Origin of the sequence: Streptomyces sp. GESEQ-4 (assembly GCF_017948455.1) — a bacterium.
Lineage (GTDB): Bacteria > Actinomycetota > Actinomycetes > Streptomycetales > Streptomycetaceae > Streptomyces.
On the sequence record NZ_JAFFSU010000002.1, the window covers coordinates 450,501 to 564,301 of the forward strand.

At 71.3% G+C, this 113,801-nt stretch carries 100 protein-coding genes and 4 pseudogenes (2 of these 104 cut by a window edge); 55 read left to right on the forward strand and 49 right to left on the reverse strand.

What is annotated here, in order from left to right:
• Positions 1-1,269 carry the 3' portion of an RtcB family protein gene (locus KCH48_RS07285; RefSeq protein WP_210571302.1) on the forward strand. Its footprint begins 144 nt before the window's first position, so 1,269 of the gene's 1,413 nt are visible here — the last part of the coding sequence; its start codon lies beyond the left edge, outside the window; it ends in the stop codon at positions 1,267-1,269.
• A gap of 11 nt (positions 1,270-1,280) precedes the next feature.
• Here the strand turns inward: KCH48_RS07285 and KCH48_RS07290 are convergent, their stop codons facing one another.
• Positions 1,281-1,736: an archease gene (locus KCH48_RS07290; protein ID WP_210571303.1), complete on the reverse strand. Its 456-nt coding sequence runs from the start codon at positions 1,734-1,736 to the stop codon at positions 1,281-1,283.
• 89 nt (positions 1,737-1,825) lie between these two features.
• Between KCH48_RS07290 and KCH48_RS07295 the strand changes: the two genes are divergently transcribed.
• The 3 genes from KCH48_RS07295 to KCH48_RS07305 all read left to right on the forward strand — a co-directional run bounded on the left by KCH48_RS07295 (position 1,826) and on the right by KCH48_RS07305 (position 6,009).
• Positions 1,826-2,584, forward strand: coding sequence for an HAD family phosphatase (locus KCH48_RS07295; protein WP_210571304.1), 759 nt, complete (start codon positions 1,826-1,828; stop codon positions 2,582-2,584).
• Positions 2,581-4,959, forward strand: a complete 2,379-nt coding sequence (locus KCH48_RS07300; protein WP_210571305.1) for a glycoside hydrolase family 65 protein — start codon at positions 2,581-2,583, stop codon at positions 4,957-4,959. Before KCH48_RS07295 ends, KCH48_RS07300 begins: the two co-directional genes overlap by 4 nt.
• A 432-nt stretch (positions 4,960-5,391) precedes the next feature.
• A complete protein-coding gene (locus KCH48_RS07305; RefSeq protein WP_210571306.1) occupies positions 5,392-6,009 on the forward strand; it encodes a 2'-5' RNA ligase family protein in 618 nt (205 codons plus the stop codon).
• A gap of 69 nt (positions 6,010-6,078) precedes the next feature.
• On the opposite strand, the pseudogene KCH48_RS07310 reads toward KCH48_RS07305, so the two are convergent.
• Together KCH48_RS07310 and KCH48_RS07315 are read right to left on the reverse strand one after the other, a co-directional pair.
• Positions 6,079-6,372 (reverse strand): annotated as a pseudogene (locus KCH48_RS07310) (hypothetical protein); the annotation flags it as partial.
• Positions 6,373-6,535: 163 nt separating this feature from the next.
• Entirely contained in the window at positions 6,536-7,123 is a 588-nt protein-coding gene (locus KCH48_RS07315; protein WP_210571307.1) for a TetR/AcrR family transcriptional regulator, read from the reverse strand.
• A 235-nt stretch (positions 7,124-7,358) separates the two neighbouring features.
• On the opposite strand from KCH48_RS07315, the gene KCH48_RS07320 reads away from it, so the two are divergent.
• The 4 genes from KCH48_RS07320 to KCH48_RS07335 are packed head-to-tail and all read left to right on the forward strand — an operon-like array spanning position 7,359 to position 12,109.
• Positions 7,359-7,922: a 2Fe-2S iron-sulfur cluster-binding protein gene (locus KCH48_RS07320; protein ID WP_210571308.1), complete on the forward strand. Its 564-nt coding sequence runs from the start codon at positions 7,359-7,361 to the stop codon at positions 7,920-7,922.
• Positions 7,919-8,911, forward strand: a complete 993-nt coding sequence (locus tag KCH48_RS07325) for a xanthine dehydrogenase family protein subunit M (protein WP_210571309.1) — start codon at positions 7,919-7,921, stop codon at positions 8,909-8,911. The genes KCH48_RS07320 and KCH48_RS07325 overlap by 4 nt, the downstream gene beginning before the upstream one ends.
• Positions 8,908-11,037 carry a xanthine dehydrogenase family protein molybdopterin-binding subunit gene (locus tag KCH48_RS07330; RefSeq protein WP_210571310.1) on the forward strand — a complete coding sequence of 710 codons (2,130 nt, stop codon included), beginning with the start codon at positions 8,908-8,910 and terminating at the stop codon, positions 11,035-11,037. The genes KCH48_RS07325 and KCH48_RS07330 overlap by 4 nt, the downstream gene beginning before the upstream one ends.
• Positions 11,030-12,109, forward strand: coding sequence for an XdhC family protein (locus KCH48_RS07335; RefSeq protein ID WP_210571311.1), 1,080 nt, complete (start codon positions 11,030-11,032; stop codon positions 12,107-12,109). The genes KCH48_RS07330 and KCH48_RS07335 overlap by 8 nt, the downstream gene beginning before the upstream one ends.
• Here KCH48_RS07335 and KCH48_RS07340 read toward each other — a convergent pair.
• Positions 12,069-12,461, reverse strand: a complete 393-nt coding sequence (locus tag KCH48_RS07340) for a DUF5997 family protein (RefSeq protein WP_210571312.1) — start codon at positions 12,459-12,461, stop codon at positions 12,069-12,071. The two genes, KCH48_RS07335 and KCH48_RS07340, sit on opposite strands and share 41 nt — an antisense overlap.
• Before the next feature lie 58 nt (positions 12,462-12,519).
• On the opposite strand from KCH48_RS07340, the gene KCH48_RS07345 reads away from it, so the two are divergent.
• Complete coding sequence (locus KCH48_RS07345; protein WP_210571313.1) at positions 12,520-13,287, forward strand: LysR family substrate-binding domain-containing protein; 768 nt, start codon at positions 12,520-12,522, stop codon at positions 13,285-13,287.
• Positions 13,288-13,393: 106 nt separating this feature from the next.
• Here the strand turns inward: KCH48_RS07345 and KCH48_RS43170 are convergent.
• Positions 13,394-13,624: pseudogene (locus KCH48_RS43170) on the reverse strand (TfoX/Sxy family protein); the annotation flags it as partial.
• A 161-nt stretch (positions 13,625-13,785) separates the two neighbouring features.
• Here KCH48_RS43170 and KCH48_RS07355 point away from each other — a divergent pair.
• Both KCH48_RS07355 and KCH48_RS07360 read left to right on the forward strand, forming a co-directional pair.
• Complete coding sequence (locus tag KCH48_RS07355; protein WP_210571314.1) at positions 13,786-16,494, forward strand: AAA family ATPase; 2,709 nt, start codon at positions 13,786-13,788, stop codon at positions 16,492-16,494.
• Positions 16,495-16,601: 107 nt separating this feature from the next.
• Positions 16,602-18,017: an FAD-binding oxidoreductase gene (locus tag KCH48_RS07360; protein WP_210571315.1), complete on the forward strand. Its 1,416-nt coding sequence runs from the start codon at positions 16,602-16,604 to the stop codon at positions 18,015-18,017.
• 105 nt (positions 18,018-18,122) lie between these two features.
• Here KCH48_RS07360 and KCH48_RS07365 read toward each other — a convergent pair whose 3' ends face one another.
• Both KCH48_RS07365 and KCH48_RS07370 read right to left on the reverse strand, forming a co-directional pair.
• Positions 18,123-18,803 carry an HAD family phosphatase gene (locus KCH48_RS07365; protein ID WP_210571316.1) on the reverse strand — a complete coding sequence of 227 codons (681 nt, stop codon included), beginning with the start codon at positions 18,801-18,803 and terminating at the stop codon, positions 18,123-18,125.
• A gap of 19 nt (positions 18,804-18,822) precedes the next feature.
• Entirely contained in the window at positions 18,823-19,299 is a 477-nt protein-coding gene (locus KCH48_RS07370) for an Lrp/AsnC family transcriptional regulator (protein WP_210571317.1), read from the reverse strand.
• A 276-nt stretch (positions 19,300-19,575) separates the two neighbouring features.
• Between KCH48_RS07370 and KCH48_RS07375 the strand changes: the two genes are divergently transcribed.
• From KCH48_RS07375 to KCH48_RS07390, 4 genes are all read left to right on the forward strand, one after another.
• A complete protein-coding gene (locus KCH48_RS07375; protein ID WP_210571318.1) occupies positions 19,576-20,625 on the forward strand; it encodes an NAD-dependent epimerase/dehydratase family protein in 1,050 nt (349 codons plus the stop codon).
• Positions 20,626-20,897: 272 nt separating this feature from the next.
• A complete protein-coding gene (locus KCH48_RS07380) occupies positions 20,898-22,214 on the forward strand; it encodes a flavin-containing monooxygenase (protein ID WP_374104661.1) in 1,317 nt (438 codons plus the stop codon).
• Positions 22,211-23,086: an SDR family oxidoreductase gene (locus tag KCH48_RS07385; protein WP_210571320.1), complete on the forward strand. Its 876-nt coding sequence runs from the start codon at positions 22,211-22,213 to the stop codon at positions 23,084-23,086. Before KCH48_RS07380 ends, KCH48_RS07385 begins: the two co-directional genes overlap by 4 nt.
• Positions 23,083-24,513, forward strand: coding sequence for an aldehyde dehydrogenase family protein (locus tag KCH48_RS07390; protein ID WP_246884922.1), 1,431 nt, complete (start codon positions 23,083-23,085; stop codon positions 24,511-24,513). The genes KCH48_RS07385 and KCH48_RS07390 overlap by 4 nt, the downstream gene beginning before the upstream one ends.
• Before the next feature lie 85 nt (positions 24,514-24,598).
• Here KCH48_RS07390 and KCH48_RS07395 read toward each other — a convergent pair.
• Positions 24,599-25,724 (reverse strand): annotated as a pseudogene (locus KCH48_RS07395) (AraC family transcriptional regulator ligand-binding domain-containing protein).
• Positions 25,725-26,103: 379 nt separating this feature from the next.
• Here KCH48_RS07395 and KCH48_RS07400 point away from each other — a divergent pair.
• The 4 genes from KCH48_RS07400 to KCH48_RS07415 are packed head-to-tail and all read left to right on the forward strand — an operon-like array spanning position 26,104 to position 29,855.
• Positions 26,104-27,042, forward strand: a complete 939-nt coding sequence (locus KCH48_RS07400) for an ATP-binding cassette domain-containing protein (RefSeq protein ID WP_210571322.1) — start codon at positions 26,104-26,106, stop codon at positions 27,040-27,042.
• On the forward strand, positions 27,039-27,881 hold the full coding sequence (locus KCH48_RS07405) for an ABC transporter permease (protein ID WP_210571323.1): 843 nt from the start codon (positions 27,039-27,041) through the stop codon (positions 27,879-27,881). Before KCH48_RS07400 ends, KCH48_RS07405 begins: the two co-directional genes overlap by 4 nt.
• Positions 27,882-27,909: 28 nt before the next feature.
• Positions 27,910-29,190 carry a sensor histidine kinase gene (locus KCH48_RS07410; protein WP_210571324.1) on the forward strand — a complete coding sequence of 427 codons (1,281 nt, stop codon included), beginning with the start codon at positions 27,910-27,912 and terminating at the stop codon, positions 29,188-29,190.
• Positions 29,187-29,855, forward strand: a complete 669-nt coding sequence (locus KCH48_RS07415; protein WP_210571325.1) for a response regulator transcription factor — start codon at positions 29,187-29,189, stop codon at positions 29,853-29,855. Before KCH48_RS07410 ends, KCH48_RS07415 begins: the two co-directional genes overlap by 4 nt.
• 50 nt (positions 29,856-29,905) lie before the next feature.
• Here KCH48_RS07415 and KCH48_RS07420 read toward each other — a convergent pair whose 3' ends face one another.
• Together KCH48_RS07420 and KCH48_RS07425 are read right to left on the reverse strand one after the other, a co-directional pair.
• Positions 29,906-30,556, reverse strand: coding sequence for an SDR family oxidoreductase (locus KCH48_RS07420; protein ID WP_210571326.1), 651 nt, complete (start codon positions 30,554-30,556; stop codon positions 29,906-29,908).
• 47 nt (positions 30,557-30,603) lie between these two features.
• Positions 30,604-31,035 carry a VOC family protein gene (locus tag KCH48_RS07425; RefSeq protein WP_210571327.1) on the reverse strand — a complete coding sequence of 144 codons (432 nt, stop codon included), beginning with the start codon at positions 31,033-31,035 and terminating at the stop codon, positions 30,604-30,606.
• Between the two features lie 118 nt (positions 31,036-31,153).
• Between KCH48_RS07425 and KCH48_RS07430 the strand changes: the two genes are divergently transcribed.
• The 3 genes from KCH48_RS07430 (at position 31,154) to KCH48_RS07440 (ending at position 35,175) form a co-directional block, all read left to right on the forward strand.
• Positions 31,154-31,822 carry a GntR family transcriptional regulator gene (locus KCH48_RS07430; RefSeq protein WP_210571328.1) on the forward strand — a complete coding sequence of 223 codons (669 nt, stop codon included), beginning with the start codon at positions 31,154-31,156 and terminating at the stop codon, positions 31,820-31,822.
• A 749-nt stretch (positions 31,823-32,571) separates the two neighbouring features.
• Complete coding sequence (locus tag KCH48_RS07435) at positions 32,572-34,050, forward strand: FUSC family protein (RefSeq protein WP_210571329.1); 1,479 nt, start codon at positions 32,572-32,574, stop codon at positions 34,048-34,050.
• Positions 34,051-34,140: 90 nt separating this feature from the next.
• Positions 34,141-35,175 (forward strand): lactonase family protein, encoded by a 1,035-nt coding sequence (locus KCH48_RS07440; RefSeq protein ID WP_210571330.1) that lies wholly within the window; start codon positions 34,141-34,143, stop codon positions 35,173-35,175.
• A gap of 125 nt (positions 35,176-35,300) precedes the next feature.
• On the opposite strand, the gene KCH48_RS07445 is transcribed toward KCH48_RS07440, so the two are convergent.
• From KCH48_RS07445 to KCH48_RS07460, 4 genes are all read right to left on the reverse strand, one after another.
• Complete coding sequence (locus KCH48_RS07445) at positions 35,301-36,224, reverse strand: sirohydrochlorin chelatase (RefSeq protein WP_210571331.1); 924 nt, start codon at positions 36,222-36,224, stop codon at positions 35,301-35,303.
• Positions 36,225-36,355: 131 nt separating this feature from the next.
• Positions 36,356-37,414 (reverse strand): BadF/BadG/BcrA/BcrD ATPase family protein, encoded by a 1,059-nt coding sequence (locus KCH48_RS07450; protein ID WP_307840829.1) that lies wholly within the window; start codon positions 37,412-37,414, stop codon positions 36,356-36,358.
• The gene (locus KCH48_RS07455) at positions 37,411-38,088 is read right to left on the reverse strand and encodes a uracil-DNA glycosylase (RefSeq protein ID WP_210571332.1); all 678 of its coding nucleotides are present in this window, start codon (positions 38,086-38,088) and stop codon (positions 37,411-37,413) included. Before KCH48_RS07455 ends, KCH48_RS07450 begins: the two co-directional genes overlap by 4 nt.
• A gap of 64 nt (positions 38,089-38,152) precedes the next feature.
• A complete protein-coding gene (locus KCH48_RS07460) occupies positions 38,153-39,238 on the reverse strand; it encodes a sialidase family protein (protein ID WP_210571333.1) in 1,086 nt (361 codons plus the stop codon).
• Positions 39,239-39,543: 305 nt separating this feature from the next.
• Here KCH48_RS07460 and KCH48_RS07465 point away from each other — a divergent pair, with 305 nt between their 5' ends.
• Entirely contained in the window at positions 39,544-40,128 is a 585-nt protein-coding gene (locus tag KCH48_RS07465) for a hypothetical protein (RefSeq protein WP_210571334.1), read from the forward strand.
• A gap of 33 nt (positions 40,129-40,161) precedes the next feature.
• Here KCH48_RS07465 and KCH48_RS07470 read toward each other — a convergent pair whose 3' ends face one another.
• Both KCH48_RS07470 and KCH48_RS07475 read right to left on the reverse strand, forming a co-directional pair.
• On the reverse strand, positions 40,162-42,171 hold the full coding sequence (locus KCH48_RS07470; protein WP_210571504.1) for a HEAT repeat domain-containing protein: 2,010 nt from the start codon (positions 42,169-42,171) through the stop codon (positions 40,162-40,164).
• 91 nt (positions 42,172-42,262) lie between these two features.
• A complete protein-coding gene (locus KCH48_RS07475) occupies positions 42,263-43,945 on the reverse strand; it encodes a DNA alkylation response protein (RefSeq protein WP_210571335.1) in 1,683 nt (560 codons plus the stop codon).
• Between the two features lie 75 nt (positions 43,946-44,020).
• Between KCH48_RS07475 and KCH48_RS07480 the strand changes: the two genes are divergently transcribed.
• Positions 44,021-44,764: a PaaX family transcriptional regulator C-terminal domain-containing protein gene (locus tag KCH48_RS07480; protein ID WP_210571336.1), complete on the forward strand. Its 744-nt coding sequence runs from the start codon at positions 44,021-44,023 to the stop codon at positions 44,762-44,764.
• Between the two features lie 66 nt (positions 44,765-44,830).
• On the opposite strand, the gene KCH48_RS07485 is transcribed toward KCH48_RS07480, so the two are convergent.
• Together KCH48_RS07485 and KCH48_RS07490 are read right to left on the reverse strand one after the other, a co-directional pair.
• The gene (locus KCH48_RS07485) at positions 44,831-45,613 is read right to left on the reverse strand and encodes a pectate lyase (RefSeq protein WP_210571337.1); all 783 of its coding nucleotides are present in this window, start codon (positions 45,611-45,613) and stop codon (positions 44,831-44,833) included.
• 31 nt (positions 45,614-45,644) lie between these two features.
• Positions 45,645-46,625 carry a polysaccharide lyase family 1 protein gene (locus tag KCH48_RS07490; protein ID WP_210571338.1) on the reverse strand — a complete coding sequence of 327 codons (981 nt, stop codon included), beginning with the start codon at positions 46,623-46,625 and terminating at the stop codon, positions 45,645-45,647.
• A 341-nt stretch (positions 46,626-46,966) separates the two neighbouring features.
• Here KCH48_RS07490 and KCH48_RS42090 point away from each other — a divergent pair, with 341 nt between their 5' ends.
• The 3 genes and pseudogenes from KCH48_RS42090 to KCH48_RS07505 all read left to right on the forward strand — a co-directional run.
• On the forward strand, positions 46,967-47,488 hold the full coding sequence (locus KCH48_RS42090) for a hypothetical protein (RefSeq protein ID WP_246884923.1): 522 nt from the start codon (positions 46,967-46,969) through the stop codon (positions 47,486-47,488).
• Between the two features lie 8 nt (positions 47,489-47,496).
• Positions 47,497-51,765: a cation-translocating P-type ATPase gene (locus tag KCH48_RS07500; protein ID WP_210571339.1), complete on the forward strand. Its 4,269-nt coding sequence runs from the start codon at positions 47,497-47,499 to the stop codon at positions 51,763-51,765.
• A gap of 341 nt (positions 51,766-52,106) precedes the next feature.
• Positions 52,107-53,024 (forward strand): annotated as a pseudogene (locus KCH48_RS07505) (PHB depolymerase family esterase); the annotation flags it as partial.
• Positions 53,025-53,097: 73 nt separating this feature from the next.
• On the opposite strand, the gene KCH48_RS07510 reads toward KCH48_RS07505, so the two are convergent.
• On the reverse strand, positions 53,098-54,177 hold the full coding sequence (locus tag KCH48_RS07510; RefSeq protein WP_210571341.1) for an NADH:flavin oxidoreductase/NADH oxidase: 1,080 nt from the start codon (positions 54,175-54,177) through the stop codon (positions 53,098-53,100).
• A gap of 124 nt (positions 54,178-54,301) precedes the next feature.
• Between KCH48_RS07510 and KCH48_RS07515 the strand changes: the two genes are divergently transcribed.
• Entirely contained in the window at positions 54,302-54,652 is a 351-nt protein-coding gene (locus KCH48_RS07515; RefSeq protein WP_210571342.1) for a helix-turn-helix transcriptional regulator, read from the forward strand.
• A 19-nt stretch (positions 54,653-54,671) separates the two neighbouring features.
• Here KCH48_RS07515 and KCH48_RS07520 read toward each other — a convergent pair whose 3' ends face one another.
• On the reverse strand, positions 54,672-56,021 hold the full coding sequence (locus KCH48_RS07520) for an FAD-dependent oxidoreductase (RefSeq protein ID WP_210571343.1): 1,350 nt from the start codon (positions 56,019-56,021) through the stop codon (positions 54,672-54,674).
• Positions 56,022-56,222: 201 nt separating this feature from the next.
• On the opposite strand from KCH48_RS07520, the gene KCH48_RS07525 reads away from it, so the two are divergent.
• Positions 56,223-56,693, forward strand: coding sequence for a DUF6214 family protein (locus KCH48_RS07525; RefSeq protein WP_210571505.1), 471 nt, complete (start codon positions 56,223-56,225; stop codon positions 56,691-56,693).
• Between the two features lie 12 nt (positions 56,694-56,705).
• Here the strand turns inward: KCH48_RS07525 and KCH48_RS07530 are convergent, their stop codons facing one another.
• The gene (locus KCH48_RS07530; protein ID WP_210571344.1) at positions 56,706-57,347 is read right to left on the reverse strand and encodes a DUF305 domain-containing protein; all 642 of its coding nucleotides are present in this window, start codon (positions 57,345-57,347) and stop codon (positions 56,706-56,708) included.
• A 96-nt stretch (positions 57,348-57,443) separates the two neighbouring features.
• Here KCH48_RS07530 and KCH48_RS07535 point away from each other — a divergent pair, with 96 nt between their 5' ends.
• Positions 57,444-58,946 (forward strand): LVIVD repeat-containing protein, encoded by a 1,503-nt coding sequence (locus tag KCH48_RS07535; RefSeq protein WP_210571345.1) that lies wholly within the window; start codon positions 57,444-57,446, stop codon positions 58,944-58,946.
• Here the strand turns inward: KCH48_RS07535 and KCH48_RS07540 are convergent.
• From KCH48_RS07540 to KCH48_RS07565, 6 genes are all read right to left on the reverse strand, one after another.
• A complete protein-coding gene (locus tag KCH48_RS07540) occupies positions 58,934-59,629 on the reverse strand; it encodes a TetR/AcrR family transcriptional regulator (protein ID WP_210571346.1) in 696 nt (231 codons plus the stop codon). The two genes, KCH48_RS07535 and KCH48_RS07540, sit on opposite strands and share 13 nt — an antisense overlap.
• Before the next feature lie 144 nt (positions 59,630-59,773).
• Positions 59,774-60,463: an HAD family hydrolase gene (locus KCH48_RS07545; protein ID WP_210571347.1), complete on the reverse strand. Its 690-nt coding sequence runs from the start codon at positions 60,461-60,463 to the stop codon at positions 59,774-59,776.
• A gap of 116 nt (positions 60,464-60,579) precedes the next feature.
• Positions 60,580-61,251 carry a phosphatase PAP2 family protein gene (locus KCH48_RS07550; RefSeq protein WP_210571348.1) on the reverse strand — a complete coding sequence of 224 codons (672 nt, stop codon included), beginning with the start codon at positions 61,249-61,251 and terminating at the stop codon, positions 60,580-60,582.
• Between the two features lie 101 nt (positions 61,252-61,352).
• On the reverse strand, positions 61,353-62,288 hold the full coding sequence (locus KCH48_RS07555) for a M56 family metallopeptidase (protein WP_210571349.1): 936 nt from the start codon (positions 62,286-62,288) through the stop codon (positions 61,353-61,355).
• Between the two features lie 86 nt (positions 62,289-62,374).
• Entirely contained in the window at positions 62,375-62,905 is a 531-nt protein-coding gene (locus tag KCH48_RS07560) for a DUF5134 domain-containing protein (RefSeq protein WP_210571350.1), read from the reverse strand.
• A 153-nt stretch (positions 62,906-63,058) separates the two neighbouring features.
• A complete protein-coding gene (locus KCH48_RS07565) occupies positions 63,059-63,823 on the reverse strand; it encodes a VOC family protein (RefSeq protein ID WP_210571351.1) in 765 nt (254 codons plus the stop codon).
• A gap of 176 nt (positions 63,824-63,999) precedes the next feature.
• On the opposite strand from KCH48_RS07565, the gene KCH48_RS07570 reads away from it, so the two are divergent.
• Entirely contained in the window at positions 64,000-64,920 is a 921-nt protein-coding gene (locus KCH48_RS07570; protein WP_210571352.1) for a GNAT family N-acetyltransferase, read from the forward strand.
• Positions 64,921-65,016: 96 nt separating this feature from the next.
• Here the strand turns inward: KCH48_RS07570 and KCH48_RS07575 are convergent, their stop codons facing one another.
• Positions 65,017-65,409: a VOC family protein gene (locus tag KCH48_RS07575; RefSeq protein ID WP_210571353.1), complete on the reverse strand. Its 393-nt coding sequence runs from the start codon at positions 65,407-65,409 to the stop codon at positions 65,017-65,019.
• 71 nt (positions 65,410-65,480) lie between these two features.
• Between KCH48_RS07575 and KCH48_RS07580 the strand changes: the two genes are divergently transcribed.
• Positions 65,481-66,020, forward strand: coding sequence for a GNAT family N-acetyltransferase (locus KCH48_RS07580; protein ID WP_210571354.1), 540 nt, complete (start codon positions 65,481-65,483; stop codon positions 66,018-66,020).
• A gap of 3 nt (positions 66,021-66,023) precedes the next feature.
• On the opposite strand, the gene KCH48_RS07585 is transcribed toward KCH48_RS07580, so the two are convergent.
• A complete protein-coding gene (locus tag KCH48_RS07585; protein ID WP_210571355.1) occupies positions 66,024-66,707 on the reverse strand; it encodes a glycerophosphodiester phosphodiesterase family protein in 684 nt (227 codons plus the stop codon).
• Positions 66,708-67,101: 394 nt separating this feature from the next.
• On the opposite strand from KCH48_RS07585, the gene KCH48_RS07590 reads away from it, so the two are divergent.
• Genes KCH48_RS07590 through KCH48_RS07600 form a run of 3 tightly spaced genes read left to right on the forward strand, consistent with a single transcriptional unit; the run spans position 67,102 to position 70,348 of the window.
• Positions 67,102-68,499, forward strand: a complete 1,398-nt coding sequence (locus tag KCH48_RS07590; protein ID WP_210571356.1) for a DUF6421 family protein — start codon at positions 67,102-67,104, stop codon at positions 68,497-68,499.
• A gap of 35 nt (positions 68,500-68,534) precedes the next feature.
• The gene (locus KCH48_RS07595; RefSeq protein WP_210571357.1) at positions 68,535-69,281 is read left to right on the forward strand and encodes an SDR family oxidoreductase; all 747 of its coding nucleotides are present in this window, start codon (positions 68,535-68,537) and stop codon (positions 69,279-69,281) included.
• The gene (locus KCH48_RS07600; RefSeq protein ID WP_210571358.1) at positions 69,278-70,348 is read left to right on the forward strand and encodes a low specificity L-threonine aldolase; all 1,071 of its coding nucleotides are present in this window, start codon (positions 69,278-69,280) and stop codon (positions 70,346-70,348) included. Before KCH48_RS07595 ends, KCH48_RS07600 begins: the two co-directional genes overlap by 4 nt.
• 15 nt (positions 70,349-70,363) lie before the next feature.
• Here the strand turns inward: KCH48_RS07600 and KCH48_RS07605 are convergent, their stop codons facing one another.
• Positions 70,364-71,716: a hypothetical protein gene (locus KCH48_RS07605; protein WP_307840830.1), complete on the reverse strand. Its 1,353-nt coding sequence runs from the start codon at positions 71,714-71,716 to the stop codon at positions 70,364-70,366.
• Positions 71,717-71,936: 220 nt separating this feature from the next.
• Here KCH48_RS07605 and KCH48_RS07610 point away from each other — a divergent pair, with 220 nt between their 5' ends.
• The gene (locus KCH48_RS07610; RefSeq protein ID WP_210571360.1) at positions 71,937-72,527 is read left to right on the forward strand and encodes a transglutaminase family protein; all 591 of its coding nucleotides are present in this window, start codon (positions 71,937-71,939) and stop codon (positions 72,525-72,527) included.
• A gap of 13 nt (positions 72,528-72,540) precedes the next feature.
• On the forward strand, positions 72,541-73,245 hold the full coding sequence (locus tag KCH48_RS07615) for a B3/4 domain-containing protein (RefSeq protein ID WP_210571361.1): 705 nt from the start codon (positions 72,541-72,543) through the stop codon (positions 73,243-73,245).
• A 37-nt stretch (positions 73,246-73,282) separates the two neighbouring features.
• On the opposite strand, the gene KCH48_RS07620 is transcribed toward KCH48_RS07615, so the two are convergent.
• Entirely contained in the window at positions 73,283-74,011 is a 729-nt protein-coding gene (locus tag KCH48_RS07620) for a 1-acyl-sn-glycerol-3-phosphate acyltransferase (RefSeq protein WP_210571362.1), read from the reverse strand.
• Positions 74,012-74,336: 325 nt separating this feature from the next.
• Between KCH48_RS07620 and KCH48_RS07625 the strand changes: the two genes are divergently transcribed.
• From KCH48_RS07625 to KCH48_RS07640, 4 genes are all read left to right on the forward strand, one after another.
• Complete coding sequence (locus KCH48_RS07625) at positions 74,337-74,660, forward strand: thioredoxin family protein (RefSeq protein ID WP_210571363.1); 324 nt, start codon at positions 74,337-74,339, stop codon at positions 74,658-74,660.
• A 204-nt stretch (positions 74,661-74,864) separates the two neighbouring features.
• The gene (locus tag KCH48_RS07630) at positions 74,865-75,374 is read left to right on the forward strand and encodes a flavin reductase family protein (RefSeq protein ID WP_210571364.1); all 510 of its coding nucleotides are present in this window, start codon (positions 74,865-74,867) and stop codon (positions 75,372-75,374) included.
• Between the two features lie 219 nt (positions 75,375-75,593).
• Positions 75,594-76,379 (forward strand): electron transfer flavoprotein subunit beta/FixA family protein, encoded by a 786-nt coding sequence (locus KCH48_RS07635; protein WP_210571365.1) that lies wholly within the window; start codon positions 75,594-75,596, stop codon positions 76,377-76,379.
• Between the two features lie 54 nt (positions 76,380-76,433).
• Positions 76,434-77,396, forward strand: coding sequence for an electron transfer flavoprotein subunit alpha/FixB family protein (locus tag KCH48_RS07640; protein ID WP_210571366.1), 963 nt, complete (start codon positions 76,434-76,436; stop codon positions 77,394-77,396).
• Between the two features lie 68 nt (positions 77,397-77,464).
• Here KCH48_RS07640 and KCH48_RS07645 read toward each other — a convergent pair whose 3' ends face one another.
• Positions 77,465-78,376: an endonuclease/exonuclease/phosphatase family protein gene (locus KCH48_RS07645; protein WP_210571367.1), complete on the reverse strand. Its 912-nt coding sequence runs from the start codon at positions 78,374-78,376 to the stop codon at positions 77,465-77,467.
• Between the two features lie 194 nt (positions 78,377-78,570).
• Between KCH48_RS07645 and KCH48_RS07650 the strand changes: the two genes are divergently transcribed.
• Positions 78,571-79,875: an aldolase/citrate lyase family protein gene (locus tag KCH48_RS07650; RefSeq protein ID WP_210571368.1), complete on the forward strand. Its 1,305-nt coding sequence runs from the start codon at positions 78,571-78,573 to the stop codon at positions 79,873-79,875.
• A gap of 104 nt (positions 79,876-79,979) precedes the next feature.
• Positions 79,980-81,941 (forward strand): serine/threonine-protein kinase, encoded by a 1,962-nt coding sequence (locus tag KCH48_RS07655; protein WP_210571369.1) that lies wholly within the window; start codon positions 79,980-79,982, stop codon positions 81,939-81,941.
• Here the strand turns inward: KCH48_RS07655 and KCH48_RS07660 are convergent.
• Positions 81,887-82,681 carry a hypothetical protein gene (locus KCH48_RS07660; protein ID WP_210571370.1) on the reverse strand — a complete coding sequence of 265 codons (795 nt, stop codon included), beginning with the start codon at positions 82,679-82,681 and terminating at the stop codon, positions 81,887-81,889. The genes KCH48_RS07655 and KCH48_RS07660 overlap by 55 nt on opposite strands.
• A 7-nt stretch (positions 82,682-82,688) precedes the next feature.
• Positions 82,689-83,795: a LacI family DNA-binding transcriptional regulator gene (locus KCH48_RS07665; RefSeq protein ID WP_210571371.1), complete on the reverse strand. Its 1,107-nt coding sequence runs from the start codon at positions 83,793-83,795 to the stop codon at positions 82,689-82,691.
• Between the two features lie 168 nt (positions 83,796-83,963).
• Here KCH48_RS07665 and KCH48_RS07670 point away from each other — a divergent pair, with 168 nt between their 5' ends.
• Entirely contained in the window at positions 83,964-84,917 is a 954-nt protein-coding gene (locus KCH48_RS07670; protein WP_210571372.1) for an ROK family protein, read from the forward strand.
• 214 nt (positions 84,918-85,131) lie between these two features.
• Here KCH48_RS07670 and KCH48_RS07675 read toward each other — a convergent pair whose 3' ends face one another.
• Both KCH48_RS07675 and KCH48_RS07680 read right to left on the reverse strand, forming a co-directional pair.
• Complete coding sequence (locus tag KCH48_RS07675; RefSeq protein WP_210571373.1) at positions 85,132-87,153, reverse strand: NPCBM/NEW2 domain-containing protein; 2,022 nt, start codon at positions 87,151-87,153, stop codon at positions 85,132-85,134.
• Positions 87,154-87,274: 121 nt separating this feature from the next.
• Positions 87,275-87,613 carry a hypothetical protein gene (locus tag KCH48_RS07680; RefSeq protein WP_210571374.1) on the reverse strand — a complete coding sequence of 113 codons (339 nt, stop codon included), beginning with the start codon at positions 87,611-87,613 and terminating at the stop codon, positions 87,275-87,277.
• A gap of 135 nt (positions 87,614-87,748) precedes the next feature.
• On the opposite strand from KCH48_RS07680, the gene KCH48_RS07685 reads away from it, so the two are divergent.
• On the forward strand, positions 87,749-88,087 hold the full coding sequence (locus KCH48_RS07685) for a hypothetical protein (protein ID WP_210571375.1): 339 nt from the start codon (positions 87,749-87,751) through the stop codon (positions 88,085-88,087).
• 144 nt (positions 88,088-88,231) lie between these two features.
• Positions 88,232-89,272: an NUDIX hydrolase gene (locus KCH48_RS07690; protein ID WP_210571376.1), complete on the forward strand. Its 1,041-nt coding sequence runs from the start codon at positions 88,232-88,234 to the stop codon at positions 89,270-89,272.
• Between the two features lie 39 nt (positions 89,273-89,311).
• Here the strand turns inward: KCH48_RS07690 and KCH48_RS07695 are convergent, their stop codons facing one another.
• Positions 89,312-90,667 (reverse strand): dipeptidase, encoded by a 1,356-nt coding sequence (locus KCH48_RS07695; protein WP_210571377.1) that lies wholly within the window; start codon positions 90,665-90,667, stop codon positions 89,312-89,314.
• A 133-nt stretch (positions 90,668-90,800) separates the two neighbouring features.
• Between KCH48_RS07695 and KCH48_RS07700 the strand changes: the two genes are divergently transcribed.
• Positions 90,801-92,042 (forward strand): geranylgeranyl reductase family protein, encoded by a 1,242-nt coding sequence (locus tag KCH48_RS07700; RefSeq protein WP_210571378.1) that lies wholly within the window; start codon positions 90,801-90,803, stop codon positions 92,040-92,042.
• Here the strand turns inward: KCH48_RS07700 and KCH48_RS07705 are convergent.
• A complete protein-coding gene (locus KCH48_RS07705) occupies positions 92,032-92,487 on the reverse strand; it encodes a nitroreductase family deazaflavin-dependent oxidoreductase (RefSeq protein WP_210571379.1) in 456 nt (151 codons plus the stop codon). The two genes, KCH48_RS07700 and KCH48_RS07705, sit on opposite strands and share 11 nt — an antisense overlap.
• Before the next feature lie 210 nt (positions 92,488-92,697).
• On the opposite strand from KCH48_RS07705, the gene KCH48_RS07710 reads away from it, so the two are divergent.
• Entirely contained in the window at positions 92,698-93,384 is a 687-nt protein-coding gene (locus tag KCH48_RS07710) for a TetR/AcrR family transcriptional regulator (RefSeq protein WP_210571380.1), read from the forward strand.
• Positions 93,385-93,482: 98 nt separating this feature from the next.
• Here the strand turns inward: KCH48_RS07710 and KCH48_RS07715 are convergent, their stop codons facing one another.
• On the reverse strand, positions 93,483-94,304 hold the full coding sequence (locus KCH48_RS07715) for an AfsR/SARP family transcriptional regulator (RefSeq protein WP_210571381.1): 822 nt from the start codon (positions 94,302-94,304) through the stop codon (positions 93,483-93,485).
• A 108-nt stretch (positions 94,305-94,412) separates the two neighbouring features.
• Between KCH48_RS07715 and KCH48_RS07720 the strand changes: the two genes are divergently transcribed.
• From KCH48_RS07720 to KCH48_RS07730, 3 genes are read left to right on the forward strand one after another with little or no spacing between them, the layout of a single operon-like run.
• Positions 94,413-96,566 (forward strand): MMPL family transporter, encoded by a 2,154-nt coding sequence (locus KCH48_RS07720; RefSeq protein WP_210571382.1) that lies wholly within the window; start codon positions 94,413-94,415, stop codon positions 96,564-96,566.
• A gap of 53 nt (positions 96,567-96,619) precedes the next feature.
• A complete protein-coding gene (locus KCH48_RS07725) occupies positions 96,620-97,849 on the forward strand; it encodes a sensor histidine kinase (protein WP_210571383.1) in 1,230 nt (409 codons plus the stop codon).
• Positions 97,846-98,511, forward strand: a complete 666-nt coding sequence (locus tag KCH48_RS07730; RefSeq protein ID WP_210571384.1) for a response regulator transcription factor — start codon at positions 97,846-97,848, stop codon at positions 98,509-98,511. The genes KCH48_RS07725 and KCH48_RS07730 overlap by 4 nt, the downstream gene beginning before the upstream one ends.
• Here KCH48_RS07730 and KCH48_RS07735 read toward each other — a convergent pair.
• Both KCH48_RS07735 and KCH48_RS07740 read right to left on the reverse strand, forming a co-directional pair.
• The gene (locus KCH48_RS07735; protein WP_210571385.1) at positions 98,472-98,756 is read right to left on the reverse strand and encodes a DUF6332 family protein; all 285 of its coding nucleotides are present in this window, start codon (positions 98,754-98,756) and stop codon (positions 98,472-98,474) included. The genes KCH48_RS07730 and KCH48_RS07735 overlap by 40 nt on opposite strands.
• A gap of 143 nt (positions 98,757-98,899) precedes the next feature.
• A complete protein-coding gene (locus tag KCH48_RS07740; RefSeq protein WP_210571386.1) occupies positions 98,900-100,378 on the reverse strand; it encodes an MFS transporter in 1,479 nt (492 codons plus the stop codon).
• Positions 100,379-100,465: 87 nt separating this feature from the next.
• Here KCH48_RS07740 and KCH48_RS07745 point away from each other — a divergent pair, with 87 nt between their 5' ends.
• Positions 100,466-100,873 (forward strand): MarR family winged helix-turn-helix transcriptional regulator, encoded by a 408-nt coding sequence (locus KCH48_RS07745; RefSeq protein ID WP_210571387.1) that lies wholly within the window; start codon positions 100,466-100,468, stop codon positions 100,871-100,873.
• A 7-nt stretch (positions 100,874-100,880) separates the two neighbouring features.
• Here the strand turns inward: KCH48_RS07745 and KCH48_RS07750 are convergent, their stop codons facing one another.
• The gene (locus tag KCH48_RS07750) at positions 100,881-101,630 is read right to left on the reverse strand and encodes a maleylpyruvate isomerase family mycothiol-dependent enzyme (RefSeq protein ID WP_210571388.1); all 750 of its coding nucleotides are present in this window, start codon (positions 101,628-101,630) and stop codon (positions 100,881-100,883) included.
• A 143-nt stretch (positions 101,631-101,773) separates the two neighbouring features.
• Here KCH48_RS07750 and KCH48_RS07755 point away from each other — a divergent pair, with 143 nt between their 5' ends.
• Positions 101,774-102,439: a class I SAM-dependent methyltransferase gene (locus KCH48_RS07755; protein WP_210571389.1), complete on the forward strand. Its 666-nt coding sequence runs from the start codon at positions 101,774-101,776 to the stop codon at positions 102,437-102,439.
• Between the two features lie 83 nt (positions 102,440-102,522).
• A complete protein-coding gene (locus KCH48_RS07760) occupies positions 102,523-102,999 on the forward strand; it encodes a GNAT family N-acetyltransferase (RefSeq protein ID WP_210571506.1) in 477 nt (158 codons plus the stop codon).
• On the opposite strand, the gene KCH48_RS07765 is transcribed toward KCH48_RS07760, so the two are convergent.
• From KCH48_RS07765 to KCH48_RS07800, 7 genes are all read right to left on the reverse strand, one after another.
• On the reverse strand, positions 102,905-104,065 hold the full coding sequence (locus KCH48_RS07765) for an acyltransferase family protein (RefSeq protein WP_210571390.1): 1,161 nt from the start codon (positions 104,063-104,065) through the stop codon (positions 102,905-102,907). The two genes, KCH48_RS07760 and KCH48_RS07765, sit on opposite strands and share 95 nt — an antisense overlap.
• 82 nt (positions 104,066-104,147) lie before the next feature.
• Positions 104,148-105,317 carry an MFS transporter gene (locus KCH48_RS07770; RefSeq protein ID WP_210571391.1) on the reverse strand — a complete coding sequence of 390 codons (1,170 nt, stop codon included), beginning with the start codon at positions 105,315-105,317 and terminating at the stop codon, positions 104,148-104,150.
• A 177-nt stretch (positions 105,318-105,494) separates the two neighbouring features.
• The gene (locus tag KCH48_RS07775; protein WP_210571392.1) at positions 105,495-107,711 is read right to left on the reverse strand and encodes a sialidase family protein; all 2,217 of its coding nucleotides are present in this window, start codon (positions 107,709-107,711) and stop codon (positions 105,495-105,497) included.
• A gap of 84 nt (positions 107,712-107,795) precedes the next feature.
• A complete protein-coding gene (locus tag KCH48_RS07780) occupies positions 107,796-108,785 on the reverse strand; it encodes an ABC transporter ATP-binding protein (protein WP_210571393.1) in 990 nt (329 codons plus the stop codon).
• Complete coding sequence (locus tag KCH48_RS42095) at positions 108,778-110,793, reverse strand: dipeptide/oligopeptide/nickel ABC transporter permease/ATP-binding protein (protein WP_246884926.1); 2,016 nt, start codon at positions 110,791-110,793, stop codon at positions 108,778-108,780. The genes KCH48_RS07780 and KCH48_RS42095 overlap by 8 nt, the downstream gene beginning before the upstream one ends.
• A gap of 14 nt (positions 110,794-110,807) precedes the next feature.
• Complete coding sequence (locus KCH48_RS07795; protein ID WP_210571394.1) at positions 110,808-111,734, reverse strand: ABC transporter permease; 927 nt, start codon at positions 111,732-111,734, stop codon at positions 110,808-110,810.
• A gap of 10 nt (positions 111,735-111,744) precedes the next feature.
• Positions 111,745-113,286 carry an ABC transporter substrate-binding protein gene (locus tag KCH48_RS07800; protein WP_307840831.1) on the reverse strand — a complete coding sequence of 514 codons (1,542 nt, stop codon included), beginning with the start codon at positions 113,284-113,286 and terminating at the stop codon, positions 111,745-111,747.
• A gap of 176 nt (positions 113,287-113,462) precedes the next feature.
• On the opposite strand from KCH48_RS07800, the gene KCH48_RS07805 reads away from it, so the two are divergent.
• On the forward strand, positions 113,463-113,801 hold the beginning of the coding sequence (locus KCH48_RS07805) for an RICIN domain-containing protein (RefSeq protein WP_210571396.1). 2,817 nt of this gene lie beyond the right edge of the window; only the first 339 of its 3,156 coding nucleotides appear in the window; the start codon lies at positions 113,463-113,465; its stop codon lies beyond the right edge, outside the window.

The following is a 113,801-nucleotide window of genomic DNA, read 5'->3' on the forward strand; positions in this document are numbered from 1 at the left end:
CCCGGCATCGTGGGCGCCTCGTACGCCATGCCGGACATCCACTGGGGCTACGGCTTCCCCATCGGCGGCGTCGCCGCGACCGCCGTGGACGAGGGCGGCGTGGTCTCGCCCGGCGGGGTCGGCTTCGACATCTCCTGCGGGGTGCGGCTGCTGGCGGCCGACTGTGACGGGCGGGAACTGCGCAGGGCACTGCCCGCGGTCATGGACGGCCTGGACCGGCGGATACCGCGCGGCGCCGGACCCGGCGGGGTGTGGCGGCTCAGCGGGCAGGCGGAGCTGGAGCGGATCCTGCGGGGCGGCTCCCGGTACGCCGTCGAGCAGGGCCACGGCGAGCAGCGCGACCTCACCCGCTGCGAGGACGGCGGGGCGGTCGCCGACGCCGACGCGACGCAGGTCAGCGAGCGGGCCCGGGAACGGGGCCTCGGCCAGGTCGGCAGCCTCGGCTCCGCCAACCACTTCCTGGAGGTCCAGGAGATCGCCGAGGTGTACGACGAACCGGTCGCCGCCGCCTTCGGGCTCGCCGCCGGCCAGGTGTGCGTGATGATCCACTGCGGTTCACGCGGCCTAGGTCACCAGATCTGCACCGACCACGTCCGGGCGATGGACCGGGCCATGGCCCGCTACGGCATCACCGTCCCCGACCGCCAGCTGGCCTGCACCCCGGTCGACTCGCCCGAGGGGCAGGCCTACCTGGGCGCGATGGCCGCCGCCGCCAACTACGGCCGCGCCAACCGCCAGTTGCTGTCCGACGCGGCCCGCGGAGTCTTCCGCCGCGTCACCGGCGTACAGCTGTCGCTGGTGTACGACGTGTCCCACAACCTCGCCAAGATGGAGACCCACGAGGTGGACGGCGCCCGGCGTCGGCTGTGCGTGCACCGCAAGGGCGCCACCCGCGCCTTCCCGCCCGGCCACCCCGAACTGCCCGAGGACCTCAGGGAGTTCGGCCAGCCGGTGCTCATCCCCGGCACCATGGGCACGGCCTCCTACGTGCTGGTCGGCGTGCCCGGTGGCGACGCCTTCCACTCCACCTGCCACGGCGCGGGCCGCACCCTCAGCCGGCACCGGGCCGCCCGCACGGTGACGGGCAGGGAACTGCGCACGCGGCTGGAGTCGGCCGGTATCGCCGTCCGGCCGAAGTCGATGCGCGGTCTGGCCGAGGAGACCCCGGAGGCCTACAAGGACGTCGCCGCGGTGGTCGCCGCGAGCGAGACGGCGGGGCTGTGCCGGACGGTGGCCAAGCTCGTGCCGCTGGGCGTGGTGAAGGGATGAGCCGGATGCGCTCACACGTCGATGGTCACCGCGCAGGACCAGCCGTACGGACCGGGCTCGATGCGCAGGTTCTCCCACGCGATGCCCTTCGGCGCGGCGCCGATGACCTCCACCACGCCGAGATCGGCGACCGCCATCCGTACGTCGAGCCCCTCGTCGTACGCCTCCGCCTCCACGTCGACCGGCACCTGCCCGTGCACCTCAAGGCGGAAGACGACCTCGTCGAGCAGCGTGGTCAGCAGATCCTCGGGCCTGCCTTCGGCCAGCCGCAGCCGGGCCACGTCCGTGGCCCGGGTCCCGGAGACGTCCGCGAAGCCCTCCACCATGCCTGTGACGGCCTCCACCAGACAGCGCTCGCGGCTCTCAGCCCAGGCCTCGACGCGCACGTCGGCCGTGTGCGGCACCAGCCGGTGCCCGCTCGTCCCGCGCCTGCGCGCCGTGATGTCGTCGCCCATGTCGCCGACCATGTTCACCGTGTGCCCACTGAGCAGAACCGCACACTGGTTTTGGGGGGCATGTCCGGACCGGCAGGGGAGCCACCGCCTCAGGAGCCGCCATGACCGACCCGACCCGCCTCGCGCTCGCACCCGCACTGCGGGACGTACGGGCCGTCGTCTTCGACACCGACGGAGTGATCACCGACTCGGCCCGGGTGCACGCCGCCGCCTGGCGGACCGCCTTCGACACCCACCTGCGTCAGCACCCGCCCGAGGACCCGGAGCAGCGGCGCCCCTTCGATCCCCGGGACGACTACCTGCGGCACGTGGACGGCAAGTCCCGCCTCGACGGTGCCGCCGCCTTCCTCGCCTCCCGCGGTCTCGACACATCGGAGGGGACCGTACGGGCCGTCGCGGCGGACAAGGAGCGCCTCTTCACCGAGCGGCTGCGCACCGACGGCGTCGACGCCTATCCGGGGACGGTCCGGCTGGTGCGTGCCCTGCGTGCGTCCGGGGTACCCGTGGCGGCGGCCTCGGCGTCCCGGCACGCGGGGGAGCTGCTCACCCGGGCCGGGGTCCGGGACCTCTTCGACGCCCTGGTGGACGGCGGCGAGGCGGCCCGGCTGGGGCTCGCCGGCAAACCCGAGCCCGACCTCTTCCTGGAGGCGGCCCGCCGGCTCGGCGTCCCCGCCGGACACGCCGCCGTCGTGGAGGACGCGCTGGCGGGCGTGGAAGCGGGGCGCCGTGGCGCGTTCGCGCTCGTCGTCGGCGTGGACCGGGCCGCCGGTGCGGACACCGGCGCGAGGCTGCTGCGGCACGGCGCCGACATCGTCGTACGAGATCTGGCAGAACTGCTCGTGGAAGGAGCACCGCGGTGACCGCAGCGACGTCGTGGACCTGGGAGTACGACGGCTACGAACCGGCGGACGAACGGCTCAGGGAGTCGCTGTGCACGCTCGGCAACGGATACTTCGCCACCCGTGGCGCGTTCCCGGAGTGCGTCGCCGACGAGGTGCACTACCCCGGCACGTATGCGGCCGGCTGCTACAACCGGCTCACCTCGGACGTGGCGGGACACAGCGTCGAGAACGAGGACATGGTCAACCTGCCGAACTGGCTGGCGCTGCGCTTCCGCCGCCCCGGCGGCCGGTGGCTCACCCCCGACACGGCGACGGTCCTCGACCACCGGCAGGTGCTGCACCTCGACTCGGGGATGATGGAGCGCGTCACGCGGTACGCGCTGGCGGAGGGCAAGTACCTGTTCGTACGGCAGCAGCGGTTCGTGGGCATGGCCGACCCTCATCTGGCGGTCCTGCGCACCGAGTTCACCGCCGAGGGCTTCGCGGGCGCCCTCGACGTCGAGGCGGCGCTCGACGGGGGCGTCACCAACTCCGGGGTCGCGCGCTACCGCGATCTGGACGGCCACCATCTGACCCATGTGCACACCGGGAGTTCCGCACCCGACACGGTGTGGCTGCGCTGCCGGACCCGCACCTCGGACATCCGGATCGGCATGGCGGCCCGCCTGACCGCCGACGTCCCGGTGACCGAGCGGCTCGAGGTCAGCCGAGCCGTCCAGCGCATCCACCTCGACCTGACCCCCGGCCGCACCGCCACCGTGGACAAGACCGTCGCCCTGCACACCTCCCACGACCCCGCGATCAGCGATCCGCTGGACGCCGCCGTCGACCGGGTGGACGCGGCCTCCGGCTTTGACGACCTGCTGAAGGCCCACCGCACGGCCTGGGACCAACTGTGGCGGCGGGCCGAGATCGACGTCCCCGGAGCCGCGGGCCGCATTCTCCGGCTGCACCTCTTCCACGTCCTGCAGACCCTCTCGCCGCACACCGCCGACCTGGACGTGGGCGTGCCGGCCCGGGGACTGCACGGCGAGGCGTACCGGGGGCACGTCTTCTGGGACGAGCTGTTCGTGCTGCCGTACCTGAATCTGCACTTCCCGGAGGTCTCCCGCGCCCTGCTCGGCTACCGCCACCGGCGCCTGGACCAGGCCCGTGCCGCCGCCCGCGCCACCGGGCGGCGCGGCGCGCTCTACCCGTGGCAGAGCGGCAGCGACGGCCGGGAGGAGACCCAGGAACTGCATCTCAACCCGCGCTCGGGGCGCTGGCTGCCGGACCACTCCCGGCTGCAGCACCACGTCGGCTCGGCGATCGCGTACAACGTGTGGCGGTACTGCGAGGCCACCGGCGACGCCGAGTTCCTGCACACCAAGGGCGCCGAGATGCTGCTGCAGATCGCCCGCTACTGGGCGGACTCGGCCGACTACGACGAGGGCCTGGGCCGGTATCGCATCCGGGGCGTGGTCGGCCCCGACGAGTACCACGACGCCTACCCCGACGCGAAGCTGCCCGGCCTCGACGACAACGCGTACACCAACGTCACCGCCGCGTGGGTGCTCACCCGCACCCTGGAGGTGCTGCGCGCCCTGCCCGAACCCCGCCGCCGCGAACTCCTCGAGCGCACCGGCCTGGACGGCGGCGAGCGGGAACAGTGGGACGAGGTGTCTCGCACCCTCCATGTGCCCTTCCACGGGGGTGTCATCAGCCAGTTCGAGGGCTACGGCGATCTCGCCGAACTCGACTGGGAGGGCTACCGCAAGCGCTACGGCGACATCCGGCGCCTGGACCGGATCCTGGAGGCGGAGGGCGACACCGTCAACCGCTACCAGGCGTCCAAGCAGGCCGACGTGCTGATGCTCGGCTACCTCTTCTCACCCGCCGAACTCAAAGAAATCTTCAGCCGGTTGGGCCACCGCCTTGACCAGGACACCTGGCGGCGCACGGTCGACTATTACCTGCGGCGCACCAGCCACGGGTCGACCCTCAGCGGCCTGGTCCACGGCTGGGTGCTGGCCCGGGCCCGGCGCGCGGAGGCCTGGACGTTCTGCCAGGAGGCGCTGCGTGGCGACATCGCCGACCTGCAGGGCGGCACCACCGGCGAGGGCATCCACCTCGGCGCCATGGCCGGCACCCTCGACCTCGTCCAGCGTGGACTGACCGGACTGGCGACCAGTGGCGGGGCGCTGTGCCTCGAACCGGTGCCGCTGCCGGAGCTGTCCTCGTACGGCTTCGCCATCCACTACCAGGGCCACTGGGGCATCCGGCTGCGGCTGGAACACGGGCGGCTGGAGATCACGGTGCCTCCGTCCGACCTCGACCCGATCGACGTCCGCCTGCCGGACCGCACGGTGTCCGTCCAGCCGGGCGAGATGCGACGGCTGATGCTGCCGGGGTGACGTAGCGCTCCGCTGGAAGTCCGGTGCGTCGTCTGCGGCGCCGTCGTGGCTGGTCGCGCCCACGCGGCGGTAGCCGCAGATCGACACAGCCCCGCGCCCCTTCGGGGCGCGTCGACAGGCCCGATTCAAGAGGTCAAGGTACCGGACGTCGTCGACGGGTGTACACGCCTGATCCGCGGCTCCCGCGACGTCAACTCGCGTCGTATCGCGGACGGCTGACCTCTCCGCCCGAGCCGCCGCCGCTGTCGAAACCCCGCTGACCTGCGCCAGCGCGCTGGGACTCGGCGTGCTTGACCGTCAACTTCCGGTCAACCGGAGGGCGTTCGATGACGACTCCCGGTACTGCGACGGTTACCCACCGAAGCCCCGGGTGCGGCAGACTGCCGTGAGCCGTACGAAAGGCGTCGATTCGGCTGGATGAGAGGGAGTTTCATGGACCGGTATCTCAGGGGGGCGAGGCTCTGGCCCGACGGGTGGACCAAGCTCAGGGTGGACTTCGTCCCGCGGCTCCCCGAGATCAAACCGGTGACCGACATCTATCGCCCGGTCCTCGCCCGGTTCGGGTTCGTCTCGCCGGTCAAGGACGAGTGGCTGCACGAGACGCTGGCCGTCGTCGACGACCGGCCCGCGAGCGAGGTGACCGGACCGGAACTCGCCCTGTTCGAAGGCCGGTTGCGGGAACGGCTCGGCGCGGTGCGCCCCTTCACGGTGACGGTGGGCGCGGCGGTGGCGGGCCGGTGCGGTGTCCTGCTCGACATCGCTCCCGAGGACGAGTTCCAGGAGCTGCGGCACCAGGCCAGGGACGCCGTCGTGGAGGTGTTCGGCGAGGACGCCGACGACTACGAGGACGAACGCCCGAGGATCTCGCTGGCCTACGGCACCGCACTCGGCGACTCGCGGCTCCTGCAGGGCAGGCTGCGCAGCGCCTCGGGCCGGCAGGCCACGCTGACCGTGGACGGCGCACGGCTCGTGGAGGCCGTCCAGGATCGCAAGCAGCACGAGATCCGCTGGCAGGAGCTGGCGTTCGTGCCGCTGGGCGGTGCGGGGTGAGGGCCGCCTCCGTCCCCAACCTGCCTTCTCCGTAAGGGCGTTGAACATCACCCGTCCCGGTCGCGTACCTCAGGGCACATCGATCCCGGACGACAGGAGTACCTGCCAGAAGGTCAGCAGGGCGGCGGGGGACTCGGGGCCGGTCAGGGCCTGTCCCGTCCAGATGCACGTGCCGGTCCCGGTGTAGCGGGCGCCCCACCGCTGGGAGCGTGCCGCGACCGGTCGCAGACCCCGGCCGCCGTCGTCTGTCTCGGACGCCCGGCGGATCCGGGGAATTACCGGGACCTTGGCATGCCGGACGACATTGCCCACCAGCTCGCTGACCAGCAGTTCCGTCGTCATCGCCAGATCGTCCAGGCCCCACTCGCCCCACCAGCAGAGCCGCGTCGGCCCCGTCGAGCAGCCGCGCGAGATGGACCATGCCCACGTCGATGTCCCGGCCGGCGGACTTGATCAGCGCGGCAGACGCCGTCCGCGCAGGCCCTCGGGCCCGCCCGCATCGCACATCGCCTCGGTCGCGCCCTGTTCAGCCGGCCTTCGGCCCCGGCGCTCCCACCCGCAGTCCGTCCATGACCAGGTCGAAGAGGCGGGTGGCGCGTGCCTCCCAGTCGCCGTGAGGGTCCATCGCGAACAGGCCGGAGATGGCGAGGATGAAGTCGTCCGCGCTGACGCCGGGGCGGATGGTGCCGGACTCTTCGGCGGCGTGGAGCAGGAGTTCGGCCGCGGAGGTCACCGGGGTGGGCTCAGGTTTCGCCGCGGCGCCCGGTGCACTGGTGACCTGGTGGATCGCGTCCGCCAGGCCGACCTTGGTCATGGCGAACTGCGCGAGCCGGTCCATCCAGTCCCGCAGCGCCCGGTCGGGTTCCCGGGTCTGAAGCAACTGGTGTGCGCTGTCGGCGACCTGCTGCATCTCGTGGCGGTAGATCTCCAGGACGAGCGCCTCGCGGTTGGGGAAGTTCCGGTAGAACGTGCCCTGTCCGACGCCCGCCTTCTTGGCGATCGCGCTCAGCGGGGCGTCGGCGGAGCGGGTCAGCTCGACGAGCGCCACTTCCAGGATGCGCTCGCGATTGCGCTGCGCGTCCGAGCGCAGCGGTGCGCCCTTCTTCTCCGTCACCCGTGGCCTCCTCGCAGGCTCGCCGAGGAGCCCGGTCTTGCTAAGCGGACAGCTGTCCGGTACGTTTTCCTGAAAGCGGACAGCTGTCCGGTCGGTTCCCACCATAGCCGCGACAGAGCCGATCCAGCCACGTATCGCGCCGCCTCTTTGCCTCCCGACACCCCCGATCTTCCTATACGCCTGCCTGCCGGACCGCCCTCTCGGCGCACTCCGGAGCTGTGAAAGAAGGCTGATCATGGCCCCAGCCCCCGCATCGACGTATAGCGCCATCACCCTGAACATCAACGGCGAGAAACACACGCTCTCCGTCGACCACCGCACCACCCTGCTCGACGCGCTGCGCGAACGCCTCGATCTCACCGGCACCAAAAAGGGCTGTGACCAGGGCCAATGCGGTGCCTGCACGGTCCTGATCGACGGCCGCCGAGCCGTGGCCTGTCTGCAACTGGCGGTGGCCGTCGAGGGGCGTGAGATCACCACCGTCGAAGGCCTGGCCGACGGCGAACGGCTGCACCCGGTGCAGCAGGCCTTCCTCGACCTCGACGGCTACCAGTGCGGCTACTGCACGCCGGGCCAGATCTGTTCGGCCGTCGCGGTGATCGAGGAACACGCGGCCGGGTGGCCGAGCGCCGCCACCGACGACGTACGGCCCGAGGCGGGACCGCCGCCCCTGACCGCCGACGAGATCCGCGAGCGGATGAGCGGCAACCTGTGCCGCTGCGGAGCGTATGTATCGATCGTGCAGGCCGTCGCCCAGGCGGCCGAGGCGCGCACCGAGACCACGGAGGCGGCGGCATGAGGGAGTTCGGCTACCAGCGCGTCCGCGACGTCTCCGGCGCGGTCGCGCTGCTCGACGCCGATCCGGAGGCGCGTTTCCTCGGCGGCGGCACCAACCTCGTCGACCTGATGAAGACCGGCGTCGAGCGGCCGGCCCGGCTCGTCGACGTCCGTGAACTGCCTTTGGACCGCATCGAGTCGACGCCCGACGGCGCCCTGCGGATCGGCGCGACCGTCACCAACAGCGACCTGGCCGCCCACCCCGAAGTCCGGCGCCGCTACCCGGCGTTGACGCAGGCGGTGCTCGCCGGAGCGTCCGGGCAGCTGCGCAACATGGCCACCGTCGGCGGAAATCTGCTCCAGCGCACCCGCTGCGGCTACTTCGCCGACGTGAGCCGGCCCTGCAACAAGCGTGTCCCCGGCAGCGGTTGCCCCGCGATCGAGGGCGAGCACCACAACGCGGCCATCCTCGGCGCCTCCGACCACTGCGTGGCCGTACACCCGTCGGACATGGGCGTGGCGCTCGCCGCCTTCGACGCGGTCGTGTCGTACGAAACCGCCGACGGGCCGGGTGAGTTGCCGCTCGCCGACTTCTATCTGCCGGTCGGTGACACCCCGCACCTGGAGACCGCCCTGCCGCGGGGCGCCCTGATCACCGGCGTCACCCTGCCGCCCGCGCCGGTCGCGGCCCACTCCCGCTACCGCAAGGTGCGCGAGCGCGCCTCGTACGCGTTCGCGATCGGCTCGGTCGCCGCCGCGCTCGACATCGAGGCGGGAGTCGTACGGGACGCGCGCGTGGCCCTCGGAGCGGTCGCGTCGCGGCCGTGGCGGGCCCTGGAGGCCGAGCGGGTGCTGACGGGCGCACCGGCCGATGTCCGCACCTTCGAAGCCGCCGCGGACGCCGAACTGGCCGCGGCCCGGCCCCTGCCCCACAACGGATACAAGGTGACCCTCATGCGCAACCTCATGGTGGCCGTGCTGACCGAACTCGCCCAGGAGGCCGCCCGATGACCACCGTCACCCCCTTGAAAGGCTTCGTCGGCACCGCGCACACGCGCGTGGAGGGACGCGAGAAGGTCACCGGCGCCGCCCGCTACGCGGGCGAGATCCCCTTCGCCGAACTCGCCCACGGCTGGCTCGTGTTGTCCACGGTCGCTCGCGGCCGGATCCGCGCCATGGACACCGAGGCCGTCCTGGCGATGCCCGGCGTCCTCACCGTCCTGCACCACGGGAACGCCCTGCACGTCGAGACCGACTACGCGGGACTCATGGGGATGAAACCCGACCCGTCCGTCGCGCTCTTCCAGCACGACCGGGTGCCGCACGCGGGCTGGCCCGTGGCACTGGTCGTCGCCCGGACCTCCGAGCAGGCGCGGGAGGCCGCCGAGGCGCTCGTGGTGCACTACGACCAGGAGCCGCACGACGTCGCCTTCACCGACGGGCGTCCGGACGCGTACACGGCGGCGGACACGCCCGTCGCACCCGCCGTGGCCGCGAAGGGCGACCTGGAGGCCGAACTCGCCCGGTCCGCCGTCGTCGTGGACGCGGAATACACCACGCCCGAGGAACACCACAGCCCGATGGAGCCGCACGCCGCCACCGCCCACTGGGACGGCGGCCGTCTCGAAGTCGTCGACTCCAACCAGGGCAGCATCTGGGTCCAGGGCGAACTCGCGAACCTGTTCTCCCTCGACCCGGCCTCCGTGCGCGTGCGCTCCGAACACATCGGCGGCGGCTTCGGATCCAAGGGCGTCCGCGCCCACCAGGTGGCCGCCGTCATGGCCGCGACCGTCCTCCACCGCCCGGTCCGCGTCGTCCTGACCCGCCGTCAGATGTTCTCGCTGGTCGGCTACCGCAGCCCCACCGCCCAGCGCGTCAGGCTCGGCGCCGACCCCGACGGACGCCTGCGCGCCCTGGAGCACCAAGCTCTCAACCTCTCCTCGACGGTGCACGAGTTCCTTGAGCCCAGCGCCCTGCCGGGCCGGGTGCTGTACGACGCCGACGCCCACCACACGGCCCACCGGATCGTACGGCTCGACGTACCGACCCCCACCTTCATGCGCGCGCCGGGTGAGGCACCGGGGTCGTTCGCGCTGGAGTCGGCGCTCGACGAACTGGCCGAGAAGTGCGGCGTCGACCCGATCGACCTGCGCGCCCGCAACGAACCCGAGACGGGTCCCGTGTCCGGGCTGCCCTTCGCCGGCCGCCGGCTCCTGCTCGACTGCTTCCGGGAAGGCGCCCGCAGGTTCGGCTGGGCGGACCGCGACCCCCGCCCCGGCCTGCGCCGCGACGGCCGGTGGCTGCTCGGCACCGGCACGGCCGCGGCCACCTTCCACGCGGGCGCCTTCCCCTCCACGGCGGCGATGACGGCGGAGGCGGACGGCACCTTCAGTGTCCGGATCTCCGCGTCCGACATCGGCACCGGCGCACGGACCGCCCTCACCCTGATCGCGGCGGACGCGCTCCACGTGACGCCGGACCGCGTCCGCGTCCTGATCGGCGACAGCGACTTCGGACCCGCGATGATCGCGGGCGGCTCGATGGGCACCAGCTCCTGGGCCTGGGCGATCACCGCGGCGGCGGACGAACTGCGCGAGCGACTCGTCCCGGGCGCCACCATCCCTCCTGCCGGCATCACCGTCCGCTCGGACACCTCGGCGGCCATCGCCGCCCTGTCACAGAAGGAACGGCACTCCTACGGCGCCCACTTCGCCGAGGCCGCCGTCGACGTCACCACCGGCGAGGTACGCGTCCGCCGTATGCTCGGCATCTTCGCGGCGGGCCGCATCGTCAACCCGCTCACCGCCCGCAACCAGTTCGTCGGCGGCATGACCTGGGGCATCTCCATGGCCCTGCACGAAGAGGCGATCCGGGACCCGGCCTCGGGCGCCCACGTCGGCGCCGACCTCGCGGGCTACCACTTCGCCGCCAACGCCGACGTCCCGCTCATCGAAGCCGACTGGCTGCAGGAGGAACCGAACGCCGATGACCCCATCGGCATCAAGGGCATCGGCGAGATCGGCATCGTGGGCGCCGCCGCTGCCGTCGCCAACGCGGTCTGGCACGCGACCGGCGTACGCCACCGCAGCCTCCCGATCCGCCCCGACCGTGTCCTCCAGGCAGGCCGACATGCTTGACCTCGCAACCGAGTTGACGCAGTGGACCAAGGAGGGCCGCGACTTCGCCGTCGCCACCGTCATCTCCGTCAGCGGCAGCGCCCCCCGCCCACCCGGCGCCGCCCTCGCCGTCGACACCACCGGCACGGTCATCGGCTCGGTGTCCGGCGGCTGCGTGGAGGGCGCGGTGTACGACCTGTGCGTCCAGTCCCTCGAGAACGGCGAGACAGTCGTCGAACGCTTCGGCTACAGCGACGAGGAGGCGTTCGCGGTGGGTCTGACATGCGGCGGCGTGATCGAGGTCTTGGTCACGCCGGTCACACGGGATACCCCTGACCGGGCGGTGTACGAGGCGGCGCTGTCGCGCGCTGCGCAAGAGAAACCGACGGAACTGGCCCGGGTGATAAGCGGCCCGACGGAACTTATAGGCAGGCCTGTGCAGGCGCCCCTTCAGGGGCGCGGGGAACTGCGCGACCAGCCACAACGGACCGGCACCGTAGAACTAGACGACCGCACCCTCTTCATAGAAACCCACACCCCACCACCCCGCATGATCATCTTCGGCGCGATCGACTTCGCCGCCGCCCTCGCCCGCACCGGCAAATTCCTCGGCTACCACGTCACCGTGTGCGACGCCCGCCCCGTCTTCGCCACCCCCGCCCGCTTCCCCGACGCGGACGAGATCGTGGTCGAGTGGCCAGACAGCTACCTCCGCCGCACGGAGACCGACGAGCACACGGTGCTGTGCGTCCTGACACACGACGCCAAGTTCGACGTACCCCTGCTGGAGACCGCACTGCGACTGCCGGTCGCGTACGTCGGCGCGATGGGCTCACGCCGTACGCATGAGGACAGGAACCGGCGACTGCGTGAAGTCGGGCTCACGGAAAGCGAGTTGGCCGGGCTGCGCTCACCCATCGGCCTCGACCTCGGCGCCCGCACACCGGAGGAGACCGCGCTGTCCATCGCCGCGGAGATCGTCGCGGCCCGGCACGGCGGGACGGGCGTACCGCTCACTGATTCAGGGACGCCGATTCACCGCGCCGTAGCGACTAGTCGGTCTCAGCGGCGCGCTCGGAGTTCTTCTTCTTGATGCGGGCCGCTTCCTTGCGGACCTCGGCCTGGGTGGCTCGCTCCTTCTCCAGCCACTCGGGCATGTCCTTCTTCAGGGCCTCGATCTGCTCGGTGGTGAGGGGCTCGGTGATCCCGCCGCGCCCCAGCCCCGCGATGGACACGCCGAGCTTCGCCGCGACGACCGGACGCGGGTGCGGGCCGTCAGCGCGCAGGTCCCGCAGCCACTGGGGCGGATCGGCCTGGAGCGCGTTCAGCTCGGCACGCGAGACGACACCCTCCTGGAACTCGGCGGGGGTGGCCTCGAGGTACACACCCAGCTTCTTCGCCGCGGTCGCGGGCTTCATGGTCTGGGTGGTCTGGTGCGACTTCATGCTGTCAAGACTAACGACCGGGCGGGAGACCTCCGACCACGCCGGGTAACCTGGCGGGGTGACAGGCTCGGAAAGTACCCCCTCGTTCCGGCTCGCGTACGTCCCCGGGGTGACGCCCGCCAAGTGGGTGCGGATCTGGAACGAGCGCCTGCCCGACGTCCCGCTCGACCTGGTCGCCGTACCGGCCGCGGAAGCATCCGACGTCTTGCGCAAAGGCGGCGCGGACGCGGGTTTTGTACGGCTCCCCGTGGACCGTACGTTCTTCAGCGCGATCCCCCTCTACACCGAGACGACGGTCGTCATGGTCCCCAAGGACCACCTGGTGACCGCCGCCGAGGAGGTCTCCGTCGAGGATCTCGCCGACGAGGTGGTGTTCCATCCCCTGGACGACGTTTTCGACTGGGAGCGACCGCCCGGGCAGCCCGCCTTCGAACGCCCCGCCACCACGGAGGACGCCGTCGAGCTGGTGGCGGCGGGCGTCGGCCTGCTCGTCGTACCCCAGTCGCTGGCCCGTCTGCACCACCGCCGGGACGTGACCTACCGGCCCGTCGTGGACGCCGCTCAGTCGAGCGTCGTCCTTTCGTGGCCCGAGGAGGCGACGACCGAACTGGTCGAGGACTTCATCGGGATCGTCCGCGGGCGGACGGTCAACAGCACGAGGGGACGCACGCAGCCCGCTGCTCAGTCCCAGCCTCAGTCTCAGCCGAAGGCCAAGCGGGCCGAGACGTCCGGCGCGCGGCGCAAGCCCGCGCCGGGCAAGACGAAGGGTAAGCCCACGCGCAGCGGCGGTGGCGTGAAGCGCGGCAAGCCCCGCCGCCGCTCCTAGCCCAAGGCTCACTTCGGCGGCAGGCTCGCCGCGAACGCGTGTCCCTGGTCGACCACGCCCCGAGGTCGGCGTCCTCCGCCAGCGCGGAGCCGTCGACGAGGATCCAGCCGCGCATCGGCCGTCCCGTCATGTCGAAGACCCGGGTACCGGGCCGGGCCAGCGCCGCCTCGGTGGCGTCCGGGCCGACCCGGACCATGAGGTCGTCGCCGCTCACCCCGACGGCCATGTTGCCGCGGTGCAGGAAGGCGAGGCCGCCGAACATCTTCTTCTCGGTGACCTCCGGGTCCGGGCCGAGGTGCGCCCTGATCCGCTCGGCCAGTCCTTCGTCGTACGCCATGACGGTCCTCGTTCCTGAGTCCCCGGTCCCGACTCCAGGATCCCCGCGCAGGGCGGGTGAGCGCCAACGGGTCGGGAGCGTTCGGTTCCGACCACCTACGCCCAGCACCGGGGGAACATTCGACCGCGCCGATCGCGCCCCCGAGTGGCAGAATCTGCCCCGTGGACTGGGGGATCCTCGAGCGCGAGCCCGAGCTGGCGCGACTGGCCACGGCCGCACAGGAGGCGGCGGACGGGGCCGGATCCGTGGCGCTCGTCTTCGGGGAGGCCGGGATCGGCAAGTCCAGCCTGGTCAAGGCGATGCCGGACCGGCTGCCCGGCGGGGCACGCGTCCTGGTCGGCCAGTGCGACGACCTCGCCACCCGACGGCCGCTGGGCCCGTTCCGCGACCTCATCGGCAGCATCGGCGCCGAACTGGCGCAGGCCGTGATGGAGGGCGTCGACCGGCATCGGGTGTACGAGGCCCTGCAGGGGGAGTTGGCCGGGGTACCGCATCCGGCCGTGCTCGTCGTCGAGGACGTCCACTGGGCCGACGAGGCGTCGCTGGACGCCCTGCGGTTTCTCGTACGCAGAATGGAGCGGCTGCCCGCGCTCCTCGTACTCACCTACCGCGACGACGAGTTGAGCCGCGAGCACCCGCTGCGGCATCTGCTGGGCCAGGTGTCCCGCGCCGACCGGGTGCACCGTCTGCCGCTGGCCCGGCTGTCCCGGGACGCGGTCCGCACGCTCAGCGCCGCCAGCCGCCTCGACCCGGCGCAGGTGTACGACGTGACGTCGGGCAACCCCTTCTTCGTCGCCGAGGTCGTCGCGGCGGGCGGGGTCGGGGGAGTGCCGCCCACGGTCGTGGACGCGGTACTGGCCCGGCTGCGCGGACTGGACGCCCTCACCATGGACGCCCTGGAGCAGCTCGCGGTCGTACCCTCGGCCGTCGAACGCACCCTCGTGGAAGCGCTCTTCGCCGACGGCGCCTCAGCGCCCCGCGAGGGGAGCGGGACCGTGTCCGACATGCGGCTGCCGCCGCGTGGGGGGCGCGACCAGCCCGCACCGGCCCGCAGCGAACGACCTGTTTTCCCAGCGGAGCGCTTCGCCGCGGCCGAGCAGCGCGGCCTGCTGACCGTCACCCCGGAGCGCGTCGCCTTCCGGCACGAGCTGATCCGCCGGGCCGTCGCCGACTCCCTGCCCGCCGCACGCCGGATCGAGCTGGACCGCAACGTCCTGGCCGCGCTCGTCGCCCGCCCCGGCACCGACCCCGCCCGCATCGTCCACCACGCCGCCCAGGCCGGCGACCGTGACGCCGTCGCTCGCTACGGACCCGACGCGGCCCGGGACGCCGCGGGCGCCGGCGCCCACCGCGAGGCCGCCGCCCACCTCCGGCTCGTCCTGCGCGAACGGCACCGCTACGCCCCGGCCGACCTCGCCGACCTGCTCGAACGCTACGCCGTGGAGAGCTACACCATCGCCGACTCCGCCTCCGCCGTCACCGCCCAGCGTGACGCCGTCGCCCTGCGCCGCTCCCTCGGCGACACCCTTGCCCTCGGCGCCGATCTGCGCTGGCTGTCCCGGATCCACTGGTGGGCCGGCGACGCGGAGGAAGCGCGGACGGCCGCGCGGGAGGCCATAGCCGTCCTCGAACACGCCGGTGACGACCGGTTGCTGGCGCTCGCGCTGAGCAACACCTCCCAGCTGCGGATGCTGTCCGACCGTTACCCCGAGGCGATCGCGTACGGCGAGCAGGCGATCGAGCTGGCCCGCAAGGCAGGTGATCAGGCGATCCTCGCGCACGCCCTCAACAACGTGGGCAGCGCCCGCTGGAAGGGCGGGGACCCGGGCGGGCGCGCGCAGGTGGAGGAGAGCCTCGACGTCGCGCTCGCCGCGGGCGAGGTCGAACACGCCTGCCGGTCCTACGCCAACATCATCTGGACCCTGCTGGAGAACGCCCAGTACGCCGAGGCCGAGACCTTCCTGCCGCCGGCGATGGAACTGGCCGAACGCGCCGAACACGTCGGCTTCCTCAACTATCTCCACGTCGAGCTGGCCATCCGCCGGCTCGCGGCCGGTGACTGGGACGACGCCGAGAAACAGGCCGAGTTCGGCATGCACGACTTCGTCCCGGCCCGCTGCCCGGCGCTCACCGTGCTCGCCCGCGTCCGCACCCGGCGCGGCAGGCCCGGCGCCGGCGAACTCCTCGAAGAGGCCTGGAAGATCGCCGTGACCACGGGCGAACTGCAGCGCACGGCACCGGTGGCGGCGGCGCTCGCGGAGGCGGCGTGGCTGCGCGGCGACCAGGCGGGCGTGGCCGAGGCCGCCGGGCCGGTCCACGCCGAGGCCCGCCGCCTCGCGGTCGGCCCCTACCAGGCCGAACTCGGCTACTGGCTCACCAAGGCCGGACACCGCGTCCCGGCCGACGGCGCGGACCATCCGTACGCCGTGCAGGCCGCCGGAGACTGGCGCCGGGCGGCGGCGCTGTGGCGGGCGGCGGGCTGCCCGTACGAGCATGCCGCGGCCCTGGCGGAAAGCCCCGACCCGGCCGACAAACTCACCGCGCTCGCCGCCCTCGACACGCTGGGCGCCGAGCCGCTGGCCCGGCTGATCCGCGCCGAACTGCGCCGGCTCGGCGTCCGCCATATCCCCCGCGGCCCGCTCGCGGTCACCCGGGGCAACCCGGCCGGCCTGACCGAACGCCAGTTCCAGGTCATGCGGCTGCTGGCGGAGGGCCTGACCAACCCGGAGATCGCCGACCGGCTGGTCGTATCGGTGCGCACGGTCGACAACCACGTACGCGCCGTCCTGGAGAAGCTCGACGCGCACACCCGGCGCCAGGCCACCGCGCGTGCCGCCGAGCTGGGACTGCTGGCGGGACCCGAAACGTAGGTATGTCTTCGCGCCGAGCTGGGTGACCCGCACGGATGCCCGGAAGGCCGTATCGGACTAGAAACATGCGAATCCGGCCGTATTCGGACACAGGAACGGGGAACCGCATGTCCAGCACACCCGCCCAGGCAGCACGCCGCGAACTGACGGGCTTCACCGGTGATCTGACCGGACCCGACGACTCCGGCTACCAGGACGCCCGCGCCGTCTACAACGGCATGATCGACAAACGTCCCGCACTCGTCGCGCGCTGCGCCGACGCCGACGCCGTGGCCCGAGTGATCGGCTTCGCCCGCGCCCACGACCTGCCGCTCGCGGTCCGCGGCGGCGGCCACCACGGAGCCGGGCTCGGCACCGTCGACGGCGGTGTCGTCGCCGACCTGTCGCCGCTCAAGGACGTCCACGTGGACCCCGGGGCCCGGACGGTCCGAGTCGGCGGCGGCTGCGTGTGGGGCGAGGTCGACCGCGCCACCAACGCGCACGGACTCGCCACGCCCAGCGGCATCATCTCCACGACCGGCGTCGGCGGACTCACCACCGGCGGCGGGCTCGGCCACCTGACCCGCAAGTGCGGGCTGACCATCGACAACCTGCTGGAGGCCGACCTGGTGCTGGCCGACGGCCGGCAGGTGCGGGCCGCCGCCGACGAGAACAGCGACCTGTTCTGGGCGATCCGCGGAGGCGGCGGCAACTTCGGCGTCGTGACGTCGTTCCTGTTCCGGCTGCACGAGGTGAGCACGGTCGTCGCCGGACCGACCTTCTGGCCCGTCGAGAACAGCGCCGAAGTCCTCACCGCCTACCGGGACTTCCTGCCGAACGCACCCCGCGAACTCAACGGGTTCTTCCTGCACGGCACGGTGCCGCCGGCTCCGCCGTTCCCCGAGGAACTCCACCTGCGCAAGATCGCCGGCGTCGTGTGGTGCTACACGGGCGACGACACCGAGGCCGCCGCTCGCGAGATGGCCCCGCTGCTCGACGCCCTGCCGACACCCCTGCTGCACGCGCCCGGCCCGATGCCCCACCCCGACCTGCAGTCCATGTTCGACGGCCTGTACCCGCCGGGCCACCAGTGGTACTGGCGTGCCGACTTCGTCAACGAGATCCCCGACGAAGCCGTCGAACTCCACGCCAAGTTCGGCGCCGAGGTGCCCACCATGCAGTCGACGATGCACCTCTACCCGATCGACGGCGCCGCCCACGACGTCGGACCCACGGACACCCCCTGGGCCTACCGCGAGGCACGCTGGGCCTCCGTCTACGCGGGCGTCGACCCCGACCCGGCCAACGCCGACCTCGTCAAGCGGTGGACCGTCGACTACTTCGAGGCCCTGCATCCGCACTCGGCGGGCGGCGCCTACGTCAACATGATGATGGACGAGGGCCAGGAGCGGGTCCGCGCGAGCTACCGCGGCAACTACGACCGCCTGGCCCGCATCAAGGCCGACCGCGACCCGGACAACGTCTTCCGCCTCAACCAGAACATCCAGCCCGCCCCGAAACCGCGGTACGAGGCGCGGCCATGAGCGCCCCGCAGGGGCGCGGGGCTGTGTCGATTTGCGGCTACCGCCGCGTGGGCGCGACCAGCCCCCACCGGCCCGCAGTCGACGCACCGGACCTCCAGCGGAGCGCTACCGCGCGAGCCAGTCGTAAGCGGCCCGCGCCGTGAACTCGGCCTGTCCGCCGCGCAGGAGCAGCCCCGCCGTCGCGAACTCCGGCGCGTCGGCCTGCGCGGCGACATAGGGGATGGCGATGCAGCGCATCCCGGCAGCGTGTGCGGCGGCGGCACCGGGCGCCGCGTCCTCCAGGACCACGCAGTCGGCCGGGGCCGCGCCGAGCCGGCGGGCCGCCTCCAGGAAGACGTCGGGGGCGGGCTTGCCGCGCTCGACCTCGTCGGCCGACACGATGGTGCGCAAGTGGGCATCCAGGCCAGTACCGGCCAGGATCGCCTCGATGGCCTCGGGTGACGAACCCGAGGCCACGGCCATGGGCACGCCCTCGCCGGCCAGCAGCTCCACGAACGTGCGCATCTCGGGGTACGCGCGCGTGGCGGTGCGGGCCAGCTCCAGATAGGCACGGTTCTTCGCGGCGAGCAGCTCGGCGACCGACGCGCGCAAGCCGTATCGCTCCCTCCACAGCGCCACGGTCTCCTGCGTGCTGATCCCGACGTACCGTTCGTGGTCCGCCCAGGTGAAATCCGGGACGCCCTGCTCGGCGAGGACCTGACGGCCCGCTTCGAAGTAGTTGGGCTCGCTGTCCACGAGCGTTCCGTCGAGATCGAAGATGACCGCGGTGGGGCCGAGATTGTTCATGGGTCCAGGATGCCCACCGTCATTTCCCAGCCGCGCGGCCGATCGACTCGACCAGCGGCAGCAGCCGGTGCGGCACGCGTTCGCGCAGGGCCACCTCGCTCCGGGTGCGGACGACGCCCGGCAGGCTGATCAGCTTCTGGATCACGTCCTCCAGGTGCGCGTTGTCCCGCGCCACCACCCGGGTCAGCAGATCCCCGCCGCCCGTGATCGAGAAGGCCTCCACGATCTCCGGTACCGCGGCCAGCGCGTCGCCCACATCGTCGAGATGGCCCTGCGTGACCTCGATGTGCACGAACGCCAGCACCGGATGACCGAGCGCGGCGGGGGAGAGCGCCGGGCCGGTCCCGGTGATCACGCCGTCCCGCTCCAGCCGGTCCAGGCGGGCCTGCAACGTCCCGCGGGCGACGCCGAGGATTCGGGCGTACTCCCGCACGCTCGTCCTGGGCTGCTCCAGCAGCAGCCGCAGGATGCGGGTGTCGAGCTCGTCCACGGCCATGGCGCTCGGCCTCCTCGTTCCTGGTCCGTTGACCCGTCGATGGACGAGCCGGATCCGATATATCTGTGCCAATGGTCCAGCATTACTTCTCCGCGACGAGCGGTGCGGCGTGGCGTGCGCCGGCGCGGAGGCCCTCCCGAGCAGCAGCGGCCAAGCGCACAGCGCGCTGGCCGCTGGAGTCCCCTCCGCGACCGCGCAGGTCAGTTCCAGCTGTGCCGCGGGCGCGTATGTTCCGGTTGTCGGCGGCGCAGTCGGATCAAGGATGGGGTGGGCGATATGGGCGAAGCGGTCCTGGTCACCGGCGGCAGCGGGTTCGTCGCCAGCCATCTGGTGACGCAACTCCTGGCGCGGGGTTACACCGTGCACACCACCGTGCGGTCCCTTGCCAACGCGCCGAAGGTGCAGCCTCTGCGGGCCATGCAGAACCGATTCCCGGGCCAGCTGGAGCTTTTCGAAGCGGATCTTCTGGCTCACGGTTCGTTCGACCAGGCGATGAAGGGCTGCCGGATCGTCTTCCACGTGGCCTCGCCCTTCCTCATGCCGGAGAAAATCACGGATGGGCAGCGGGACGTCGTCGAACCGGCTCTGACCGGCACCCGTAATGTCCTTGCGAGCGTCGAGCGGACACAAACCGTCGACAGACTGGTCTTCACGTCCACCGTCGGTGCCATCTTCGGGGACTACATCGACGTGCTGAGTATGGAGGGCCAGATCCTCTCCGAGCAGTACTTCAACACGACCAGCACGGTGGAGAACAACCCGTATCACTACTCAAAAACCGTCGCCGAGCAGGCAGCGTGGGAGGCGGCAAGGGCTCAGGACCGCTGGCGCATGGTGTCGGTCAATCCAGGGCTGGTGCTGGGTCCATCGCTGACGCCTGCGTCGGAGTCCGGGAGCCTGTTCCTTCTTGATGAGCTGTTCAAGGGCTACTTCTTCTACGGGGCCCCAGACTTCTCCTTCACCGTCGTCGACGTCCGAGATCTCGCCGCCGCCCACATCAAAGCCGCCGAGCAGCCCGACGCGCACGGGCGGTACATCCTCGCGGCGCCGGAGATGGTCTCCTTCCTCGAGATGTCGCGAGTCCTCCGAAGCAGATTCCCCCGGGACCTGCGCCTGCCCCGACATGGCCTGCCGCACTGGACGGTGAGGCTTCTGGGTCCTGCCTTCGGGCTGACACCGGATTACACACGCAAGCACCTCGGCATCCGGTTCGCCGTGAACAACCGCAGAAGCGTTGCAGAGTTGGGGCTCGTCTACCGTCCCATCGACGAGACGCTCGTCGACCACTACCTGGCCTGGCGTCACCAGCGCAAGGCCGAACGCTGAGAGGTGGTCCGGGGCCCGTCTCGCACCCAAGCCCGGCAGCCGCGCGGCTGATATCCGGCATCGTCCGTGCGGCCCGCTCGCCTGGGCCATGCCCAACTCGGCGGCGATGAATCCGGTATGCGAAAGCCGCTTCCGCCTGGCCGCTGGAGTCCTCTCTGCGGCCGCACAGGTCAGTTCCTGCTGAACGCGGCGTGAATAGGCTCCCTACATCACTTGCCGGGCGCGAAAGGAAAGGGAGCAGAGTCGTGACGGATAATGAATACGACACATGCGTGATCGGGGCGGGACCCGCGGGGCTGGCCGTTGCTCGGGCCCTGACCGAACGAAATCTTCCCTATACGCATATCGAGCGGCATTCGGGGCCTGGGGGTCTGTGGGATATAGACAACCCCGGAAGCCCTATGTATGAATCGGCCCACTTCATCTCCAGCAAGACGCTTTCGGGGTTCGGCGGCTTCCCGATGCCGGATCACTTCGCGGACTATCCACCGCACCGGCAGATCCTGTCCTATCTGACGTCGTTCGCCGAAGCGTACGGACTGCTGGACCGGATCGAGTTCGGTGTCGAGGTCCAGAGCGTGGGCAAGAACGCGGACGGCACCTGGACGGTCACCCGCGCGGACGGGCGCCAGAGCGTGCACGGGCACGTGGTGATGTGCACGGGCGCGCAATGGCACCCCAATGTCCCTGACCTGCCGGGTCACTTCACCGGCGAGATCCGGCACACCGTCAGCTACCGCAGCAGTGACGAATTGCGGGGCAAGCGAGTGCTGGTCGTGGGAGCGGGGAACTCCGGCTGTGACATCGCCTGCGACGCGGCACGGGTCTCCGATCGCGCGGTGATCAGCATGCGCCGCGGTTACTGGTTCATCCCCAAGCACCTCTTCGGCCGACCGGTCGACACGCTCGCCCATACCGGGCCGAAAATGCCCATGTGGCTGGAGCAGCGGCTCTTCGGGGCCCTTCTGCGGATCATCAACGGCGACCCGACGCGACTGGGCCTGCAGAAGCCCGACCACAAGCTCTTCGAGACGCACCCCGCGGTCAACTCGATGCTGATCCATCATCTGCAGCACGGCGACATCACGGCCAAGCCCGGCATCGCCCGCACGGACGGCAGGTCGGTGCACTTCACCGATGGCACCAGCGACGACTTCGACCTGATCCTGCTGGCGACGGGCTACAAGCACCTGGTTCCGGCCGCGCAGGACTACTTCGGTGATGAGCAACACCCCGACCTGTATCTGTCGGCGTTCTCCCGTGCGCACCGCGGCCTGTTCGGAGTGGGCTTCGTGGAGACGAACTCCGGTGCCTATCAACTCTTCGACACTCAGGCACAGTTGATCGCCGGCTTCATCCACGACACCCAGCGCCGGCTGCCCAACGCCGAGCGGTTCGCCCGCATGATTCGCCATGACCGTCCAGACCTGTCCGGCGGATTGAAGTTCGTCGCCTCGCCGCGGCACACCGGCTACGTCGACAGCGGTGCCTTCGTGAAGTACCTCGGCAAGACCGCGGCCGCGATGGGCTGGCGGACTGAAGGCCGCCCACCGCAGACGACGCCCGCACCCGAGGCGGTGGCTTCATGAGCTACGACTTCCGCGATCAGGTCATCGCGGTGACTGGCGGTGCGGGCGGGATCGGCAGCGCGATGTGCCGACGCTTCGCTTCCGGCGGCGCCCTCTGCGTCGTCGTCGACATCGACAGCGCGCGCGCCAAGCAGGTCGCGGCCGACCTGCCTGGGACCGGGCACACGGGGATGGGTTGCGACTTGCTCGACCGCTCTGCGGTGGAGCAAATGCTCGAGGACATCGCCGTCGCTTACGGCCGCTTGGACGTGCTGGTCAACAACGTCGGCATGACCAGTGCCGAACGCTTCGACGTGCGCAGCGTCGAGAGTATCGAGCAGGAGATCAACCTCAACCTGCTTTCCCCGCTGATCACTACTCGGATCGCGATACCGCACCTGCGCGCCTCCCGCGACCCCCGAGTGATCACCACGGTGTCGCTGGGCGGGATCTTCCCGCTGGGCGAGACACCGATCTACACGGCGTCGAAGTTCGGGCTTCGCGGTGCGATGCTCTCCATCGCGCTCGACCTGAAGGACAAGGGCATCAAGGCCGGCTCGGTGCTGCCATCGGCAACCGACACCCGGATGCTGCGCCAGGAGGCCGTGGACGGCGGCAACTCCATGCAGTTCCAAGATCCCCCGCAGCAGCCGTCCGACGTGGTGACGGCCGTGGTGAGCCTCCTGGACAAGCCGCGTCTGGAGGCTTACGCCCGCCCCGGTGAATCCTGGCTGGTGCGGATCGCGATGCTGGCGCCGAACCTACTGCCCAAGCTCTTCCCGCTGTTCCGCAAGCGCGGCGAACGCGGCATGGCCCGCTATCTGGAGGACCTGCGCCGCCGCGGTTTGGCACGTCAGACCAACGGCCGATGGGAACTGGTGGAGGAAGCATGAGCAGCACATCCACTGCAGTAGCCGACGAGATCCTGCGCGTCGTCAATCCGGCGACCGGCGAGCTGATCACCACGCTGCCCGCCGCGACCACGCGCGAGGTCGCCGAAGCGGCAGAACGCGGGCACCGGGTGTACGAGGGCGGGGCCTGGTCCGGACTGCCGCCGAGGGAGCGGGCCGCGGTACTGCTGCGCCTGGCCGACCTCATGGAACGTGACGCTGAGATCCTGGCACGGCTGGACACCGAGGACGCGGGCAAACCGATCACTGAGTGCCGCACCGGCGACGTACCGGGGGCGATCGAATCGATCCGGTGGTTCGCCGAGGCGGCGGACAAGATCTTCGGTCGTCTCGCACCCACTGGTCACGAGCACCTAGGTCTCATAAGCCGGGAGCCGGTCGGAGTGGCCGCGGCGATCCTGCCGTGGAACTACCCACTGGCCATGGCCGCGTGGAAGGTCGGACCGGCGCTCGCCGCAGGGAACAGCCTGCTGCTCAAGCCCGCCGAGGCGACGCCGCGCTCGGCCCTGTACCTGGCGCGGCTCGCCGCGGAGGCGGGCCTGCCGGAGGGGGTGCTGACCGTGCTGCCCGGCCACGGTCCGGTCGCAGGCACGGCGCTCGCCCGCGACCGGTACGTCGGCGCGCTGTCGTTCACCGGCTCCACCGCCACCGGGCGCCGAATCCTCGCCGACGCGGCAGAGACAAACTTCAAACGGATCTCCCTCGAAATGGGCGGCAAGAGCCCGCAGGTCCTGATGGCTGACGCGCTGAGCTTCGGCGACGAACTCATCGACCACATGATCGAGGCCGCGTTCCTGACGATGGGACAGAACTGCACGGCCGGCTCGCGCGTCCTGGTCCACCAGGACATCGCCGGTGAGGTGATCGAACGGTTCACCGCCGCCGCCCAGGCACTGGTCATCGGAGACCCGGCCGAGCCGGAGACCCGGATCGGACCGCTGATCAGCCACGACGCGTTCAAGCGCGTCGCAACCGCCGTGGACTCCGCCCGGGCCGCGGGAGCCCAGATCCATACCGCCGGGCTGCCGCACGGTCTGCCACCTCGTGGCGCCTACTACCCGCCCACTGTGGTCACTCGCGCTCCCGAGCGGAGCGAGGTTCTGACCCGGGAGCTCTTCGGCCCGGTCGTCACCGTCCAGACCTTCGCGTCCGAGACCGAGGCGGTACGCCTGGCGAACGCCACCGAGTACGGGCTGGCCGCCTCGGTATGGACGCGTGACCTCGACGCCGCCTTCCGTCTGGCGCGCGGGATCCAGGCAGGCGTGGTCTCCGTGAACGCGTACAGCGAAGGGGACATCACCACCCCCTTCGGCGGCTGGAAGCAGTCCGGATTCGGCGGCGCGGAGAAGTCCACCTCGGCCTTCGAGCAGTGGACGCGGCAGAAGACCGTCTGGATCCGCACCCGCTGATCCCGCGGGCCGGGGAGGGGAGTGCGCGTGTGCGGGGCCGGCAGTGAGATGTATCGGGCTGTTGCGGCACGGACGAGCTGCCGCATCAGACCGATCCGGCCGTCTTGCTCAGCCGGGCGCGCACTGCGCCCTCAGGCTCCGACGAAGGCCGCCGCGCCAAGAGCGCAGCGCGCAATTCGTGCGGAGCGACACCGTGCCAGCGGCGCACCGCCCGGCGCAGGGCCCGAACGTCGGAGAAGCCCGACTGGGAGGCGACATCGCGCAGCGTCAGTTCCGGTCGGCGCAGCAGCCGGTCGACCCGTTCGCGGCGTACGCCGTCGACGACTGCCTCGTACGTTGTTCCGCACTCGGCCAGACGGCGGCGCAGGGTGCGCTCGCTGGACGCATGGCGGCGGGCCTGTTCGACGAACGAAGGCACATGGGGAAGACCCTGCGCGATCGAGATCTCCAGCACTTCCAGCAGGTCCTGTTGGTCACGACGCGCGGCCATCTGCTCATCCAGCAGCTCCAGCGTCCCCGCGAAGGCGACCGGATCCCGTCCTGGCATGCTCATCCGCAGCCACGCGGCGGGGAAGACCAAGCGGTTCCGCGCCGACAAGAACCGGATCGGGCAGCCGAACAACGTGGCGAACGAGTGCGGGTCCTGTGGGGCGGAGAAGGTGAACTCGAGGCTCTGCGGGGCGAATTCGATGCCGGCGCTGAGGCGGGTCAACGTCACCACGCTCGCGAACGCCTCCTCGATCAGGAACACGGCGACGGCCGGGTCCACCGCGGGGTCGGGCAGATCCGCCCGCAGCGCGTAGCCGTCGTCGTCCTCAGCGACCGACCAGACCGTCATCGCGCCGGACAGATTCTGGTACCTCACCCCCGTCGCGATGGCGTCCCGCAGACTGTCGGCGGCCATCAGAGCGAAGCCGAGAAGCCCCCACGCCGTGAGGTGCTGCGCGGCGCCCACGCGCAGGCCCAGATGCTCGTCCCGGGTCAGTTCCACCGCACGACGGATCACCGCACTGCCCTGCCGGTACGACACCCGCAACTCGGCGGAGCGCATGACCGCCTCGTCCAGGCCCATCCGCGTCAGCAGGGGCTGGAGGGCGACGCCGTACTCCTCGGCCACCCACGGTCAGGTAACGCAGGATGTTCGGCTGGATGGTCGCCGAGGTACTGCGGCTGGTTTCCGCGGAGACAGCCGTGATGGGAGCGTCGTCCATCCCGGTCTCCCTTATCAGAGCGTTGCTCACTCCACTGTAGGCAGCCGGACCCCAGACGCCCGCCTGATGGCCGCTGAAGTCCGCATTCCGGCCTCTGGCGTCCTGCACCCGCCCACGTCACCTACTTTCGCGGCTGAGGTCTTCGCTTCCTTCATCAGGGGCGATGTTGTGCGGGACGTCGATATCCGGGGGGCTTCCCGGGGAGCGACGCCCCCTTCGTCCCGTGTAACCACCATGAAAACCGCGCGTCGTACCGCGGTACGACGCTCTTCGCCCGGGTTCGGTCCCCGGTACCACCGGATCGGCGTTGCCCCGCACTTAGCGTTTCGGCGAGGCCACCAGGACCGTCTGTGGTCGCAAGCCGGGAGAGGGAACGCGAATGATCGAGGCACATCAGCTGACGAAGACGTACGGGGAGAAGACGGCCGTCGACCGGCTGGACTTCGTCGTACAGCCGGGCACCGTGACCGGCTTTCTCGGTCCCAACGGCGCGGGGAAGTCGACGACCATGCGCATGATCGTCGGCCTGGACGCCCCGACGAGCGGCTCCGTGAAGGTCAATGGGCGCCACTACGCCCGGCATCGGGCACCACTGCAGGAGGTGGGCGCGCTGCTGGAGGCGAAGTCGATCCACCCGGGCCGTTCGGCGTACCAGCATCTGAACGCGCTCGCGCTGACGCACGGGATTCCGCGCCACCGGGTGGACGAGGTCATCGACCTCGCCGGTCTGGCCAGCGTGGCGAAGAAGAGGGCCGGAGCCTTCTCGCTCGGCATGGGGCAGCGGCTCGGCATCGCGGCAGCGCTGTTGGGCGATCCGCAGACGGTGATGCTGGATGAGCCGGTCAACGGGCTCGATCCCGAGGGCGTGTTGTGGATCCGGAACCTTCTGACGGGGCTCGCGGCCGAGGGCCGGACGGTGTTCGTGTCGTCACACCTGATGAGTGAGATGGCACTGGTCGCGGACCACTTGATCATCGTGGGCCGCGGCCGGCTGCTGGCGGACACCACCGTGCAGGACCTGGTCCGTGAGGCGGGCGGCAACGCGGTGACGGTGGCCGCACAGGACCCGGCTCGGCTGCGGGAGGTCCTGACGGGGCACGGCGTCGAGATCACCGGGCGGGCGGGCTCCGAGGAACTGCATGTGACCGGCCTGACCGCCCGCGAGATCGGGCTGAAGGCGGCGGAGCACGGGATCGCACTGTTCGAGCTGAGCGCGCGGACGGTGTCGCTGGAGGAGGCGTTCATGGACCTCACCAGGGATGCCGTGGAGTACCACGGTTCCACGACCGGCATCGAGACCCCCGGGAGGGCGGCATGAGCACGCTGACCGCGACACCGGAGACCCCCGAGAAGGCCCCCGTTCGCCCCGTCTACCGGGTGACGGCATGGCGCGTACTGCATGCCGAGTGGGCCAAGCTGTGGTCGCTGCGTTCGACGTGGATCACGCTGGGGCTGGCCCTGCTGTTCCTGGTGGCGGTCGGGGCGATCGCCGCCGTGCAGTACGAGTCCCAGGTCAGCGGCGGCAAGCCGCCAAGCGGGGAGTTGGCGAGCGAGACAGCCGTGAGTCTGGCCCTGTTCGGTGTGAACTTCGCCAAACTCGCCCTCGGTGTGCTCGGCGTGCTGGTCACGGCAGGTGAGTACTCGACCGGCATGATCCGCTCGACGCTGGCGGCGGTGCCGCGCCGGCTGCCCGTGCTGTGGTCCAAGGCGGCGATGTTCGGGCTGGTCTCCCTGGTCGTGGGCACGGTCGGCGTGTTCCTCGCCTTCCTCTTCACCGGCGCGATCGTGTCCGGCACGCCCGCGGCGATGAGCCTCTCGGACGCGGGTGCCGTACGCAGCCTGCTGGGTGCGGGTCTCTACCTCGGCCTGGTCGGAGTGCTCGGCGCCGCCCTGGGCGCCTTGCTGCGGTCGGTCGCGGGCGGGATCTCGGTCCTGGTCGGCGCGTTGATGATGGTCTCGCTGCTGCTCTCGCTGCTGCCCAGCTCCTGGCAGGACAACGTCGGCAAGTACCTGCCCGACGCCGCGGGGGAGTCGATCTTCGCCCTGACCCACGAAGCCGGCACCCTGTCGCCGACGGCCGGGCTGCTGGTCTTCATCGGCTGGACGGCGCTCGCGCTGGCGGGAGCGGCGTACCGGCTCGTGCGCCGGGACGTCTGACGACCCGCACTATGGGCAGGTGACTTCCATGACCGCCGACGACCTGAGCGGGACGGGCCTGCCGCTCGCCCGCCTGGGCCGTATCGGCCGGCGGCTGCGGCAGGCGGACCGGGCACACCCGTGGGCGCTCGACGCCGCGGTCGTCGGGCTGGTCTTCCTGCTGTTCTGTCTGCCGGATGTGCTGGACGGCGGTGCCGTGGAAGGCGACGCCCCACGCGAGATCCACGCCCTGTTCACCGAGGTGCCCGTGGCGGGGATCCTCGCCCTGCAGGCCGGGCTGGTGCTGCCGCTGCTGTGGCGGCGTCGAAGGCCGCTGGTGGCGTTCGGCGCCGTCGCGGCGGTGTTCGTCCTCCAGTGGTCGCTTCAGGTCGCGCTGCGCGCGGATGTCGCCCTGTTCATCGCCCTGTACAGCCTGGCTCTGCACGGGCGGCTACGGCACCTGCCGTGGGCCTGCGGGGTCACGGCGGGCGCGATGGTGCTGGTCGCGGTGCGTATATCGGCGGCGATGCCTGTCTCGGACGCGCTGTTCTTCCTCCTCGCCACCACGACCGCCGCCGTCGCGCTCGGCCTGATGGTACGGATCCGCCGGGCTCAGCTCGCCGGGCTACGGGAGCGGGCGGCCCGTCTGGAGATCGAGCGCGACCAGCGAAGCAGGCTGGCGACCGCCACCGAGCGCACGAGAGTGGCCCGGGAGATGCACGACATCGTCGGCCACAACCTGGCCGTCATGATCACCCTCGCCGACGCCGGCGCGTACGCCACCGACATCGCCCCCGAACGAGGCAAGGAGACCCTGCTGATGATCGGCGACACCGGCCGCCAGGCACTGAGCGAGCTGCGGCGGGTGCTGGGCGTCCTGCGTGAGGAGACCGACGGCCTCAAGAACGCGCCCGAACTCAGCCCGCAACCCGGCGTCGCGGATATCGACGCCCTGTGCGCCGGCGTCCGCGCTGCCGGGCTGGAGGTCGTCTACCGCACCAGCGGGGACATGGACGTGCTGGACAGCGGAGTACAGCTGACGGTCTACCGCATTGTGCAGGAAGCCCTCACCAACACCCTCAAACATGCTGGTGCCGCCACGCGGGTCGACCTTGCGATCGCCGTGCAGGACACACAGGTGACCATACGAGTTCAGGACGGCGGCGAGGGTGGCCGGTCCGGGCGGCCGAACGAGGAAGGACATGGTCTGGTGGGCATGCGAGAGCGAGCGGCTCTCTACGGCGGGATCGTCAGCGCGGGGCCGGTGCCGGGCGGAGGATGGGGCGTGGAGGCCACGCTCGACCTCACTTCTCGAGGGGGCGCCAGATGACCACCGTGCTCATCGTGGACGACCAGCAGCTCCAGCGGTACGGCTTCCGCCTGCTGCTGGAGTCCCTACCAGAAACCGACGTGGTCGGCGAGGCCTCTCACGGAGCCGAAGCCGTGCGTATGGCCGCCGAACTACGCCCCGATGTCGTCCTCATGGACGTACGCATGCCGGGCATGGACGGCATCGAGGCCACCCGCCGAATCATCGCCTCCGGTGGTCGCTCCCGCGTCCTCGTCCTGACCACCTTCGACTTGGACGAGTACGTCCACGATGCCCTGCGCGCCGGTGCGAGCGGCTTCCTCCTCAAGGACGCCCGCCCCGACGAACTCCTCGCAGGTATCCGCGCGGTCGCCCAGGGCGATGCCGTCATCGCCCCCGCCCTCACCCGCCGCCTCCTGGACGAATATGCCCACCAACTGCAGCAGCGCACGGCCGATGCCGCCGAGGACCCGCGGTTTGCCTCGCTGACCGACCGCGAGCGAGAGATCCTCGTCGCCATTGGCAAGGGCTGGACCAACGGGGAGATCGCCGACCGCTTTGTGGTATCCGAGTCCACCGTCAAGACCCACGTCGGCCGGGTCCTGGCCAAGATCGGCGCCCGTGACCGCATCCAGGCCGTGATCTTCGCCTACGATCTCGGGCTTGCTCGGCCACATCTCGGCTGAGTCGACGTGTCGTCCGGGCAGTGGTGATGGATGCGCCCGCAGACCGATGGTCAGGTCGCGAGGGCAGCGACCGCGTCGCCGATGGGGGTGTCGCCGGAGGTGAGCTCGACGATGGTCCGGTTGAGGGCAGGCTCGTGCAGGACGGCGTCGATGAAGGCCGCCACGTCGTCGCGGTGTACGTCGCCGTACTCGACCGCCGGACCTGCCGTCACCCGGCCGGTGCCGGGGGTGTCGAGGAGCGTGCCGGGGCGGACGATCAGCCAGTCCAGGCCGGTCCGGGTCAGGTACACGTCCGCGGCCTTCTTGACCTTGATGTAGTGCTCGAAGCCCTCGCTGCGCTCGCCGTCGCGCAGGGCGTCAGGGAACACCGAGACCAGCACGAACCGACGGACACCGGCACGCTCGGCGGCGTCGGCGGCCTTCTGCAGGCCCTCGCCGTCGATCAGCGTCGTCTTGTCCCTGCCGGTGCCGTGGGCGCCGGCCGAGAACACCACCGCTTCGTGCCCGCTCAACTTGGCCGCCAGCTCCTCCACGGAGTCCTCGATCAGGTCTCCGGTGACCGGTGTGGCGCCGGAGGTCCGGACCGTGTCGGCCTGGAGGGGGGAGCGGTGCATGCCGGTCACCTGGTCGCCGCGGGCGGTGAGCAGCTGCGCGAGCCTGCGACCGACGCCTCCGGCGGCGCCGATCTGAAACACCTTCATACTCTTCTCCACTCTTGCACCATTGGGGTTCGCCAAGGTCGCCGGTGTCAGGCGACGAAGACCTGGGAGTCATCGGCGAACGCCTTGAACTCCAGGGCGTTTCCGGCCGGATCGTGGAGGAACATGGTCCACTGCTCGCCCTTCTGACCCTCGAAGCGCACATAGGGTTCGATGACGAATTCGGTGCCCGCCGTGCGCAGTCGCTCGGCCAGACCGTGGAACGCGGCAACCGTAAGGATCAGCCCGAAGTGAGGCACCGGCACGTCGTGGCCGTCGACAGGGTTGTGGATTCGCTGCGGACGCTCGGGCGCGAGGTGGGTGACGAACTGGTGGCCGTACAGGTCCCAGTCCACCCACGTGTCCGCACTGCGTCCCTGTTTCAGGCCCAGCACCTCGCCGTAGAAGGTGCGCGCGGCGTCGAGGTCGTCGACCGGCATGGCCAGGTGGAACCGCGGGATGGGGGAGTCGAGAACGGTCATTGCTGCCTTCCTGTGGCCGGATGAACTCGGCTGATGGAGTGGCTGAATGTTAACATTACGACATCATGCTGAGCTTGTACGAGGGCATCAACGAGAGAACTGAGTGGTGAGCGGGGCGATGAGCGAGCCGGGCAAGGTCTCTCCAGCGCGTCGGCGAGGCTTGGCCGACGAGGTCGCGGACCGGATCCGCGACGCCATCTTCAGCGGCGCGTACGCCCCCGGTGAGCAGCTGCGCGAGGTGGAGCTCTCCGGAGTGATGGACGTCAGCCGAGGCCCTGTTCGCGAGGCCCTGCGGCTGCTGGAACGGGAGGGCCTGGTGCACTGCGCGTGGCACCGCGGAACCACCGTCACCACGCTCTCGCCCGAGGACATCGCCGAACTTCACAGCTTGCGCGGTGCGTTGGAGGACCTGGCCGTGCGGCGTGTGCTCGACCTCGCCTCCGCGGACGACCTCGCCTCACTGGACCAGATCACCGCCCTGATGGAGCGCGCCGGCGACGAGCATGAGATGGTCCGCCTGGACATCGTCTTCCACGACGCCGTCTTCACCGCCGCCCGCCACCAGCGACTGGTGGATGCCTGGGAGGGCATACGGTGCCAGGTTCACCTCTTCCTGCTGACCCGGATCGGCCACAGCACCGACGGATACCTGACCCGCATCCCGGATGAGCACCGCGAACTCGTCGCGGCCCTGCGCTCCCGCGGCACCGATACCGCAGTCCGCCTCTTCGCCGCGCATCGCCGACACGCCGTCGATGTGATCACCGGGGCTCGCGAACCGAGCTGACCTTGTCGCTGTTGGACAGACCTCGCGCGACGAGGCCGAGTACCTGAACCCTGCGTGGGGTCAACTGCTCCCCGGCCGGCGCCGTTCGGGGTGCCATCAGACCTGCTCGACGGATCTCCCCACCCATTCCGGTCCTGGGTAGTTGCACATGCCGTAGCGGCATGTGGTGTCGTCGAGCGACGTACCCCTCCGCCACGCCTCCCCGCGAGGTCAAGATCGGCGATGCCGCCGCCTCTGCCGGAACCACCCCGCGCGCCATTCGTCACTACCACCAGATCGGTGAAGATGCCCTATGGCTTCTCCGCGGCCCGAACGCGGTGCATGGAACTCACGGCACGGCTCCTTGACGGGGACCTCTCCGCAGGTAGCTGATCGCTGGTGTGGCCGTGCGTGAGATCCCGGATCCGTAACCGGGGATTCGCTGGTACCTAAGGTCGGCCCGCCCCCTGAGGTCAGACGCTGCCCATGGGCTGGGTGAAGTCTGAACCATTGGCTACCCATCGGTCGACATCGAGGCTGAGCAGCTGTGCCATTGGCGCAGTCAATCTCGCGACAGTTGAGCCAGTGGGCCCGGAGGTGGTTATCTTTGCCCTATCCATGTACTTGCGGCGCCGCGCAGCGCCGGACGGCGACGAGGCCGGGTCCGGACCGCGGTGCCTTCGTCGTGCCTGCTTGTTGTCCGCCACCCAGGACGGCCGTGGGCAGGACGCGTACCACCACAAGGGGGGCGGCGCACCGCTGTGAAAAGGATGTTCGTGGCTCCGGACCCGGGGCGCTTGAGGCTGCGGAACGCGACCCGCGCTGTCGTCGGTGTCGCCGTCGCCGTCGCCGTTTCCGAACTCTGCGGGCTATCGCTCACCGCATCGATCACCGGAGGGCTGGCGGCGCTGCTCGCTCTCTTCACGGTCACCGATGCGACCGTCCGTGACCAGCGGATCACCACCGTCCTTCTTCCCGTGGCCGGATTCCCCGTGCTGGCACTTGCCACCACACTGCACGGCATGACCCCGGCCCGTGACGCCGCGTTCCTGGCCGTCGTCTTCTGTGGGGTCTATGCCCGCCGCTGGGGCCCACGGGGCCACGCGCTCGGGATCTTCGCGTTCATGAACTTCTTCATCACGCAGTTCCTGCACGCGGTTCCCGCTCAGCTGCCCGAGCTGTACACCGCCGTGGGCCTTGCCCTCTTCGCGGCCGGCGCCACGCGCTTCGTGCTCTGGCCCATCGAGCGTCACACCCCACCCGCGGCAGCCCCGCCGGCCCTGCCCGGCAGCGGATTGGCGCGGCCCACCACCCGGCAAGCCTTCCAGGCCACTGCTGCCTCGGCTCTCGCGCTTCTGGTCGGGCAGCTGCTCTCCGAAGAGCGCTGGTACTGGGCCGTCGGCACTGTCTGGTGGATCTTCGTCAACACAGCTTCTCGCGGCGAAACCCTGGTCCGCGGTTTCCGCCGGCTCTTCGGAACTGTGATCGGTATCGCTGTCGGCCTGCTGGTCGCCATCCCGCTGCACGGCGCTCCCGCGCCGACGGCCGCCCTGGTCGCGGTCTGTGTCTTCGGCATCTTCTACAGCGCCGCCGTCTCGTATTCCTGGATGATGCTGGCGGTGACGGTCATGGTCAGCTTGCTCTACGGCCTGCTGGGCGTGCTGGACCCCAGCCTGCTCGGGCTCCGTCTTGCAGAGACCGGTGTGGGCGCGCTGTGTGCCGCGCTGGCCGTGGTCCTCGTCCTGCCGGTCACCACGCACGCCACGAACGATGCCTGGATCCAGCGGGCACTGCACTGCGTGCACGCGGCCACCGCCGAGGCGACCGCTCGCCTCGCCGGAGACGAAGGCGCCGACCCGACCACCCGGGTGGCCGAACTGGAGCAGCTGCTCGGCCGTGTACGGCTCTCGGTCGCCCCGCTGGTCCACCCGCTCAACCCGATGCTCGGCCGCAAGCGCCGCGCCCGCCGCGTGCTCGCCCTCCTCGACGACTGCGCCCGCGAGATCCGCGGCCTGGCCGCCGTCGCCGCCGATCCCGAGGCCTCGCACGACGCACGCCTCGCCGCTGCCTGCTGGCGCGTCGAGGCCGCCGTCGAGGCGCTCACCGGCGGTGGCGACGTCCCCGAGTCCGCCATCGAGGCCACCGCGACGGAGCCGGCGCTGGCCCACCTGCATGGCGTGGAGCGGGCCCTCGCGGACCTCGCTAAGCCGCTGCGGGCCCCGTCGCGCTCGCCCCTCGTCGGAACGTGAATCCCCTGACGACGCCCGATTTGGTCTAGACCGATTGTGATCGACTGCTAGCGTCACCTCCGACAACACAGGCACCGAGAGGGGACAGCGGTGGCAGACGGCGGCAGGCGACAGCGGCGGGCCTTCATCGGGTCGTTCACGGCGGCCGGGGGCGCCGGGATCGTGACGGCGGCCGTGGACCCGGACACCGGCGCGCTCACCGTCCTGGGCAGCGTGGAGACCGTGCCCGACCCCTCGTATCTCGCCCTGTCGCCCGACGGGGACACGCTCTACGCGGTCAGCGAGACCGCCGACGGCGCGGTGGCCGCGTACCGCGTGACCGGCGACAAGCCCGAGCCGGCCGGCTCCGCGGTGCCGGTCGACGGCAGCGGCCCCACGCACCTCAGCCTGTTCGCCGGCCACGTCCTGACCGCCAACTACGGCTCCGGCAGCGTCACCACCGTGCCCCTGCGCGCCGACGGCACCCTCGCCCCCGCCGCGTCCGGCGTGCTCCGGCACACCGGCTCCGGCCCGCACACACCGCGCCAGCAGAGCCCGCACGCCCACCAGGTGCAGCCCGATCCGAGCGGCCGGTGGGCCGTCAGCGTGGACCTCGGCACGGACTCCGTACGGGTGTGCACGCTGACCGACGGGAGCCTCGAAGTGCACCGGGAGATCGCCCTGCGCCCCGGCTCCGGGCCCCGGCACCTGGCGTTCCACCCGCGCGGCTCATACGCCTACGTGCTGAACGAACTGACCCCGACCGTCACCGTCTGCCGCTGGGACGCAGCGGACGGCTCGCTGAAACCGCTGGCCGAGGCCCCGGTGCTGGCCGGGCAGCCGGCCGGTGACGCCTACCCGTCGGGCATCGTCGCGTCACCCGACGGCCGTTTCGTGTGGACCGCCACCCGCGGCGAGGACGTGGTGTCCACGTTCGCCGTCGAGGGCGAGGAACTGCATCTGGTGGGCACGGTCACCTGCGGCGGCCACTGGCCCCGGGCCCTCACCTCGGCGAACGGCTTCCTCTACGCCGCGAACGAGCGCTCCGGCGACATCACCTGGTTCACCATCGACCCGGCCACCGGCCTCCCGCGCCCGGGCGGCCTGATCGAGGTCACCGCCGCATCCTGCGTGGTCATCGGTTGAACCAGGGCGCCCCGAAGGGGCGCGGGGCTGTGTCAATATGCGGCTCCGCCGCGTGGGCGCGACCAGCCACGACGCCGCCGCAGACGAACGACGACAGACGGATCCCGGCACTACCCAGCGGAGCGTCACCGCACGGGCGAGCCCTGCGCCTGCTGCGGAGCGATGCCCAGCGCCGTCGTGTACTTGGCCAGCGCGAGCTTGCCGATCGCGGGGTAGGGGCCGAGCGGCTCGGCGGCGGAGCAGCCCGCCTCCTTGGCCGCCGCGTCGACCAGGCCCGGGTCGATCTCGGGGCCGATCAGATAGGGCGCCAGGGCCAGCTGCTGCGAGCCCGAGGAACGCAGCTGCTCGGCGACGGACGAGATCGAGCCGTCCTGGTCGAGCGCCGCCGCCATCACCGGCACCGCGAGGCGCGCGGCGAGCAGCATGCCGGTGATCCCGGCCGCCTGCACGGCCTCCTCACCGCCGACCGAGGCCAGGACGATGCCGTCCGCGGCGGTCGCCACGGTGAACAGCCGGGCGCGGTCGGCGCGGGCCAGACCGGCCTCCGACAGGCGAACGTGCAGCGCCTCGGCGAGCAGCGGGTGCGGGCCGAGCACATCGGTCAGATCGGCCGCGACACGGCTGTCCATGACCGCCTGGCGGACCCGGCGCAGCAGCGCGCTGTCCGGCCCGGCGAGCAGTGGCACGACGACGGCGACGGGGCCGTCGGGCTGCTTGGCGTCCACACCCGCGGCGCGCGCCTGCTCGTAGCGGGCCGTGCGCTCCTGGGCGGCGTGCGCGAGGACGGACGTGAGCGTGGGGAACTCTCCGTCGTCCCCGTCCAGGTACCCGATCCGCGCGTCCAGGCCGGGGAGCTCGGAGCGGGCGATGCTCACGACCTCCTCGGAGAGGCTGCGCGTGGCGGCGCTGGGCGTGCCCGGCACCGCGAGGACGAACGCGGGCGCGCCGTCGGGAGCCGCCAGGGGCTCGGGTCGGCGGTGCCGCCCGGGCTGGCGAGGTCGCGGCATTCGTACTGGCAGGCCGGACGCGGGCCCAGTGGGGGAGCTCATGGCGACGCATGTTACTGGCTTCCTGGGCTCCCTTGTTCGGGGAGGGGGCAGGTGAGCGGTATCCGTCCGGTTTTGTCTGATGAGTTACGGTCGGATCAGAAGTGCTCAGCGGCTTCCGGCCGGTCTGTGGGTCAGTCCCCCTTGACGGTGACCACGGTCAGCATCGCCTCGTCACTCGGCAGGGTGAACGCGCCCGCCGCGAGGTCCGTCGCGATACGCACGGAGCCGTCCAGCGGATCACCGGCGGACGGGACCCGGCGAGCGCGCGGCAGTTGCCGGGACAGCTCCTCCTCCAGCGGTACGACGAGCGGGGCGCCGATCTTGAGCAGCCCGCCGGTGACGGCGACCCGGGTATCCGCGTCCGGCGGGCAGACGGCTGCCGCGGACTCGGCCATGTGCCGGGCGGCCGTGCGCAGGATGCCCGCGGCGACGGGGTCGCCGTCCGCGCACGCGGCCACATGCGGCACGAAGGACGCGAGGACGGCGGGCCGGTCCGGCCGGGGGTACAGCTTGCCGGGCAGCCCCGGCATCGGTCCGAACTCCTCCTCGGCGCGCGCCAGCAGCACGGCGGACCCGCCGGGCCGCCCGTCGTACGCGCGCAGCGCCGCCTCCAGTCCGGCCCGCCCGATCCAGGCCCCGCCGCCGCAGTCGCCCAGCAGATGCCCCCAGCCGTCGGCGCGACGCCAGTTCGTCAGATCCGTGCCGATGGCGATCAGCCCGGTACCGGCGGCGACCACGGCACCGGGCCGCGGCCCGACGGCGCCGACATACGCGGCGACGCCGTCGGCGACGAGCGCGAGCGTCCGGACACCGAACTCCTGGCGCAGCGCACCCGGGAGTTCGGCGCGCAGGGCGGCGCCGAGCGTGGAGAGCCCGGCGGCCCCGACGACGGCGGTGTCCAGTTGGCGCACGCCGGTCTCGGTCACCAACGCCCGCACCATGGGCACCAGTTGCTCCATCAGATGCCCCGGATCGATACCCTGCGCACCGGTCCGCACCGGCACCCGTGACTCCCGCTGGGCCTTCACGTCCCCCTGCGCGGTCGCCACGACCACGCGCAGGCCGGAGCCGCCGGAGTCGACGGCGAGGAAACCGGCGGGCGTATCCGCGAGTCGGGCGGGGCCGGACGGGGGCGTCGTCCGCGCGGGGTCAGGCGGAGCCGCATCCGCCCCGGCCCCCACACCGGTCACGGCAGGCGCCAGTCCACCGGCTGCCCCCCTTGCTGGATCAGCAGGTCGTTGGCGCGGCTGAAGGGGCGGGAGCCGAAGAAGCCGCGGTCGGCCGACATGGGGGAGGGGTGGGCGGACTCCACTGAGGGGAGAGTGCCGAGCAGGGGGCGGAGGTTGCGGGCGTCGCGGCCCCACAGGATGGACACCAGCGGCTTGCCGCGCCCCGCCAGCGCCCTGATGGCCTGCTCGGTGACCTCCTCCCAGCCCTTGCCGCGGTGTGCGCCCGGACTGCGCGGCGCGGTGGTGAGCGCTCTGTTCAGCAGCAGCACGCCCTGCTCGGTCCACGGCGTCAGATCACCGCTGGACGGCTGGGACAGCCCCAGATCCGCGTTCAATTCCCGGAAGATGTTGATGAGGCTGCCGGGCAGCGGACGCACATCGGGCGCGACCGAGAACGACAGCCCCACCGCGTGCCCCGGCGTCGGATAAGGGTCCTGCCCCACGATGAGGACACGGACGTCGTCGAAGGGCTGCTGGAAGGCCCGCAGCACATTCGGTCCCGCCGGAAGATAGGTGCGCCCCGCCGCGATCTCCGCGCGCAGGAAGTCGCCCATCGAGGCGATCCGTCCGGCGACGGGTTCCAGGGCCTTCGCCCAGCCCGGTTCGACGATTTCATGCAAGGGTCGTGATGCCACGGGCGTCACCCTACTGCCGTACAGGCAACGGCGATCAACCGGTGGCCAAGGCCGTTCGGAGTGCTCAACCGATCACCGCCGCACGGACGCACAGCACATCCGGCAGATGCGAGGCGAGCTGCTGCCAGCTGTCGCCGTCGTCGGCCGAGGCGAACACCTCGCCGTTGCGGTTGCCGAAATAGACGCCAGCCGGATCCCCGTCGTCAGTACACAGCGCGTCGCGCAGCACCGTGCCGTAGTGGTCCTCCTGCGGCAGCCCCGCCGACAGCGGCTCCCAGGTCTTGCCCGCGTCCGCCGTGCGGAAGACCCGGCACCTGCGGTCGGCGGGCACCCGGTCCGCGTCCGCGTTGATCGGGAACACATAGGCCGTGTCGCCGCGGTGGGGGTGTGTGGCCGCCGCGAATCCGAACGTGGAGGGCAGGCCCTCGCCGATGTCCGTCCAGTGCGCGCCCGCGTCGTCGCTGCGGTAGACGCCCCAGTGGTTCTGCAGATACAGCCGGTCCGGGGTCGCCGAGTCCTGCGCGATCTTGTGCACGCACTGTCCGAACTCCGGGTCGGGATCCGGCAGGAACACCGCGGAGACACCGGAGTTGGACGGTGACCAGCTGGCGCCGCCGTCGGTGGTGCGGAACACGCCCGCGGTCGATACGGCGACCGTCACGGCCTGCGGGTCCCGCTTGTCGGTCACCACGGTGTGCAGGCCCTCACCGCCGCCGCCCGGCACCCACTGCGAGCGGGTGGGGTGCTCCCACAGCGGACGGACCAGTTCGAAGCTCTCGCCGCGGTCCTCGGAGCGGTACAGCGCGGCCGGTTCCGTGCCCGCGTACACCACATCCGGTTCGGCGGCGGCCGGGTGCAGCTGCCACACCCGCTCCAGTGAAGCGCCGGTGTCCTTGGGGAACTTGACGGCCGGCTGGGACGGTTCGGTCCAGGTCCGGCCCAGGTCGTCGGAGTGGAACACGGACGGACCCCAGTGCGCGCTGTCGCCGCCGGCCAGCAGCCGCGGGCGGTCGCCGCGGGTGTCGAGGGCGACCGAGTAGACGGCCTGTGCGTTGAAGTAGGGACTCTCGTCGAACTCCCATGCGCCACCGCGCCGGCGCCCGATGAACAGGCCTTTGCGCGTGCCCACGGCGAGCAGTACCTCGGTCATGCCCAACACCTCCGCGACATCTTTGTCCAGGACACCGGCCAGTCTGCACCCCACCACTGACAGTCACCTCCGGAAAGGGCTGTCTCGCAGGTCAGGGCGGTGCGGCGGCCCGTGCCGGGTGTTGCGCACGGCCCTGTGCACGGCGCCGATCCCGGACCGGTCCGGTCATGTTCGGTCAGACGCCGGTGAGCGCGTCGGGCCCGTGGGACGGTCGGCCCGGGGGACCATCCCTGAGCATCCGCGAGCCGTCCGACGTATGGAAGGACGGTCGGGGATGTTCGCGCGCTCATGAGAGGAAGCCTTCGATGGCGTTCCGTGGTCCGAAGGTGTGGCTGTGGCGCTGGCGGCGCAACCCGCTCAAGCGTCAGGCCGACGTGGTGGAGGCCTGGGTGGTGCTCGGTGCCTGGGTGTTCACCGTCCTGGTGGCGGTGTCCGCGGGTCTGGCGGTGGACCGGTCCGTGGAGCACAGGCTGGCCCGGGAGCGCGTCGAGTGGCGTCCCGCGGTGGCCCGGCTCACCGAGCGGGCTCCGGGCCCGGTCGACACGAACGCGGGATCGGTCAGCGGCGAGCGGGTGTGGGGCAAGGTGCGCTGGACCGCGCCGGACGGCTCCGTGCACACCGGCCAGGCCCGGGTCCGCACGGGCAGCGCCGTCGGCTCGCCGGTCACCGTGTGGACGGACCCGCAGGGCCGCCTGGTGACCAGGCCCGCCACCGTGTCCCAGGCTCGCATGCAGGCCGCGATGACCGGCGCGCTGATGGGGGTGGCAGCGGCGGCGCTTCCCTTCGTCGGAGGCCGGGTCCTGCGCGGCCGGCTGGAGCGCAGGCGCATGGAGATGTGGGACGCGGAGTGGGCGCTGCTCGGCCCGCTGTGGGGGCGGACCACGGGCTGAGCGACGGGGCCCGGAGGCTACGGCCGGTGGCCCTTACCCGCCTCCCAACGTCGCACGGCACACCCGCAGCAGCCGTTCGTCGTCGACCAAGTCCTGGCCGCCGTATGTGTCGGAGGGCACCTGGTGCCGCCGGACCGAGGCGAGTTCCGCCCGGAGCAGGTCGTGCAGGGGCGCTCCTGTCGGTCCCATGGCGGCGACGCACTCGGCGACGGTGAGGCGTGTGTACGGATGCTCCGCCCAGACGGAGCGCAGCACCGCGAGCACGGGGTCCGGCACTGAGGTGATCCGCCAGATCGCGCACGCGGCCGACGTCCGTTCCCAGACGCTGTCGGACTCGGTCATCGGCCGCAGTCCCGCCAGGGCGGGGCGTGCGACAGGGCCGAGCCGCGCCAGTACGTCGGCCGCCGCCCTGCGCCGATACGCGTCACCGATCGTCAACTCCCGCAGCAGGACGGGCAGTACGGCCTTCACGTCGCCCTCCACGGACCACAGCGCGTCCGCGGCCGGTACGGCGGATTCGCCGTCCAGCAGCCCGCGCAGCGCCGGTATCGCCTCCCGCGCCGCTCCTCCGAGTGCCCCCAGGACCCCTGCCGCGTGCTTCACGAGTACGTCCCGCATCCGCGCCTCCTCCGGCAGGCCGAGCAGCAGCCGCAGCACCCCGGGCACACACTCCCTGTCACGCAGCTCCCGCAGCGCCAGCAGCAGCGTCAACGCGAACGAATGTGACTCGGGGGATTCGAGCGGGACCTCCTCGAGCCCGCGCCGGAACGCGCGAGCCAACGGCGCCGCTGCCCGGCCAAGACAGGAGATCACCTGGCCCACGTCATGCGGCACGACCGGCCCCGCCAGGACCTCCGCCAGTACCGGCACCGCTCTGGGATCGCCGGTCTGGGCCAGGACTTTGAGCGGGCCGCCCAGAGACGGCAGGCCGTGCGCCCACTGCTGTACCCACAGGTCGGGACGGGAGGCGACCAGCGCGTGGACGTCGTCGGCGGCAGGGCGGGCGATGTCGAGGAGGCCCGTGAGGGCGGACACCGCGGCCTCGCGCAACCGGTCGTCGTCCGTGCCCAGTTGGGCACCGATCAACGCCACGGGTTCGCTGTAGTCGGCACGCCACTCGCTGAACAGTTTGGTCGACATCCACACGGCGTTGCACCGGTCGACCGGATCGGGGCTGGTCAACTGACCGCACAACAGGCCGATCCGGTCCGCCACCCGGCTGCCGAGGGCGGTGTGCAGGGTGCGCAGCAGCTGGGAGCCCTCCTCGTCCGAGGGGCGGAGCCGCCGCAGCCGGCCGACCAGCGTGTCCGTGTCCGGCCGATCCGGCGCGTCCGGAGCGCCAGGCCGCCGTTCGGACCGGTCTCTGAGCAGTCGTACGACGGTGTCCACCAGGTCGGCCGGGAGCCGGTCGGGGGCGCAGGCCGCCAGCTGGCCCAGTGCGGCGATCCGCAGCGCGGGGCCGTACGGCGGTGCGCTCTGCGTGGTCAGGAGGTCCAGCGCGCCCGCCGCCTGACCGGGGTGCCGTCGGGCGAAGTGCCCGAGGCTCTCAGCCAGGGCGAGCAGCACGCCGTCGTCCCGCTCGACCGTGATCCGCTCCCGCAACAGCCGCAGCACCCTTGCCGGTTCGTCCAGGAACCGTACGACCGCTCCCGCTGCCGCTCGCCGCACCCCGGCGTCCGGGTCCCCGGCCAGCCGGGCGAACTCCCCGGCGCTCGCACGGACCGCGGTGTGGGCCATCGCGTAGCCGCCGCCGAGGAGTTCCGCGCCGTCGTCCCCGCCGATGCTGACCAGCAGCTCCACGATCCCGCCCCGGTCGGGCACCTCCTCCCGCCCCGCGAGCGCGAACAGGAACGGGACGCAGGCGAGTGTCGAGTCGTACACGTCGCCCTGGTGGTGCACCGCGCCGTACATGCCGTCGAGTGCGATCTCCCGCTCGGCCGGATCCGCGGACGCGAGCCCGCGCAGCATGCCGGGCACGTCCTCCGCACTTCCGTACGCGTGCCGCAGCGCGGCCCAGTCGACCTCGTCGATCCCCGTGAACACGTTGTCCTCCCCAGCGAGTTCCACTGGTCGTGAGTGTGCACCACGGCACTGACAACGAAGCGGAATCGGGTCGTGACTGTGTGCGATCCGGTCAGTTCGCCGACTCGAGGGCCCGCCGCAGGATCGCGTCCAGGTCAGCGGCGTCGGGGAGGGTGCCGAAGGCGTGTCCCCAGTCGCCGCCGAGCCGGCTGGCGCAGAAGGCGTCGGCGACCGAAGAGGGGGCGTGCCGGACCAGCAGGGAGGCCTGGAGGGTCAGGGCCATCCGCTCCACCAGACGGCGGGCGCCCGCCTCGGACCCCTCGGACAGCGCGTCCTGAAGCCGGTTCACGGCCGTGTCCAGGCGGGCGTCCGCCCCCTGCGCCAGGGCGAGTTCGGCGAAGAGCGCGTCCGCGGTGCCGGGCTCGCGGCGCAACGCCCGCAGCACATCGAGGGCGTTGACGTTCCCCGAGCCCTCCCAGATCGACAGCAGCGGAGCCTCCCGGTACTGGCGGGGCATGCCCGACTCCTCCACATAGCCGTTGCCGCCGAGGCACTCCAGGGCCTCCGCGGTGAAGGCCGGGCCGCGCTTGGTGACCCAGTACTTGCCCACGGCGGTGGCGATCCGGCGGAAAGCCGCCTCCCCGGCGTCCCCGCGCACGGCCCGGTCGGCCGCGCCCGCCAGCCGCAGCGTGAGCGTCGTGGCGGCCTCCGACTCCAGCGCCAGATCGGCCAGGACGTTGCGCATCAGCGGCTGGTCGACCAGCCGGGCGCCGAACGCGCTGCGGTGCCGCGCGTGATGCCCGGCCTGGACGAGTGTGTGGCGCATCAGCGTGGCCGACATCATCACGCAGTCCAGCCGTGTGCAGTTGACCATCTCGATAATCGTCTTCACACCCTGGCCCTCGGGCCCGACCAGCCAGGCCACGGTGCCGTCGAACTCCGGCTCGGAGGAGGCGTTGGAGCGGTTGCCCAGCTTGTCCTTGAGCCGCTGGATGCGGAAGGTGTTGCGGGTGCCGTCGGGTAGGACGCGCGGCACCAGGAAACACGACAGCCCCCCTTTGTCCCTGAGAGGGGATGCCTGCGCGAGGACCAGGAACACGTCGCACATCGGCGCCGAGGTGAACCACTTGTGCCCGCGCAGCGTGTACACGCCGGGCTCGGCGCTGGGCGTCGCCGTCGTGGTGTTCGTGCGGACGTCGGAGCCGCCCTGCTTCTCGGTCATCCCCATGCCCGCCAGCAGGCCCCGCTTCTCCGTCGGCACCCGCAGCCCGGGGTCGTACTCCCGGCTGGTCAGCAGGGGTTCGTAGACCTTCGCGAGCTCAGGCTGCCGGCGTAGCGCCGGAACGGCCGCGTACGTCATGGACGTCGGACAGCCGTGCCCGGCCTCCGTGTGTCCCCAAACCAACCCGCCCGCGGTCCGGGCGACATGGGCGCCGGGACGGTCCTCGGCCCAGGGCGTCGCGGCGAGTCCCTCGGTGACCGCGACGCGCATCAGGTGGTGCCAGCTCGGATGGAACTCGACCTCGTCGATCCGGTTGCCGTACCGGTCGTGCGTACGCAGCTCGGGCTCGTACCGGTTGGCCAGCTCGCCCCACTCCTGCGCCTCGGCACTCCCGGCCCGCAGCCCGAGCCGCCGGAGCCCCTCCTCGGCCCACCCGGCACCCTCGCGGCGCAGTCCTTCGAGCAGGGCAGTGTCGTCGGACGCGTCGTACGGGGCCAGGGCAGGGGGCTGGTTGGTCACGTCGTGTGTGGCGCGGCCCAGAGGGCCTGCTTCGTGCGCGAGTGTTGAGGCCATACGGTGAGTGTTGCACTATTCCTGCGACTGTAGCAATCGTGCAACGATCCGATCCGGCCCGTACAGTACGTCCCCATGCGAACGGTCCAGGCAGACGAGCTGCACCTGCGCCCGCTCTCGGCCCGCTCGGTCGTCCTGAGCCTGCTCCTCGGCATCCATCCGCCCGAGCTCCCGGTGAAGGACCTCGCGCGCGTGGTGGAGCCCTTCGGCGTCGGCGGCTCCACCTTGCGGGCCGCGCTGAGCCGGATGACGGCCGCCGGCGACCTGCGGCGCACGGACGCCGGGTACCGCATCGGGGAGCGGCTGCTGGAGCGCCAGCGCCGTCAGGACGACGCGGTGGAGCCCAGTACGCGCGCGTGGGACGGCGATTGGGAGATGGCCGTGATCACCGCGACGGGCCGGGGCCCCGCCGAACGCGCCGAACTGCGGACCCGGTTGACCACCCTCCGCCTCGCCGAACTGCGCGAAGGCGTCTGGCTGCGCCCCGCCAATCTCCGCCGCTCGCTCCCGCGGGAACTCGAAACGGTGCTCCGGCCCTTCACGGCCCGCCCCGAACAACCGGCACGCGACCTGGCGGGGACCCTCTGGCCGCTGGACACCTGGGCCCGCACGGCCCATGCGCTGCTCGGCCACATCGCGCGCGTGGAGCGCCCCGCCGACCGGCTCACCGCCTTCGCGGCCGTCGTACGCCATCTGCTCCTCGACCCCGTCCTGCCCGGGGAACTCCTCCCCGCCGACTGGCCCGGACCGGCCCTGCGCGCCGCGTACGCCGATTACCAGCGGGAGTTCACGCAGGTCGTGCGGGAGCGGCGGGCATGACACGGCGGCCGTACGAAGCGCCGTGCAGGGACGCTCCGTACGGCCGCCTTCACCGCGGGGATGGGGTCAGCGGTAGGTGATGTCCGAGGTGGAGTACAGGCAGTTGGTGCTGTCCGGGCCCGTACCGACCGCGGTGTTGTTGTTGTACTTCTGGCAGGGGACGACCTTGCGGCTCGCGTCGTTGAGGATCGTGATGCCGCGCAGTGTCGCCACGTCGCCCCGGTTGACGTTGATGCCGACGAGGCGTGCGGTGGAGCCCGTGCCGGTCACCTCGATGTTGCTGAGGTTGACCTTGCGTGTGTGCTGCGTGGAGCAGTCGCCGCAGGAGCGGTACAGGGTCTTGAACTCCTGCACGGCGAAGTTGGAGATGTTCACCGTGCCGGGCCCGTTGTGCTGGAAGACCTTGTCAGCGGCCTTCTTGGCGCCACCGCCGATGACGTTGTACGTGGAGCCGCCGCGGAAGGTCGCGGCGTCCTCGCCGACATCCGCCCACCACACGTTCTGGAGGGTGCAGTTGCCCTCGCAGTGGATGCCGTCGGCGCCGGGCGCGCCGATGATGACGTTCTTCAGCGTCGCGCCGGCCGCGAGCTTGAAGATGGGGTCCTGGCCCTCTTCCTGGCCGTCACCGGCCAGGTCACCGGTGCCGTAGAACTGCTTCATCCCGTAGTCCTTGGTGCCGGACACGGAGATGGTGGAGGAGGTCCCCTGGCTGCCGTTGGGCGTCGGCCAGCTGGCGGCACTGGCCGGCGGCGCTCCGAGTGTCATGATCATGACAGACGAGAAGCCGACTGCGGCCACCGTTCCGGTCAGTCCGCGCCGGCGGGCGCGTGGGAGTGCTGGTGAAGTCATGTCCCGATGCCTTCTTCCAGTTGGGGGGTGATCAGATCTTTCCGGTGCCCGCGCCGGACGTGACCGAGGAGACGACCGTCGAGGCGGACTCCGCGGTGTAGCCGTACGGCGGGGCGGTGAAGCTGCCGACCCGCGAGATCTCGGTGGCGGCTCCACCGAGGTCGTTGCCGCGCAGGTTGGCGTATCCGTCGACGTCGCTGCTGCGGTTGGTGGTCACCGCGATCTTCGTCGCACGGAAGACGTTGTTCTCGACGAGCATCTGGGCGCCCATCCGCGAGTGGCAGGCGGTGTCGGCGCCGTCCACGTAGTTGTTGTAGAAGTGGCCGGTGCCGAAGCGCAGGCTGGGGATGCGCGAGTAGACGTTGCCGAAGTGGTTGTGGTGGTACGTCACCTTCAGGTGACCGGTGTCCTCGCTCGCGTTGTTGTCGCTGTGTCCGACGAGCGAGCCCTTGAAGTGGTCCTTGAAGGTGTTCCAGGAGACGGTCACGTTGTCGGAGCCGTGATTGATGTCGAGCAGACCGTCGTAGTAGTCCTTGTCGTGCGCGCGGTCCGCCGAGATGGAGTTGTGGTCGATCCAGACCTTCGTCGACTTCTGGACGGTGATGCCGTCGGCGGGCGCGACCGGCTTGCTGATGTTGAGATTGCGGATGACGACGTTCGTCACCTCCTTCAGCCGCAGCCCGCCGCCGGTGAACCCGGAGGACGAACCGACGCCCAGGACCGTGGTGTTGGAGCCGATGTCGACCTGACCGCTCAGCGAGATCAGGCCGTTCACCCGGACGACCTTGGCCGCGCTGCCGGTGACGGCCGTCTTGAAGGCGCTCAGCGTCGAGACCGTGACCGCGGAGGCGTTGCCGCCGCCGGTCGTGCCGGCGCCGAATCCGACCGGCGAGGTCTCGGCGGCGCCCGCCGACTGGGGGAGGGCGAGGGCGGCCGCCGTCGCGAGAGCGGCCGCGGCGGCCGTCACCAGGGCGGTCCTTTGCGCGTGTGTACGGAGAGGGCCTGTACGCATGCGGGTGCGTCCCTTCGCGTTGCCTTGACTGGTCGTATGTGTGAATGACGTACGCCATGTTGAACGCTGCGCTGGGGCATGCCGCTGATTCCGGCCTGAGGGGGTGTCAGCCGGTCAGCCTGCTGAACGGAACGTAGAGGGCAAGCGCTTTCTAGTCAACGCTTTGCGCGGAACACATTCGGACACCCCAGGTCAGCGCCATACCGGACGGAGCGAGGGCGTGGGAGCGCTTCCAAGGTCGGCGGGTTCGGCGCCCGCCGCCCTCCGCACGGGTGACGTTCCGTTTCTCGGGAACCCGGCCGTGCAGAGAGAGCCGATCTGTGAGGGAGGTATCGAGAGTCATGACGCGGCAGAAGCCGTCGCTCGATCTTCCGGAACCCCTGCGCGAACCGTTGCAGAACACCGCGTCGGCGCTGCGGAGGGTCCCTGGCGCCGGTGTGGTGACCAAGGCGGCCGACGGCGCGCTGGACGCGGTCGGCGCCGTGTCCCCGCGCGGCCGGCGCATGGTCGCGTACACCGGGGCCGGGCTCCTCGGTGTCGCGGGCATCGTCGAATGGCCCATAGCCCTCACGGGGGCGGCGGTGGTCTGGCTGACCCAGCCGAAGCCCGGCGGGAGCGAGGAGACAGACGACCGGAAGGCGGCAGCAGGCAGCAGCAGTCGTACGTCGTCCAGCGGCAGGACTACGTCGGCCACGGGCCGTCGTACGACATCCAGCCGCGGCGGAAAGTCGTCCACGGGCACCCGCAAGACGTCCGGCGGCACCCGCAAGGCGTCGAGCACCCGGTCGACGTCCGCCGGCGGCGGCAAGAGCGCGCCGAAGAGCCGGAGCACAGCGTCGAAGCGCGCGAGCACGAAGAGCTGAGGTGAGTCATGGGAGTGCTGACGGGGGCTGCCACGGCCCTGTCCGGTGCGGTGCTGGCGGGGCCGCGGTTGCTGGTTCACGGGGCCGCGCCCGGTGTGGGTGTGGCCGCCGGAGCGGTGGCCGGGACGGCGCGAGCTGGGGTGCGAGGGGCGGACGCGGCCGTCAGGATGACGCGCGTGGCCCGCAGGGCGCTGCCGGGCGGTGACCACACCTGGCGGTCCGGTCACCGGGCCCATCTGCCGCTCCGGCCGGCCGAGCCGGAGCGGGTGCGGCGGGCGGGCGGGATGGCCAAGGCGGCGCGCAAGGTGGCCACGGCGCTGGCGGAACGGCCGGACGTGGCCTACGCCTACTGGGACGGCGGCCTCACCCGGCTGGTCGTGGCCGCGAGTGAGGCGGCCGTCTCCGAACGGGTGGAGCAGAAAGCGCATGCGCTCGCCGCCGAACTCGGTCTTGAGCCGGTGGACGAACCGACGGAGGAATTCACGCATCCCGGCGACCCGGTCCTCGTACGGACCAGCGCGGCGGCACTCGCGGCCGACGCGGCGGGCGTCGTGGTCGCGGTGGCCGGCTCCGTCCTGCGACTGCCGCCCTCACCCCGGGCCGTCACGGCGGTGGTGACCCTGCTGCGCGAGAACCCCCGCTTCCGGGCCTGGCTGCGCGAACGGTTCGGGTTCTCCCGCATGGACCTGATCCTGGCCGTGTCGAACGCCGCGGTCCACGGCGCGGGCCGCACCCCGACGTCCGTCGTGCTCGACGCGGGCCTGCGCTCGGTACAGCTCGCGGAGGCGCTCGCCCGCGCGGCCGCGTTCGACGCGGTCCACGACCGGGTCTGCGGACCCGAGCGGGAGGACGTGTCCCCGGAGCTGTTCCCGCGCCCACCGCTGCGCACCACCCCGGCGCACGAGTACGCGGTCCACGCCGAGACGGGCAGCGTGGTCGGCGCGGCCGTGACACTGCTGGTGAAGCGCGACGGCACCGAGGCGGCCGAAGCGGTCCTCGCGGGCTCCCCGAAGGCGGCACGCTACGGACCCGCCGCCTTCCACGCCGCACTGGGCTGCGCGTTCGCCCGCACCGGCGTGCTGGTCCGCCACATGGAACGCATGCGACAGCTGGGGACGGTCACCAGTGTGTTCCTGCACCCGAGCGCGCTGCACGCCCCCGACGGCGCTGCGGACCCCTGGGCCGAGGCCGTCCTGGACGCGGCACGGCGGGCCGGACTCCGGGTCGTCGTGACGGACGATCCCTCGCTCGGCGACTTCACCGCCCTCGCCGATCACGTCGTGTCCGCCGAACGGTCCTTCAGCCGGACGGTGAACGAACTGCGCGGTCGCGGCGGTGTCCTGACGGTGGCCCGGCCGAGCTCGGCCGATGACACGGACACCTTGTCCGGGCTGCTCGCCGGCGATGTGGCCGTCGCGCTCGCCGACGGTGACGCGGCCGTGGCGTGGGGCGCGGACGTGGTGGCGCCGGGCGGTCTGGCCGACGTATGGCGGCTGCTCGTGGCCGTACCGGTGGCGCGGAAGGTCGGGCGGCGTTCGCAGACGCTGGCCCGGTCCGGCGCCGCGCTGTCCGGGCTGATGGTGGCCGTGGGCGAGTCCGGGCGCGGCACCCGCTCGCCGCTGCCCGGCCTGCGGCACGCGCCCGTCGACCTGAGCGCGGCGCTGGCCCTGGTGTCCGGGGCGCGAGCTGCCGTAGGCGTCGCGGCCACCCGCGCGCCGCGTCCCCGGGCGCGGGTGGCCTGGCACGAGCTGAAGGCGAAGGACGTACGACAGCGGCTGGAGCGCCGGCTGGAAGAGCCGCCGACTCCGGCGGCCGAGGCGACCGCCAAGGTGCGGCAGGCGGTCAAAACCGTCGCCCGCAACCCGGTGTTCGCGCCGGCCAAGGGGGCGCTGCAGCTGGGCCGGGCCGTACGGGGAGAGCTGGACGACCCGCTCACCCCGGTGCTGGCCGTCGGCTCGGCCGCGTCGGCGATCCTCGGCTCGGTCGTGGACGCCCTGCTGGTGGTCGGCGCCCTCGACCTGAACGCCCTGGTCGGCGGCGTACAAAGACTGCGGGCCGAACGGGCGCTGTCCGGGCTGCTCGCGGACCAGAAGCAGAAGGCACGCGTCGCACCCGACGGGACCTCGGACAACCCGCACACCGTCGACGCCGCACGCCTCAGGCCCGGCGACGTGATCGAACTGCAGGCCGACGACGTCGTGCCGGCCGACGCCCGCCTGCTGTGGGAGGACGGCCTGGAGGTCGACGAGTCCGCGCTGACCGGCGAATCCCTGCCCGCCGAGAAACAGACCGCCCCGACCCCGCGCGCACCCGTCGCCGACCGCAGCTGCATGGTGTACGAGGGCACGACCGTGGTGGCCGGACAGGCCCGTGCCGTCGTGGTGGAGACCGGCGACCACACCGAGGCCGCCCGCGCGGTCCACCTCGCCGCACGCAAGCCGCCGGCCGCTGGGGTACAGGCCCGCCTGCAGGAACTCACCCGCAAGGCAATGCCGTTGACCATGGCGGGCGGCGCCGCCGTGACCGGCCTCGCGCTGCTGCGCGGCACACCGATCCGCCGGGCGGTGAGCGGCGGGGTCGCGGTCGCGGTGGCCGCCGTCCCCGAAGGGCTGCCGCTGGTGGCCACGGTCGCGCAACTGGCCGCCGCCCGCCGGCTCAGCAAGCGGGGCGTGCTGGTTCGCGCCCCGCGCACCCTGGAAGCCCTCGGCCGGATGGACACCATCTGCTTCGACAAGACGGGCACCCTCACCCAGAACAAGCTGCGGCTCGTCCGCGTCACCGACCCCGACGGCACCGCCCGCAAGCCGGACGAGGCCGTCGACTCGGCCACCCTGCGCGTCGCGGTGCGCGCCTGCCCCGAGCCCGAAGAGGGCCCCGACCAGCCGGTGCACTCCACCGACGAGGCGGTCCTGGACGCGGCAGGGCGCGACCCGGAATGGCAGCAGACCGAGGGCAGGCCGTTCGAGGCCGGTCGCGGATACGCCGGAGCCGTGGGCCACGCGGCCGACGGGATACGGGAGTTCGTGGTCAAGGGCGCCCCGGAGATCGTCCTGCCCGCCTGCCGCGACCTGCCGGAAGACGCCTCGCGAACGGCGCAGTCGCTGGCCCGCGACGGACTGCGGGTCCTCGCGGTCGCGCGCCGGCGCCTGGGCGACGACGAGAAGGACGCGGACGTCTGCGAAGAGCCCCTGTCCGACCTGGAGTTCACCGGCCTGCTCGCGCTCGCCGACGCGGCGCGCGAGACATCCACCGCCCTGGTCCACGGGCTGCGTGAGGCGGGCGTACGACCCGTCATGCTGACCGGCGACCATCCGCAGACGGCACGGGCGATCGCCATCGAGCTGGGCTGGCCCGAGGACACGGCCGTCGTCACCGGCGACGAACTGGCCGCCGCGGACCGCTCCGAGCGCGCCCGGATGCTGCAGGACGTGGACGTCGTGGCCCGCGTCGCGCCCGAGCAGAAGCTCCAGGTCGTCGAGGCCCTGATGGACGCGAGCCGGGTGGTCGGCATGGTCGGCGACGGCGCCAACGACGCGGCCGCCATCCGCGCCGCCGACATCGGCGTCGGCATCAGCGCCCGCGGCTCGGCCGCCGCCCGCAACGCCGCCGACCTGGTGCTCACCCACGACGACCTCACGGTGCTCGTCGAGGCCGTCGTCGAGGGCCGCGCCCTGTGGCACAGCGTCGCCGACGCCATCGCCATCCTGATCGGCGGCAACGCGGGCGAGGTGGGCTTCGGAATCCTGGGCACGCTGCTCGCCGGCGCCGCGCCGCTGTCCACCCGTCAGATGCTGCTGGTGAACCTGTTCACGGACCTGTTCCCGGCGATGGCGGTGGCGGTGACACCGCAGCAGGAGGGCGAGACCGACGTCAGCGCGCCGCTGGGCAAGACCCTGCTCGGCACACCGCTGATGCGGCAGATCCGCCACCGGGCGCTGACGACCTGTCTGGGCGCGGTCGCGGCCTGGCTCATCGGCCGGTTCACGCCGGGGACGGCCCGCCGGACCACGACGATGGCCCTGTGCGCGGTCGTCGGCACCCAGCTCGCCCAGACCCTGGCCGACCGCAGCGGCTCCCCGCTGGTCCGCGTCACCTCCTTCGGCTCCGCCGCCGCCCTCGTCCTGCTGGTGCAGACCCCGGGCGTGAGCAATGCCCTCGGCTGCACACCACTGGGCCCGGTCGCCTGGACCGGCGTCGCGGCGGCCATCGCACTGGCGGTGACCGGCCAGCGGGTGATGCCGGAGCTGGAGCGGGCGGTGGTACGGCTGAGCCGGTAAGCCCGTACGCAGACGGATGCGTCCCTTCGGGTGGCTACGGCAGGTCATGTACGTGAATGAAGTGCGGGGTGCGGAACGTCGAGCCGGGCATGCTGCTGACTTCGGCCCGAGTCAGGGGCCTGACAGTCAGTTCGCTGAACGGCACTCAGGAGATCGGTGCTTTTGCTCCACGCTTTGCGCACAACTCATTCGGACATCCCTGCCCAGCGGGGAACTGTCGCAGTCGCCGCACGGGAGCGCTCGCTTCTCTGCCGATCCCGCTGCCGACAGCCCCACGAGCCGCCATCACGAAGGGATGAACGACTTTGCCTGCCACCACCAAGCGCAGACCAGTTCGCACCATGCTCACCGCACTCAGCGGAATGCTCGCGGCAGCGCTCATCGCCGCACCCCCGGCCGACGCCCGCGTCGAGGAGCCCACCGCGGCGCTCACCGAGGTCACCGGCTTCGGTGAGAACCCCAGCAACCTGCAGATGTACCTCTACGTACCGGACGACGTGGCCGACAACCCGGCCGTCATCGTGGCCCCGCACTGGTGCGGGGGCTCCGGCCCGGCGATGCACTCCACCACCGAGTACGCCTCGCTCGCCGACCAGTACGGGTACATCGTCGTCTATCCGTCGGTCACCCGTGACACCAAGTGCTTCGACGTCGCCTCACCCGAGGCCCTGCGCCGCGGCGGCGGCAGCGACCCGGTCGGCATCAAGTCCATGGTCGACTATGTGACCGAGGCGTATGACGCCGATACGAGCCGGATCTTCGCCACCGGCATCTCCTCGGGCGGGATGATGACGAACGTCCTGCTGGCCGTCTACCCCGATGTGTTCAAGGCGGGCGCCTCCTTCGCCGGTGTGCCGTTCGGCTGCTTCGCCAACGCCGACGGCACCGGGTGGAACCATCCGTGCGCGAACGGCGACATCGACCGCACCCCGCAGGAGTGGGGCGACCTGGTGCGCGCCGCGTATCCCGGGTACAACGGGCCCCGGCCGCGGATGCAGGTGTGGCACGGCACCGAGGACGACGTGCTGTGCTACCCCAACTTCAAGGAGCAGATCGAGCAGTGGACGAACGTGCACGGTGTCAGCCAGGAGCCGGCTGCCACGGACTCGCCCCAGTCCACCTGGACCCGCACCCGCTACGGCGGCACCGGTGACCAGGCTGCCGTCGAAGGCATCAGCCTCCAGGGCGTCGGCCACCCCGACCTGTACGCCCCCGGTATGGCCGCTCGCGTGCTGACCTTCTTCGGCCTCGCAAGCAGCTGACCGCACCCCAGCCCGTACGACCGCGCTCACCAGCGCGGTCGTACGGGCTTTCGTAACCCCTCGGGGCCGGTCAGACCGAGCGGTGGTACTGGTCCGGCACGTGGACATCCCCGCCCAGCTCGCGCGCCGCATGCCGCGCCCAGGACGGGTTCCGCAGCAGCTCACGGCCGAGCAGCACCGCGTCCGCCTCGTCGTTGGCGAGGATCTTCTCGGCCTGTTCGGCGTCGGTGATCAGGCCGACGGCGGCGACGGACAGGCTCGTGGCCGCCTTGACGCGGGCGGCGAACGGCACCTGGTAGCCGGGGCCGGTCGGAATGCGGACACCGGAGGCGTTGCCGCCGGTGGAGACGTCGAGCAGGTCGATGCCGTGGGCCTGGAGATCGGCGGCGAAACGGACGGTGTCGTCAGCGGTCCAGCCGCCCTCCTCCAGCCAGTCGGTCGCCGAGATACGGAAGAACAGCGGCTTGTCGTCCGGCCACACCTCGCGCACGGCGTCGACGACCTCGAGGGCGAAACGGGTGCGGTTCTCGTACGAGCCGCCGTACGCGTCCGTGCGGTGGTTGGAGTGCGGCGAAAGGAACTCGTTGATCAGGTAGCCGTGGGCGCCATGGATCTCGGCGACCTCGAAACCGGCGGCGAGAGCACGGCGGGCGGCGTTCGCGAACTGGCCGACGACCTCGCCGATCTGAGCTACCGTCAACTCGTCCGGCACCGGGTGCCGCTCGTCGAACGCGACCGGGCTCGGCGCCACCGGCTGCCAGCCGTACGCCTGCGGCCCCACCGGCGCCCCGCCCTTCCACGGCTGGTCGGTCGACGCCTTGCGGCCGCCGTGCGCGAGCTGGATCCCGGGCACCGTGCCCTGCGAGACCAGGAAGCGAGTGATCCGGCGGAACGCCTCGACCTGCGTGTCGTTCCAGATGCCCAGGTCGTACGGGGAGATCCGGCCCTCGGCGCTGACGGCGGTCGCCTCGACCAGGATCAGGCCCGTACCGCCCGCCGCGCGCGCCGCGTAGTGGGCGAAGTGCCAGTCGTTGGGAGCCCCGGTGCCCGGGCCCTCCGGTGCGGCCGAGTACTGGCACATCGGGGCCATCCAGACCCGGTTCGGGACGGTCACATCGCGCAGGCGAAAAGGCTGGAAGAGGGAGCTCATGGCGAGCTGCTCCAATCGTCACGGGGTCGATGGACGACTCGTACGATAGGCATCGTAGTACGGGAAGTGTCAAACTACGAGACCCTTCGTACAATGGAGTTCCGCCCGACGAACTGGAGCCGCCGTGACCACCGCCGCCACCACCAGCCGCGATCTTCCGCACCCGGCGCGCGACGAGATCCGGCTGGAGGGCATCCTGCACGCACTCTCCGACCCGATGCGGTTGCAGATCGTGCGAGAGCTCGCCACCGACGGCGGCGAGCTCTCCTGTTCACGCTTCGACCTGCCGGTCACCAAGTCCACGACCACGCACCACTTCCGGGTACTGCGCGAGAGCGGAGTGATCCGGCAGATCTACCGGGGCACGGCCAAGATGAACGGCCTGCGCCGGGACGACCTGGACGGCCTCTTCCCGGGGCTTCTCGACACCCTCCTCGACGCCGCCGCCCGGCAGGCCGTCCGCCTCGACGGCTGAACCGGCGCCGCCCGCGACCCTAATCGGCGCTGCCGTGCGCGGCGTTCAGTAGTGACTGCCAGTCGGGGAGTTTCACCACACCCCTGCCAAGTGACGCACCGAGCTCCGCCTCTGCCCGCTCGATCGCCTGCCAACCCGTCCATTCCACCGGCTCGATCCCCTGGGCTCGCAGTGCCATCAGCGGGTCCTCAGGCAGATCCTTCTGTACGAGTACGTCGGCGTCCTCGATCAGCGATGTCACCGTTTCCTTGGCGTCCGGGCGGTTCGTGCCGATGACGCCTGTGGGGCCCCGTTTGATCCAGCCCGCCACGTACTCGCCCGGCGCGACGAGGTTCTCGCGGAGTACGCGGCCGGCGTGATGGGGGACCGTGCCGGTGGTCGTGTCGAAGGGGAGGCCTTCCAGAGGGACGCCGCGGTAGCCGACCGAACGGAGGACCAGCTGGGCCTCGATGTCCTCGTAGTGGCCGGTGCCCGTCACGCCGCCGTGGGTGTCGGGCTGGGTCCGCTCGAAGCGCACCGCGCCCACGCGGCCGGAGTCGGGCTCGGGGAGGATTTCGACGGGGCGGAGGAAGAAGCGCAGCCGGATGTGGTGGTGGGCGTCCTTCGCCGGGGTCTCGGCCCAGCCGCGCAGCACCTCCACGTTGCGGCGGTTCGCCGCGGGCAGGCCGGAGGGGTCGGCGTAGGCCGGGTCAAGAGCCAACTCGGCGGGATCGACCCGCACTTCGGTGTCCGGGAGGGCGCCGAGTTCGCGGAGTTCCTTGGTGGTGAAGCGGGCCTGGGAGGGGCCGCGGCGGCCGACCATGCTGACCTCGGTCACCCGGCTCGCCGCCAGTGCGGTGAGCGCCGCCTGCGGCATGTCGGTGGGGCTCAGCTCGGCCTGGCCGCGGGCCAGCATCCGGGTGACGTCCACGGCCACGTTGCCGACGCCGATGACCACCGCGGAGCGCGCGCCGAGCACGAAGCCGTCGGCGGTGGCGTCCGGGTGGGCGCTGTACCAGGACACGAATTCGGTCGCCGACCAGCTGCCGGCCAGATCCTCACCGGGGATCCCCAGACGCCGGTCGGTCGCGGCGCCCACGCAGTACACGACCGCGTGGTACAGCTCGCGCAGCCTGGCGGCCGGCACCCCGCCGGGGCCCACCTCGACGCCGCCGAGGAACCGCACCCGCTCGTGTTCCAGGACCGCCCGGAGGTTGTTCTGCAGCGACTTGATCTTCTCGTGGTCCGGTGCCACCCCGTAGCGCACCAGGCCGTACGGGCACGGCAGCCGGTCCAGGACGTCCACGAGCACGTCGGAGTGGAGCTGGACGAGGCTCTGGGCGGTGTAGACCCCGCTCGGCCCGGAGCCGACGACGGCGACACGAAGCACGGCGGAACTCCTTACCCCGAAGGACCGTCGGAGATCGCTGACGCTTCCAGCATCGCACCGCGGATGCTCCGCTGACAGGGTGCTGACCGGAGGACGGGCGTGCGTGTCCTTTCGTATGGAATGTGATCATGCGGTTTCGTTGCGTGTGTGCTCGAAGCATCCTTTCTTGATCTTTCTGATCGTTGTCCGATGGACGGTGCGGTGTCCGTCTGGCCCGCGTGGGAAGTGCGGGAAGACGGAGCCGGTGGGGACGACGCCGGCGTGACGTCCTGGTGGGGCGTTCGGCTGGCGTTCCCGGACGGTGCGCAGGTCGACCTGCTCGCCGTGGTGTCCGACGCCGGGGTCTGCATCGAGGACGTGCGGGCCCAGCCGGCGTTGTCCCTCGACGACCTGGCGGTGCTCGCCGAGTGGGTCGAGGGCCCGCTGTCCGAGGTGTGCGGGGTGGAGCCCGCCGGCCGGCCGGGGGCCTCGCGGCATGCCCGGCCCGCCTGGCCGCACGGTATCGCGGGGCAGTGGCTGGTGGCGCGGGAGTACCGCGCGGCACAGGAGAAGGGCGTCGACCCCGTCCTCGCGGTGATGGGCGCGACCGGCCACGGCCGACGCAGGTCGCTCAGCCTGATCGCCCAGGCCCGCGACGCCGGATTCCTGACGGCGCGTCACGCACGCCTCTGAGGCGCGTCCGGCTCACGGCAGGTCCCGCATCCGGTTGATCTCGCTGGTCTGCTGGGCGACCGTGTCGTCCGCCATCTCCTCGATCTGAATGTTGTTGCCCTGCGCCTTCACCTCCGTGGCCATGGTGACCGCCCCTTCGTGATGGGTGATCATGAGGGTGATGAAGAGCTGGTCGAACGCTTTCCCCTTCGCCTTGCGCAAGTTGCTGAGCTGACCCTCGGTCGCCATCCCGGGCATCGTGGCGTGGTCGTGTCCACCGCCCGTCTCCTTCTGGCCGTGCGTCTTCAGCCAGCCCTTCATGCCCTCGATCTCCGGCTTCTGCGCGGCCGCGATCCGCTCCGCCAACTTCTTGATCTTCGTCGACTCGGCGCGGTCCGGGGCGAGTTCGGTCATCTCCAGGGCCTGGGTGTGGTGCTCGATCATCATGCGGGCGAACGACACGTCCGCGGCGTTGGGGGAGTCGTCGTCGGCGCGCTGCTCTGCGGCGTCCTCGGCGGACATCGTCTGGTTCGCTTCGCCGGGCTTGCCCGGCACGATCACCGAGGAACCGCTCTCAGGCGCGGAGTCGGCGTCGGATCCGGAGTCGCAACTTCCCAGCGCCAGAACGGCGATGGCGGCCAGGACAGCCGTAAACGATCGAGTGAAAAGCTTCATTACATGTCTGTGTCCCTCTGTTGGTATGAGCATGCACAAGACAATACTTCGACGTGCATGAACCGTTCTCACGCGAACGGTACAAGGGAGGAAACAGTGATCCTGTTGAACGATCCCCGAACGCGGCACAGACGCCTGGGAGTCGGCGCTGTCGCCGTCGGGCTGCTGGCCGCGCTGCTCACGGGCGGTCCGGCGGCCGCGACCCCCGACCCGGGGGACGGCCCGGCGACGCAGAAGGAGGTCTCCAAGAGCACCCAGGCCGAGGTGAGACGGTCCCTCGAGAGCGGCGAGATACCCGGCCAGGACGAGATCGTCCACTCCGCCAACATCCAGCACGTGACGAACATCCCCAAGGACGTGCTGCCCGGCACCAATTCGGACCTCGCCTTCCAGGGCAGGTACGCCTTCGCCGGCAACTACGACGGCTTCCGGATCTTCGACATCAGCAACCCGAAGGCCCCGAAGACGGTCTCCCAGGTACTGTGTCCCGGCTCGCAGAACGACATCTCGGTCTCCGGCGACCTGCTCTTCCTGTCCACCGACTCCTCGCGCAGCGACAGCAGTTGCAGCAGCACCACGCAGCCCGTGACCGAGAAGTCCTCGTGGGAGGGCATGAAGGTCTTCGACATCAGCGACAAGGCCAACCCGAGGTACGTCGCCGCCGTCGAGACCGCCTGCGGCTCGCACACCCACACGCTGGTGCCCGAGCGCCGGAACATCTACGTCTACGTCTCCTCCTACTCACCGAGCGCCACCTACCCCGACTGCCAGCCACCGCACGACGGCATCTCGGTCATCAAGGTCCCGCGCAAGGCCCCCGAGAAGGCCGCCATGGTGGGCTTCCCGGTCCTCTTCCCCGGTGAGGGACCCGACGGCGGCGGCAACCCGGGCGCGCCCACCAACCCCGGCGTCTCGAAGACCACCGGCTGCCACGACATCACCGTGCTGCCCTCGAAGGACCTGGCCGCGGGCGCCTGCATGGGCGACGGCATCCTGTTCTCCATCGAGGACCCGGAGCACCCGAAGGTCATCGACCGGGTCCAGGACAACGTCAACTTCGCGTTCTGGCACTCGGCGACCTTCAACCAGCGGGCCAACAAGGTCATCTTCACCGACGAGCTGGGCGGCGGCGGAGCGGCCACCTGCAACGAGGAGATCGGCCCGAACCGCGGTGCCGACGGCATCTACGACCTCGTGGGCAAGGGCGACAAGCGCAAGCTGGTCTTCCGCAGCTACTTCAAGATCGACCGCCACCAGGCGGACACCGAGGTCTGCGTGGCCCACAACGGCTCGCTGATCCCGGTCAAGGGCAGGGACATCATGGTCCAGGCCTGGTACCAGGGCGGTATCTCCGTCTGGGACTTCACGAACTCCGCCCGGCCGAAGGAGATCGCCTACTTCGAGCGCGGCCCGCTCACCACGGACAGGGTCACGACGGCCGGTTCCTGGTCGGCGTACTACTACAACGGCTACATCTACTCGAACGACATCGCCAAGGGACTCGATGTCCTCAAGCTCAACGACCGGCGCACCGACCCGGCCAAGTGGGTGCGGATGAGCGAGCTCAACGTGCAGACCCAGCCGGACTACTTCGACTGACCGGTCGGCTCCGACTGATCCGCGCGCCGCTCGCCGGTCGCGAAGAACCGTGACAGATCCGTGTCACCCGTCCCGCCGGACGCCACCTCGGTGTCCGGCGGGACGCCCAGCGCCCAGTCCAGCCGGTAGCGCTTGAACAGCTCGGCCCGCAGCACCGGCACGGGCATCGGAGCACCCGGCACCAGCGCCGCGTAGACCGCGCCCATCAGCAGGGCACGCAGCATCGGGTAGTCGGCGTCGACGTCCTGTGAGCCGGTGCGGGCGACGGTGTCCCGCAGCAGCTCGGCCAGCCGCCGCTGCTCAGGGCACGGCATGAATCCCTCGCCCTGCAGCAGCCCGGCCATGTGCTGGCGCATCAGCACGGGCCGGTCCCGGGCCAGGCTCAGGATCGCGTCGATCGCCCGCGCCATCCGCTCCCGCCCGTCCTCGGTACGCGGCTCGCGCTCCAGCGCCTCCTCCAGCGTGCGGTTCATCAGCCGGTGCACCGCGGACTGCACGAGCTGGCGTTTGCCGGGGAAGTAGTACGACACCAGGCCGCGCGCCGAGCCCGCTCTGTCCGCGATGTCGCCCAGCGTCGTCGCCTCGAACCCGTGCTCACCGACCAGCTCGACCGCCGCCTGCAGAAGCCGCTCCCGGGAACGCCGCCGCAACTCTTCATTGACCGAGGCGCTGCGCGGGGACATGCTGTAACTCCTGCGTTGACTGGCTGGCAGCCAACTATACTCAGCGCTTCCGGACTGCCCCTTTCCGCGGGCTGGTCCGGTGCTGCCGTCCTCCTCGGGCGACGCGGGGGATCGTCCGAGGAGGCGGCCCAGGTCCGGGCCGGTTCAGCCCACCAGGTCCAGCACCGGCCGCAGGCCGTCGGGCCGCAGTGCCACCGGCAGATGGTCCACGAAGTGCACCCCGCAGCCCAGCGTGGCCGCGCCGCCGTCCGCACGGCGGTCGTCACCGACCATGAGCGCGTCCCGCGGCTCGACGCCGAGCTTCGCGCAAGCCTTCGCGAACAGCCGCGGGTCCGGCTTCCTGATGCCGTGCTCGTACGACAGAACGTATACGTCGATGTACGGGTCGAGGCCGTGCTCGCGGAACACCGGGCGCAGATCCCAGCCGATGTTGCTCACCACACCGACCGGGATTCCGCGCTCACTCAGGGTGTGCAGGACCTCGGCGGCATCGGGGTACGGCGACCAGGCGGCGGGCAGCATGTGGCGCTCGTACAGCGCGTCGTGCAACTCCGGGTCGGGCAGCGGCACCTGCCGGGACAGCCCGGTGTACGCCGCCCGGTGCAGCTCCGCACTCTGGTCCCGGACGTCCCACACCTCGGCGACTTCCGAAGGCAGCCGCTCCGGATCGCCTCCGCCGGGCAGTGCCCCCGCCATCCGCAGTGCCTGCGCAGTCTCGGTCAACTCCGGCTCCGGCAGCTCGATCCCGACCTCGGTGAGCGCACCTCGCAGCCAGGATTCGGTGGACTCGACGCGGAAGAGGGTTCCGGAAAAATCGAACAGCACGGCAGTCATGAGGCGATCCTATGAGGAACGGTTGTCGTCTGCGGCGCCGTCGTGGTTGGTCGCGCCCGCGCGGCGGAGCCGCATATCGACACAGCCCCCCGCGCCCCTTCGGGGCGCGAACCCGCCTAGACGATCCACCGTCGGTGCGCCAGCGCCGCCAGTGCCACCAGTGCCGCGCCCAGGAGCCAGCCGCCGACGACGTCCGAGGGCCAGTGGACGCCGAGCCATACGCGGGTGAGGCCGACGCCGGCCACGGAGATCACCGCCACCGCCACCGCCGTACGCCACAGGACGCGGCCGGCGCCGTGGTGGTGGAGGAGCCACAGCAGGACGCCGCAGACGACCGCGGCGGTCATGGCGTGGCCGGACGGGAACGCCGCGTAGTGGGCCGAGTCGACGGGGTCGGGCCAGACCGGGCGGGCCCGGTCGACCGCCGCCTTGAGGGACTGCTGCACCAGGGTGCCCAGGGCCACGGTGGCCGCCAACCACAGAGCCGTCCGCCAGGCCCGGTGTCTCCACATCAGCCACACCACGACGGCCGTGCTCAGGATGCGCATCGTCCACGGGTCCCACACCCAGTCCGTCAGGATCCGGCATGCCTGGGTGACGTCGGGGTCGTCGACCGCCCAGCGGTGTGTGGTCCGGGAGATGTCGCCGTCGAGTGCGATCAGGGGGCCCCACTCCGCCGCGACCAGGATGAGGAGCAGCAGGGAGGACGCCGCCAGGGCGGCGGCGGAGCGCAGGGCGCCGCGATGGGCGGGCGGGCGGGGCGGAGAATCGACGGACGGGGAGTGCATGCTGTGATCCTCGCCGAACGGCGGGGCGCGAGTCTAATTCCGGGGCTCCGAGGGGGCCGGGGGCGCGGTGGATTCCGGCCGCCTGATCTTTCGTACCGGCCTCAGCCCAGCGTCCGCAACGCCGGTACGAACGCCACCAGCACCGGCACCACCGGCACCAGCGAGGCCGCCGCGGTGAGCCGCAGCCGCCGGGCCGGCGAGAGCCGGTCCGGGGGAGTGAGCAGCCGGTTCACCCGCTGCGGCACATGGGTGTGCGGGGTGGCGCCATGGCCGAACACGCCCCGGTCCTCGTTGAGTTCCACCAGCGCCAGGGCGGTGGTCAGGCGGCCGAAGCGCCGGGAGGCCGTGTCGTCGGCGGCGAGTTCGACCAGCCGGTGCATCTCGTCACGGAACGCGGCGAACACCGGCACCTGCGGGAACCCGCCCGCCAGCGCGGCCGAGCAGTGCAGCAGCCAGTCGTGCCGCGCCTGCGCGTGCCCCTCCTCATGCGCCAGTACGGCGTCCAGCTGCCGGCCCTTCAGCCGGCGCAACGCGGCGGTGGTGACGACCAGTTGGGGCCGCGCGCCCGGCAGCCACCAGGCGTCGGGCTTCTCGCCCTCGAGGACGACCAGCCGGTGACGTTCGGGCTCCTCGCCGGGCAACCGCGGGGCGCGGACGAGGAGTTCGGCCTCCCGCCGACGTCGCCGGGTGCGTGCCCGTGCGATCTCGCGGACCAGCATCGCCGCGCTCCACACCCCGCCCAGCGCGAGCGCCACCGCGGTCGTGGCGGCCCAGGGGCCGGTGGGACCGAAGGCGTAGGCCTCCACAACGGCGTGCGGCGCGGGCGCGAACACATGGCCCCGGACCGCCTGCCAGGCCGCCGCCGCGCTGAGCGTCATCGACAGCGCACAGCACAGGAGCACGGCCGCCACCACGCACTGCCACACCCACAGGGCGACCACGGGTTCACGGTCCGGCCAGTCGGCCCGGGCGATCAGCCGAGGGGCGACCAGGGCGGTCAGGGCGCCGAGCAGCAACAGTGCCGCGGGGACCATCATGGGTGCACCCTATGAGCGGCGGAACACTCAGGGGTACGGCTTGTCACGCCGAAGTGACGCAGACCACGGCCGTACGCGGCCCGCACTCACAGCGTCAGCAGCATCGCGACCATCCCGATCCCCATCGACAGCCGGCAGGCCCGCGCCAGCTCCGGCCGGTCGCCCCACCCCACGCTCCCGCCGGCGGCACCGACGGGCACCAGCCGGGCGCCGGACAGCAGCACGTACGCCATGAAGTACGCCAGCAGCGCCGCCGTGACGAGCGGGACGCCGGAATCGCCGTGCCGTCCCGGCGAGGCGGCCATCGCCAGCGCCATGTAGACCATGGCCGCGGCGCCGACCAGGTGGTGCAGATGGTGGGCGTGCGTCCGTGCCGCCCACAACGCGTGCAGCGCGGCCCCGCCGAACACGGCCGCGTACACGGGCCAGGTCCAGGAAGGCGGCGTGAACACCGCGGCCGGTACGGCCATCGCGGCCATGCCGAAACCCATCAGCGCCTCACCGCCCGCGGCACGGCGCTGCTCCTCGACGTTGCTGCGCATCCGCAGCAGACAGTAGGCCCCGGTCGCCGCGCACAGCACGACCAGCAGCCAGCCGGACGAACCCGGTCCGTGCACACGCACCTCCGCGGTCGGCGGTCACGTCCACTCGGTCAGGGGATGCCCGGGGCAGGCGGCGCGCATACGAGCGCAAGGGTGTACGCGGGGGGCTTTGGCGGAGCACGTGAAGGCGAGGGTGGGCGACAGGGAACCGACGAACCTGAGCGCGCCTCAGCCCTCGTCCCCCGCGAGGTAGACCCCGAACACCGCTCCCTGCGGATCCCGCAGTACCGCGATCCGCGGCCCGTGCGGTACGGACGTCGGCTCCATGAGGACCGTGCCGCCCGCGCCTGCCGCGGTGGCCGCGCTGATGTCCACGTCGGCCACCGCGAAGTAGGGCAGCCAGTGGGTCGGCACCTCGGGCGGGAACTTGTCGTCCATCGTGGTCATGCCGCCGAAGTCGGCGCCGTCGATGCCCCACTGCGTGTAGTGCGCGGAGGAGTTGACGCTCCAGCCGAAGACCGTCGTGTAGAAGGACTCGGCGCGCTCCGGCGCCCGGGTCAGCAACTCCACCCAGCCCAGCGCGCCGGGCGCGTTGAACAGCCCGGCGCCCGGGAACGTCCGCGCCTGCCACAGCTGGAACGCGGCACCGGTCGGGTCGAGAGCCACCGCGAACCGGCCCACCTCGAACACGTCCATCGGACCGACCAGCACCGTCCCGCCGGCCTCCGCCACCCGCTGCGCCGCCTGGTCGGCGTCGGCCACCGCGAACGACACGTTCCACGCCACGGGCTGCCCCTCCTGGTACAGCGGGGTCAGCGCGGCGACCGGGGCGTCACCGAGGTGGGCCATCGTGTAGCCGCCCGCGTCCTCGCGCGGATCCGTCACGGTGCGCCAGCCGAACAGCTCCTCGTAGAACCGCTTGGCCGCCGTCAGGTCATCGGTTCCCAGCTCGGTCCAGCAGGGACCGCCGGGCACCGGCTTGTCGAGCTTCATGGCGATCCTTCCGTAGGGCAGACACGGCGATCCCCTCCAGCACGCTATGCCCCGCTCGGGCGCCCGGCCATCCGACGCGAATCCACTGGTGCCTGCCGCCGCCGCCGACGTACCCTCGGCTCCGTACCGCATCGCATGGCGGCCTCCAGCCCGACCCGTTCTCCCGGAGGTCCCGCATGCCCGCGCCCACCGTGCGCCCCTTCCACCGCACCGACCGCGACCAGCTCACCGACCTGATCAACGCGCATGTCGCCGCCGTCGTCCCCGGTGTCTCCGTCTCGGTGAACACCGTCCTCAGCAGCCTGGAGCGACAGCCGGACGAGTTCATCACCGACCCGTGGGTGGCCGAGCGGGTGACGCTCGTCGCCGTGCAGCGCGACTACGTCGTGGCCGCCGCGCATCTGCTGCGGTACCGCGCCGACGCCGAAGTGGGCGAGTGCTACCGGGACATCGGTGAGATCGACTGGCTCGTCTGCCACCCGCCGGCCTCGTTCTGGCCGGACGCCGACGAGGCGGCCGACCTGCTGATGAGCGCGTGCCTCGCGCAACTGGCCCGCTGGGGTGTCCGTGCCTGCTACGCGAGCGGCGAGCTGCCCGCCCCGGTCGTCTACGGCCTGCCCCGTAACTGGCCGCACATCCGAGCCGTCTACGAACGTGCCGGCTTCCGGCACACGGGGGACACGGAGGTCATCCTGATCGCGCGGGTGGCCGATCTGCCGGTGCTGGAGCCGTGGCCGGGCGTCACGGTCGAGCGCACGCTGGGGGAGTGCGGTACGCGGCTCACCGCGTACGCCGATGGCGCTCCTCTCGGCTTCATCGAGGTCGATACGGCGTTGGCCCGCCCTGAACGGCACGCCCGCGCGGGTGGCTTCGCCGACATCGGCAATCTGCACGTTGAGTCGGCTCATTATGGGCGGGGCGTCGAGCGGCGGCTGCTTGCGCAGGGTGCGGATTGGCTGCGGTTGTGTGGGGCGGATCGGCTGCTTGCCTACGAGGCGGCTGCGGACGGCACGATGATCGACCATCTGGTCTCGGCGGGGTTTCGGGAGCTGGCCCGGACTGATCGTGGGTGGGCGCTTTCCGGGGTGCCGCGCTAGGTCGTCGGGCGTCTGCGGGGCCGTCGTGGCTGGTCGCGCAGTTCCCCGCGCCCCTTTCGGGGCGCTGTCCGACCGCGGCTTAATTTGTCGGGGCGCTCAAGTTCCCGGCCTGTAGCGGATCGGGTGGTCCGGCGGTACCTCCACCAGCACGATTCGCGTTCCGTCCGGATCCGTCACCCACATCTCGATCAGGCCCCACGGCTCCTTTACCGGCTCCCGGGCGATGTGGACGCCCTTCGTCTGTAGTTCCTCGTGCGTCGCGGTCGCGTCCTCGACCTGGAGCCACAGCCGTACGGCCGGGGACGGTGGAGTGTCCGAGCGGCCGGAGAGTTCCAGGAAGCCGCCGCCGAGGAAGTAGACCGTGCCGCGTTCCGGGCCCGTGCCGAACTCGCGGTAGACGGCCAGGCCCAGTTGCTCGCCGTAGAAGAGCCGGGACCGTTCGGGATCGGTGGGGCGCAGGAGGGTCCGGCTGCTCAGTACGTGCACCATGCACCCGGAGCCTAGTGGCTGCGTTACCCTCGTCGATGCCCGAGCCGCGCCGCAGATCGGAGTCGTACTCCATGGAGACCGCAGCCAACGGACTGACGTTCAGAGACGCAGGCGACAGCGATGTGGACGCGCTGGTCGCACTGATCGAGTCGGCGTACCGCGGTGACTCCAGCAGGACCGGATGGACCACGGAGGCGGACATCCTCCAGGGGCAGCGGACCGATCCGGAGGGTGTGCGAGCCGTGATCAAGTCGCCCGACAGCCGGCTGCTGACGGTCGAGCGGGACGGGCGGGCCGTCGCCTGCTGCCAGCTCGAACACCGCGGTGACCACGCCTACTTCGGGATGTTCGCGGTCAGCCCCGGTCTCCAGGGCGAGGGCCTCGGCAAGGTGATCATGGCCGAGGCGGAGCGCGCGGTCCGCGAGGAGTGGGGCGCCACGGAGATGCACATGACCGTGATCTCCGTACGCGATGACCTGATCGCCTGGTACGAGCGGCGCGGCTACCGCCGTACGGGACGGATGACTCCGTTCCCGTACGGCGACGAGCGGTTCGGCATTCCGCTCCGCGACGACCTGCAGTTCGAGCTGCTGGTCAAGGAGCTGGGCTGAGCGTCACGCGGTGAAGCGGCCGGTGCGTTTGATCTCCGGGTAGTCGGTGGTCGCGCCGTCCAGCTCCAGAGCCCGTACGAGCCGCAGGTGGTCCTGGGTGTTCACCACCCAGCCGATGATCCGGAGGTCCGCCTTCCGGGCGTGCTCCACGATCTCCAGGGTGAGCCGGCGGATGTTGAGGCAGACCGTCCGCGCACCGGCCTCGACGGCGCGGTCCACGATGTCGGTGCCGTAGCGGCTGGCGATGAGCGCGGTGCGGACGCCGGGCACCAGGCGGGCGATCTCGGCGATCGCCTCGTCGTGGAACGAGGACACCTCGACCCGGGCGAGCAGATCCCGCCGGTGCATGACCTCGGACAGTGCCCGCGCCGCCGCCTCGTCCTTGATCTCGGCCTGGAGCGGGCACTTCACCGCGTCCAGGACCTCCTCGAAGACCGGTACGCGCTCCCCGCGGCCCGCGTCCAGGGCGCGCAGCTCGGCGAGGGTCTTCTCGGCGATCGGGCCGGTTCCGTCGGTCGTGCGGTCCACGTCCGCGTCGTGCATGACGACGAGGGCGCCGTCCTTGCTCAGGTGCAGATCGAGTTCGATGACGTCGAGGCCGGCCTGCTCGGCGGCGACGAAGGAACGGAGGGTGTTCTCGGGTTCGATACCCATGACTCCGCGGTGACCGATGGTAAGGAAGTTCAAGGTTCCAACTCGCTTCCGTCGACGGCGGCTCGGGCACACGGGAAACGACACGGACGTTTCGCGCGGCAGGGCCGCAGCCTAATGGCCCTTCCCTGGGATGTACCCGCGCGTTCACCGGGGATCGGCGTGGCGCGTAAGGCAATTCTGCGAGTCGTCGCCGGGCGCGGTCACCCGGGCGTGGGCGAGTCCTGCGCGGATTGACCGCGGGTGGCTCCGACGCTCGCGCCATGTGTGCCCGCGCACGGCCGAAGTAATCGCCGTCACGGCATCAGGCGGGAAAAAGTTCGGTGACAGTGGGGTGTGCGCAGGATAATTTCCCGAGGCTGCCCTTGCTGGAAGGAACCCCGTATGCATACGGTGTCTTTACGCGAGGTTCTCCCGTGGAGGATGGGGCATGACGGAAATTCTTGTGCAGGTGGGTGCGGGGGACCGGGTTCCTCCGGTGGTCAGGGTGGTGGAGCACCCGGCATGGCCCGTGCTCAAGGATGCCGTGGAGCGGATCCGGCCGTGGCAGTCCAAGGACGGATCGATCGACTTCGAGGCCGAGGGCGCCCCCGAGCGCGCGGACGCCGCACGCGCCGTGCGCCGGATCATCGACGCCGTCGCGGAGCTCTCCCCGCTGCTTCCGCACGACCGCGCCTACCACGAGGCCCTCGTCGAGGACCTGCGCCGCTGGGCCGACGGCGGGTTCGGGGTGCCGGACTTCCTCGACTCGCTGCTGGCGTTCCAGCCCGCCGCGCACCGCGCGGACGGCCTCCAGCACCTGGTCGTCTTCCCGATGTACACGCAGAACGGCAACCCCGACCGCAACCTCGAAGCGGTCGTCCTGCGCATGGTCTGGCCGGACTGGCTGGCCGAGCTGGAGCGCACCCGCTATGACAACCCGCTGTTCTGCGGCATCAAGTTCGAGGACTTCACGGCCGGTTACGACACCAACTCCGCCGTCCTCTTCCCCGAGACGATCGCCGTGCGCGAGGCGCCCGAGCGCTTCTCCTGGGGCGGCATCTTCTGCGACCGTGAGGCCGCCCGCTTCCGCCGCGTGACCGCGGCCGCCGTGGACGTCCTCGGCCTCGAGCTGCCCGAGGACATCGCCGCCATGGTCCACGACCAGAAGCGCTGCGAGGAGGCCTTCGTCCTGTGGGACATGGTCCACGACCGCACCCACAGCCACGGCGACCTGCCTTTCGACCCGTTCATGATCAAGCAGCGCCAGCCGTTCTGGATGTACGGCCTGGAAGAGCTGCGCTGCGACCTCACCGCCTTCAAGGAGGCCGTGAAGCTGGCCGCGGACGGTGTGCCGCAGGCCCGTGACGTGCAGTACGCGGTGCTGTTCGACCGCATGTTCCGCTTCCCGGTCACCGGCGAGCGCGTCCGCAACTACGACGGCCTCGGCGGCCAGCTCCTCTTCGCCTACCTGCACAAGCACGATGTCGTCCGCTGGACCGACAACGAGCTCTCCATCGACTGGGAGCGCGCACCCCAGGTCACCAACCAGCTGTGCGCCGACATCGAGCAGCTGTACCGGGAGGGCATCGACCGCCCCAAGCTCGTCCACTGGTTCAAGGGGTACGAGCTGGTCTCCACCTATCTCGCTCCGCACCCCGGCTCCAAGTGGGCCAAGGGTCCCGACGCCCTGGACCTGACCCTGCCGCCGCGCAAACTCGTCGATGACGTGCTTCCGGACGAGTTTCCCCTGAGCATGTTCTATGAGGCGCTGTCCAAGAAGCTGAAGAACGTGATTGCCTCGACTCGGGGCATCACGGCGGACACCGCCGAGCGGGTCGCCGCGTGAGCGACCGCACCAATAACGCTCAGGAGGCGAAGATCATGGGGAATGGGGCTCTCAGCGGTGCGGTGATCGCGGTGGCCGGTGCGGGCGGACCCGCCGGGCGTGCGGCGCTGCTCAGGCTGGCCGAGGCGGGTGCGACCGTCGTCGGCTCGGACAACGACCCGGAGCGGCTGGCCGAGGCCGTGGACGCGGCCAGCTTCGCGCACGGCGGAGCCACCGTCGTCGGTGACACCGTCGATCTGCTCGACCTCCAGTCCACCCAGGACTGGGCCACGCGTATCGAGAAGGACTTCGGCCGGGTCGACGGCCTGGTCCACCTCGTCGGCGGCTGGCGCGGCAGCGAGACCTTCACCCGGACCAACCTCGACGACTGGGACTTCCTCGAGCTGCTGCTGATCCGCACCGTGCAGCACACCTCCCTCGCCTTCCACGAGGCGCTGCAGCGCAGTGACCGCGGCCGGTACGTCCTGATCAGCGCGGCCGGCGCCAGCAAGCCCACCGCGGGCAACGCCGCCTACGCCGCCGCCAAGGCCGCCGCCGAGGCGTGGACGCTGGCCACGGCCGACTACTTCCGCAAGGCCGGGGGTGAGCAGGGCCCGAACGCGGCGGCTGCGATCCTGGTGGTGAAGGCGCTGGTGCACGACGCGATGCGCGCCGAGCGACCCAACGCGAAGTTCGCGGGCTTCACGGACGTCAAGGACCTGGCCGACGCCGTCGTCGGAGTCTGGGAGAAGCCCGCCGCCGAAGTGAACGGACACCGTCTGTGGCTGACCGAGAAGCCGTGAACCCTCCGAAGACCGACGCCCGTCGCCATCACGATCCGGAGCTCCGCGGTTTCGCCAGCGACAACTACGCCGGGGCCCACCCCGAGGTGCTCGCCGCCCTGGCCCTGGCCAACGGCGGGCACCAGGTCGCGTACGGCGAGGACGTCTACACCGAGAACCTCCAGCGGATCATCCGCAGCCACTTCGGCGCCACCGCGGAGGCCTTCCCCGTCTTCAACGGCACGGGCGCCAACGTCGTCGCGCTCCAGGCGGTCACCGACCGCTGGGGCGCGGTGATCTGCGCCGAGAGCGCACACATCCACGTCGACGAGGGCGGCGCCCCCGAGCGCATGGGCGGCCTGAAGCTGCTCACTGTGCCCACACCCGACGGCAAGCTCACCCCCGAGCTGATCGACCGGCAGGCGTACGGTTGGGACGACGAGCACCGGGCCATGCCGCAGGTCGTCTCGATCGCCCAGAGCACCGAACTCGGCACGGTCTACACGCCGGACGAGATCCGCGCCATCTGCGAGCACGCCCACGCACACGGCATGAAGGTCCACCTCGACGGCTCCCGCCTCGCCAACGCGGCGGCCTCACTCAACATGCCCATGCGGACCTTCACCGACGCGGTCGGCGTCGACCTCCTCTCGCTGGGCGGGACCAAGAACGGCGCGCTGTTCGGCGAGGCGGTCGTCGTCATTAACCAGGACGCCGTCAGCCATATGAAGCACCTGCGCAAGCTGTCCATGCAGCTCGCCTCCAAGATGCGCTTCGTGTCGGTACAGTTGGAGGCGCTGTTCGCCAAGGACCTGTGGCTGCGCAACGCCCGCCACTCCAACGAGATGGCCCAGCGGCTCGCGGAGGGCGTGCGCGCGGTGCACGGCGTCGAACTGCTCTATCCGGTGCAGTCCAACGCCGTGTTCGCGCACCTCCCGCACGATGTGAGCGAGCGCCTGCAGAAGCGGTTCCGCTTCTACTTCTGGGACGAGGCCGCGGGCGACGTCCGCTGGATGTGCGCCTACGACACGACCGAGGAGGACGTGGACGCGTTCGTGGCGGCGCTCAAGGAGGAGATGGCCCGCTGAGGGCCACGCCGTGCGTCAGTTGACGACGATGGCCGTCCTGTTGTTGCGCAGGTTCGGATCGAACCGGCGGATGTCGAGCTCCGGGTCGTCGATGACGGTGGCGACGGTGGTGCGTGCCCCGCGCACCACCCGGTCGATCCGCAACTGGACCTCGATGGTGTAGGACGCCTTGTCGTGCAGGTAGATCGGCGTCCAGCAGAAGTACGTCGTGGCGGCCGGACCCTCCTCGGACGGCGGCAGCACATAGCAGTCCTCCGGCAGCCCGACGACCGTCGTGCCCTCCGGCGCCTGGAACCGCACCGTGCTCACGGCCGCGCCCGCACCGAGCGACGCCACCCACGCCGGGCCGCGGTTGTGCACGGTCACCCCCGCGGTCACGGTGTCACCGACGGCCCCGGTCACCCGGCTGCCGATGAGTTTCAGGTCGGCGGTGTTCCGGGCCTCGAGGATCACGCTGCGTGCGTTGTCCGACAGGTCGAGGTCGTCGTCCCCGGCCGCGGTCACCGGGAGAAGGTCCAGCTCGGCGCCGGTGCCGCGGGTCCACGTCCAGTCGCCGCGGATGTCTTCCAGCCTCTCGTCCGCATACGGCTCGACGGAGTGGTCGAACCGCTCGTAAAGCGCCTTCCGCCCGACGCCCAGCTCGGTCACCAGCGCGTACTCCTGCCCCGGCGCCACCGGTTCGTCCAGCACGCACACCGCCGATGTGCCGGTCTCGTGCTGCCGGTACTCGCAGTTGGAGTGCCGCTCCTCGAACCGCAGGCCGTAGGAGGCGTTGAGCCACAGCAGCGTCCGGTCCACGGCGCGGTTGCCGCTGTTGGCGACCGTCGCCCGCACGCTGGTGTCCGTGCCCGGCCTGAGTCCCCGCTGGTACTCGGCCTGGCTGAGCCCGAGATCCGGTCCGTCGCCGAGGGTGACCAGGGTCTCCGAGGTGTGCGACGTCAGCTCCCCGGCGGTGGCCGTGTAGCGCACGGACCCCGATGCGCTGAGGTCCGCGTCCGGCAGCGCGCGGAGCCCGAGCCGCGCGGCGGTCACGCTCTCCGTCCCGGCCGGCATCTCCGGGAAGGCGCAGCTCGCCTTGACGGCCGACTCGGGCACGCAGTTGTCCGGCCACGACATCTGCGCGAAGGAGGCGATCTCGCTCGCGTCCACGGTCAGCTGCCCGGCCGGAACGCCGTTGTCGAGGTTGTCGTGGGTGATGTCCACAGTGAGCCGGCGCTCAGGCGCGCCGCCGTCCGCGTCCGGCCCCGGCAGCACGGTCTCGGACGGCACGCTGATCCACAACTGGTCGGAAACGGCCTGTGCGGTCCCGGTCCCGGCCACTGCCAGGGCACAGCCGGCGAGCGCCCCCGCGAGAAGGCGGAGCCTCACACGTCGTGTCGGTCTGGTCTGCGTCCGCTTCATCTGTTCCCCCTCGTCGACGGTCTGCCGGTGACCGAGACCGGCGGCGCGGGAGATGGGTTGTGCCGGAGCGAGGGGTTGCGGCGGTCTTCGGCCGTTCTTTCACCGGCAAACCCCGTCGCTGCATAAATATGCACTCAGGGGAAAGTCCATTGACGACCAGGTGGTCGCATTCCTATGCTCTGCGGACATGGAGCTCACTCAGGAAACCCCTGACCTGTCCGCCTATTTGGCTGCCGACGACGTCATCGACCACGACCATCCGCACGTACGGGCGACGGCTGCCCGCCTGGCCGGGAAGGCGCAGGACTCGTATGCCTATGCGCGGCTGGCGTTCGAGTTCGTGCGCGACACCATCCCGCACTCGCAGGACTCCGGCGATCCGCGGGTCACCTGGCGCGCTTCCGATGTCCTGGAACAGGGCACCGGCATCTGCTACGCCAAGGCGCACACCCTCGCGGCGTTGCTACGGGCCGAGGACATCCCGACGGCGTTCTGCTATCAGCGGCTGGCGGACGAGGGCGACGGGCATGTCGTGCACGGTCTGGTCGCTGTCCGGTTCAACGGCGCCTGGCATCGGCAGGATCCCCGGGGCAACAAGCCCGGCGTGGACGCCCAGTTCTCGCTGGACGGTGAGCGGCTGGCGTTCGCGGCCGGGCCCAAGTCCAATGAGGTGGACTATCCAGTGTTGTACGCTGAACCTCACCCGGTCGTACTGAACGCGCTCAAGGCGGCGCGCGACCGGCCGCACCTGTGGCAGACGCTCCCCACCGCACTCTGAGGCAAGGCCGACCATGACTCTCACGCTGACCGTGTCCGACGAGGTGCGCGCCCTCGCGCCCGGCTTCACGCACGTCGCCATCGAGGCGCACGGCCTCGTCAACGGGCCGAGCACCGACGCCAGTTCGGCGCTCCTCGACGACGCGGCCCGGCGGCTCGCCGTACGCCTGGACGGGCGCGCGCCGCACGAGGACCCGCACATGGCGGCCTGGCGGGAGGCCTACACGGCCTTCGGGTCGAAGCCCTCACGCACCCGCAACTCAGCGGAGGCGCTGGCCAAGCGGGCGTTGTCGGAGGCCGGGCTGCCCCGGATCAACGTGCTCGTCGACCTCTACAACGCCATCAGCGTCGCCCACCTGATCCCCGTGGGCGGCGAGGACCTCGACCACATCCAGGGCGGCATGCGTCTCGTCCGCGCCACCGGCGACGAGGACTTCGTGACCGTCGCCGCGGGCGAGGAGGTCGTCGAGCACCCCGACGCCGGCGAGGTCGTATGGTGCGACGAGGCCGGGGTGACCTGCCGCCGCTGGAACTGGCGTCAGGGACCGCGCACCCGGCTCACCGAGGAGACCGTCTCGGCGATCTTCCTGCTGGAGAGCATGGCGCCGATGCCGGTCCCCGACGTCGAGACGGCGGCTGCCGAACTCGCCGAACTGCTGGCCAAGTTCAGCCCCGGCGCGCACATCGAGATCCGTCCCGCCGAACCGGCGCGGGACTGATCCGCCGAGACTTAGACGGTCGGTGTGACGCGCGGTGTCAGCGGGCCTCGGCCGCGCGGACCTCTTCCGGTGTCGGCGCCGTGCCACCGAGGTGCGCCGGCATCCACCAGGTGTCCTGGGCGTCCTTGGGTCGCACGGGGTAGGCGCGCTGCGCCGCTTCGAGGAGCTCCTGCACGGCCTCGCGCAGCTGGCGCGTGATGGCGCCGGCGTATTTGTCGCGGGACGCCTCGATCGCCTCGCCGACCCGGATGGTGATCGGGGTGTGGCTCCGCTTGAAGTTCTTCGGGTGGCCCTTGGTCCACAGCCGCTGCGTGCCCCACACGGCCATCGGGATCAGCGGTACGCCCGCCTCCTGGGCCATTCGCGCGGCGCCCGACTTGAAGGACTTCAGCGTGAACGACTCCGAGATCGTGGCCTCCGGGAAGACCCCGACGATTTCGCCGGAGCGCAGCGAGTCGAGCGCGTGCTGGTACGCCGCCTCACCCTGCTTGCGGTCCACGGGGATGTGCTTCATCCCGCGCATCAGCGGCCCGGAGATCTTGTGCCGGAACACGGACTCCTTGGCCATGAAGCGGACGAGCCGCTTCTGTGGGAGCGCCGCCAGGCCGTCGAAGATGAAGTCCAGGTAGCTGATGTGGTTGCTCACCAGCACGGCGCCGCCCGAGCGCGGAATGTTCTCCGATCCCTTGCAGTCGATCTTCAGGTCCCACGCCTTGAACAATGTGCGGGCGAGACCGACAACGGGGCGGTAGACAAGCTCTGCCATGGACGGGGTGAACCCTTCCTTCTCTGCCAGGGAAAGGGCTCCCGGCGGGAAAGTTACGCAGCCGTAGGTTTACGGCATCTCGCAGATCGTGCCCCAAGAACGCACGGACAGCCAGTGTTGGTTCCTGGGAACTGCGAGATCCTCGTCACGTCGACACCATGATCCACCTCGGGCTTTTACGTCACCTTTACTCCGCGCGTACGGCAACCCTTCGTACGACCAGGTACATCTCGCCGCCCACTAGTACCCGAATGCAGCATTGAGTAACGCGGCGACGTGCACGGCAGGGCGAAGGAATCTTTGGAGTCGCGTGCATGCTGACGAGATGATGAGAGACGACGGACAGCGGCTCGACGCCGCCGAGTTGGGGCGGGATCTCGGCGAGCGCGCCACCCTCGTGCAGTTCTCCAGCGCCTTTTGCGCACCCTGCCGGGCGACCCGGCGGGTCCTCGGTGAGGTGGCGGACATGGTGCCGGGCGTGGCCCACGTCGAGATCGACGCCGAGGCCCGGCTGGAGCTCGTACGCCGACTCGGCATCCTCAAGACCCCGACCGTGCTGGTCCTCGACGCCGACGGTCACGAGGTGCGGCGGGCAACCGGTCAACCGCGCAAGGCGGATGTGATCGCGGCGCTGGGCGAGGCGGTCTGAGTGCGTGAGCCATCTCCCAGGGGGCGAGACGTACTTGACTGCGTGCACCACCTATCGTCAGCCTGACTGTATGCCTTCGGAACTCCTTCTCTTCGGACGGGCGCACATCGACCTCGTCCGTACCGCGAGCGCGCGCTGTCCGGGTCGTTGAACACCCAGAAAACCGACAGGACCGCTGCCGACTCCCTCCAGAAGGACCACTCCATGACGGCCACGCCCGATCTGGTCACCCCTCAACTCGCCACGACCGACCTGTTCCGCTCCGTCTTCCGGCGGCACGCGGCGGGCGTCGCCGTGATCACCGCCCACGGTGACCGGGGCCCGGTCGGCTTCACCGCCACCTCCCTCACCTCGGTCTCCGCCGAACCCCCGCTCGTCTCCTTCGGTATCGGCACCGGCGCCTCCAGTTGGCCCGCGATAGCCGGGGCCGACCATGTCGGGGTGCACATACTCGGCGAGCACCAGCGCGAGCTGGCCGCGACCTTCGCGCGCAGCGGTGCCGACCGCTTCGGCCCGTCCACCGCATGGCGGGAGGGGCCGGAAGGCGTTCCCGTCCTCGACGACGTCCTCGCCTGGCTCGTGTGCCGGGTGCACGCGCGCGTGCCCGCCGGGGATCACCGCGTGGTGCTCGCCGAGGTCGTGCACGGGGACCCCTCGGGACCCGGACGTCCGCTCGTGTACCACCAGGGGCGGTTCACCGCACTGCGTGACTGACCGGGCTCCGGACTCTTCTGCGGGAGCGTCCAGTTCCGGTTACGCTGCGTTGCAAAGGTCACAGTTCAAAGCGCTTGCTTAGCGGGCAGGAACTGGGTGTACTGACGAGTAATATTCCGGTCGGAGCGCAGGCCGCCCCGACCGGGAACGGCCGCTTGGGGCGCCTATGCTGCCTGCAAGTAGGCAGCAGAGAAATGTCGATGCAGTAGGAGAGCCGGCGTGAGCTTGAGGATCGTTGTCACTGTGAAGTACGTGCCCGACGCCACTGGCGACCGGCACTTCGCCGATGACCTGACCGTCGACCGGGACGACGTGGACGGTCTGCTCTCCGAGCTCGACGAGTACGCGGTCGAGCAGGCGCTGCAGATCGCCGAGGACGCCGACGACGCCGAGATCACCGTCCTGACCGTGGGCCCCGAGGACGCCAAGGACGCGCTCCGCAAGGCCCTTTCGATGGGCGCCGACAAGGCGATCCACGTCGAGGACGACGACCTGCACGGCACCGACGCCATCGGCACCTCGCTGGTGCTGGCCAAGGCGATCGAGAAGGCCGGCTACGACCTGGTCATCTCCGGCATGGCCTCCACCGACGGCACCATGGGCGTCGTACCGGCACTGCTCGCCGAGCGTCTGGGCGTCCCGCAGGTCACGCTGCTCTCCGAGGTCTCCGTCGAGGACGGCACCGTGAAGGGGCGCCGGGACGGCGACGCCGCGTCCGAGACGCTGGAGGCTTCCCTCCCGGCAGTCGTGTCGGTCACCGACCAGTCGGGCGAGGCGCGTTACCCGTCCTTCAAGGGCATCATGGCGGCCAAGAAGAAGCCGGTGGAGTCCTGGGACCTGTCCGACCTGGACCTGGAGGCCGAGGAGGTCGGCCTGGAGGGTTCCTACACGGTCGTCGACTCCGCGGCCGAGCGCCCGGCCCGTACGGCGGGCACGATCGTCAAGGACGAGGGCGAGGGCGGCAAGCAGCTCGCTGAGTTCCTCGCGGGCCAGAAGTTCATCTGAGCCCCGATTCGCTGACCGCCCCTCACACTTCGCAAGCAGGAGAGAAGAAGTCCCATGGCTGAAGTTCTCGTCTACGTCGACCACGTGGACGGTGCCGTCCGCAAGCCCACCCTGGAGCTGCTGACGCTGGCCCGCCGCGTCGGCGAGCCCGTCGCCGTCGCCCTGGGCAACGGCGCCGCCGACACCGCCGCCACGCTCGCCGAGCACGGCGCCGTGAAGGTCCTCACCCACGAGGCCGCCGAGTACGCCGACTACCTGGTCGTCCCGAAGGTGGACGCCCTGCAGGCAGCGGTCGAGGCCGTCTCCCCGGCCGCCGTGCTGGTGCCGTCCTCCGCCGAGGGCAAGGAGATCGCCGCCCGGCTGGCGCTGCGCATCGGCTCCGGCATCATCACCGACGCCATCGACCTGGAGGCCGGCGACGAGGGCCCGGTGGCCACGCAGTCGGTGTTCGCCGCCTCCTTCACCACCAAGTCCCGTGTCGCCAAGGGCACCCCGGTCATCACGGTCAAGCCCAACAGCGCCGCCGTGGAGGCCGCCCCGGCGGCGGGCAGCGTCGAGGCGCTCGCCGTGACCTTCTCCGAGAAGGCCACCGGCACCAAGGTCACCGCCCGTACGCCGCGTGAGTCGACCGGCCGCCCGGAGCTGACCGAGGCCGCGATCGTGGTCTCCGGCGGCCGTGGCGTGAACGGCGCGGAGAACTTCGCGGTCATCGAGGCGCTCGCCGACTCCCTCGGCGCGGCCGTCGGTGCCTCGCGTGCCGCCGTCGACGCCGGCTGGTACCCGCACACCAACCAGGTCGGCCAGACCGGCAAGTCGGTCTCGCCGCAGCTGTACATCGCCTCCGGCATCTCCGGCGCCATCCAGCACCGCGCCGGTATGCAGACCTCGAAGACGATCGTGGCGGTCAACAAGGACGCCGAGGCCCCGATCTTCGACCTCGTCGACTACGGCGTCGTCGGCGACCTCTTCGACGTCGTCCCGCAGCTCACCGAGGAGATCAAGACCCGCAAGGGCTGATCCCCCCGACAACTGGCCGCGCTGAACGAGGCCCCCGTGACCGTGCCGACGGTCGCGGGGGCCTCGGCTCATCCCAGGGTCAGCGACGCCTGCACGGGCAGATGGTCGCTCGGGAACTGCCCGTCCATGGCGAAGGTGTTGATCGACGCCTTGTGCGCCGTGACCCCCGGCGTGGTCAGGATCCAGTCGATCCGGTCGCCGTTCGGCGTCAGCGGCCGGTAGCCGTGGAAGGTCGCGTACAGCGGGCCGCGCTCGGCGGCCGTGTCCCAGGTGTCGACGAGACCGGCGTCGAGCAGGGTGTCGTAGACGACGTTCTTGTGGGCGGCCACGTTGAAGTCGCCGGTCGCTATCAAGGGCAGGGAGCGGTCGAGGCCGGTGAGCCGCTGGGCGATGAGTTGGGCGGAGCGCTCGCGCGCGTACTGGCTGGCGTGGTCGAAGTGTGTGTTGAGGACGTAGAACTCCCGTCCGCCGTCGTGCCGGTCGCGGAAGCGGACCCAGGTGACCATCCGGGCGAAGCCCGCGCCCCAGGTGTTCGAGCCGATCACGTCCGGGGTGTCGGAGAGCCAGAAGTGGTCGTACTCGGTGGGCGTGAGGCGTCGCCTGTCGTAGAAGACCGCCATGGACTCGTCCCGGCTGCCGTGCAGGCGGCCGGTGCCGATCCAGTCGTAGTGGCTGCCGAGATCGTTCCCGATGTCGAGCAGCTGGTGGAAGATGCCCTCCTGAGTGCCGATGACGTGCGGGGCCTCGCGGTGCAGCAGTTCGCGCATCACCGGTCTGCGGACGGCCCAGCTGTTGGGCTCGGTGGTGCTGGCGAAGCGCAGGTTGAAGGACATGACCTTCAGGCGACGGCCCGTGGACCGGGATTCGCCCGCCGAGGCGGACGGTCCGGACAGTGCTGTACTGGAGAGCGGAACGGCGACCGCCGCCGCTAACGCGGCCTTCATACCCAGACGGCGCGTGACTCGGCTGTGCTGCGGCACGGGGGCTCCTTCGGTAGGGCTGCCGGACGAGTCGTGCATACGGAAGTGTTCTACCGTCACGTGAGATGGGCGTGAACATGCCGATAGCCCGGAGTGGACCGATACGGAAGTGGTGTTGACCGGCGGGAAGATCCCCGGATAACTTCGTTCTACGGATTGTTGATTCCGTAGAGCGGAAAACAGGAGGCTGTGGGATGGGTCAGGGCCAGCAGGAGCAGGTGGCGACGAGCCTCGCGGGCGCCGTCAGCGAGGAGATCAGCGCCTCTCTCGCGCCGGTCGACGCCGAACTGGAGCGCCGCTATCCCGGCGACCCCGGCACCCGCCAGCCCGTCCACACCGTCTACGTCCCCGCAGACGTCTTCGCCGCCGGCGCCGTCCGCTCCTGGGGCGACCAGGCCCTCACCGCCCTCGACGAACACGCCCCGGACGCCGCCGCCTTCGCCGCCGTCCTCGGCCTCGCGGACGACCTCGCCGAGCCCGTGTACGCGCGCGTGCGCGCCAAGCTGGAACGCGAGCCCATCGAAGACCTGCGCGTCGACTTCGAGGACGGCTACGGCCCGCGCCCGGACGCCGAGGAGGACGAGGCGGCGGCACGCACGGCACGGCTCATCGCTCAGGCCTACGAGAACGGCACGGCGGCGCCGTACATGGGCATCCGCATGAAGTGCATGGAGGCGCCGGTCCGCGACCGGGGCATCCGCACCCTGGACATCTTCCTCACCGGCCTCATGGAGGCGGGCGGGCTGCCCGGCGGGCTGGTCCTGACGCTGCCCAAGGTGACCTACGCCGAGCAGGTCACCGCCATGGTGCGGCTCCTGGAGGCCTTCGAGAAGGCGCGCGGCATCGAGCCCGGCCGGATCGGCTTCGAGATCCAGATCGAGACCAGCCAGTCCATCCTCGCCGCCGACGGCACCGCGACCGTCGCCCGCATGATCCAGGCCGCCGACGGCCGCGCCACCGGACTGCACTACGGCACCTTCGACTACAGCGCCTGCCTCGGCGTCTCCGCCGCCCACCAGGCCAGCGACCACCCGGCCGCCGACCACGCCAAGGCGATCATGCAGGTCGCGGCGGCAGGCACCGGCGTACGCGTGTCGGACGGCTCCACCAACGTCCTCCCGGTCGGTACGACCGAGAAGGTCCACGACGCCTGGCGACTGCACTACGGCCTCACCCGGCGCGCCCTGGCCCGCGCCTACTACCAGGGCTGGGACATGCACCCCGGGCACATCCCGACCCGGTACGCGGCCGTCTTCGCCTTCTACCGCGAGGGCTTCGAGCAGGCCGCGGCCCGCCTCACCCGGTACGCCAACCGGGCGGGCGGCGACGTCATGGACGAGCCCGCCACCGCCAAGGCCCTCAGCGGCTATCTGCTGCGCGGCCTGGACTGCGGCGCGCTGGACATCGCCGAGGTCGCCCGCGCGACCGGGCTGACCCGGGCCGACCTGGAGGGCTTCGCGGCGCCCAGGCGGGCCGATCTCACGGTCTTGGCCAAGTGACGAAGTAGCGGAGCTGTCACAGCCGAGGCCTCCCGGCCGCGTTGTCACTGACGCCCCTTAGTCTGGTCACCACGCATCAGACGTGTCACAGGAACGGGGCGGCGGTGTCTTCGGGGGAGTACGGACAGGCGGACGGGACCGGTCGGCTGCTGGCCGGGCGCTATCGTGCTGTGGCGCAACTCGGGCGCGGCGGCATGGGCGTGGTCTGGAGAGCCGTCGACGAGGTGCTCGGCCGCGAGGTCGCCGTCAAGGAACTGCGCACGTACACCGACGCCGACGGACCCGAACTCGCCGATCTCCGGGTGCGGATGCAGCGTGAGGCCCGCGCCGCGGCCCGGATGCGCCATCCCGGAGTCGTGGCCGTGCACGACGTCGCCGAGGTCGACGGCCGCCCGCTGATCGTCATGGAGCTGGTGGACGGCCCGTCCCTGGACGACGTGCTGCGGGAACACGGCACCATCGACCCGCGCGAGGCGGCCAGGATCGGCGCCAAGGTGATGGACGCGCTGGCCGCCGCCCATCGCGCCGGTGTCCTTCACCGTGACGTGAAGCCCGGCAACATCCTGCTGGAGCGGACCGGCCGAGTCGTCCTCACCGACTTCGGTATCGCCACCATGGAGGACCCGGGCGACGGCTCCGCCACCCACCTCACCCGCAGCGGCGAACTCGTCGGCTCCCTGGACTACTTGGCACCCGAGCGGGCCCAGGGCGCCGACCCCGGCCCGGCCTCCGACGTCTGGGCCCTGGGCGCGACGCTCTACGCGGCCGTCGAGGGCGTCTCGCCCTTCCGCCGTACGTCGACCTACTCCACCCTCACCGCGATCGTCTCCGAACCGCTGCCGGAGCCACGCCGGGCCGGGCACCTGGGCCCCGTCCTCCAACTCCTGCTGGACAAGCGCCCCGAGGGCCGTCCGGAGGCCGACGCGGCGCGGGAGCTGCTCCAGCGGGTGGCGGACGACTCCGGGACGGACGTACCGACGACGATGCTGCGGGGGAGCGGGGAACCCCGGGAGGAGACACAGCGCAGCGTTCCGGCGGTACCGCCGGGGTTCGGGCCGCCGGAGTCCGGTGCGTCGGCGGCACTGGGGGCGGACGGGCCGGGACGGCAGGGGCAGTCGGCGGCACATGGGGCGGGCGCGCCGGGGCGGTCCGGGCAGTCGGCGGCACCGGGGGCGGACGCGCCGGGACGGTCCGGGCAGGACGGACAGGCCGGTTCGCAGACGCCCGTCTTCGGGTCGCCGGCACAGGCGGGTCAGGGGAGACCCGGCTTCGGATCGCTGGAGCGGGCGGATTCGCCGACGCCCGGTTCCGGTTCGCCGGTGCGGGACGGCTCCGGCGTGCCCGGCTCCGCCGCGTCCGCCGCCCAGGCCTCGGCCGCCACCGGCCCCATCCCCGCGTCGCCTCCTTCCCGCCGCAACGGCCGCGTGCTGCTGGCCGCCGCGGCGGTGACCGTCGTCCTCGCGGCCACCGCGGTCACCATCACCCTGCTGAACAACACCGGCGACGCGGAAGCCGGTGCCGGGCCCACGTCCTCCGCCACCACCTCCGCCGGTGCCACGTCCTCGGCGTCCGGCAGTCCCGGTGCCGACCGCTCAGCCTCCGCTCACCCCACGGAGCAGGGGGACGAGAAGAAGCGCACCCCGACGACGCCGCCGCCCGAGAAGGGCGAGGGCGCGTCCGGCGGCCAGGCTTCCACGCCCACGCCGAGCAAGTCCGCCGGCGGCGGCACCACGGAGGGCGGCGGCGGTGCGAACGGCGGGGGCGGCGCGACCACCCCGGCGCCGACGGCCGCCTGCGTGTCCATAGGCGGCGGCAAGTACAACTGCGAGGTCTGGCGCACCGCCACCTCGTATGTCGACGGCACCGAGGTGGGAGTCCTCAACAAGGGCACCAACTATTTCTACTGCCAGTCCAACCTGGGGCGCCGGGAGACCTACGGCGAGTGGACCAACGTCTGGTGGGCCAAGACGGACGACGACAGCGGCAACACGAACGTCTACGTCAGCGACGTCTACATCAGGGGCGGCAACAACGACGAGCCGGTCCCCGGACTCCCGGTCTGCTGAACCGGCAGATACCGCTCCAGCCCCGAGGAAGTCACCAGCTTCTCCTCGCCCAGCAGCCGCGTCCCCGCCGCGCACACCCGCCCGTCGGCACGCGCGCGTGTGCAGAAGTCCTCGGGGGTGACGCCGAACAGCTCCCTCAACCGGGGCGAACCCGTGAGGAGTTCGGTGAGCAGGGCCCGCTGCCCGGGGTGGGTGCGCGGCGCGCCGGTGCCGTTGTGCAGGACGCCGCGGCGATTGACGTAGATGTAGGCGCCTGGCAGCGCGGTGCCGTCGGCCAACTCCACCAGCACCTCCGGCGCGGGCAGCCAGGCGCGGCCGTAGTTGCCGTCCGGCAGCGGCACGCCCTCGCTCGCGTCGACCACCGCGAGCTGCTCGGCGTCCAGCCAGGTGACGAACAACTCCCGCACCCGCCCCGGCGCTTCGAACGGCGACGCGGACACGTACCCCATGCGGCTCACATGCGCGGAGACGCCGATCTCGACGCCCGTGACGCGGGCCTTCACCATCGGGACAGGGGCGCCGATCCCGGACTCGGCCATCTTGTACCGCAGCTGGGCAGGGCAGGCGTTGGAGCCGACCGCGAGGACGGGGACGCGGTCCTGGTACACCAGACGGTCGAGCGGCAGCAGCCGGTCACCGTCCAGGAGGCCGGACTCGCCCGGCCACACACCGGGGTAGTCCAGCGGATGATCGCGCGGAGCCTCGGCCAGGCCCAGCGATTCCAGGGTGCGGTCGTCCACAGGCACCTCAGTCCGTCGGCGGCAGTTCGCCCGAGCCGCGGGTGATCAGCCGGGTCGGGAGCTCGATGCGCTCCGGGACGACCAGCGAGCCGTCCAGCTGGCGGAAGAGACGCTCGGCCGCGGTACGGCCGAGGGTGGCGGCGTCCTGCGCGACGACCGTGACGCCCGGCTGCAGCAGATCGGCGAGCTCGATGTCGTCGAACCCGACCAGGGCGACCCGGCGGGACTGCTCGGCGAGCACCCGGACCACGGTGACCGTCACCCGGTTGTTGCCCGCGAAGATCGCGGTGACGGGAGAGGGGCCGGAGAGCATCTCCTCGGCCGCGCGGCGCACCCGCTCGGGGTCGGTCACGCCCAGCGACATCCACGACTCCTCGACCGATATCCCCGCGTCCTCCATGGCCGCCCGGTAGCCGCGCAGCCGCTCGGCGGCCGTGTGGATGCGGGGCATGTCGCCGATGAAGCCGATCCGGCGGTGCCCGTGGCCGATGAGGTGGGCCACACCGTCGCGGGCGCCGCCGTAGCTGTCCGACAGCACCACATCGGCGTCGATCTTCCCGGCCGGACGGTCCACGAACACGGTGGCCACGCCCGCCCGCAGCTCGGGCTCCAGATAGCGGTGGTCGTCACCTGCCGGGATGACCAGCAGCCCGTCCACCCGCCGTGCGCACAGCGCCAGCACCAGCTCCTGCTCACGGTCCGGGTCCTCCGCGCTGGAGCCGTTGATGAGCAGGGCACCGTGCGCGCGGGCCACCTCCTCGACCGCGCGGCTGAGCGGACCGTAGAACGGGTCAGCGAGGTCCTCCAGGACCAGGCCGATGCTCGCCGTGCGGCCCTTGCGCAGCACCCGCGCGCTGTCGTTGCGGCGGAAGCCCAGCGCGTCGATGGCCTCCTGGACGCGGCGCTCCGTCTCCGGGGTGACTCCCGGCTCCGCGTTGACCACGCGCGAGACGGTCTTGAGTCCGACTCCCGCACGCGCCGCCACGTCCTTCATGGTCGGACGATTGCCGTAGCGGTTCCCGGGGATGCGGTCTGCGAGGCGATCTGCACGGCGGCTGGTCTCGGGCACGGTGCGGTGTCCTGTCCTGTCGTCCACGGGGATGCGTCGGGCCATGGGTATGTATGAGGATGTGGCGTCGAGCATAGAGCCTGGACAACGTTGTCAGATGCGGGAGAGACTGTCCACCGCAATCTCCGGCCTACGTCCCCACCGTGAGACCGGCCCGCCCTTTTCCCGTGGTTGACGGGGAGAACCGATCCTTGACCGGGAGATCAGACACAGATGCACACCGACTTCGTGGCTGCGCTCGACATCGGCGGCACCAAGATCGCCGGAGCGCTGGTGGACGGCCACGGCAGCATCCTGGTGCGTGCCCAGCGCGCGACTCCGGCACAGGAGGACGGCGACACCGTGATGGCGGCCGTCGAGGAGGTGCTCGGCGAACTGACCGCGTCCGAGCTGTGGGGACGGGCCACCGCGCTCGGTATCGGCAGCGCGGGACCGGTGGACGCCTCCGCGGGCACGGTGAGCCCGGTGAACGTGCCCGGCTGGCGCGACTACCCGCTCGTACGGCGGGTGCGGGCCGCCGCCGGAGGGCTGCCCGTCGAGCTGATCGGCGACGGAGTGGCGATCACCGCGGCCGAGCACTGGCAGGGCGCCGCCCGCGGCCACGACAACGCGCTGTGCATGGTCGTCTCCACGGGGGTCGGCGGCGGCCTGGTCCTCGGCGGCCAGCTGCATCCCGGGCCGACCGGCAACGCGGGCCACATCGGGCACATCAGCGTGGATCTCGACGGCGACGACTGCCCGTGCGGTTCGCGCGGCTGTGTGGAGCGCATCGCGAGCGGCCCGAACATCGCGCGGCGCGCCCTCGAAGGCGGCTGGAGTCCGGGCCCCGACGGTGACACCTCCGCCGCCGCGGTGGCCGCCGCCGCCCGCGAGGGCGACCCCGTCGCCGTGGCCTCCTTCGAACGCGCCGCCCAGGCCCTGGCCGCCGGCATCGCGGCCACCGCGACCCTCGTCGAGATCGACATCGCCGTCGTCGGCGGGGGCGTCGGCAAGGCGGGCGATGTGCTCTTCACGCCGCTGCGCAAGGCGTTGAGCGACTACGCGACGCTCTCCTTCGTACAGCGCCTGACCGTGGTGCCGGCACAGATGGGGACCGACGCCGGACTGGTGGGCGCTGCCGCCGCCGCACTCGCCAAGCGGCCGGACGCGGCCGCTGCGGGCGTGTGAAGCGGCGCCTCGGCAGGAACGTTCACTCGGCGGCCGGGCTCCCAGGAGGGAGCACGGCCGCCGAGTCGTCGTACGGGCGGGCGGCAGGGTCAGCAGCTCAGCTGAGTGAGGCGGGGCCTCGCAGGAACGTCCACTCGGCGGCCGGCCCGGGGGGAGGGCTCGGCCGCCGAGGTGTCTCGCAGGCGGGTGGCATGGGTGCGACCCGCCGCCGGGATCAGCAGCTCAGCTGTGCGTCCGCCCAGTCCGCGTGGTCGGAGTCGATGCCGTCGCCGCCGTCGGTGACGACGAGGCGGATCAGCTGGGCGCCCGTCACATCGGCGGTGAGCGGCTGGGCGGGCATCGCGTTGGTGAGGACGCCGGTCGAGGCGGCCTTGGTGCCGTCCGTCCAGATCTCGAAGGCGACCGTCCCGTTCGCCCCCTTCTCGTCGTCGACACCGACGTCCGCGGTCACCGTCTCGCACGCACCGCCGGCGTAGTACTCGACGGCGCTCTCGGCGTGCACACCGAGCCCCTTCGCGTACGCCACCCCGCCGATGGTGATCGGGTTGCCGTCGCCCGCCTCGCTCTCCCCGTTGCTGGTGTTGCGCTCGACCGGGCCCCATCCGTTGGCGGCCGACAACCACGGAACGTCACCCAGTGCGGACGTCCCCGAGGGCGGCGGCACCACCACCGACACGGCGATCGGCACCGCGCTGTCGACGCGGACACCGGCCGGGGAGCGGTAACTCGCCTTGAGCGTCAGGTCGTACGACCCGGAGGGCGTCCCTGATGGGGCGGTGACGGACCACTTGGTGCGCAGCGCACGGCCGGTCGGCAGGGAGGCGGTGGTCGTCGGTGACGTGGCCCTGACGGTCCAGCCCTCGGGACCGGTCAGCGCGACGGAGACGCGCTTGGCCGACGTGCGTCCCAGGTCGGTGACGGTGGACGTCAGTGCGGCCGGCTCACCCGCCTCGACCAACGGGCTGCCGTCCAGGCCGAGTTCGACGGCCGGCGGGTACTTGGCCCAGCGCGGGTCGGGCGCGACCCGGACGAGGACCGTGCCGTGCGCCGGGACGGTGGCCGAGATGGTGCCCGCGGTGTTGTAGCTCTTGTGCTGCCACAGGTCGCGCAGGGTGTAGGCGCCGGCCTCGGGCAGGCCGACGGCCTTCGCGGTCGTCGAGACGCGCTGGGCGCTGCCGGTCTCGTTGAAGAGCGCCACCGCGCGGCTGCCGTCCCGCATCTCCTTGGCGACGACCCAGCGTCCGCCCTCCGACGACACGACCGCGCCCTGCTTGCCCAGCGGGTCCTGGTCGACCGCGATGACCTCCTTGTTGCCGAGGATCTCGAAGGTCGCGTCGGAGGCCTCGCGCAGGTCGGAGCCGATCAGCAGAGGCGCGGCCATGATCGACCAGAGCGAGAAGTGCGAGCGGTACTCGGTGTCCGTCATGCCGCCATTGCCGACCTCCAGCATGTCGGGGTCGTTCCAGTGCCCGGGACCGGCGTACTGCGCGAGCGGCAGGTTCTGTTTGAGAATCGACAGCATCGACCCCCAGGTGTCGCTGATGTCGCCGGTCGTACGCCACAGATGTCCGACGTCCGACGCCCACTCCCAGGGCTTGTTCTGGCCCCATTCGCAGATGCTGTAGACGATGGGCCGCCCGGTGGCCTTGAGGGCGTCGCGCATGGTCGTGTAGCGCAGTTTCGCGTCCACGCCCTGGTTGTTGCAGTTGTCGTACTTCAGGTAGTCGACGCCCCAGTCCGCGAACTGCTGGGCGTCGCTGTACTCGTGGCCCAGCGCGCCCGGGAAGCCGATGTTGCTGCAGGTCTTGGTGCCCGCGCTCGTGTAGATGCCGAACTTGAGCCCCTTGGAGTGCACATAGTCCGCGACGGCCTTGATGCCGTTCGGGAAGCGGACCGGATCGGGGACGAGCTTGCCGTTCGCGTCGCGCTCCGGCAGGGCCCAGCAGTCGTCGAGGTTGACGTATTCGTACCCGGCGTCCTTGAGTCCCTTCTCGACGAAGATGTCCGCGATCCCCTTGACCATGGATTCGTTGAACTCGGCGCGGCAGTGCGTGGAGTTCCAGTTGTTGAAGCCCATCGGCGGAGTGAGGGCGAGGCCGTCGGCCACGGCGGGGGCCGCGCTGTGGGCGTCCTCGGCGGCGTGGACGGGTGCGGCGAGGCCCGCCGTGCACAGGAGTCCTGCCGTGAGTGCTCCGACCACTCTTCTGCGGGTTGTGCGGGTGTGAAGGTGACGCATCGTTACGTTCCTCCGAACCAGCGAAAGGTGGGATGACGGCATGCACGCGTCATCAGTGCGTTCACGGTAGGACGTGTCGGAGTCTGTTGGAAGATGCGCGTTCGATGGTGTGGGTCTGTGTTCAGCCACTCGAGAAACGGCGTGCGAGGTCGCGCAGCGAGGCCGCCGCGTCGGCCACCTGATCCCGCGGCATCGTGGAGCCCGCCATGCCGCCCAGCCGCTCCATGTCCTCGGCGAGGTGCAGGTGTTCACGGGCGGCGTGCTCACGGCAGGGCAGGCAGGTAACACTCTCCGGGCGCGCGGAGGTCATCGCGTACGGCACACGCAGGCCGCATCCGGCGGTGACGGTGCTCGGGATGTCGCCGGCGAGAGCGAACGTGGACGCCAGGATGTTGCGCGTGGCGGCGCTGTTGTGCAGCACCTTCGCGTCGACGTGGATGTGCCGGTCCTGCTCGTCCATCCGCCCTCCTTGGCGTGGCCGCCCTTGTCGTGGCCGTCACGGCAGAGCGTGCCAGTTGGGGATGGATGCCATCCGTTCCGGTTCCCTCGGGAAGGGGTGCGTGACCCCGGCCCGGTCCGCGCAGTTGAGCGGGGCATGAAGAAGCGCAGCATGCTCGCCATCGCCTCCCTTGCCACCGGATTCGTCGTCGCGGCTGTGTCGCCGTCCCAAGCCCACGGCGACGATCCCGCCGCGCCCAGCGGTCCGGCTGCTCCCGACCGTCCGGCCGCCCCCGGCGACTCGGCCGTTCTCCACGGTCCGGCCGTACTGCACGGTCCGGCTGTTCTCGGCGGCACCCCGGCCGTGGTTCACAGTCCGGCCGTCGTCGACGTCGACGAGACCATGGGCACCGTCGACCCGTTCCTCGCCCGGGAGTTCCGTATGGCCCTGGACGACACCCCGCACGGGCAGAAGGGCAAGGGCAAGATCGGCTGACGAGGCCGACGGCCGGAGCGCGACGCCGGTGTCCCCGCGGTCGGGGCCACCGGCGTCCTGCGTCGGTGCGCCCTCAACGGGAGCTGGTTTTGGTGGCAGGGTGGAGCGGGCAAGCCACAGGGGGCCAACAGAAGAGGGGGAACCGTGATCGTCTGGATCAACGGTGCGTTCGGTGCGGGGAAGACCACCACCGCACGGGAACTGATCGACCTGATCCCGAACAGCACGCTCTTCGACCCCGAGGTCATCGGCGGAGCACTCACTCACCTGCTCCCGCCCAAACACCTCGCCGAGGTCGGTGACTACCAGGATCTGCCGATCTGGCGGCGGCTGCTGATCGACACGGCGGCCGCGATGCTCGCCGAACTCGGCGGCACGCTGGTGGTCCCGATGACCCTGCTGCGCCAGGACTACCGCGACGAGATCTTCGGCGGACTCGCCGCACGCCGGATCAGTGTCCGGCATGTGCTCCTCGCCCCGGCGGAAACGATCCTGCGCGAACGAATAGCCGGGCGGGAGGTCCCGCCCGACCTGCCCGACGGTGAGATGCGCATACGGCAGTGGTCGTACGACCACATAGAGCCGTACCGAGCCGCCCTCGCGTCCTGGCTCACCGCGGACGCCCACCTCGTCGACACCGGCGCCCTCACCCCGTACGAGACCGCGGTCCGTATCGCCGACGCGGTGAGCAGGGGGAGCGTTCCGGTATGTGACATCGTCCAAACCCCGGAACCCACCGCCGAGACGGTCGCCGCCGGCGTCCTCCTCTTCGACGAACACGACCGGGTCCTGCTCGTCGACCCCACCTACAAGGCAGGCTGGGAGTTCCCCGGCGGTGTCGTCGAACCCGGTGAGGCGCCCGCGCGCGCGGGCATGCGCGAGGTCACCGAGGAGACCGGCATACGGCTCGACGACGTCCCCCGCCTCCTCGTCGTGGACTGGGAACCCCCCGCTCCGCCCGGCTACGGCGGCCTCCGCCTCCTCTACGACGGCGGCCGCCTCGACTCCACCGAGGCCCACCGCCTCCTCCTGCCCGGCCCCGAACTGCGCGACTGGCGCTTCGCCACCGAAACGGAGGCCGCCGACCTGCTCCCACCCGTCCGCTACGAGCGACTCCGGTGGGCGCTGCGCGCACGGGAACGCGGAGCGGCGCTGTACCTGGAGGCCGGAATTCCGACACCGTGACTTGCGTCGTTACGGGCCTGGGGGACATCGCCCGGTGGCTCAGCTGCCCGCGTAATTGCGCAGGAACAGTGCCTCCGCCACCGAGAGCCGCTCCAGTTCCTGCGGGGACACGCTTTCGTTCACGGCGTGGATCTGGGCCTCTGGCTCGCTTAGGCCGATGAGCAGGATCTCGGCGTTCGGGTAGAGGGCGGCGAGGGTGTTGCAGAGGGGGATGGAGCCGCCCTGGCCGGCGTACTGCATGTCCTGGCCCGGGTAGGCCACCGCCATCGCGTCCGCCATCGCCTGGTACGCCGGGCTGCTCGTGTCGGCGCGGAAAGCCTGGCCTCCGCCGACCTGCTCGGAGTGCAGCCGGGCGCCCCACGGCGTGTGGGCCTCCAGGTGAGCCTGGAGCAGCTTGGTGGCGTCGGCCGTGTCCACGCCCGGCGGCACCCGCAGGCTGATCAGCGCGCGGGCGCTCGCGTGCACGGACGGGGTGGCGCCGACGACCGGCGGGCAGTCGATGCCGAGGACGGTGACGGCCGGGCGTGCCCAGAGGCGGTCGGCGACCGTGCCGGAGCCGATCAGCTCTACGCCGTCCAGCACCTTGGCGTCCGTGCGGAACTGCTCCTCGTCGTAACTCAGCCCGTCCCACGACGACTCGTCGGTGAGCCCGTCGACCGTCGTCGAACCGTCCTCCGCGCGCAGCGAGTCCAGTACGCGGATCAGCGCGCCCAGCGCGTCGGGCGCGGCCCCGCCGAACTGGCCGGAGTGCAGGTTGCCTTCGAGCGTGTCGATGCGGACGCGGACCAGGGTCATGCCGCGCAAGGTGGAGGTGACCGTCGGCAGACCGACGCGGAAGTTGCCCGCGTCGCCGATGACGACGGTGTCGGCCGCCAGGAGCTCCGGGTGTTCCTCGGCGTACCGCTCCAGTCCGCCCGTACCCATCTCCTCCGAACCCTCGGCGATCACCTTGACGTGGACGGGTATGCCGCCGTTCGCCTTGAGCGCGCGCAGCGCGAGCAAGTGCATGATCACGCCGCCCTTGCAGTCGGCGGCCCCGCGCCCGTACCAGCGCCCGTCACGCTCGGTCAGTTCGAAGGGCGGCGTGGTCCACGCGGCCTCGTCGAGCGGCGGCTGTACGTCGTAGTGGGCGTAGAGGAGCACCGTCTTCGCGCCCTCGGGGCCGGGCAGATAGCCGTACACGGACTGCGTGCCGTCGGGGGTGTCGAGCAGGGCCACGTCCTGGAAGCCCTCGGCGCGCAGCGCGTCGGCGACCCAGTTCGCGGCGCCCTCGCTCTCGCTCTTCGGGAACTGGTCGAAGTCCGCCACCGACTTGAACGCCACCAGTTCGGTGAGCTCCGCCCGCGCCCTGGGCATCAGCGAGGCGACGGTCTCGGCGACCGGATTCGACGACATGGGCACGCTCCTTGTGGGTGCGACGTTATGACAGGTAAGTGCTGTGATCCTCCCACAGCGGCCTCGGACGACGGCCGCCGTAGGATGCGGGAGACAGGTGCGGCAGCGGCTTGATCGGGAGCAGTAGACCATCGTGAGCAGCGAGAACTCTTCGGCGGACGACGTGCGGCAGGTGTGGGACGTCGTCGTGGTGGGCGCGGGACCCGCGGGGGCCTCGGCCGCGTACGCGGCGGCGGTCGCGGGGCGCCGCGTCCTGCTGCTGGAGAAGGCCGAACTGCCGCGCTACAAGACATGCGGCGGCGGCATCATCGGCCCCTCGCGCGACTCCCTGCCGCCCGGCTTCGAGCTGCCGCTGCGGGACCGGGTGCACGCGGTCACGTTCTCCAGCAACGGGCGCTTCACGCGTACACGCCGCTCCAAGCAGATGCTGTTCGGCCTGATCAACCGCGCCGAGTTCGACCAGCAGCTCGTCGAGCACGCGCAGAAGGCGGGCGCCGAGCTGCGTACGGGCGTCACGGTGGCACGGGTCGAGCAACACGGGTCGGCGGTGCCGGACCGGCGTACGGTCGCCGTCGTCCTGCAGGGCGGCGAGACGCTGCTCGCGCGTTCGGTCGTGGGGGCCGACGGCAGCGCCAGCCGCATAGGGGCGCACGTCGGCGTGAAGCTCGGCCAGGTGGATCTGGGCCTGGAGGCGGAGATCCCGGTGCCCGAGACCGTCGCCGAGGACTGGAAGGGGCGGGTGCTCATCGACTGGGGGCCCCTGCCCGGCAGTTACGGGTGGGTGTTCCCCAAGGGGGACACCCTGACCGTCGGGGTCATCTCGGCGCGGGGTGAGGGCGCGGCGACGAAGCGGTACCTGGAGGACTTCGTCGGGCGGCTCGGGCTCGCGGGGTTCGAACCCAGCATCTCCTCCGGCCACTTGACGCGCTGCCGCGCCGACGACTCGCCGCTGTCGCGCGGGCGGGTGCTGGTGTGCGGGGACGCGGCGGGGCTGCTCGAGCCGTGGACGCGCGAGGGCATCTCGTTCGCGCTGCGGTCGGGGCGGCTCGCGGGGGAGTGGGCGGTGCGGATCGCCGAGGCGAACGACGCGGTGGACACCCGGCGCCAGGCCCTGAACTACGCCTTCGCCATCAAGGCCGGGCTGGGCGTGGAGATGGCGGTCGGCAAGCGGCTGCTGACCGTGTTCGAGCGGCGCCCCGGTCTCTTCCACGCGGCGCTGACCGGCTTCCGGCCCGCCTGGAAGGCGTTCACGGACATCACGCGCGGAGCGACGTCGCTGGGCGAGATGGTCCGCTCGCATCCGATGGCCCAGCGCGCCCTGACCGCGCTGGACCGCCGGCCCGTCGGTGGGGAGGCCGGCGAGGTCAGCTCTTGACCGTGATCCGGAACACGGGGTGGTCGGGCGCGATGCGCCGCAACTCCTCGTCGGACGAGTCGGGGCCCACGCCCTTGAAGAACACACCGACCTCGGCCTTCCAGCGCTTGAGGTAGGCGCGCAGCAGCGGGGGCTTGTCGTCGTCGGCGACCTCGGTCGCGGTGAACGTCTCCACGTTCTTCCCGAGCCGCAGTTCACCGCCGCCCGCGGCCCGCATGTTGTGCGTCCACTGGACGTGGCCGCGGGGTGCGACGAGGTACTGCGTGCCGTCCACCGTGAGCAGGTTGACCGGTGTCGTGCGCCACTCGCCGCTCTTGCGTCCGCGGACGGCGAGGACCCGGGAGCCCCAGACGCTGAGCCCGCGGCGCGTCATCCAGGCCACGGCGCGGTTGAAGACGTTGACGGTGAACCAGCCGGGCTTCTGGACGTGGGTGGACGTGGACATCTGGGCCCCCAGGGACGTTGTGGGTGAGCGGTGCTCGCTTGGGTGAGCGCCGATCGTGATTGTGAGCACTGCTCTCGCTTCACTCGGAAGTCTGCCCGAGATCGGTGATCCAAAGCAAGAGCACTGCTCTCTTTTGTGTGTGCCGCTCTTTTCTGCGTTCCCCGCTCTTGTTTGTGTGCACTGCTCCGAAAACGTGGAACACTCCTTCGCATGAGCACCGCACAAGGAGCCCGCGCCCGAGCCAGGATCGAGGTCACCGCCGCCATCAAGGACGAGGCGCGCAGACAGCTCGCGGCCGAAGGCGCCGCCAAGCTCTCGCTGCGCGCCGTGGCCCGCGAACTCGGCATGGCGTCCTCCGCGCTCTACCGCTACTTCCCGAGCCGCGACGACCTGCTCACCGCCCTCATCATCGACGCCTACAACTCGATGGGCCAGAGCGCGGAGGCGGCCCACGAGAAGGTCGCGGACGCCGGGCCCGCACAGCGCTGGGTCACGGTGTGCGAGGCGGTACGCGCGTGGGCGCTGGGGCATCCGCACGAGTACGCGCTGATCTATGGTTCGCCGGTCCCCGGCTACACCGCGCCCGACGACACCGTCCCCGCCGCATCCCGGGTCGCCCTCGTCTTCATCGGCATCCTCCGCGATGCCTACCATGGCCTCGGCCTCGCCAAGCCGCCGCTGCCCGCCGAACTGCGCGCCGAGGCCGAGCGGATGACGGCCGACATCGCGCCCGACCTGCCCCCCGAGACGGTCAACGCACTCGTCGCGGCCTGGGCCCAGCTGTACGGGCTGGTCGGGTTCGAGTTGTTCGGCCAGTTCAACCGGGTCGTGGAGGATCGCGCGACGTTCTTCCGGCATGCGGTGGGTCAACTCGCCCATGGGGTGGGCTTGGTGTAGTCGTCTGCGGGTCCGTTGTGGCTGGTCGCGCAGTTCCCCGCGCCCCTATCGGGGCGCTGTCGATCCGTAGCCGACTTAGCCGAGGCCACTTAGAGGGGCTACGGCACCGGCACCACCAGCGCCGGCAGCAGTTCCGGGTCCTGGCGCAGGATCCGCTCGTGCAGTGATCGCAGCGCGGGCCCCGGATCCGCGCCCATCGCCTCGGCGAGGCGTTGCCGTGCGGCCTCGTATGCGGTGAGCGCGTCGGTCGGCCGGCCGGTGCGGCACAGGGCCAGCATCAGCAGCTCGACGAGGCGCTCGCGCAACGGGTGGGCGGCCACGAGCCGGACGAGTTCGTGGACGTACTCGAAGGACTGGCCGAGTTCGATCGCTCCGGCGAGCCGGGCTTCGAGGACGGTGAGCCGTTTCTCGGCCCAGCGCAGTCGCTCCGCGGCAAGGTAGGGCGCCTGCAGGCCCTCGGCGAAGTCGCCGCGCCACAATTCCTCGGCACGCCGGGCCAGTTCACCGGCCTGCCGCAGCTCGCCCGCGTCCCGTGCCGCCAGGGCCTGGTCGACCAGGCGGCGCCGTTCGCGCAGGTCGTCGGCCTCGACGCCGGTGAGCAGGTATCCGGTGCCGGTCCACGACAGCTCCGGCCCGTCCCCGAGCGCGCGGCGCAGACCGGAGACGTACTTCTGCACCAGGTTGCGCACATGCACCGGCGGCGTCCCGCCCCACACGGCCTCGACCAGGCCGTCGTAGGACAAGGGGCGCCCCTCCTGGAGCAACAGGACGGCGAGCACCGCGCGTTGTTTCGGTGGGCCGAGCGGGATCTCCACGCCGTCGCGCAACGCGCGCAGTGGGCCGAGCAGTTCGCAGCGCAGGGCGGGTGAAGCCGCCGTCGTCGCCGTGTGCGGGCCGCGCGCAGTCCCCGTTGTCCCCATGCGTCGAGCGTAACGCGCACCCCGTCTTCCAGCGGATCTTCCAGCGGGCCTTCCAGCGGCCCGGCCGACGGTGTGGGAGCACACCAGCCTCCGCAGAAAGGCGACTTCATGCTCACTCGGCTCGGCCGACTCGCCGTGCGGTACAGCCGTGCCGTGCTGATCGGCGCGGTTCTCGTCCTCCTCGGCCTAGGCGCGTACGGCGCGGGCGCCCAGGACGACCTCGACCTCTCGGGGTGGAGCGCCCCCGGCACCGAGTCCGTGCACGCGGGTGACCGGCTGCGCGACGACTTCGGCACCGGCAACCCCAATCTCGCCCTGCTCGTCACGGCCCGCGACGGCGACGTGGACAGCGCACGCACCGAACGGGCGGCCCGCGAACTGACCGCCGAGGTAGAGCAGTTGCCGCTCGTCACGGACGTCACCGCCTACTGGGACGCCGGCAGCCCCGCCCTGCGCGGCGAGAACGGACGCCGCGCCCTGATCCTGGCCCACCTCGAAGGCACCCCCACCGAGATCCGTGCGGAACTCGGCACACTGTCACCCCAGTTGACCCGCACCACACCCGAACTCGACGTCCGCGCAGGCGGCCAGGAGGAGATCTCCCGGCAGGTGAGTGAGCAGGCACGCACCGACTTCCTGCGCGCGGAGGCCTTCGCGCTGCCCGCCGTACTCCTTCTGCTGATCCTCGTCTACCGGCGCACCACGGCCGCCCTGCTGACCGTCGGAGTCGGCCTGTTCGCGGTCCTCGGCACCCTCGCCGGACTGCGTCTGCTCGCGCGCTTCACCGAGGTGTCGACGTTCGGCGCGAACCTGGCACTCGTACTCGGCCTCGGACTCGGCGTCGACTACAGCCTGTTCGTGATCAACCGCTACCGCGAGGAACGTACGGCTGGCCGGGATCAACAGGCGGCGGTGGTCAGGGCGACCGCCGTGGCCGGGCGGACCGTCGTGTTCAGCGGCGTCACGGTCGCGGTGTCGCTGTGCGCGCTGCTGGTGTTCCCGTTCTTCTTCCTGCGGTCGTTCGCGTACGCCGGTGTCCTCGTCGTGCTCATCGCGGTGGCCGGAGCCGTGCTCCTCCTCCCTGCCGCGCTCGGACGCTGGGGTCACCGGGTGGAGCGTCCCACGGCACCCGCCTCCGGTTTCTGGCACCGCACGGCCCTCGCCGCCATGCGCCGCCCGCTCCTCGCCGGCGCCGGCGTCCTCACGATCCTGCTTGTCGCCGCCTCACCCCTGCTCGGCCTGCGCTTCGGCCTCCCCGACGAGCGCACGCTCCCCGAGGGCACGTCCTCGCGCACCACCTCCGAGATCGTGCACCGCGAGTTCGCCGCCGAACCCACGGACACCGTCCAGGTCGTCCTCGGCGAGCCGGCCGACACGCGCGCGTACGCCGCCGAACTCTCCCGTCTCCCGGGCGTGTTCCAGGTCGACGCACCCGAAGGGACCTACCGCGAGGGAGTGCGCACCGCACCCGCCGGCCAGGACCGGCTGAGGGCACCCGACGGAAGCGTGCGCCTGGCCGTCGTACCCACCCAGCAGGCCATGTACGGAGACGTCCCCGCCTTCGTCGAACGCGTCAGGGACACCCCGGCCCCCGCTCCCGCCCTGGTCGGCGGCTACCCGGGCGAGATGGCCGACTTCCGCTCCACGTTGCTCGACCGGCTCCCGCTCGCGATCGGGATCGTGCTGGTGGCGACGTACGTGATCCTCTTCCTGATGACCGGGAGCGTGCTGCTGCCCGCGAAGGCGACCGTGCTGAATCTGCTCAGTCTGTCGGTGATGTTCGGCTGTCTGGTGTGGGTCTTCCAGGACGGGCATCTGTCCGGGCTTCTCGGCTTCACCCCGACGGGCTCGATCGAGCCGAGCATCCCGGTACTGATGTTCTGCGTGGCGTACGGGCTGTCCATGGACTACGAGGTGTTCCTGCTCGCACGGATCAAGGAGGAACATGACCGCACCGGCGACACCGAGCAGGCCGTCGGCGAGGGCATCCGGCGCAGCGCGCCGCTGATCACCGCCGCGGCCGGGATCCTGGCGCTGTCGTTCCTGTCGTACGCCACCGGAGGCGTCGTCTTCCTCAAGGAACTCGGCATCGGGACCGCCCTGACGATCCTCGTCGACGCCACCCTCATCCGGGTCGTGCTGCTGCCGGTGACGATGCGGCTGGCGGGGCGGGCGAACTGGTGGGCGCCGAGGCGGCTGCGCCGGCTGCGGGTACGGGAGGAAAAGGCGGAGGAGGACGTACTTCGCGGGGAGTACGTGTGATCACCCCGTCCGGCTGACGTCGCAGGTGGTGCGTGGCGTCTAGCGTTGCGGACATGGACAGGCTTGGGGTACGCGGTGGAGGTCCGCCGCCGTTGTGGCGGTATGGGCCGCCGTGGGCGCACCGCTGGGACGACGAGGAGCGGGGGGCCCAGTGGCCCTGGCGTTCCACCGTGGCGCTCACCGTGTTCGTGCTGGTCGGCTCGGGCTTCGCGGCCGAGGCGCAGGTCGACGAACGCGCGGCGCTCGACCCCTTCGCGCGGGCGCTGCTGGGCGTGGCCTGTGTCGTGCTGCTGTGGCGGAAGCGGTATCCGGTCGCCGTGGTCTTCGGGACGGCGACGGCCGCGATGGTCTACTTCGGTGCCGGGTATCCGTACGGGCCGATCTTCCTGGCCGTGGCCCTGGCCTGCTTCGGCGCCATCGTCACGGGGCACCGGCGGGCCGCCTGGGCGGCCGTGGGGATGCTCTGGATCGGGCATGTGCTGATCGCGCACTGGCTGTATCGCTGGCTGCCGCCGTCCGGGGACGGGCCTCAGCCCTGGGGGACGGAAGGCGTCGTCGCCGCCTGGGTCGTCGCCATCGTGGCGCTGGCCGAGCTGGTCAAGGTCCGGCGGGAGCAGTGGGCCCGGGAGCGGGCCGAGCGCGCCCAGGCGGCGAAACGGCGTGCCGACGAGGAGCGGCTGCGGATCGCGCGCGAGCTGCACGACGTCCTCGCGCACAGCATCTCGGTCATCAACGTCCAGGCGGGCGTCGGTCTCGCGCTCCTCGACTCCGACCCCGAGCAGGCGCGCACGGCGCTCAGCACCATCAAGGCCGCCAGCAAGGAGGCGCTCGGCGAGGTCCGCCAGGTCCTCGACACGCTCCGCACGCCGGGTGACGCGCCGCGCGCCCCGGCACCCGGCCTCGACCGGCTGCCCGAACTGGTGGAGCAGGCGGCGAGCGCGGGCCTCTCCGTCGAGGTCGAGGGCGAGTCCCGGCCGCTGCCGCCCGGCGCGGACCTCGCCGCGTTCCGTATCGTCCAGGAGGCCCTCACCAATGTCGTACGGCACTCGGGCTCGCGGCACGCGCGCGTGCACCTCGATCACGGGGCCGGGGCGCTACGGCTGCGGATCGACGACGACGGGCCCGCGACCGGCGCCGACGCGGGCGGCAGCGGCAACGGACTGGCCGGAATGCGGGAGCGGGCCGCGGCCCTCGGTGGCACGATCGAGGCGGGACCGCGCGACGACGGCGGATTCCGTGTGCTGGCGGTGCTGCCGCTCAACGCCAAGGAGGACGACCGGTGATCCGCGTACTGCTCGCCGACGACCAGTCGCTGGTCCGCGCAGGCTTCAAGGCGCTGCTCGACGCCCAGCCGGACATCGAGGTCGCCGGGGAGGCCGCTGACGGTGAGGAGGCACTGCGCATGGTGCGCGAACTGCGCCCCGACGTCGTCCTCATGGACATCCGCATGCCCAAGCTCGACGGACTGGCCGCGACCCGTCGTATCACCGACGAAGCCGAGCTGAAGGACGTCAAGGTCGTCATGCTCACCACCTTCGAGCTCGACGAGTACGTCTTCGAGGCGATCCGCTCCGGCGCCTCCGGCTTTCTGGTCAAGGACACCGAGCCGGAGGAACTGCTGCGCGCCGTACGGGCGGTGGTCGGAGGCGACGCGCTGCTCTCGCCGGGCGTGACACGCCGCCTGATCGCCGAGTTCGCCGCCCGCTCCAAGGAGCCCGCGGCCGCCGACGCCCTCGGTGAACTCACCGAGCGGGAACGGGAGGTGATGGCGCTGGTCGGCATCGGCCTGTCCAACGACGAGATCGCCCGCCGCCTGGTCGTCAGCCCGCTCACCGCGAAGACCCACGTCAGCCGCACGATGGTGAAGCTGGGCGCCCGGGACCGCGCCCAACTCGTCGTGCTGGCCTACGAGTCGGGGCTGGTGCGGCCGGGCTGGCTGGGCTGAGGCGACTGCCGGAAGCGGAGCAGCACACTGACGACACGGGCGACGAAGAGCACCGGCGCGACCACGAGCCCGGTGCGCAGCAGCAACGTCTCCAAGCCGCCGGGCAGTTCGAAAAGCAGCGCCGGACCGGCGAAGGCCCCGAAGACGACAGCCGCCGCGAACGCCCCGCTGAACAACGCGTACCCGATCTCGACGGTGATCGCGTCCCGCTGCGCCTGACTACGCCGCCCCCCGTTTTCACTCATCCGCGCAGTCTCACAGGCGCGCGCCCGACGGAGCAAGCAGCTCCGCCGGGCAGCGCCCGGTAAGGGGCGCGGGGAACTGCGCGACCAGCCACAACGGACCCGCAGACGACCCACGGCCCATCGCGGCCCAGCCAGCGCAGCGACTAGTCACGCACGGACACGCGCTCCACCTCCCGCGCGGCGGACTGGGCAACCACCACGGACTGCCGCGCACGACGCGCGGGCCGCACCCCGGTGAGCGTGATCAGCAACCCGGCGACGGCGATGCCCGTCACGACGACCAGGCCGGGCCGGTAGCTGTCGAGGACGGCCTGCGGGGTGGCGTTCTCGGGAGCGCCCGCGGTCACCACCGCCGTCACGACGGCCAGGAAGATCGCGCCGCCCACCTGGACCGAGGTGTTGAGCAGACCGGAGACCATGCCCTGCTCGTGGTCGTCGACACCGTTCGTGGCCTGGATGTTGAGCGAGGGGAAGACCAGCGCGCAGGCCGCGCCGATGAGCAGCATCGACGGCAGGATCACGGCGGCGTACACGGGGTCGAGGTCGACCTGGAGGAACAGGGCGTACCCGACGACCATCAGCCCGAAGCCCACCGGGAGAAGCCGCTGGGTGCCGAACCGGTCGACGATCGAGCCCATCTTCGTCGCGGACAGCGCCACGAGCGCGCCCGCGGGCAGGAAGGCGAGCGCGGTGTGCAGCGCCGACCAGCCGAGCAGCGACTGCATGTACAGGGTGACCAGGAACTGGAAGCTGACGTACGACCCGAAGAAGAGCATCGCGCCGAGCTGGGCGCGGATCTGGATGCCGGAGCGCAGCACGCCGAGCCGGACGAGCGGGCCCGGCGAGCGCCGTTCGACCAGGACGAACACGGTGAGGAGCACGGCGACGGCGAGGAAGGACAGCAGCGTACGGGCCGATGTCCAGCCGACCTCCGGTGCCTGGACGACGGTGAAGACGAGCAGCAGCATGGACGCGGTGCCGAGGATGGCGCCGGGGATGTCGTAGCCGTTGTGGTCCTTCTCGCGGGCGCTGCGCGGCAGCAGCTTCAGGCCCGCGATCAGGGCGATCAGGGCGATGGGCGCGGGCAGCAGCATGGTCAGGCGCCAGCTGGCCTCGGTGAGCAGACCGGACAGCACCAGGCCCATGGAGAAGCCGGTGGCCGCGCAGGTGGTGTAGATGGACAGGGCCCGGTTGCGCAGCGGGCCCTCGGGGAAGGTCGTGGTGATGATCGACAGGCCGGCGGGCGCCGTGAACGCCGCGCTCAGGCCCTTGATGAAGCGGCTGGCGATCAGCAGCGGGCCAGAGTCGACGAGCCCGCCGAGCAGTGAGGCGAGCGCGAAGACACCCAGGGCGATCAGGAAGACCTGGCGCCGGCCCAGCAGGTCGGCGGTGCGTCCGCCGAGCAGCAGCAGGCCGCCGTATCCCAGGATGTAGCCGCTGACGATCCACTGCAGTGTCGAGGTGGACAGACCGAGATCGGCGCCTATGGACGGCAGGGCGACACCGACCATCGACACGTCCAGCGCGTCCAGGAACATCGCGGCGCAGAGCACCAGCAGGGTGCCCCAAAGCCGGGGCGTCCAGCGTCCGTCGGACGTGGGTGTGGTGAGCGGAGAGGTCATGCGGGAGACACTACATGCGCATGCATCGAATGCAAGCGCATTTAATTCCGATGCAACAAAGCCGTTTCTCTGCTACGGTGCCGCGCTATGGCGGCGAAGAAGCCCGAACAGGCGCTCGTGGAACAGTGGCGCGACATGCTCGCACTCCATGCCCGAACACAGTGCGAACTCGACCGCGCTCTCCACCGACACGGCCTGTGCGCAAGCGACTTCGAGGTACTCGACGTCCTGGCCGAGGCACGCGCGGTGGACGGTGGCACCTGTTCCTACCGCGTCCAGGAGATCTCCGAGCGGGTCCATCTCACCCAGAGCGCACTGTCCCGGCTGGTCGCCCGGCTCGAGAAGGACGGCCTCGTCGAGCGCGGCATGTGCCCGGAGGACCGGCGGGGCGTCAAGGTGGCCCTCACCCCGAAGGGGCGCTCGCTGCACGGCGAGGTGCTGCCGGTGCAGCGCGAGGTGCTGACGCGCATGCTCGCCGGGCACGGCGCCACCTGACGGCGGCTCAGCTCCATGTGACGGCGGACTTCTCCCGCCACAGCGCGGCGAGCGAGGCGTCGCCGGTGACGGCGGGGAACGGCAGCCGGTTCCAGAGCGACAGGTAGATCCGAGCGGCTGGCCCACTGATCTCGCAGTCGGCGGCGCTCGCCTCCGCGGCATCGTCGCGGGTGGCCGCGGGCGGCTCCGGAGACAGTCGTACGGTCCACACCGCGCCGTCCGTGTCCGTCGCCCGCACCCGCAGCACCCGGGGTTCATCGGTGCGCACCCTGCTCTTGGGGCGGGTGTGGAAGGCGAGCAGCAGCTCGTCGATGCCGTCGACCGCGAAGGCGGGGGCGATCTCGGACGGCGTACCGCCGCGGGCCGCCTCGGCGTCGAAACGGTGCACCGTGGTCTCGTGCGCCTGCCTGCGCGCCCAGAACGCGAGCGGCGACGGCGCGGGCATGAAATGCCAGCACTTCACGTCGGGATCCGCGTGGGAGAGGGTGCTGACGAGATGCCGGTGCCCGTCCCGGAACCAGGTCACGAGCTCGGCGCCGTCGAGGTCGGGCAGGCCGCCGTCGGGGTGATAGGAGGGGTACCCCTCGTTGACGAACCCCGCCGCCCAGCGGTGCACCATCCCCGTGTGCCGCAGCAGATCCCGCACCTGCCAGTCCGGGCACGTCGGCACCTTCACGTCGGTGCCGGCCTCCGCGGCGGCCGAGGCCAGCAGCTGGCCCTCCCAATCCAGGATCCGTACGAACTCGGCTGTCTCCATGCGCCGAGTGTGCCGTATGGAGTGCGGTCGAAGTGAAGAGCGCGGAGGCTGGAGACCGGGCCGCCGGGTTCCCCGGTGACCCGGCGCGTGGACCTTAGGCTGCCCTCGGCCCCGTCGGGGCTTCGCGGAACGGAGGAGTACCGATGGGCGAGCGCGAGCAGGACGAGGCACTGGCCCGGGAGCAGCGGCGGCACTGGCAGCGCACATACGCCGGCCATCCCGACCTGTACGGCGACGAGCCGTCCGCCCCCGCGGTGTACGCCGCCGAGCTCTTCCGGCGGGCGGGCGCACACGAGGTGCTGGAGCTGGGCGCGGGGCACGGACGGGACGCCCTGTACTTCGCCCGCGAGGGCTTCGCCGTGCACGCCACGGATTTCAGCGCCGAGGGTCTGGAGCAACTGAGCGCCCGGGCGGCCGGATCCGGCCTGTCCGTGTCGACGACGGTCCACGACGTACGCGAGCCGCTGCCGCTGCCCGACGCCTCCGAGGACGGGGTGTTCGCCCACATGCTGCTGTGCATGGCCCTGTCCACCGAGGAGATCCACGCCCTCGTCACCGAGGTACGCCGCGTGCTGCGCCCCGGCGGTGCCTTCGTCTACTCCGTCCGCCACATCGGCGACGCCCACTACGGCGCCGGCGTCTCCCACGGCGACGACATCTTCGAGCACGGCGGCTTCGCGGTGCACTTCTTCGACCGCACGCTGGTGGAGGAGCTGGCGGAGGACTGGGAAGGCGTCGACGTGTACGCCTTCGAGGAGGGCGAACTGCCGCGCCGGCTGTGGCGGGTGACGCAGCGACTGCCGGGGTGAGAGTCTCTGCTTGAGATACTCCGGCCATGGACACAAACGCGCAGGTGAACGCGGTGCCGCTAGGTGGGACGGCGGGCCGTCCCATGGCATGGACCCTGCGTCCCGCTGAGCCGGCGGATGTCGAGGCGATCGCGGAGCTGCGGGCGACGGTGATGCGCCCGGATCTGGAGCGGCTGGGACGGTTCGACGAGCATCGGGTCCGGCAGCGGCTGCGGGACTCCTTCTCCCCGCGGCACACCTCGGTCATCGTGGCCGAGGGCGCCTTCGCGGGCTGCGTCACCGTGCGTCCGGCCGAGGACGGGCGGTGGCTGGAGCACTTCTACCTCGCTCCGCGTCTCCAGGGCCGAGGGCTCGGGTCGGCCGTCCTGCGCACACTGCTGCGGCGGACCGACGCCGACCAGATGCCCGTCCGCCTGAACGTCCTGCGGGGCAGCGCCGCCCGCCGGCTGTACGAGCGCCACGGGTTCACCGTAGAAGCTCAGGACCCGATCGATCTCTACTTGGTGCGGCAGCCGGGTGGTGGCGCCCTCGGGACGCGTCCTGCCGGAACGCCCAGCTGATTCTCGGTTCCACGGCGAAGCGGAAGACCTGCCGTACGGGCGGGGTGCACAGCACGGTGACGACACCGGCCGCCACCACGGTGACGGCGATGGCGCCCAGCGGCCCATGGACCCAGGCGGGGTCGTACCAGCCCCAGAACTTGGAGCCCTGAGCCACGAACCCGTGCAGCAGATAGCCGTACAGCGTGCCCGCGCCCAGCATGGTGAACCACATGCGCCGCCCCGGCACCCAGGCGAGGAAACAGGCGACCAGGAGCATCGAGCAGCCGAAGGTGACCAGCGTCATCATGGGCCCGTACCAGGCCGGTGCGCCGAGTTCCGGGGCGCTGTCACGGTGGTAGAACCAGGCACTGGTCATCCGGGGCACCGCCCAGTACGCCGCGACGAACGCGCACAGGAACACCGGCACGGCCGCGATCCGCACCTCGCGCCGCCGGACCAGGCGGAAGTGCTCGGGCTTCAGAGCCAGGCCCAGCACGAAGTACGGCAGGAACTGCAAGGTGCGTTGCAGATCGAGGTCGTTGCCGATGCTCGGCCCCAGGGTCGCCAGCATCGCGACGGCGAGCGCGACCGGCAGGGGCCGGCGCACCGACCGCCACAGCGGCGTGGTCAGCCGCCAGATGACCAACGCCACCAGGAACCACGTCAGATACAGGGGATCCAGCAAGGTCACCGGACGGTCCGGCACCTGGTCGGTCCACCTGGTGAAGAGGGTGTACGCCGTCTCGAACACGACGTACGGGACGATCAGGCCGGTCACCAGCCGTTTGAGCTGCTCCGGGCGCGCGTCGAAACCACGCGAGAAATAGCCGGAGATGACGATGAACGCCGGCATGTGGAAGGCGTACACGAGCGTGTAGAGCGCCATGACGGTCCGGCTTCCGTCACGCAGCGGCTCCCAGGCGTGCCCCATCGCGACCAGCACGATGGCCAGATACTTGGCGTTGTCGAAGAACGCGTCGCGCTGCTTGGTCCCTTCGCGCGCCGGAGCCTCGTCGCGGTCGCGTGCGGCGTCCGTGGCTCTTGCTCTTACGGGCGTGACTGGTGTGACGAAGCGGCGCGACATCTCGTGCGCCTCACCGATTCGTCGCGACGCAAACCTCTCGATACGAGGAGCAGTGCCGACTCCCTCGCCGAGCCCCCGCGACTCAGCCGGCCGCCGCACGCCGGGTCACGACGGCGATGAGCGCGGCCGCCGCCGCCAGTGCCGCCACGCTGGTGAGGGCGGTGGGAAGGGAGAACCAGTCCGCCATGAACCCGATGGCGGGCGGGCCCAGGAGCATGCCGCCGTAGCCGAGCGTGGACGCGATGGCGACTCCGTCGGGGCCGGCCAGGGCTCCAGCGCGCTCGACGGCGACGGGGAAGAGATTGGCCAGACCGAGTCCGGCGATCACGAAACCGAGGAGGGCCGCCCAGAGGGCGGGAGCGAGGGCGCCGAGCAGCATGCCGGCGGCGGCGGTCGTGCCGCCGTACACCAATGTGCGCGTCTGGCCGAGGCGTTCGAGCAGCTGGGTGCCGGTGAGCCGCCCGATGGTCATGGCGAGCGCGAAGCAGGAGTAGCCGACCGCCGCGACACCCGCCGTGGCGTCCAGATCCTGCTCCAGGTGCAGCGCGCTCCAGTCGGCCAGGGCGCCCTCGCCGTAGGCAGTGCACAGCGCGATGAGACCGAAGGTGATTACGAGGGGGCGGGTACGGGACCCCGGCCGACGCGGCGCGGACTCCCCTCGCGGTGCGCTCTCGGGCGGTTTCGGGGGCTGGATGCGCAGCAGCGTGCGGCCCGCGAGCGCGGTGACGAGCAGCCCGATCAGCGTGAGGCCGAGCAGGTGCCGCGTCGGAGTCAGCGCATCGGCGACGAGCGCACCGAGCCCGGCGCCGATCATGCCGCCGAGGCTGAACGCGGCGTGGAAGCTGGGCATGACGGGGCGTCGCAGGGCTCGCACCAGGTCGACCGCGGCGCTGTTGAACGCCACGTTGATTCCGCCGTACGCGGCCCCGAAGACCAGCAGGACCGCCCCGAGTGCCGGCACGGAGTGGGTGAGCGGGGGCAGAGCGACGCTGAGGGAGAGCAGGATGCCGCAGATCACGGTCATCGGGTGGCTGCCGAAGCGACGGCACAGGCGGCCGGTGACCATCATCGTCACGACCGCGCCGGCGGAGACGCCGAGGAGGGCGAGGCCGAGTGCGCTGCTGGAGGCGTTGGTCTGCTCCTTGATGGCCGGGATGCGCACGACCCAGCCGGCGAAGACGAAGCCGTCGAGGGCGAAGAAGACGGTGAGGGCGATACGGAGTCGGGTGAGGTCGCTTCGGTTGCCCGGCACGTCGTTGTGTGTTCGGGCTTTGTTTATTAGCGGCACAAAGTGAGGCTAGGGCGTGTGCAGGGGTAGGGCAAGGCTGCCGATCACCAGGGTGCCGGTACGGGACCCCGGCATGTTCCACCGGTCCCGGATCATCCTCAGGTCCGGGACCCGTGGCGGTTGCGTGAGGCGGGCGGCCACTCAGAGCGTGGTCAGCTCGTAGAACCCCCTCCCGAACGTCGCCGCCACCAGCCGGTGGTGCCCCGCGTCGTACTCGATGTCGTCCACCGGCACCTGCGGCATGCCGCGGCCCAGGCGCAGCCAGCGCCCGCCGCCCGTCACGGACGTGAACACGCCCTGATCGGTGGCGATATGGAGGACACCGCCACGGGCCACGACCAAGTCGTTGACGGGGGCCGCCGGGAGGTTGCCCGACAGGTCGCGCCAGTGCCTGCCGCCGTCGGCGCTGCCGTACACGTGGGGGAGCGGGTCGCCGGAGCGGTAGCCGGAGTGGGTGGTCCACACCCGGTCGGGGTTCTTCGGATCGACGACCACCCGGGTGACCCAGGGGCGCCCCTCGGCCAGCTTCGTCCAGGTGGCGCCCAGGTCCCTGGTGACCCAGACGCGGCCGTCGTCCGTGCCCACGTAGACCGTGCGGCCGTCGGACGCGGGGGCGATGGAGGTGATGGTGCCGTAGTTGGGGTAGATCGGGTCGGTGCCGGGGCCGCCGCTCAGGTCGGGGCTGACGGTCTGCCAGGTCTCGCCGCCGTCCGTGGAGCGGTTGAGGACCTCGGAGCCGTAGTAGAGGACCTTCGGGTCACGCGGATCGAAAGCCATCGGCGTGAACCAGTTGCGGCGCTGGAACGTCGTCCGGTCGGCGAAGTACGTAAGGGTGTCGCCGCCGTCGGTGGAGCGGAAGCAGTTGCCGTACTGGTAGCAGGCGAAGACGTTGTTCACGTCGGTGGGGTTGATGAGGTTCTCCTCGCCGTCGCCGCCGAGGTACTCGTTGAACTTCTCGCCGCCCCAGGAGCGCAGCGAGCCGTTGTCCTGGGTGCCGCCGGAGATGCGGGTGGTGTCCTGCGGGGTGATCGCCGCGCTGTATAGCTGGGTGTACGGCTGGTGGCGGGACTTGACCCAGCCGCCGTCGCCGCGCGCGTCGGAGCGATAGACACCGCCGTCGTTGCCGAGGTAGACGCGGCCGGGGCGGCGGGGGTCCCACACCATGGCGTGGTGGTCGACGTGCATGCTGGTGTCGTCGGCGCTCCAGGTGGCGCCGCCGTCCTTGGTGGTCAGCAGGGCGACCCCGGCCACGTGCACGTGCTCGGCGTCCCGGGGGTCGATCCACACCTTCCCGAACCACCAGCCGAAGCTGGACTGCGAGTTGGTGAGGTCGTCGTTGGCGGGTGTGCGGGTCCAGTTGTCGCCGCTGTCGTCGGAGGCGTAGAAGCCCTCGAAGGAGCCGTTGGCCTTGTTGGCGATGGCGTAGAGCCGGTCGCCCGCGACGCCCAGGCCGATGCGTCCGACGTCGGGGCCCACGGCGGGCAGTCCGCCGCCCAGCCGTTCCCACGTCTCGCCGCCGTCCGTGCTGCGGAAGACGCCGGAGCCGACACCGCCGTACGTGCGCAGATCGGGGCGGCGGCGCTTGTCCCACAGCACGGCGTACAGGCGGTCGCCGTCCGCCACGATCTCGGTGGCGCCGGTGAACTCGTTGGCTCCGGCGAGGATCCGCTCCCAGGTCGCGCCGCCGTCCTGAGAGCGGTACACGCCCCGGTCGCCGCCGCCGTTGTAGAGCGAGCCGGCCGCGGCCACGTAGATGCGGCGCGGGTTGGCCGGGTCGACGGTGATGGCGCTGATCGCCCCGGAGTCGCGCAGGCCGAGCGGCGTCCAGCTCCGGCCGCCGTCCCGGCTCCGGTACAGGCCCGTCCCCTCGTACGTGATGCTGCCGCCGCCCGGGTTGGGCTCGCCGGTCCCCACGTACAGGGTGCCGTCCGGGGCGGCCGTGACCGCTCCCATGGCCTGCGTCCAGTTGTCGGGCCACACCGAGTGGAACGTGGCCCCGGCGTCCGTGCTGCGCCACAGACCGCCGCTCGCGGCAGCCGCGTACAGGGTGTCGGCGCGCTTGGGGTCGAGTGCGAGGGACACGACCCTGCCGCCGATGTTCGTGGGTCCGGCGTTCTTCCAGCGGCCGCCGACGACCGGCAGCTTCCGGGCCTGCGCCGCGGCCAGGTCGTGTGCGTGGCGGGGGATCGACTCGCCGGGCACGGTCTTCTGGGCGTAGCGGTACTCGGCGGGCGCGGACGGCCCGCGCACCGGCCGGTACACGTCGGAGGGGCCGGGCGGGGCCGCGCTCGCGGGTGCGGTGAGTAGCGAGGCGCCGGTGACCGCGGTGAGTACCAGCGCAAGCAGACCTCTGCCCATGAAAACCCTTCCGTCACATCGGCCACATCAAACGCGAACGACGGTACGAGAAGGGCGAGTTGAGCAGAAGAGCGCGTCGGACACTCAGCCCACGGCCGCGGGTGCCTCCGCCAGCGGGAAGTGGCAGGCCGCGCTGTGCAGTGGGGCTCCCGGCAGTGCGGCGGGCGCGGCCTCGGCGCAGACGTCCTGCGCGCGCCAGCACCGGGTCCGGAACCGGCACCCGGACGGCGGGTTCGCCGGTGAGGGGATCTCGCCGGTGAGCAGGATGCGCTGCCGCCCGCGCCCACCGCCGGCCATCGGCGAGGGCGCCGCCGACAGGAGCGCCGCCGTGTAGGGATGGCGTGGCCGGTCGAAGACCTCCGCGACCGGACCCGACTCGACGATCCGGCCGAGATACATCACGGCGACCCGGTCGGCGAGATGGCGCACCACGGACAGGTCGTGCGAGATGAACACGTACGACAGTCCCAGCTCGTCCCGCAGATCGCACAGCAGGTTGAGCACCTGCGCCTGTACCGACAGGTCCAGCGCGGAGACCGGTTCGTCGCACACGATGACGTCGGGTTCCAGGGCCAGGGCGCGGGCGATCCCGATCCGCTGCCGCTGCCCGCCGGAGAACTCCTGCGGATAGCGGTGCGCGTCGGACGCGCGCAGCCCCACCAGCTCCAGCAGCTCGCCCACGCGGGCCGAACGTTTCCCGGCGGGCACGAGGCCGTGGTGGGTGCGCCAGGGCTCGCTGATCAGATCCGCCGCGGACATCCGGGGGTTGAGCGAGCCGAACGGGTCCTGGAAGACCATCTGCACCTTCCGGCGCCAGGCGAGCAGCTCCGCGCCCGACAGCGCGAACGGGTCGACGCCGTCGTACCGTACGGTGCCCGCGTCGGGGCGCTCCAGGAGCAGCAGGATCCTGGCCAGCGTGGTCTTGCCGCAGCCGGACTCGCCGACCAGGCCAAGGGTCTGCCCGCGACCGAGGGTCAGGTCCACGCCGTCGAGTGCGTGCAGCCTGGTGCCGCGCCTCACCGGGAAGCTCTTCACCAGGCCGGTGGCCTCCAGCAGGGTGCCGTGCTCAGGCATCGGCGAGCTCCTTCCCGAAGTGGCAGGCGGCACTTCGGCCGGTCGCCGTGGCGGTCAGCTGTGGCCGGTGGGTGGCGCAGCGGTCGCGGGCCATGGGACAGCGGGTGCGGAAGGCGCAGCCGGTGGGCACGGACCGCGGGTCCGGCGGGCTGCCGGGAATGGAGCTGAGCCGGGCGCCCCGGTGCTGTTCGGCCGGTACCGACTCCAACAGGCCGCGCGTGTAGGGGTGGTGGGGCTGAGCGAACACCTCGGCCACCGGCCCGGTCTCCACGACCGTGCCCGCGTACATCACGGCGACGCGGTCCGCGTGCTCGGCGGCGAGTCCGAGGTCGTGCGTGATGAGGACGAGCGCCATGTGCTGCTCGCGGCGCAACTCCTGCAGCAGGTCCATGATCTGGGCCTGCACGGTCACGTCCAGGGCCGTCGTCGGCTCGTCGGCGAGCAGGACCCGCGGGCGCAGCGCGACCGCTGTCGCGATCAGCAGGCGCTGGCGCATGCCGCCGGAGAACTGGTGCGGATACGCGTCGGCGCGTGCGCGTGCCTCCGGGATGCCGACGCGCTCCATCAGCTCCACCGCCCTGGCCCGCGCCGCTCGCCGGGACATGCCCTCGTGGATCCGGAACGGCTCCGCGAGCTGCGTGCCGACCGTCATGACGGGGTTGAGCGAACTGAGCGCGTCCTGGAACACCATGGCCAGACCGGGCCCGGCCAGCCGCCGCCTGGCCCGCGCGTCCAGCGTCAGCAGATCCTCGCCGCTCAGCCGCACCTGCCCGCCCGCCACCTCGGCGACCGGATCGAGCAGCCCCGCGACGGCATGCGCGGTCATGCTCTTGCCGCACCCCGACTCGCCCAGCAGCGCCAGTGTCTCGCCGGAGCGGACGGAGAAACCGACGCCGCGGACGACGGGGACGGGGCCGGTGGGGGTGTGGATGTCGACCGACAGGTCTGTGACGGAGAGGGTGGCGGCCGGCGCCGGCTGTTCGACGTGAGCGGCCGACGTCGGCTGTTCGACGTGAGCGGTCGGCGCCGACTGCTCAGTGGCCGGGCCGTGGCCCCGGGTTCCGCCGGTGCCCACCGTGCTGCGGGCGCCCGCACCCTTCTCCGCCGTACGGCGACCGCGCCGCAGCCCCTGCCGCCACCGCTGCCCCGGATCCGTCGTCAGCCGTGCCCAGGAGGCGAGCACCGTCGCCGACACGGTCGTGAGGACGATGGCGAGGCCCGGGAAGAGCGCGATCCACCACGCGCTCTGCAACTCCTGCCGCCCCTGCGCCACCATCAGCCCCCAGCTCACATCCGGTGGCTGGATGCCGATGCCCAGGAAGCTCAGCGAGGACTCGGCCAGCATCACGAAGCAGAAGTCGAGCGCGGCCACGGTGAGCAGCGTGGGCAGCACCGAGGGGGCTATATGGCGCCGGATGGTCGCCCAGCCGCCGGTGCCGAAGGTGCGGGCCGCGTCGATGAAGAGCCGGCTGCGCAACTCGGCGGACTCGGCGCGCGCGGTGCGCAGATAGACCGGGATCCGGGCGACGGCCAGGACCAGCACGATGTTCGCGGCGCTCGGCGAGAACACGTACAGCACGACCACGGCCAGCAGCAGTGACGGGAAGCTGAGGATCACGTCGGCGATCCGCAGCGACACGTTCTCGCGCCATCCTCCGTGATAGCCCGCCCACATGCCCCACACCGACCCGATGAGCAGGGAGCACAGCACGGCGGGCACGGCCACGGACAGCGTCGTCCCGGCCGCCGCGAGCAGCCGGGCGGCGACCGGCCGGCCCAGGGAGTCGCTGCCGAGGACGAACGCCCAGCCGTGGTCGAGGCTGAACGGCGGCCGGCCGGGCGCGCGCAGGTTCTGCCGGGTCGCCAGGTCGCCGGCGAGGAGCGGACCCAGTACGGCGCACAGCGCGACCACCACCAGCACCAGCGCCGCCGCGAACGCGAACCGGTCCCGCAGCAGCGGTGCGAGCCAGTTCCGCCGTGCCGCTGCCCCATCTGCTTTTCGAAGCATGTCCCGTCCTCGACTCATGCCGCCGCCGGCTGTCGTACCCGTGGATCGAGCAGCGCGTGGCCGAGGTCCACCAGGATGTTGAGCGCGAAGATCACCAGTGCCGTGAGCAGCACCGCGGCCTGCAGCACCGCGAAGTCCCGCTGCAGCACCGAGTCGATCATGAGTTTGCCGATGCCGGGCCAGCCGAAGACGGTCTCGACGACGACGGCCCCGTTGACCAGCCCCACAGCGAGGTCGCCCGCGACGGTGAGCGCGGGAGCCGCCGCGTTGCGCAGGGCGTGCCCGAACACCACCCGTGCCTCGGAGGCGCCTTTGCTGCGCGCCACCTTCACGTACGGCGCGGAGAGCGCGGTGACCATGGCGCCCCGCACCACCTGGACCAGCACCCCGAACGGGCGGATGAACAGCGTGGCCACGGGCAGCACCCAGGCCGCCGCACCGCTCGTACCGGACGTGGGCAGCCAGCCGAGCGACACCGCGAAGACCAGCACCCCCATGATGGCGAACCAGAAGTCGGGCACGCTCGCGGCGGTGGAGGAGAGAAGGCTCGCCACCCGGTCCATGGCCGAGTTGGGCCGGTAGGCCGCCAGGCTGCCGATCGCCACGGCGCCCACGATGGAGAGCGACATCGTCCAGCCCGCCAGCTGGATCGTCGCGGGGAAGGCCCGCAGCGCCGCCTCGCTCGCCGGCTGGGCGGTGCGCAGCGACTCGCCGAAGTCGAGCCGCGCGACCTGGGCGAGGTAGTCGCCGAACTGGGTGATCAGCGGCTCGTCGAAGCCGTTGCGGGCGGCGAACTCCGCGCGCATCTCGGGTGTCGCGCTGAGCGGCAGGTACAGGTTGGCGGGGTCTCCGGTGAGGCGGGCGAGGAAGAACACGCCGAGGACGACGACCAGCAGCGGTATGACGCTGGAGACCGCACGGCGGCGCAGCAGGATCAGCACATCCGCCCCCTCAGTCCGCGCGGCGCATGTCGGCGAGCCGCATCTCGTCATTGGTGGACGGGTCCGGCCGGTAGCGGACCTTCGAGGAGAGCGCCAGGATCCCGGTCATGTTGGCCATGACGGCATCCCGTACGACCTCGTTGTTCTGGTACGTGAACGCATCCGCGAACGCCGTCTGCCGCGCCGAGCCCGAGGCGAGCTCCGCCCGCTCGATCATCGCGTCGAACGCGGCGGTGCCGTAACTGCTCTGGGCGCCCTTGCTGCCGTAGATCTGCTCCATCGTGAACGCGCTGTCCCCGGCCTGGTTGCCGTGTTGCGCCTGGAGCAGGGTGGGGCCGGTGTCGCCCGCCGGGAAGGGGCGCAGCAGGTACTCCAGCCAGGCGTTGACGTCGAGCATCTTGATCTCTGCCTTCAACCCCGCCTTCAGCAGGCCGTCCTGCACCACCTCCATCGCCTCCGCGGCCTTGGGGTAGATGCCGGTGCGGCCGATGATGGTGATGGTCCTGCCGGTTGGGACGCCCTCGGCGCGGGCCTCGGCCACGAGTTGCTTCGCGCGGTCCGGGTCGTAAGGCCACGGCCGGACGCGGGGGTTGTGGCCGGTGACGCCCTTGGCGACGAGCTGGCCGGTCGGCCGGCCGGCGAAGACCGCCGTGGTCAACCCTTCGCGGTCCACGGCATAGTTGATGGCTCGTCGGACCCGGATGTCGTCCAGGGGCGGTTTGGCGGCGTCCATCCGCAGGTACGACACCTCGTTGGTGGCGAACTCCACCGCCCGGTCGCCCGCCCCGTCCTCGGGCGCGAGGCCGATCGCGACATCCGCCTCGTCATTGGCCACCATGGCCGCGCGCACGCTGCCCTCCGCCCGCCACACATAGGTGGCCGCGTTGAACTCCGGTGCCCTGCCCCAGTACTCGGAGAAGCGCTTCAGACGCAGGAAGCGCCCCTCGCTCCACTCGTCGATCCGGTACGGCCCCGTGCCGACCGGCTCGCGCACCCGGGAGTTCGGCGCCGTGCTCGTCGGCACGATCTCCACGAAGGACAGGCGCAGCGGCAGGATCGGGTCCGGCTGGGCTGTGGTGACCTTGAGGGTGGTGTCGTCGACCGGTACGGCGGTCAGCTCGCTGTCCGCGAAGATGTAGCCGTCGACGTTGCAGTCGATGCGGGAGTCCGTGGCGCGCTTGACCGAGAAGGCGGCCGCGTCGGCCGTGAGCGGCGAACCGTCGTGGAATCTGACCCCCGGCCGGAGCGTGAAGGTCCACGAAGTGGCCGACGTGCGGCTCCACTTGGTGGCCAGCGCCGGCTGAAGCCGACCGGTGGACGCGTCGCGCTCGGTGAGCGCCTCCGTGATGTTGGCCCGCGTCACCCGGCCCGTCGCGGTGAGCGAGGCGTCGCAGGGTTCGAGGGTCGGGGGTTCCTCGGGAACGACGATGCGCAGGGTGCCGGGACCGCCTCCGATGGGGTCGGCGCCGGCCACCGAGCATCCGGAGACGGTGAGCAGAACGGCCAGGGACGTGACGATCGGACGGGTGTGAACTGAGCCTGGACCGGCCACTGAGCCTCCGTCTGTCCATAACAGCGAACGTGGTTTAGATATATGGACGCTCATTGATGTTGCACGCGTCAAGAGGTGTGAAGCTGCCGTATCTCTTGACGTGTTGGTTGCCGTCCTAAAACATTCGGGAAGCTCGATTGGTTCTGTGCGGTTCTGTTCGCTCCCGAAGGGAATCCATGTCCAGCAGACATCGCCTCGTCCGGGCACGCGCGGTCACCGTTCCCCTGGCCCTCGGCGCGGGACTCATGGCCGGACCCCCGGCTGCCGCCGCCGACGCGGTCACGGTACGCATCGACCCGTCGTACCAGCAGCAGGAGTTCGAAGGGTGGGGCACGAGCCTGGTGTGGTTCGCCAACGCCACCGGCGGCTACCCGGACCCCATCCGCGAGCAGCTCGTCGACATGCTGTTCGGCGAGGACGGGCTCCGCCTCAACATCGCGCGCTACAACATCGGCGGCGGCAACGCCCCCGACGTCCGCACGGACTACATGAAGGCCGGCGCGACGATGGAGGGC

Bases quoted from the DNA above. Each gene is read 5' to 3' on its own strand.
- KCH48_RS07290 (WP_210571303.1), bottom strand. From the start codon at position 1,736: ATGGTCGGCGACATGGGCGACGACATCACGGCGCGCAGGCGCGGGACG.
- KCH48_RS07295 (WP_210571304.1), top strand. From the start codon at position 1,826: ATGACCGACCCGACCCGCCTCGCGCTCGCACCCGCACTGCGGGACGTA.
- KCH48_RS07305 (WP_210571306.1), top strand. From the start codon at position 5,392: ATGGACCGGTATCTCAGGGGGGCGAGGCTCTGGCCCGACGGGTGGACC.
- KCH48_RS07320 (WP_210571308.1), top strand. From the start codon at position 7,359: ATGGCCCCAGCCCCCGCATCGACGTATAGCGCCATCACCCTGAACATC.
- KCH48_RS07325 (WP_210571309.1), top strand. From the start codon at position 7,919: ATGAGGGAGTTCGGCTACCAGCGCGTCCGCGACGTCTCCGGCGCGGTC.
- KCH48_RS07330 (WP_210571310.1), top strand. From the start codon at position 8,908: ATGACCACCGTCACCCCCTTGAAAGGCTTCGTCGGCACCGCGCACACG.
- KCH48_RS07335 (WP_210571311.1), top strand. From the start codon at position 11,030: ATGCTTGACCTCGCAACCGAGTTGACGCAGTGGACCAAGGAGGGCCGC.
- KCH48_RS07340 (WP_210571312.1), bottom strand. From the start codon at position 12,461: ATGAAGTCGCACCAGACCACCCAGACCATGAAGCCCGCGACCGCGGCG.
- KCH48_RS07360 (WP_210571315.1), top strand. From the start codon at position 16,602: ATGTCCAGCACACCCGCCCAGGCAGCACGCCGCGAACTGACGGGCTTC.
- KCH48_RS07365 (WP_210571316.1), bottom strand. From the start codon at position 18,803: ATGAACAATCTCGGCCCCACCGCGGTCATCTTCGATCTCGACGGAACG.
- KCH48_RS07370 (WP_210571317.1), bottom strand. From the start codon at position 19,299: ATGGCCGTGGACGAGCTCGACACCCGCATCCTGCGGCTGCTGCTGGAG.
- KCH48_RS07375 (WP_210571318.1), top strand. From the start codon at position 19,576: ATGGGCGAAGCGGTCCTGGTCACCGGCGGCAGCGGGTTCGTCGCCAGC.
- KCH48_RS07385 (WP_210571320.1), top strand. From the start codon at position 22,211: ATGAGCTACGACTTCCGCGATCAGGTCATCGCGGTGACTGGCGGTGCG.
- KCH48_RS07390 (WP_246884922.1), top strand. From the start codon at position 23,083: ATGAGCAGCACATCCACTGCAGTAGCCGACGAGATCCTGCGCGTCGTC.
- KCH48_RS07400 (WP_210571322.1), top strand. From the start codon at position 26,104: ATGATCGAGGCACATCAGCTGACGAAGACGTACGGGGAGAAGACGGCC.
- KCH48_RS07405 (WP_210571323.1), top strand. From the start codon at position 27,039: ATGAGCACGCTGACCGCGACACCGGAGACCCCCGAGAAGGCCCCCGTT.
- KCH48_RS07410 (WP_210571324.1), top strand. From the start codon at position 27,910: ATGACCGCCGACGACCTGAGCGGGACGGGCCTGCCGCTCGCCCGCCTG.
- KCH48_RS07415 (WP_210571325.1), top strand. From the start codon at position 29,187: ATGACCACCGTGCTCATCGTGGACGACCAGCAGCTCCAGCGGTACGGC.
- KCH48_RS07420 (WP_210571326.1), bottom strand. From the start codon at position 30,556: ATGAAGGTGTTTCAGATCGGCGCCGCCGGAGGCGTCGGTCGCAGGCTC.
- KCH48_RS07425 (WP_210571327.1), bottom strand. From the start codon at position 31,035: ATGACCGTTCTCGACTCCCCCATCCCGCGGTTCCACCTGGCCATGCCG.
- KCH48_RS07430 (WP_210571328.1), top strand. From the start codon at position 31,154: ATGAGCGAGCCGGGCAAGGTCTCTCCAGCGCGTCGGCGAGGCTTGGCC.
- KCH48_RS07435 (WP_210571329.1), top strand. From the start codon at position 32,572: ATGTTCGTGGCTCCGGACCCGGGGCGCTTGAGGCTGCGGAACGCGACC.
- KCH48_RS07445 (WP_210571331.1), bottom strand. From the start codon at position 36,224: ATGAGCTCCCCCACTGGGCCCGCGTCCGGCCTGCCAGTACGAATGCCG.
- KCH48_RS07460 (WP_210571333.1), bottom strand. From the start codon at position 39,238: ATGACCGAGGTACTGCTCGCCGTGGGCACGCGCAAAGGCCTGTTCATC.
- KCH48_RS07465 (WP_210571334.1), top strand. From the start codon at position 39,544: ATGGCGTTCCGTGGTCCGAAGGTGTGGCTGTGGCGCTGGCGGCGCAAC.
- KCH48_RS07475 (WP_210571335.1), bottom strand. From the start codon at position 43,945: ATGGCCTCAACACTCGCGCACGAAGCAGGCCCTCTGGGCCGCGCCACA.
- KCH48_RS07480 (WP_210571336.1), top strand. From the start codon at position 44,021: ATGCGAACGGTCCAGGCAGACGAGCTGCACCTGCGCCCGCTCTCGGCC.
- KCH48_RS07485 (WP_210571337.1), bottom strand. From the start codon at position 45,613: ATGACTTCACCAGCACTCCCACGCGCCCGCCGGCGCGGACTGACCGGA.
- KCH48_RS07490 (WP_210571338.1), bottom strand. From the start codon at position 46,625: ATGCGTACAGGCCCTCTCCGTACACACGCGCAAAGGACCGCCCTGGTG.
- KCH48_RS42090 (WP_246884923.1), top strand. From the start codon at position 46,967: ATGACGCGGCAGAAGCCGTCGCTCGATCTTCCGGAACCCCTGCGCGAA.
- KCH48_RS07500 (WP_210571339.1), top strand. From the start codon at position 47,497: ATGGGAGTGCTGACGGGGGCTGCCACGGCCCTGTCCGGTGCGGTGCTG.
- KCH48_RS07510 (WP_210571341.1), bottom strand. From the start codon at position 54,177: ATGAGCTCCCTCTTCCAGCCTTTTCGCCTGCGCGATGTGACCGTCCCG.
- KCH48_RS07530 (WP_210571344.1), bottom strand. From the start codon at position 57,347: ATGAAGCTTTTCACTCGATCGTTTACGGCTGTCCTGGCCGCCATCGCC.
- KCH48_RS07540 (WP_210571346.1), bottom strand. From the start codon at position 59,629: ATGTCCCCGCGCAGCGCCTCGGTCAATGAAGAGTTGCGGCGGCGTTCC.
- KCH48_RS07545 (WP_210571347.1), bottom strand. From the start codon at position 60,463: ATGACTGCCGTGCTGTTCGATTTTTCCGGAACCCTCTTCCGCGTCGAG.
- KCH48_RS07550 (WP_210571348.1), bottom strand. From the start codon at position 61,251: ATGCACTCCCCGTCCGTCGATTCTCCGCCCCGCCCGCCCGCCCATCGC.
- KCH48_RS07555 (WP_210571349.1), bottom strand. From the start codon at position 62,288: ATGATGGTCCCCGCGGCACTGTTGCTGCTCGGCGCCCTGACCGCCCTG.
- KCH48_RS07565 (WP_210571351.1), bottom strand. From the start codon at position 63,823: ATGAAGCTCGACAAGCCGGTGCCCGGCGGTCCCTGCTGGACCGAGCTG.
- KCH48_RS07570 (WP_210571352.1), top strand. From the start codon at position 64,000: ATGCCCGCGCCCACCGTGCGCCCCTTCCACCGCACCGACCGCGACCAG.
- KCH48_RS07575 (WP_210571353.1), bottom strand. From the start codon at position 65,409: ATGGTGCACGTACTGAGCAGCCGGACCCTCCTGCGCCCCACCGATCCC.
- KCH48_RS07580 (WP_210571354.1), top strand. From the start codon at position 65,481: ATGGAGACCGCAGCCAACGGACTGACGTTCAGAGACGCAGGCGACAGC.
- KCH48_RS07590 (WP_210571356.1), top strand. From the start codon at position 67,102: ATGACGGAAATTCTTGTGCAGGTGGGTGCGGGGGACCGGGTTCCTCCG.
- KCH48_RS07595 (WP_210571357.1), top strand. From the start codon at position 68,535: ATGGGGAATGGGGCTCTCAGCGGTGCGGTGATCGCGGTGGCCGGTGCG.
- KCH48_RS07610 (WP_210571360.1), top strand. From the start codon at position 71,937: ATGGAGCTCACTCAGGAAACCCCTGACCTGTCCGCCTATTTGGCTGCC.
- KCH48_RS07615 (WP_210571361.1), top strand. From the start codon at position 72,541: ATGACTCTCACGCTGACCGTGTCCGACGAGGTGCGCGCCCTCGCGCCC.
- KCH48_RS07620 (WP_210571362.1), bottom strand. From the start codon at position 74,011: ATGGCAGAGCTTGTCTACCGCCCCGTTGTCGGTCTCGCCCGCACATTG.
- KCH48_RS07625 (WP_210571363.1), top strand. From the start codon at position 74,337: ATGATGAGAGACGACGGACAGCGGCTCGACGCCGCCGAGTTGGGGCGG.
- KCH48_RS07630 (WP_210571364.1), top strand. From the start codon at position 74,865: ATGACGGCCACGCCCGATCTGGTCACCCCTCAACTCGCCACGACCGAC.
- KCH48_RS07640 (WP_210571366.1), top strand. From the start codon at position 76,434: ATGGCTGAAGTTCTCGTCTACGTCGACCACGTGGACGGTGCCGTCCGC.
- KCH48_RS07650 (WP_210571368.1), top strand. From the start codon at position 78,571: ATGGGTCAGGGCCAGCAGGAGCAGGTGGCGACGAGCCTCGCGGGCGCC.
- KCH48_RS07665 (WP_210571371.1), bottom strand. From the start codon at position 83,795: ATGGCCCGACGCATCCCCGTGGACGACAGGACAGGACACCGCACCGTG.
- KCH48_RS07670 (WP_210571372.1), top strand. From the start codon at position 83,964: ATGCACACCGACTTCGTGGCTGCGCTCGACATCGGCGGCACCAAGATC.
- KCH48_RS07675 (WP_210571373.1), bottom strand. From the start codon at position 87,153: ATGCGTCACCTTCACACCCGCACAACCCGCAGAAGAGTGGTCGGAGCA.
- KCH48_RS07680 (WP_210571374.1), bottom strand. From the start codon at position 87,613: ATGGACGAGCAGGACCGGCACATCCACGTCGACGCGAAGGTGCTGCAC.
- KCH48_RS07685 (WP_210571375.1), top strand. From the start codon at position 87,749: ATGAAGAAGCGCAGCATGCTCGCCATCGCCTCCCTTGCCACCGGATTC.
- KCH48_RS07695 (WP_210571377.1), bottom strand. From the start codon at position 90,667: ATGTCGTCGAATCCGGTCGCCGAGACCGTCGCCTCGCTGATGCCCAGG.
- KCH48_RS07705 (WP_210571379.1), bottom strand. From the start codon at position 92,487: ATGTCCACGTCCACCCACGTCCAGAAGCCCGGCTGGTTCACCGTCAAC.
- KCH48_RS07710 (WP_210571380.1), top strand. From the start codon at position 92,698: ATGAGCACCGCACAAGGAGCCCGCGCCCGAGCCAGGATCGAGGTCACC.
- KCH48_RS07715 (WP_210571381.1), bottom strand. From the start codon at position 94,304: ATGGGGACAACGGGGACTGCGCGCGGCCCGCACACGGCGACGACGGCG.
- KCH48_RS07720 (WP_210571382.1), top strand. From the start codon at position 94,413: ATGCTCACTCGGCTCGGCCGACTCGCCGTGCGGTACAGCCGTGCCGTG.
- KCH48_RS07725 (WP_210571383.1), top strand. From the start codon at position 96,620: ATGGACAGGCTTGGGGTACGCGGTGGAGGTCCGCCGCCGTTGTGGCGG.
- KCH48_RS07735 (WP_210571385.1), bottom strand. From the start codon at position 98,756: ATGAGTGAAAACGGGGGGCGGCGTAGTCAGGCGCAGCGGGACGCGATC.
- KCH48_RS07740 (WP_210571386.1), bottom strand. From the start codon at position 100,378: ATGACCTCTCCGCTCACCACACCCACGTCCGACGGACGCTGGACGCCC.
- KCH48_RS07745 (WP_210571387.1), top strand. From the start codon at position 100,466: ATGGCGGCGAAGAAGCCCGAACAGGCGCTCGTGGAACAGTGGCGCGAC.
- KCH48_RS07750 (WP_210571388.1), bottom strand. From the start codon at position 101,630: ATGGAGACAGCCGAGTTCGTACGGATCCTGGATTGGGAGGGCCAGCTG.
- KCH48_RS07755 (WP_210571389.1), top strand. From the start codon at position 101,774: ATGGGCGAGCGCGAGCAGGACGAGGCACTGGCCCGGGAGCAGCGGCGG.
- KCH48_RS07760 (WP_210571506.1), top strand. From the start codon at position 102,523: ATGGCATGGACCCTGCGTCCCGCTGAGCCGGCGGATGTCGAGGCGATC.
- KCH48_RS07765 (WP_210571390.1), bottom strand. From the start codon at position 104,065: ATGTCGCGCCGCTTCGTCACACCAGTCACGCCCGTAAGAGCAAGAGCC.
- KCH48_RS07775 (WP_210571392.1), bottom strand. From the start codon at position 107,711: ATGGGCAGAGGTCTGCTTGCGCTGGTACTCACCGCGGTCACCGGCGCC.
- KCH48_RS07780 (WP_210571393.1), bottom strand. From the start codon at position 108,785: ATGCCTGAGCACGGCACCCTGCTGGAGGCCACCGGCCTGGTGAAGAGC.
- KCH48_RS42095 (WP_246884926.1), bottom strand. From the start codon at position 110,793: ATGCTTCGAAAAGCAGATGGGGCAGCGGCACGGCGGAACTGGCTCGCA.